The sequence below is a fragment of the Streptomyces sp. 351MFTsu5.1 genome, assembly GCF_000383655.1.
Taxonomy (GTDB): Bacteria; Actinomycetota; Actinomycetes; order Streptomycetales; family Streptomycetaceae; genus Streptomyces; species Streptomyces griseorubiginosus.
In genome coordinates this window covers 1-114,257 of record NZ_KB911779.1, presented here as the reverse complement: position 1 = coordinate 114,257, position 114,257 = coordinate 1, and the positions used below count along the sequence as shown (strand labels likewise).

Sequence of the window (114,257 nt, the reverse complement as noted above, 5' to 3'; positions counted from 1 at the left end):
CCGCCATCCGGGCTGCCAGTGCCGAACCCGGCAGCGCTGACAGCAACTCCGCCGCCGTGGCCCGCACATTGCGGCTGCGGTCCGCGAGCGCCTGCTCCAGGAACGGCTCGTCGTCCGCGCTCAGTCCCGTCCGCAACGAGTCGAGGAACATCAGCCGGTCCTCGGCGCGCTCGGTCGCCCAGGTCGTCGCGAGCAACTCGCGTGCGGCGGCGGCCTCTCTGGCCCGGATCGCCGCGAGCAGCGCGACCCGCTCAGCGAACAGCCCCTCCTCCCACAGCTGTCGCACCCCTGCGGTGTCCTCCGGAGGAGGCAGCGCCGTCCCGCCGCCCGGGGTCGCGCGCAGGGCGAACCGCCAGTCCGGGTTCAGCCGGGCGAGCCAGGTGGCCCGTGGTCCCGCGAAGGCCAGTGCAGCCGGCCGCAGGTCCGTACGCCCCCGGGCCGCGTCCAGCAGGGCGGGCACCAATTGCGGGGGTGCCGCGTAACCATGTGCGTTGGCCGTCGAGAGCCACTGCGGCAGCAGCTCCATCAGATCCGGTGCCGTTCCCCTGCGGCCGCTGCTGCCTGCGCCCGGCCGGTCGGCCAGCAGCATCGAGAGCCGACGGGACGCGGCGGCGGGCAGCGCGGGGCGGGAGTCCTCGGGCGCGGGCTGCGGGCGCTCCGCCGCACGCGTGGGCCGCAGTCCGGCCCGTCGCCGTACGGTCTCCACGGCCGCCGCGTCCAGCAGAGCCGCCGGTGCGTCGGGGCCGGGGGCGACGCCGGGCGGCGTACGGCGCGCGGTGCCGAGCAGAGCCGAGGTGACGAGCTCCTCCCAGACGTCCGGGGCGGAGGCCTTGTTCATACGGTTCCTTTCCGTCCGGTCGGAGTGGGGGTTTCGGTCGGGGCGGGGGGATTCGTGCGACGCGCGCGTGCGGTCGCAGCCGGGCAACTGGTGTCGGTCAGCACAGTTGCACCGCCTCGCCCCTGCCCTCCGGCCAGGCCGTCAGAGGGGTGAAGCCTCGGTGGCCGCACTCGCCGAAGACCTTGACCGGGGCGCCGCCCGAGAGGGCGACCAGGCGCCACAGGCCGGGGCGGGAGCGGGCGGAGGGGGTGAGCGGCAGCGCCGAGTCGCCGTCGGCGTCCGCCAGTTGCCAGGAGCCGCCGTCCGGGACCGGTATCACCCGGTCCAGGGTCACGGGGACGGACTCCAGCCAGGGGTCGTCCCGCAGCGCCTCGCCGTAACGGGCGGCCGCCTGGTCCGTCGACACTCCCGGTGGCCGGGTCGCCGAGGGCGCGGGCGGTGCGAACTGCTCGCCGAGGGCAGCGCGCAGCTGCCCCTTGCCGGGGTAGGCGGACACCTCCGCCTCCAGCTCCAGCCCCACCGGTAGCGCCAACTCGGGGGCGCGGCCCGCGGCACCGTACGAGAGGAGCAGTGCGGTGCGGCCCGAGTCCGTGCCGTGCAGCCAGATCCGGCGGGTCGTCAGCCGGGCGTCCGCGGTGTCGTACTGGGCGAGGACCAGCCAGCGGTCGCGGAGCGGCGGTCCGTCGGCCGAGGCGGGCAGCCCGATCCGGGAACGGACCGTCGACGCCAGCCCGTCCGGCAGCCGCTCGCGGCGCAGCCAGCCCTGGTCGAGGAGGTGAATCAGGGCGCACTCCTCCAGCAACCGCACCGGCCAGCCAGGACCGGACGACGGGATCGCCCCCAACTCCCGCACCCGGGAGGCGAGCCCCGGCGCCTGCGCGTCGACCATGCGGGCCGCGGTCTCCTCCCACAGGCCGTACCCCGCCTGCTCCGCCCCCGCCAGACCACCGCGCAGCAGGTCGGCCAGCCGCTGCTCCAGCTCCGTGGCGCCCGCCGTGATCCGCACGGCCCGGCGCTCCGCCCTGCGCCGCGCGCCCTCCGGATCACCTGCGCCGGCGGCGGAACCGGCCGATTCCGCCGTCCGCTTCTCCTGCGCCCGCTGCCTCCTCCCCTCTATCCACTGCCCCGCCCAGTCCGGTGCGGACCCCGGCGGCACCGCGCCCTCCCCGCCCGCCCAGAGCAGCAGCAGCCCGAGCGCGTGTTTGCACGGGAACTTGCGGCTCGGGCAACTGCACTTGTACGCGGGCCCCGCCGCGTCCGCGAGGTCGATGACCGTCTGATACGGCTTGCTGCCGCTGCCCTTGCACAGCCCCCACACCGTCCCCTCCTCGGAACTGCCCGCCTCGGACCACGGACCGGCCGCGCCGAGTTTGCTTCCCGCTTTGCGTGAGGCGGCGTCAGGAGCCAGTGCCAGCACCTGATCCGCCGTCCAGCGCACCCCCTGCTGAGTCATGACACCGAAGGTAGATCCCCCCACTGACAATCGGCCCCCGACCGACGGCCGCCCCGACCCCGCCGAGCGCGTTTCCGCAGGTCGGATCGCATTGTCAGTGGCGTGGTGCACGGTTGGTGGCAGATCCGAACCGGCCGAGCTGGAGGGGGCCTCAGCCATGACTGTGTCTGTTGAACCGACGTCCGTGGAACCGAAGCAGGGGGAACCGGCCGAGGCGTTGCGGCCGCATGCCGAGGAAGCCTTCGCCGATGAACTCGCCGCGCTGGCAGCGCAGGACGACCGCCCGCGCCCGGCCCGCTGGAAGCTGTCGCCGTGGGCGGTGGCGACCTACCTGCTCGGCGGCATCCTGCCCGACGGCACGGTGATCACCCCGAAGTACGTCGGCCCGCGCCGCCTGGTCGAAGTCGCCGTCACCACCCTCGCCACCGACCGCGCCCTGCTCCTGCTGGGCGTGCCGGGCACCGCGAAGACCTGGGTCTCCGAGCACCTGGCAGCAGCGGTCAGCGGCGACTCCACCCTGCTCGTGCAGGGCACCGCGGGCACCCCGGAGGAGGCGATCCGGTACGGCTGGAACTACGCCCAGCTGCTCGCCAACGGCCCGAGCCGCGACGCCCTCGTGCCCAGCCCGGTGATGCGGGCCATGGCGGAGGGGATGACGGCCCGGGTGGAGGAGCTCACGCGCATCCCGGCCGACGTGCAGGACTCGCTCATCACGATCCTGTCCGAGAAGACCCTGCCGATACCGGAGTTGGGCCAGGAGGTGCAGGCGGTCCGCGGCTTCAACCTCATCGCCACGGCCAACGACCGCGACCGCGGGGTCAACGACCTCTCCAGCGCCCTGCGCCGCCGCTTCAACACGGTCGTGCTGCCGCTGCCGGAGAGCGTCGAGGCCGAGGTCGACATCGTCTCGCGCCGCGTCGACCAGATCGGCCGCTCCCTCGACCTGCCGGCCGCGCCCGACGGCGTCGCCGAGATCCGCCGGGTCGTCACGGTCTTCCGCGAGCTGCGCGACGGCGTGACCTCCGACGGCCGCACGAAGCTCAAGTCGCCCAGCGGCACGCTGTCGACCGCCGAGGCGATCTCGGTGGTCACCAACGGGCTCGCCCTCGCCGCCCACTTCGGCGACGGCGTCCTGCGGGCCGGCGATGTCGCCGCGGGCATCCTCGGCGCGGTCGTCCGCGACCCGGCGGCAGACCGGGTCATCTGGCAGGAGTACCTGGAGGCGGTCGTCCGGGAACGGGACGGCTGGAAGGACTTCTACCGGGCCTGCCGGGAGGTGAGTGCGTGAGCGGCGACCCGAGGCGGAGCGGCCGCACGGCCAGCGGGCGGGGTGAGGGGCTGGTGACGGCTCGCCGTCCGGGGGTCCGGGTTGCCGTCGGGGCGGACGCGGGGACATCGATGCGGGCTGTTTGCCGGGGAGTGCGGAACCAAGGGGGGCGGCTGTGAAGGACGTTGAGCGGTACGGCGACGGGGGCGGGGTCGGGCTGGTCGGTGAGGACGACTCCAAGTGGCCGCGGAGGGAAGTGGTCGTGGAGGGGTGGGGACCGGCATGACGGGAGTCGATGAGACCGGCGGTGCGGAGGCACCCGGCTCGGGCGGAGGCGCGAGTGGGGACGGGCGGCGGGGCAGCGAGGGGGTGACGGCGGCGGTGGGCCAGGGGAGCGGCGATGGAGAGCGGACCGGTGGTGTGCGCGGGAGCCGGGAAGCCGGGGCCGGGCCGTTGCTGCTCGGGGTGCGGCATCACGGGCCCGGGTCTGCTCGGTCGGTACGGGCGGCGTTGGACGCGGCGCTGCCCCGCGTGGTGCTGATCGAGGGGCCGCCCGAGGCCGACGCGCTGATCCCGCTGGCCGCGGAGGAGGACATGCGGCCGCCGGTCGCCCTGCTCGCCCATGCCGTGGACGAACCCGGCCGTTCGGCGTTCTGGCCGCTCGCCGAGTTCTCCCCGGAGTGGGTGGCGATCCGCTGGGCCCTGGAGCACGACGTCCCGGCCCGCTTCATCGACCTGCCCGCCACGCACACGCTGGCCTGGGGGAGGGACGAGCGGGACGAGGGGGACGGGGGCCCCGCGGACGCAGGTCCGGCGGGAGACGAAGGGGCGGACGGGTCCGCGGGTGAGGTGCCGGGGGTGGGTGAGCCCGAGACCTCGGATCCGGCGGGGACGGACACCGGTAGGGCCGAAAGGGACGCGGGTCCCGCCGGTACGGAGGTCGATCCGAGCGGGGTTCAAGCCGGTCCCGCCGGTGCGGAAGCCGCTCCGAGCGGGGTTCAAGCCGGTCCCGCCGGTACGGACACCGCTCGGTCCGGCGAAGGCACCGGTCCGGGAGACGAAGGCACTGGTTCGGGTGACGAAGGCACAGGTCCGGGAGTCGAAAACCCCGGTCCTGGCGACGAAGCCGCCGCTCCCCGTGAGGAGGCGGCTCCCCGTGAGGAGGCCGCTCCTCGTGACGCCGTTCGGGTCGATCCGCTCGGTGTGCTCGCCGAGGCTGCCGGATACGACGATCCCGAGCGGTGGTGGGAGGACGTCGTCGAGCACCGGGGTGCGGGGCCGGGGGACGTGTTCGAGCCCTTCACCGTGCTGGAAGAGGCGATGGGGGTGCTGCGGGAGACGTACGGGACCGGCGGACACGACCGGGACCTCGTGCGGGAGGCGTACATGCGGCTCCAACTGCGGGCGGCACAGCGGGAGTTCGGGGACGACGTGGCCGTGGTGTGCGGAGCCTGGCATGTGCCCGCGCTGCGGCGGAAGAGCACCGTCACCGCCGACAAGGCGCTGCTGAAGGGGCTCCCGAAGGTCAAGGCGGACCTGACCTGGGTGCCGTGGACACACCGCAGGCTGTCGCGGCACAGCGGCTACGGCGCGGGGATCGACTCGCCCGGCTGGTACGGGCACCTGTTCGCCGCGCCGGACCGTCCCGTCGAGCGATGGCTGACCAAGGTGGCGGGCCTGTTGCGGGACGAGGACCGGATCGTGTCGTCGGCGCACGTCATCGAGGCCGTACGGCTGGCCGAGACGCTCGCGGCGATGCGGGGCCGCCCGCTGCCCGGCCTGAGCGAGACGACCGACGCGGTGCGGGCGGTGATGTGCGAGGGCTCGGACGTGCCGTTGGCGCTGGTGCACGACCGGTTGGTGGTCGGCGATGTGCTGGGGGAGGTGCCGCAGTCGGCGCCTGCGGTCCCGTTGCAGCGTGACCTCGACCGGATCCAGCGGCGGTTGCGGCTCAGGCCGGAGGCGCTGGAGCGGGAGCTGGAACTCGATCTGCGCAAGGAGACCGACGCCGAGCGCAGCAGGCTGTTGCACCGGCTGCGGCTGCTGGGCGTGGCCTGGGGCGAGCCGGCGGTCTCGCGGGGGAGTACGGGGACCTTCCGGGAGACATGGCGGCTGCGGTGGGAGCCGGAGTTGGCGGTACGGGTCGCCGAGGCGGGGGTGTGGGGCACGACCGTGCTCGCCGCGGCCACGGCCAAGGCGGAGGCGGATGCCGTCTCCGCGTCCGGGCTGGCCGACGTCACCGCGCTCGCCGAACGCTGCCTGCTGGCCGAACTCCCGGACGCCCTGCCCACAGTGATGCAGATCCTCGCCGACCGCGCCGCGCTGGACGCGGATGTGGGCCACCTCGCCCAGGCCCTGCCGGCCCTGGTCCGCTCCCTCCGATACGGGGATGTGCGGGGCACCGGAACCGGGGCCCTGGCGGAGGTCGCGGCGGGGCTCGCCGAGCGCGTCTTCGTCGGCCTGCCACCTGCCTGCGCCGCGCTCGACGCGGAGGCGGCCGAGGAGATGCGGCGCCATGTGGACGCGGTGCACGGCGCGGTGGGACTGCTGGGCGAGGTGGCGGAACCGGAGCGGGACGATCGGGCCGCGGAGGCGAGTGCGCCTTCCGTCCTGGCTCCCGTCCTGGCTCCCGTCCTGCCTTCCGTCCTGTCTTCCGAGGACGCACCGGGGCTGGAGGCGGGCCCGTCGGCACCGGCTCGGCGGGGGCTGCGGGGGCGTTGGCTGGGCGTGCTCAAGGTGCTCGGGCGACGCGACGCCGTGCCCGGTGTCATTCGTGGGCGGGCGGTGCGGCTGCTGCTGGACGACGGGGAGTTGGCGCAGGAGGAGGTGGCGCGGCTCATGGGGCTCGTGCTGTCGCCGGGGACGCCGCCGGGGGACGCGGCCGCGTGGATCGAGGGCTTCGTCGGCGGCGGATCCGGCGGCGGGATGCTCCTGGTGCACGACGAGAGGCTGCTCGGGCTGGTCGACGCCTGGCTCACCGGGGTGTCGGCGGAGGCCTTCACCGATGTGCTGCCACTGCTGCGGCGCACGTTCTCGGCGTACGAGCCCGGAGTGCGCCGGACCCTGGGCGAGTTGGTCCGGCGTGGACCGGGACAACGGGGGAGTGCGGCCGGAGCCGGTTCCGGGATACCGGGGTTCGGGGCGGACCTCGACCGGCCACGGGCGGACGCGGTGCTGCCGGTGATACGGCTGCTGCTCGGCCTGGACGACGACAGCGATTTGGCGAACGCCGACGGAAACGGCTTGGCGAGCACCGACGACCACGACTTGGCGAACGCCGACGGAAACGACTTTGCGGGGGTGGCGGGATGATCACCGAGGTGGCCCGGACAGCGAGGAGCGGGGGCGACGTGACGGGCGCCGCCGCAGAGGGGCGGGGGAGCGCACCCGCGCACAGGGCCGGGCCCAGGCCGCGGCACGGTTCGGTGACGCCGGTGACCGTGGTCCCGCTCTGGGACCGTTTCCGGACGGGGGTCCGCTGATGACGACCGAGTCGAGCAGTACGTCGGGAGCCGCTGCGGAAGAGGAGATCGCGCCCTTGGTCCAGGGTTCGGGCACCTCCTCCGACACCGTTTCCGAACCCACCGCCCCCACCCCCACCCTTGACTCCGCCCCCGCCCCCGACTCCGCCCCCGACTCCGCCCCAGCCGCCGATGAGCGCTTGCGGCGTTGGCGGATGGTGCTTGGTGGGGACGCGGCTGACGGGACCGGGTGTGTGCTCGGCGGGCGGGACGCGGCCATGGACGGGGCGTTGGCCGCGCTCTACGGCAGGGGGGACGGGAAGGGGCAGGCGGGCAAGGAGCGTTCGGCGGGGCTGGGGGCATCCGCGCCGTCGGTGGCGCGGTGGCTGGGGGACATCCGGACGTACTTCCCCTCCTCCGTCGTGCAGGTCATGCAGCGGGACGCGATCGACCGGCTGGGGCTGTCCACCCTGCTGCTCGAGCCGGAGATGCTGGAGGCGGTGGAGGCCGACGTGCATCTCGTCGGCACCCTGCTGTCGCTCAACAAGGCGATGCCGGAGACCACGAAGGAGACGGCACGGGCCGTGGTGCGCAAGGTCGTCGAGGACCTGGAGAAGCGGCTCGCGTCCCGTACCCGTGCCACCCTCACCGGCGCCCTCGACCGCAGCGCGCGGATCAACCGGCCCCGGCACCACGACATCGACTGGAACCGCACGATCTCGGCCAACCTCAAGCACTATCTGCCGGAGTACCGGACGATCGTGCCGGAACGGCTCGTCGGGTACGGCAGGGCCTCGCGGTCGGTGAAGAAGGAGGTTGTCCTCTGCATCGACCAGTCGGGGTCGATGGCGGCGTCCGTCGTCTACGCCTCGGTGTTCGGGGCGGTGCTGGCGTCGATGCGGTCGATCGACACCCGGCTCGTCGTGTTCGACACGGCGGTCGTCGACCTCACCGACCAGCTCGACGACCCGGTGGACGTGCTGTTCGGGACGCAGTTGGGCGGCGGCACGGACATCAACCGGGCGTTGGCGTACTGCCAGTCGCAGATCACCCGGCCCGCGGAGACGGTGATGGTGCTGATCAGCGACCTCTACGAGGGCGGGATCCGCAACGAGATGCTCAAGCGGGTCGCGGCGATGAAGGCGTCGGGGGTGCAGTTCGTGACACTGCTCGCTCTGTCCGACGAGGGGGCCCCGGCCTACGACCGGGAGCACGCGGCCGCGCTCGCCGCGCTGGGCGCACCGGCCTTCGCCTGTACGCCCGACCTGTTCCCGGAGGTGATGGCCGCAGCCATCGAGAAGCGGCCGATTCCGATACCGGACACGGTGTGACCCGCGAACTCAGGCCCCGCGCCGGTGATTTGTCGACCCGGTGACCAGCGATTCCAGCCAGCAAAACGGACATGACGACGCATCGGTAACAGGGGGCTTGCGCAACCTCGGGCGCCCCGTGCAAGGATCGGTCTCTCCACAGTCTTCACCCTTCCCGTCCGTTTCCGTTCCCGCTTCCATGCCGTCTCCCCTCCTTCTCCGCACGGAAGGTCTCGCTCTCTCGTGACCTGGTCAGCAGCGTTTCCCGGTGTCGCTGCGCGCGTGCTGCGCGGGGTGTCCGGACGGCGTGCGCTGCATGTGGGGCTGCTGCTGGGCGGGCTGTTCGTGCTGGCCTTCCTCTGCGGGGAGCAGGCGTACGCGGCGGACGGTGTCGGGGCGGTGCCGGTCAAGGCGCCGGTGCGGTCGCTGACGTCGCCGACCGCACCGGGAGTCACGGACTCAGGCGTGGACAAGGGCACGGACACAGGCGAAGGCGCAGAAGCCGGTTCGCGAACGGATGCGGCTCCGGGTCAGGGCGCGTCGAACAGCGGGTCCCCCAAGCCCCCGGCTGCCCCCGTCGGCGGAGGCAAGGTTCTCCGTCCTGTGACCGAGGCCATCGTGACGGTCGTGAGCGACGGTGTCGTGCGGCCGGTCGGAGACCTCGTCGAGAAGGTGGCCTCGGGACTGACCGAGACGGTCGGGCTGCCTCCGGTGCAGTCGCTGCCGGAACTGCCGCCGCTGCCGTCGTTGCCGTCGTCCCCGGAACTCCCGCAGCCCCCGTCGTGGCCGACCGTCCCCACCGCGCCAGAGCCTCCGTCGGCGCCGAGCCTGCCGGCCCCTGCCCCAGTGCCCGCTCCCGTGCCCGCGCCGCCGGTCGTCTCGGCGCCGCAGCCCGGAGCGGGTGATCACTCAAAGGCGGAGCCGGCCGAAGGCGAGCCGTCCACGAGCGACGGGGCTGCCTACGGGCCCTGGTTCACCGGCCGCGACAGCCTGACCGGGCTCGCCGTACTCGGCTCCACACGCCACGTCTCAACGCAGCGCATCGCAGTCCACCGCCCCGACTCCACCGCGCCCGCCCACCAGATGCCGTCCGACGGCCAGGGTGGCGCGCTGAGCGGCAAGTCCGCCGTGGACAACGGCTCCTCGCGGCACGGCGACGCGCATGCCGTCACCCTCGACCACCGGGCGCCGCTGCGGCTCGTGCCCGGTGCCGCCGCGGACGTCGACGCGGCCGGGACCCGGGACAGTCACCGGGACATCCCCGTCTTCCCCGGCTAGACCGGGACCGGACGACAGGACCGGACCACAGGACAGGACGACGGGACCGGACCACAGGCCCCCCACCCGCGGCTGACCTGACGCGTGGGCGCGGAGCAGGCCTGCCCCAACCGTTCGGAACCTCAGCCGTTCGGACCTCCAGCCGATCGGACCTGTACTCCGGCTGTACCCGCACAGATCAACGGCAGCCGTGCCCATGTCACAGCCACAGCCACAGCTGCCTGACCTCCCTCCCCCCGACCAGCCCCGTGAGGCGATGCGCCCCGGACGGCCGAAAGCCGTCGGTCCGTCCTGCCGCACCCTCACGGGCGCGGGCGAAGAGGTCCCCATTGGGGTGGGGACCGACCGCCCAGGGCCCCTGAAGGGGCTGCGCAAGGGGCCTCACCGGGGCAACCCCACCCCGGTGAGGCCCTTCACCCGCGGCACGCTGTGCCAGTGAGCGCGGCATCATGTGACAGGTATCACCGCTCAGGTGTGACCCTCGATTTAGAGGCCCTCCACAAGCAGCGATAACCTGCGAGACGGACATGCCGCGCGCTCGGACACCGTGTGCGCCTCCCTTGTGACACAGACAGTGGTCGGACGTCACGTTGCCCTCGCGGCACGCCCACGCAGACAACGAACCGCGAGATCACTGATAGGGACGGAAGCGCGTGGACCTGTTCGAGTACCAGGCGAGGGACCTCTTCGCCAAGCACGATGTACCGGTGCTGGCCGGTGAAGTCATCGACACGCCTGAGGCGGCCCGCGCAGCCACCGAGCGCCTCGGTGGCAAGTCCGTAGTCAAGGCCCAGGTGAAGGTCGGCGGCCGCGGCAAGGCGGGTGGCGTCAAGCTCGCCGCCACCGCCGACGAGGCCGTGGAGCACGCCACCAACATCCTCGGCATGGACATCAAGGGCCACACGGTCCACAAGGTGATGATCGCCGAGACGGCTCCGGAGATCGTCGAGGAGTACTACGTCTCCTTCCTCCTGGACCGTGCCAACCGCACCTTCCTCTCCATCGCGTCCGTCGAGGGCGGCATGGAGATCGAGGAGGTGGCGGAGACCCGCCCCGAGGCCGTCGCCAAGACGCCGATCGACGCCAACGTCGGTGTGACCCCCGAGGTCGCCCGCCAGATCGTCGAGGCCGCGAACTTCCCGGCCGAGGTCGCCGACAAGGTCGCGAACGTCCTGGTCACCCTGTGGAAGACCTTCGTCGAGGAGGACGCCCTCCTGGTCGAGGTCAACCCGCTGGCCAAGGTCGCCTCCGGTGACGTCATCGCCCTGGACGGCAAGGTCTCCCTCGACGAGAACGCCGAGTTCCGTCAGCCGGAGCACGAGGCCCTCCAGGACAAGGACTCCGCGAACCCGCTGGAGGCCGCCGCCAAGGCCAAGAACCTCAACTACGTCAAGCTCGACGGCGAGGTCGGCATCATCGGCAACGGCGCGGGTCTCGTCATGAGCACCCTGGACGTCGTCGCGTACGCCGGTGAGGCGCACGGTGGCGTCAAGCCCGCCAACTTCCTCGACATCGGCGGCGGCGCGTCCGCGGCGGTGATGGCGAACGGCCTGGAGATCATCCTGGGCGACCCCGACGTCAAGTCGGTCTTCGTCAACGTCTTCGGCGGCATCACCGCGTGCGACGAGGTCGCCAACGGCATCGTGCAGGCGCTCCAGCTGCTCGCGGACAAGGGCGAGGAAGTCACCAAGCCCCTCGTCGTCCGTCTCGACGGCAACAACGCCGAGCTGGGTCGCAAGATCCTCTCCGACGCCAACCACCCGCTGGTCCAGCGCGTGGACACCATGGACGGCGCGGCCGACAAGGCCGCCGAGCTCGCGGCTGCGAAGTAAGGGAAGAGGGACAGACAAGCCATGGCTATCTTCCTCGACAAGGACTCCAAGGTCATCGTCCAGGGCATGACCGGTGCCACGGGCATGAAGCACACCAAGCTCATGCTGGCCGACGGCACCAACATCGTCGGTGGCGTGAACCCGCGCAAGGCGGGCACGTCGGTCGACATCGACGGCAACGAGATCCCGGTCTTCGGCACGGTCGCCGAGGCGATTGAGAAGACGGGCGCGAACGTGTCCGTCCTCTTCGTGCCGCCGGCCTTCGCCAAGGCCGCCGTGGTCGAGGCCATCGACGCCGAGATCCCCCTCGCGGTCGTCATCACCGAGGGCATCGCGGTCCACGACTCGGCCGCGTTCTACGCGTACGCCGTGTCCCAGGGCAACAAGACCCGGATCATCGGCCCGAACTGCCCCGGTCTCATCACCCCGGGCCAGTCGAACGCCGGCATCATCCCGGGCGACATCACCAAGCCGGGCCGTATCGGTCTGGTCTCGAAGTCCGGCACGCTGACGTACCAGATGATGTACGAGCTCCGTGACATCGGCTTCTCGTCCGCCGTCGGCATCGGTGGCGACCCGGTCATCGGCACGACGCACATCGACGCGCTCGCCGCGTTCGAGGCCGACCCCGACACCGACCTGATCGTGATGATCGGTGAGATCGGTGGCGACGCCGAGGAGCGCGCGGCCGCGTTCATCAAGGAGAACGTGACCAAGCCGGTCGTCGGCTACGTCGCGGGCTTCACCGCGCCCGAGGGCAAGACCATGGGCCACGCCGGCGCCATCGTCTCCGGCTCCTCCGGCACGGCCGCCGCGAAGAAGGAGGCCCTCGAGGCCGCCGGCGTCAAGGTCGGCAAGACGCCGACGGAGACGGCGAAGCTGGCGCGGGAGATCCTCGGCGGCTGAGCAGCACCTGGCTGAACGTTCGATGGGCTCGCTCCGTGGGTTGGGGCGGGCCCATCGTGCCTAATGGGGTGCCTCGCAGTGTGGTCTGGCGGCCGCGGGTGTCGTGGTTGCTCGCGCAGTTCCCCGCGCCCGCAAGAAACTCAGTCCACTGAAGCTCTTTCAGGACCAGCCCTCACCGGGCCGCAGCTAACCGACGAGCGGGGCCACCCTCTCCGGGCCGTTCCCCATCGACTCGCGCAGCTTCCTCCGCAAAGACACCTCCGACTCCGACAACGCCCCCTGCCCCACCCGCGGCGGCACCCCCTGGATCTCCGCCCCCGGTGCCACCGGCGGTTCGTAGTGCGTCGGGGCCGTCCGGACCGTGAGTGCCGTCGTGCCGATCAGTGCCACCGTGAAGGCGATCGCCGCCCGGGTCCAGAAACGGGCCCGGCGTTCCCCGCCGTTGCGCACGGTGGGCGGCTTGGGCGCGCGGAGCCGTTCATGGGCGGCCAGCGAGCCCAGGCGCTCGTGCAGCGCGGACGGGTCGGCCAGGTCGGGAAGCCGGGCCGCGATCGCCGCGCGCGCGTTCATCAGGCGGCTCGCGGTCGTCGGCGTGCTCGCCTCCGTCTCCGCCGCCGTCTCCGGAAGGTCGAGGCCGAGACCGTCGTACAGCAGGAGGGATCGCCGTTGCGGTGGCGGGAGTTCCAGGAGTACGGCCATCAGCGGGCGGTCGGACGGGTCGGCGGCCGGCGGCTCGTGGCGCCGGTGACGGGGGTGGAACCGGTGCCAGGGGGAGAGGGCGTACTCGTACGTCATGGCGCGCATCCAGCCCGCCGGGTCCGGGTCCACCGCCACCTCGGGCCAGCGCTGCCAGGCGAGTTGGAAGGCCCGCTCGACCGACTCGCGGGCGAGCTCGCGGCGGCCGGTGAGCAGATAGGCCTGCCGGACGAGCGCGGGGGCGCAGAACGCGTACAGCGCGTCGAAGGCCTGAGCGGGTGTCAGGGAGGCGGGCGCGGGCTCCGGCTCCTTCGGTGGCCCGGCCGACAGTTCCGCCGTCACAGCACACCCCTTCGTACGAAAAAGTACATAGTCGTATATTGAGCGACACATCGGTTGTTCGCGTGTTGCGTCACAAAAGCGCGTGTCGTTGGGAGCATGGCGGGCGTGATCGAGATGACCGCTCGCCGTACGTCGTTGTCGCCCCTGCTCACCCGGTTGCGCGACCGAACGCCCGGCTTGGCCGCCAGCCTCCTGGGTGGTGCGGTCGCCGCGGGCCTCGGGCTCGGGTCGTTCGCCGTGCTCGTGATGGTGCTGTGGATCAGCTCGCCCTATCCCGACAGCGGCCCCGGCGGGGCGCTGCACGTGGCCGCGGCCCTGTGGCTGCTGGCCCACGGTGCCGAACTGGTCCGCTCGGACACCCTCTCCGGTGTGCCGGCCCCCGTCGGGGTGACCCCGATGCTGCTGCTCGCCCTGCCGTTGTGGCTGGTGCACCGGGCCGCGCGGGACGTGGCCTCGGGGGACGAGGCACCGCCGCCCGCGTCCGGGCGCACGGCGTGGGCCGGGGTCGTGCTCGGCTACCTCGCCGTCGGCGCGGCCGCCGCGCTCTACGCGTCCGGCGGGGCACTGCGCCCCTCGTGGCCATGGGTCTGCGTGTGCCTGCCCCTCGTCGCCATGGCTGCGGCCGCGGCGGGGGTCTGGACGGCATACGGCCGCCCCGGCGACGCCCTCGACAGCGTGCTGGTGCTGCTCCCCCCGGCGTTGCGGCGTCATGTGCTCGGGGTCGAGGCAAGGGCGCGGCTCGCCGTCGCGACCCGGGCCGCGGGGGCCGGGGTCGCCGCGCTCACCGGGGGCGGCGCTGCGGTGCTGGGGGTGTCGCTGGTGGTGCACGGCGATGCCACCCGGGGCTCCTTCCTCCAGCTGACGGAAGGGTGGTCGGGGCGGTTCGCCGTCCTGCTGCTCTGTGCCGCGCTGGTGCCGAACGCGGCGGTGTGGGCGGTGGGTTATGCCGCCGGGCCCGGATTCGTCCTGGGCGCGGGACATGTGGTGGGACCGCTGTCCTCGGACCCCGCGCCGCTGCTGCCGCCGTTCCCGCTGCTCGCGGCGGTACCGGAGGCGGGGCCAGGGGGGTCGGTGCACTGGGCGGTGGCGGGGGTGCCGCTGGCGGCCGGGGTGGTGCTGGGCTGGTTCGTGGGGCGGGCCGCGGACACCGGCTGGTCGCGGGGGCGGACCGCGGGGACGGTGTGCTGGGCCGCGGTGCTGTGCGCGGGAGCGGTCGCCGTGCTCGCCGTGCTGGCCGGCGGGCCCCTCGGGGTGGGGGCGCTGGCCCGGTTCGGGCCGGTGTGGTGGCAGGTCGGCGGGGCGGTGGCCGTGTGGCTCGCGGGCGTGGGCGTGCCGGTGGGGCTCGGGGTCCGGGCCTGGCGGGGACGCACCCGCGGCGGGATGCGGGCCTGGGCGCGGAGCCTGTTCGCCCGGCGCACGGCTACGGAGGGGACCAAGACGGCCCCGGCGCGGGCGCGGATGCGGGGTCTGTTCACCCGGCGGAAGGCGGCCGAGGGCCCGGGTACTGCTTCCGGTGCCCTGCCCGAGGACGGCCCAGTGCAGTCGGGCGGTCCCCACGACACCCCCCTCGACCAGGACCGCGTCCAGGGCCGCCCTGATCAGGGAGGCGCCCCTGCCGCCCGTGAACATGTCCCCGGCGACGAGGACAAGGACGAGACCTACGAGCCGTACGAAGTGCTCCCCGTCGACCCCGCGCCCAGCCCGTTCTCCGAGCCGAGCCCGAGCCCGTTCTCCTCATCCGGTCCGTTCCCCGCGCCGCCCGCCCCCTGGTACGAAGACGCGGCACACGAGGCCCGCTGGGCCGCGCTGCTGGAGGAGCCCGACGAGCCCGACGAGCCCCGCCCGGGCGACTGACCTCAGCTGTCGGCGCCCAGCAGGGGCCGGAGCTGCTTCGGCAGCAGGTCCGAGCAGGACTGCTGGGCCTGGTTGGTGAGGGCGTCGTTGACGCAGGTGTAGTAGTCGTCGTAGACCAGCCGCGTGGTGAAGCTCGCCGCCACGAACAGGATGGCCAGGGAGGCGGTGACCAGGCCGGTCATCGCCGCCGTGGTCTGGGGGCGCGCGGACTGCGGCGGGGCGGGGGTGTTCGGGTCCTGGGCGCGGGGCTTGGCGCGCAGTGCGCTGCCGCCCCAGTACAGGGCGAGGGCGCCCAGCAGCAGACCCACGGGCTGCCACCCGAAGAGGACGAAGAAGAAGGCCCACATCCCGGACAGCAGGGCGTAGCGGGCGCGGCGCTGTGCCGGGTCCGTCGGGTCCCAGCGCATGCCGGGGCCGGGGCCGCTGCCGCCCTGGCCCTCCTGGCCGCCGCCGGGATGCACGCCGGGGCGGTCCCCGAAGCCGCCGTCGGAGCGGCCGGGCTGACGGTCGCTCCACCGGCTGCCCCACGGGGTGTAACCGCTCCGGTCGTCGCCCTCGGAGCCGTCGGAGCCGTCGGAGCCCTCCGACCCCTCCGAGCCCTCGGGGCGGCGCGGTTGCCACGGGCGGTCCGGGGTGCCCTCCGGCGGCGGGGCGAAGGGGTTGTCCTCCTCGGCCGCACCGCCCCGCCCCTCGCCGTTCTTCTTGCCGGAGGAAGGGGCGTCCGGCGGCGACGCGGGCTGCTCCCGCAGCAGCATGAAGCCGCGCTCCCCTCCCCGCACCGACGGCTGGGAGAGCGTGAGGAGTCGCAGGCTGCGGTCCGACATCAAGTGAGCGTCTTCCCCTTGGAGTCCGTCGAGTACGTCAAGCGTCCGGCGTGAGCCGCCACCCCGTGAACGCACCGCGTACCACCTACGTTCCCGGACCGGCTCGTCCCAGACGCTACCTTCCGGCCACGCCCCCGTCCCGCGGGGGCCTTCCGGTGTGCCGGTATCGTTGCTGACGGTCGGCCGATTCGTAGGCTTCCCCGTATCCCCGGGCCCGAAGCATTCGTACGAAAGTACAAAGCTTCCGAAGCTCAAAGCGTCGGCCGCGAGAAGACCCCTCCTTCGAGAAAGGGCCCCGCCGTGGCCGCCAAGCCCGTGGCCGAGCAGGCCAGGCCGGTCAAGCGCCTGGTCGTGCTGGTCTCCGGATCCGGTACGAACCTCCAGGCCCTGCTGGACGCCATCGAGGAGACCGGCGTCCGGGCCTACGGTGCCGAGATCGTGGCCGTCGGCGCCGACCGCGAGAACATCGAGGGGCTCGCCCGGGCCGAGCGCGCCGGGCTGCCGGTCTTCGTGTGCAAGGTCAAGGACTTCGAGAGCCGCGAGGAGTGGGACACCGCCCTCGCCGAGGCCGTCTCCGCGCACGAACCCGACCTCGTGGTGTCCGCCGGGTTCATGAAGATCGTGGGCAAGGAGTTCCTCGCCCGCTTCGGGGGGCGGTTCGTGAACACCCACCCCGCGCTGCTGCCCAGTTTTCCCGGCGCCCACGGCGTCCGTGACGCGCTCGCGTACGGAGCCAGGGTCACCGGCTGCACCGTCCACTTCGTCGACGACGGCGTCGACACCGGACCGATCATCGCCCAGGGCGTGGTGGAGATCCGGGACGAGGACGACGAGAGCGCTCTGCACGAGCGCATCAAGGAAGTCGAGCGAAGGCTGCTCGTCGAGGTCGTGGGGCGCCTCGCCCGCAACGGCTATCGCATTGAGGGACGAAAGGTAGTTATCCAGTGACCGCCGAGAACAAGCGGCCCCTTCGCCGGGCGCTCATCAGCGTCTACGACAAGACCGGCCTTGAGGACCTCGCGCGCGGCCTGCACGAGGCGGGCGTGGAGCTCGTCTCCACCGGGTCCACCGCGGGCCGTATCGCCTCCGCCGGCGTCCCCGTCACCAAGGTCGAGGAGCTCACCGGCTTCCCCGAGTGCCTGGACGGCCGGGTCAAGACCCTGCACCCGCGCGTGCACGCCGGCATCCTCGCCGACCTGCGTCTGGACAGCCACCGCGAGCAGCTCGCGGAGCTGGGTGTCGAGCCCTTCGACCTCGTCGTCGTGAACCTCTACCCGTTCCGCGAGACCGTCGCCTCCGGTGCCTCCCCGGACGAGTGCGTCGAGCAGATCGACATCGGCGGCCCCTCCATGGTGCGTGCCGCCGCCAAGAACCACCCCTCGGTCGCCGTCGTCACCAGCCCCGAGCGGTACGCCGACGTCCTGGCCGCGGTCAAGGACGGCGGCTTCGACCTCGCCACCCGCAAGCGGCTCGCCGCCGAGGCGTTCCGGCACACCGCCGAGTACGACATCGCGGTCTCCAGCTGGTTCGCCAGCGCCTACGCCCCCGCCGACGACTCGCCGTTCCCCGAGTTCATCGCGGCCGCCCTGGAGCGCAAGAGCACCCTGCGCTACGGCGAGAACCCGCACCAGCCCGCGGCCCTCTACGTCGACGGCACCGGTGTCGGTCTCGCCGAGGCCGAGCAGCTGCACGGCAAGGAGATGTCGTACAACAACTACACGGACACAGACGCCGCCCGCCGCGCCGCGTACGACCACGCCGAGCCGGCCGTCGCCATCATCAAGCACGCCAACCCCTGCGGTATCGCGGTCGGTTCGGACGTCGCCGAGGCGCACCGCAAGGCACACGCGTGTGACCCGCTGTCGGCGTTCGGCGGCGTGATCGCGGTCAACCGGCCGGTCTCCAAGGAGATGGCCGAGCAGGTCGCCGAGATCTTCACCGAGGTCATCGTCGCACCCGACTACGAGGACGGCGCCCTCGAAGCCCTCGCCAAGAAGAAGAACATCCGCGTCCTGAAGGCCCCGGCCGCCCCCGCGCACCCCGCCGAGGTCAAGCCGATCGACGGCGGCGCGCTGCTCCAGGTCACCGACCGTCTCCAGGCCGAGGGCGACGACCCGGCGAACTGGACCCTGGCGACCGGCGAGGCCCTCGGCGCCGACGAGCTGGCCGACCTCGCGTTCGCCTGGCGGGCCTGCCGGGCCGTCAAGTCCAACGCGATCCTGCTCGCCAAGGACGGCGCCTCGGTCGGCGTCGGCATGGGCCAGGTCAACCGGGTCGACTCCGCGAAGCTCGCCGTCGAGCGGGCCGGTGCCGAGCGCGCGCGGGGCTCGTACGCCGCCTCGGACGCCTTCTTCCCGTTCCCGGACGGCCTGGAGGTCCTCCTGGAGGCCGGCGTGAAGGCGGTCGTCCAGCCCGGCGGCTCGGTCCGTGACGAACTCGTCGTGGAGGCCGCGAAGAAGGCGGGCGTCACGATGTACTTCACCGGGACGCGCCACTTCTTCCACTGACACACAGCCGTACGGCTGATGTACGGCCCTTGGGCGGCGCTACGTCGAACTGCGCAGCGCCGCCCACGTGTAGGGCCCCACCTGGCCGTCGACCTCCAGCCCCTTGGCGCTCTGGAACTGCTTCACCGCCGACCGGGTGTCCTGGCCGAACTCGCCGTCCACGCCCGAACTCCCCACGCTGTAGCCGCGCTTGGTGAGCATGCACTGCACCTGGACGACCCGCTGGCCCTTGTCGCCGTACTCGGTCTGTTCGGTGCCCGAGTAGTAGGTGCAGCCGGATATCCAGGCGGGGGTGGCCGGGGGCGCGGTGGTCCTGGTGACCGTGGCGGTGGGTGCGGGGGCGGGCGGGTCGTCGCTGCCGGCCCGGCTCGTGGCCGGGGACGGCGAGCCGTCCGGCTCCGGGCCGGTCTTCTCGACGGTGACCTGCTGGTCCTTGCCCTCGTCCTTGTCCTTCTTCTTCTCGCCGTCCGCCCGGGCGGAGGCGGAGGCCGAAGGGGAGGCGCTGGGCCGCGAAGAGGCCGGTGCGGTCGATGCCGTGGCGCCGGCCGAGCCCGTAGGGGCGGCCACGGCCGGGGACTCGAGGCCCGGCCGGGTGAGCAGGAAGGCGCCGACGGCCACGGCCCCGACGGCGATCCCCGCGACGCCGGCTATGAGAGGCCTCCTGCGTCTGCCGTTCCCGGCAGCGGTCGGTGCGGGCGCCGGTGAGACCACCGGCTGGACGGGCGTGCGGAAGGGGCCGCTCCCCGCGGGCAGGTCCGCCAGCACCGCACACCCCTGCTGCCGCTCCCGGAGCCGGGCGGCGAGCGGTTCCTGCCAGTGGGAGGCGCGGCCGTGTCCGGCGGCCGTGGCGGCATCCGTCAGCTGTCGTGGGGTGGGCCGCCCGGCGGGGTCCTTGGCCAGGCAGGCGGTCAGCAGCGCGGCCAACGCGGGGTCCGACTGGGAGAGTTCGGCCATGACCTCGGCGTCGGGCGCCTCGAAGGCGACCCGGTGCATGACGTCCACACCGGTCCCGTCGCCGAAGGGGGCGTGCCCGGTGGCGGCGTAGACGAGGGTGCAGCCGAGCGAGAAGACGTCGGAGGCGGCGTCGCAGCGGCCCTCGCGCAGGTACTCGGGCGCCATGTACGCGGCGGTGCCCACCCGGTTGCCGGTCGTGGTGATCGCGCTGCTGTCGGCCGCGCGGGAGATGCCGAAGTCGATGACGTGCGCGCCCCGCGGGGACAGGATCACGTTGGACGGCTTGAGGTCCCGGTGCACCACCCCGGCGGCGGTCAGCGCCGACAGCGCCTCACCGAGCTCCGCCACGAGCCGCCACACTCCGGCCGGCTCCACCAGGCCGCACTCGCGCACGGCGTCGACGAGGGTGAGGCCGGGCAGGTACTCGGTGGACATCCACAGCAGCGCGTCGTCGAACCCGGTGCCCAGCAGGTGCGGTGCGCGGGGTGTGCGGACCCGCCCGTGCACGGCCGCCTCCCGCTCGAACCGCCGCCGGAAGTCCGGCCCTTCGGCGTACTCGGGCCGGATCACCTTCACGGCGGCGAGCCCCGGCCCGCCGTCCGCGTGCCGGGCCAGGTAGACCCGGCCCATGCCGCCGCTGCCGAGCAGGCCGAGCGGGGCGTACGGGCCGATGCGCGGGGGATCGGTGGGCAGCAGCGGGGCCGCGCCCACCTGCCGCAGGGCGGTGTCACCGGCCGCCGGTGTGTCTGTCACGGTTCCCCGACCTGCCTCATAGATCCACAACGTGCTCTCGTGTCACGCCAGTTGACTGACGAGAGGCTACCGCCCGGCACCAGGGAGCGCCGGGATACGGAGGGAACACGGGTGCCCCGGATACCGGGTGCAGCACGCCCCGGGGCCGTGTCACGGTGTGACACGGCCCCGGGGAGAGTGGCGTGGCGGCAGGCGCGGGCGCCCGCCGTCGATCGTGGTGCGGCGAAGCTCAGTTGGTGCGGATCACGAGGGTCGAGCACACCTTGTCGGCGAAGGTCTGACGCTTGGCGTCCCAGGCGGGCCACAGCCAGCCGAGGTAGCAGGCCAGGCTGTCCAGGAAGTGCGCGAGCCGGCGGACGAAGGCCATGCCGACGCCGATGGGCTGTCCGTCCGACTCCCGCACCAGGCGGATGCCAAGGGCCTTCTTGCCCAGCGTCTGGCCGTTCTTGCCCTCGATGATCAGCTGGTAGATCGCGAGACCGAGGAGCGCGAGGCCGCCGATCGCCGACAGGGCACCCATCTTGGCGTTGGCCCCGACGATGACGAGGACGTACGGCACCGCGAACACGAGCATGTCGACCAGGAAGCCGAGGAAGCGCTGGCCCCAGTTGGCGTACGGCGGCTGGCCGCCGTAGCCCGGCTGCTGCGGGTAGCCGTAGGCGGAGGCCGGGACCTGCGGCGCCTGCGGGTAGCCGTAACCGGGCTGCTGAGGGTAGCCCTGCTGCGGCGGCACACCCTGCGGGGCCTGCTGCGGGTAGCCGTAACCGGGCTGCTGGGGCTGCTGGGGCTGCTGGGGGTAGCCGTAACCAGGCTGCGGCTGCTGGGGGTTCTGCGGCTTCTCGTACGGGTTGTTGGGCGAGCCGAAACTCATGGTGGGAATCCTCCGGGAACGCAAAGGGGACGTTGCGGAATTGTGCGGAGGAACGTCACGAAATGAAGCGGTATGCCCCCCGAACATCAGCCGCGATACAGCGCCCTCCATGCTTCTAGGAGAGAAGAGCGCTTGTCCAGGCGCATTGCGATGTGTTGTGCAAGTGCAACCCGGATTGGAACCCTGATTGGAACCGGGGGCCGGTCATCCGCGAGGATGGGCACATGACCGCCCAGATTCTCGATGGCAAGGCCACCGCAGCCGCGATCAAGTCCGATCTGACCGCCCGCGTGGCGGCGCTGAAGGAGAAGGGCGTCACGCCCGGCCTCGGCACGATCCTCGTCGGGAGCGATCCCGGCAGTCAGAAGTACGTCGCCGGCAAGCACCGCGACTGCGCGGAGGTCGGCATCGCCTCCATCCAGCGCGAGCTGCCGGAGACCGCCACGCAGGAGGAGATCGAGGCGGTCGTCCGCGAACTGAACGCCGACCCCGCCTGCACCGGCTACATCGTCCAGCTCCCGCTGCCCAAGGGCATCGACGAGAACCGCATCCTGGAGCTCATGGACCCGGACAAGGACGCGGACGGGCTGCACCCCATGAATCTCGGGCGCCTGGTCCTCAACGAGCCGGCCCCGCTGCCCTGCACCCCCAACGGCGTCCTCACCCTGCTGCGCCGCTACGGCGTCGAGATCAAGGGCGCGGAGGTCGTGGTCGTCGGCCGCGGTGTCACCATCGGCCGCCCGATGCCCCTCCTGCTGACCCGCCGCAGCGAGAACGCGACGGTGACCCAGTGCCACACCGGCACCCGTGACCTCTCCGCGCACCTCAAGCGCGCCGACATCATCGTCGCCGCCGCCGGTTCCGCCCACCTGATCCGCCCCGAGGACGTGAAGCCGGGCGCCGCCGTCCTCGACGTCGGCGTCTCCCGCAACGCCGAGGGGAAGATCGTCGGAGACGTCCACCCGGGCGTGGCCGAGGTCGCCGGCTTCATCTCCCCCAACCCGGGCGGCGTCGGCCCGATGACCCGCGCCCAGCTGCTCGTCAACGTGGTCGAGGCGGCGGAGCGCGGTGTCGCCTGAGGAACGCGGACCGAAGGAGCGGCGGATGGCCGCGCGGGCGACCGGGACGGCGGGCTCCGCGGGACCGGCCGGTTCGGCGCACGCCCAGGACGACGGGCCGGCGCGGGACCAGGACGCCGGTTCGGTGCAGGCCCGGGACGACGGTTCGTCGCCGGCTCAGGACCACGGGGAGCCCGGGGTGGGATCGGTGAGGGCCGACAAGGACCAGGAGCCCGGTGCGGCGGTCCCCGCCGCTCAGCAGGCCGACGGCACCGACGGTGAGCCGGACCGCGCGGGCGATCCCGATTCGGAGGCCGACATCGTCGTACGGGACGCGATCAGCGCGCCCGACGTCGACGGGGTGCCGCGGCGGACCACCCGCCGGTTCCCGCTGTTCACCAGGGACACCGCGCGGCCTGAGGGCGGCGGCCGGGCCGCGCCGCGGGACGCTCCGGCGCCCGCCCGGCAGTGGCCGGTGCTCGCCGTGTCGGCCGCGGTCGGCCTCGGACTGCTGCTGACGGCGCTCGACTCGTTCCGCGTCGGCACACTGCTGATCGGACTGGCCCTGCTCGCCGGTGCCGTGCTGCGCTGGCTGCTGCCGGACGTCGGCATGCTCGCCGTGCGCTCCCGCTTCACCGACATCGCGACCTACGGCGTGCTCGGCACGGCGATCGTCCTGCTGGCGATGATGGTGCAGCCGAACCCGTGGCTGGTGATCCCCTTCCTCAAGGACACCCTGCACTTCACGGTCACCAACAGCTGATCCCGGCGGGGGGAGGTACGGCGGTCCGCCCCCTCCCCCGATGAGGGACGAACCGCCGTCGCGATCCAGCCTCCCGCCGTGCGAGCGGGCTGTTCAACCGCTGTCGGTCCGCTGTGGCACAGCGGTGACGGTTCCGGCACGGAGTGGACGACCTGTCACCACCGCCCCGCGGCCAGGAACCGATCCGCCCTCTGACGTCGTCATTCGGCGGGAAGCAGGTGCGGACGCCGCGGAGGTGGGCGATGAGTGGCTGGCAGGCGCTGCCCGACGATCTGCCGCCGGAGGTGCGGCACTTCGTGGAGCAGCTCAGGCGGCTCAAGGACGGCACCGGGCTCAGCCTGGTCGCGCTCGGCGCCCGCACCGCCTACAGCAAGTCCTCCTGGCACCGCTACCTCAACGCCACCCAGCCGCCGCCCCGGCAGGCCGTCGCCGCGCTGTGCCGGATCGCCGGCCTCGACGGCACCGACGCCGAACGCCTCACCGTGCGCTGGGAACTGGCGGTGCAGGCCTGGCCCCGGCCGGCCTCCGCCACCGAGGGCGGGAAGGTCTCCGCCACCGGGGGCGGGAGGGGCTCCGGCGGCGAGGGGTACGAGGACGACCCCACACTGCCGTGGTGGGACGAGCCGCCCCGTCGGAAACCCGGCGGGGTCAACCGGCTGCTGCTGGCCGCCGTACTGCTGCTGGTGCTGCTGCTGGCGGTCGGAGTCGCCGGTGCCGTGGCCTCTGGGTGAGCCGCTGACTGCCGTGACGGGCGTTATTTCCCATGTGATCCTGGTGTGGCGATGTATTGACAAGTTTGCGGTTTTGACACGGCACTGTTCGACAGCGTCGATAACGTGTCGAACTTGCCGATGCACCCGTGCGCCCGTGCCCGGACAGCTGGGATCCTTGCAGCGCACGTGAGCACCACAGCACCGACCGGGGGGAAAGAGGGGGGAGCAATGCCTCGTTGGAAGGCCTTGCCTGAAGACATCGATCCGCAGATCAGGGAGTTCGCGAGCCAGTTGCGGCGGCTCGTGGACCGCAGCGGCCTGAGCATCGCGGCCGTCGCCGACCGCACGGGTTACAGCAAGACGTCCTGGGAGCGCTATCTGAACGGCCGGCTGCTCGCGCCGAAGGGCGCGATCGTCGCCCTGGCCGAGGTCACCGGCACCAGTCCCATCCATCTCACCACGATGTGGGAGCTGGCCGAACGCGCCTGGAGCCGTTCGGAGATGCGGCACGACATGACCATGGAGGCCATCCGGATCTCCCAGGCGCGGGCCGCGCTCGGCGAGTTCGGGGCGCCGCCCGCGCCCGCCAAGGGCGGCGGGAAGGCCCGCAGGAGCGGCAGCGCGACGGTGACACCGGGGGTGGCGGGACCGGCGGGGGTCGCACCGACGGTGCCGCCGCAGCCGGCCGAGCCGGGGGCCGACCATGGTTCCCCGGGCGGCAACTCCTGGGGGCTGGCCGGTTATCAGGGCCCGTCGCGGGCTTCTTCGGGAGGTACGGCCGCCGCGGCCGCGCCCGTCCAGGCCGACGGGCCGGGGCGGACGCCGGCGGCGCCGGGACCGTACGACGAGCCGCAGGACGCGCGGCCGGGGGGCGGGGCGACCGACGGCTCGGACGGCTCTGCCGGTTCGGGCGGCTCCGGGGGGAAGCGGCGGCTGACGATGTTCCTGGCGGGGGTCGTCGGGGTGCTCGTGGTGGTCGCCGCCGTCTTCTTCCTGACCGACCCGGGCGGCGACAAGAAGCCGGGGGCCGGCAGGTCCCCGTCGCCGTCCGCCGTCACCTCCGCCTCGCTGCCCGCCGGCGTGAAGTGCAGCGGCCAGGGGTGCACCGGGAAGGACGCCGAGGCGATGGGGTGCAGCGGCAACCTGGTGACCACCGCCAAGACCGCGACCGTGGGGGCGGCGGTGGTCGAGGTGCGGTACAGCGAGACCTGCGGGGCGGCCTGGGGGAGGGTCACCCAGGCCGGGCAGGGGGACAAGGTCGAGGTGACGGCGGGGAAGGTGACCGAGCAGAGCGGGAGCATCACGGAGGCGGGGGACACGATCGCTTACACGCCGATGGTCGCTGTGAAGGATGCGGCTGGGGCGAAGGCGTGCGTGACGCTGGCTTCGGGGCAGCGGGGGTGCACCGACTAAGGGGGTGCCGGGGGCTTCGTTGTCGGCTGCGGACCCGCGGGTGGGTGAATCTTCTCGGAGTGTGCATGGGCTGTTGAATCCTGGGCACGCGAACCGTACCCCCACGGGAGTCCGGACCCCGGTACCCCCATACGGCGGCCGTTTCCGTCCCCCCTCTCCCGGACGGGCGGCCGCCTCTTGAGTTGGGGGTGTTGTGGGGTGGGCCACACGGACCCGGACGTTCGGGTACCCGGATGCGCGATAGCCTGACCGGTGGATCTCTTGACGCCGAGAGATCGATCAAACGTCCGGGGCAGGGACGCCCCACCGCCAGCTGTCATACGGAGAACGCCATGACCCGCACTCCCGTGAACGTCACCGTCACCGGCGCGGCCGGCCAGATCGGTTACGCCCTGCTCTTCCGCATCGCCTCCGGCCAGCTGCTCGGCGCGGACGTGCCGGTCAAGCTTCGCCTCCTGGAGATCACCCCGGCGCTCAAGGCCGCCGAGGGCACCGCCATGGAGCTCGACGACTGCGCCTTCCCGCTGCTCCAGGGCATCGACATCACGGACGACCCGAACGTCGCCTTCGACGGCACCAACGTCGGTCTGCTGGTCGGTGCCCGCCCCCGCACCAAGGGCATGGAGCGCGGTGACCTCCTGGAGGCCAACGGCGGCATCTTCAAGCCGCAGGGCAAGGCCATCAACGACCACGCCGCGGACGACGTCAAGATCCTGGTCGTCGGCAACCCGGCGAACACCAACGCGCTGATCGCCCAGGCCGCCGCCCCGGACGTACCGGCCGAGCGCTTCACCGCGATGACCCGCCTCGACCACAACCGCGCGCTGACCCAGCTCGCGAAGAAGACGGGCACCACGGTCGCCGACATCAAGCGGCTCACCATCTGGGGCAACCACTCCGCCACCCAGTACCCGGACATCTTCCACGCCACGGTCGCCGGCAAGAACGCCGCCGAGACCGTCAACGACGAGAAGTGGCTGGCCGAGGAGTTCATCCCGACCGTCGCCAAGCGCGGTGCCGCGATCATCGAGGCCCGGGGCGCGTCCTCCGCCGCCTCGGCCGCCAACGCCGCCATCGACCACGTGTACACCTGGGTCAACGGCACGGCGGACGGCGACTGGACCTCCATGGGCATCCCGTCGGACGGTTCCTACGGCGTCCCGGAGGGCCTGATCTCCTCCTTCCCGGTCACCACCAAGGACGGCGTCTACGAGATCGTCCAGGGCCTGGACGTCAACGAGTTCTCCCGCGCCCGCATCGACGCGTCGGTGAAGGAGCTGGAGGAGGAGCGCGAGGCGGTACGCGCGCTCGGCCTCATCTGATCCGCGTCCGATCCGTAGCTGAACCGCTCGACGCCGAGTCTTCTCGACGGCTCTGTCACGAGCTTGCACGGGCCCTGTTCCGGTTTCCGCCGGAACGGGGCCCGTGGCCGTTTTTCGCCCTACGGTCGAAGCCCTGCCCGGTGGGGTGATGCGGGGGATGCGCGATGAACGGCTGGCACGACTGGAACGGCTACGACTCCGGTTCCGCGGCGGAGCACGGACCGAGCGAGGAGCGAGGCCGGGCGGCCTGGAACTCGGGGGAGACGCGAGCGGGGGAGCGACCGCCGTGGGCCTCGGCTGAGACGCGGGCGGGGGAGCGGCCCCCGTGGGCCTCGGCCGAGACGCAGACCTCCTTCGTGCCGCCCCGGGGCCAGGAGGTCACGCCACCGTGGTCCGCGGCGCCGACGCAGGTCTCGCCCGTGTCGCCCGGCTGGGGTGCGGGCCCGCCCACTCCGTCCTGGACGTCCCCGGCACCGGCTCCGGCCGGCCCCGCGTCCCACCGGGTCGGCCGGGTGTTCGCCGCCCTCGCAGTGGCCGTCCTGGTCGGGGTCGCGGTGGGCGCCGGTGTCTGGTTCCTCCTCCGGGACACCTCGCTGGGTTCCCGGTCCGGGGCGGTCCCGGCTCCGAGCGTCACGGCGGACTCGTCGTCGGCGAAGGAACCCTCGCACTCCGCCTCCTCGCCTTCCCCGCCCCCGTCCTCCGCCCCGGACTCCGGATACCGCCGCACCCTGGATCCGGTCGGCTACACCCTTGAGGTGCCCCGGGGCTGGACCCGCACCGAGAAGCAGGGCCAGGCCGCTCCCGTCGTCGCCTACGAGAACCCGGCCGACGGCCGACGGCTCCAGATCTTCCGCCTCGCGGAGGACACTCCGGCCCGCTCCCTGGACCTGGCGGAGAACGACCCCGGCTACGGCTTCGCGCGACAGCCCGGCTACCAGGTCCTCGACCGTGCCTCCGGAGCCACCTGGTCCGAACTCGCCTACCGCTACGACGACCCGGACCTCGGCGCCCGTCAGGTCGTCGACCACCGTTTCGAGGCCGCCGACGGCACGCTGTACGCGATCCGAGCCACCGGCCCCGCCGCCCTGGCCTCGGCCGAGGTGCGCGAGCCGCTCACCAGGGCGCTGAGCTCCTTCTGCCCCACGGGAACCCAGTGCGGCTGAGCCACCGCCCCGGCCCGGCTCCGGTACCAGCAGCCGCCGTACGACCCGGACCTGACCGCCGGCCGCGGCAGCCGGTCCCCCCGACACTGAACGCGCGCCCCCGCCCGACCGCTCGAGCCGGCCCGTGACTCGTCCTCGGCGGCGACGCCACGCAGCATCAGCAGACCGACGACCGGATTCAGCAGGGAGAGCACGGCGGCTCCTCGGGTCAACTGGGGCACGGGCGGCGGCGGTTGAAGCCGCCGGCTCACGGCGGGCAGGACGCGATAGTACTCGTTCTCCATCGAACGCGATAGTGCTCGATTCTCCGGAAGGCGGGTGGGGTCAGCTGCCCGCGCGGTCCAGGCGCTTCTCGAACCAGTGGTCGCCGTAGGCGTGGTCGCTGTACGGCGGGATCTCCGTGTAGCCGCATGCCCGGTACATCGCCCGGGCCTCGGTGAGGGACGCGTGGGTGTCGAGGCGCAGGACGGTGAGGCCGCGGGTGGTGGCCTCTGTCTCCAGGGTGGTGAGGAGGCGGCGGGCCAGGCCCAGGCGGCGCGTGTCCGGGTGGACCCACACGTGGCGGAGCTCGCCGATGCCCGGTTCCAGCCGTCGTAGGGCTCCGCAGCCCACGGGACGGCCCTCCTCGTACGCCACGAGGAACGCGCCCGCGTCTCCCGAGACCTCCTCGGGGCGGACCAGGTCGGACGGGTCGAAGCCCTCCGGGAAGCGGGCGTCGATGTCGGCGGCGTAGGCGTCGAGACAGGCGCGGGCGTCCGGGGCGGCGCCGTCCACCCGGGTCACCGTGATGCCGGCCAGGCGCAGCAGCCGCTGGGCGGTGCCGATCGCCTCGGTGAGGCGGTCGCGCTGGGGGCCGCTGAGCCCTTCGAGCAGGCCGGCCGCGAGGGCGTCGGCCCGGCGGTTCTGTTCCGTGAGCTCGACGCGTCCGGCGCGGGTCAGCTCGACCACGCGCAGCCGGCTGTCGCCCGGGTGGACGCTGACCCGGACCAGGCCCTGGGCCTGGAGGGTCTTCGTCATCCGGCTCAGATAGCCCGCGTCCAGCCCCAGCCGGCCCCTGAGCTCGCGCAGCGAGATCCCCTCGCCGATCTCGAACAGCAGCCGCGCCTCGCCGAGCGGCCGGTCCTGGCCCAGGTAGTGGTCGTCGAGCGCACCGATGCGGCGGGTGAAGTAACGGTTGAACCGGCGGAACTCCGCCACCTGCTCTGTCGACACAGGGTCCATAATCTTTGACTTTAGTCAAAGGACCGTCGGGGAGTCCATCAATCCGGCATTCCGGTTTCCCGGCCCCATCCGCACCTCTATGCTGATGGTTTGTCAACAAGCGACAACAGCAAGGTTTTTGCACGCATCGGGGGAGTCGCGTGACCACTGCATCCGTACCTCGGCAACCGCAGGCCGCACCGCCGGGTCCGGTCACACCGCCGCACGCCAGCGAGGCGACCCGCCTGCTCTGCGCCGGCACCTACCTGGATTCCGGTTACCGCGACCGGGTCATCGAGCAACTGCACCTGAACGAACAGCGGATCGTCGCGCCCTCGCTCGGCCTCGACGCGGCCCGGGTGCTCGCACACGCGCTGCGCGCCCGCCGCCAGGAGCTGCTGTGGGCCGGCGCGATCATCGGCCTCTGGGTGATCGGACTGCCGCTCACCGGCGGACTCCTGGGCTTCGCCCTCGTCCCCAGCCTCATGCTCGCCGTCGCCCCCTGGGTCCGCGGCAGGGGCGTCAACCCGTCCCTGTACCGGCGGCTGGCCGCCTTCCTGTTCCGCTGGTGGGGCCGGATCGGCTTCGCGGTCTTCCTGGCCGCCACCCTCTTCGTGGCCTTCGGCGCCGGGGACGACGATTCCGCCTACGGGTCCTCCTACGGCGGCTCGTCCTCCTACGACGACAGCTACTTCGGCGGTTCCTACGGCGACTCGCCCGACGCGACGGACCTCCTGTTCCCCGACGTCGACCGGGCCGGCGGACTCGTCCACCCGCTCCAGGCCTGGCTCGTGATCGTCGTCCTCGCTCTGATCGCGGCCTGCGTGGCCGCGCAGCGCGGCCAGTTCGCCCGGGCCGTGAGCGCCGAACTGTCCCCGCAGCGCTTCCCGGACGCGGCCGCCGACCCCGCCGAACGGGCCGAGGCGCCCCGCTTCCAGCGGCTGAAGGAACGCATCCGGCTCGAACAGCACGCGCCGCTCGTCATGTACCACGAGAAGCGGCCCTTCTGCGGGGCCGGAGCCGCCTACGAGACCTGGGTGCTCGCCGTCGAACTGCGGCCCGACGAGACCAAGGAACAGCTCCCGCTGAACAACCGCGCGGTGCTGGAGAAGATCCGCCCGCTGCTCGAACAGCTGCGGCTGCCCTCGGAGTTCGCCGGACACACGGTCCGCGACCGGCTGCGCTGGCTGGAGATCGACGAGTGCGTGTTCCTGCCCGCGGAGGGGCTGCGCCGGCGCGAGGAGGCGCCGTACCACCCGGGGGCCTTCGAGGAGCACCGGGCGCGGGCGGTCGAGGAGGGCGCCGAGAAGCGGCGGCACTTCCTGCGCATCCGCGTCGGCGGCTGGGAGGAGGAGCTGGTCGTCACGGTTTTCGTGCGCGTCCACACCCAGGGCCGCATGCTCATGCTGGAGATCGCCCCGCACGTCCTGCTGCCGGTGCGCGAGGACTTCAAGGACGCCGACCGCGCGGCGCACAACTACCGCCACAACAACGTCCTCGGCAAGGCGGTCTGGGCCATGGCCCGGGTGCCGGGCTCCGCGGCCGGCTCCCTCGCCACCCTCGGCAGGGGCGTCGCCTATGTGTGGAAGCTGCTCACCGGAGGCTTCGCGGGCGCGCTGCCCGACGGCCCCGCGCTGTCGGTGCGGGAACTGGGCTCCATGGACGAGGGATCCACCTTCCAGGAGATGGACGCCTACCGCTACCTCCGCAGCGTCCAGGACCGGGTGGCGCACGGCGTCCTCACCTCGCTCGCCGAATCCGGCTACCAGACCGGCGAGTTCGTCCAGAAGATCGTCAACATCAGCAGCGGCGGGGTGCATGTCGAGGGCGGCGTCCACGGCAGTACGTTCGCGGCGGGCAAGTACGCCACCGCGTCCTCGGGGACCGCGTCGCAGAACTCGCAGAAGGGGAGCGGCAGCAATGGCAACGGATGAACCGGGCGTCAGCATCAGCGGAGGGGTGCACGGCAGCACCTTCGCCATCGGCAGCCACGCGCGTGCCGAGAGCCACCACGGAGTCACGCCCGGACGGGACGAGGACGCCGAGGCGCTCCTCGCCGCCGTACGGGAACTCCGCGCCGACCTCACGCGGCTGAGGTCCACGGACGAGACGGCCACCCTGGACACCGCGCTGGCCGAGACGGAGGAGGAGCTCGTCACGACGGGCCAGGCGGGGCCGACCCGCCGGGAACGTCTGCGGGCGCTGCTGGACGACTCACAGGCACTGGTGAACCTGGTCGCCTCGGCGGGGGCCGTGGCCGGGTTGCTGGGGCTGTGACCGAGGTCGGGGCAGAGGCGAGGGGGAGAGCGTGAGCGGGGGCGTGCGGTACTGGAACGAGGAGACACAGCGGTGGGAGGACGGGGACGGGGGCGCTACGGCGACGGGTCCGGTCACTCCACCGCCGTCGGCGACCGGTCCGGTCACGCCGCCACCGCCACCGCCACCGGCCGGATCGGGGATCGTGCCGCCGCAGGCTCCGGTGTGGCCGCCGGCGGCCGGGACGGACGACACGGGCGCGGGGGCAGGGACGGTTGCGGGGCCCGGGACGGCGGCGAAGCCGGGTGCACGGGACGCGGGTCCTGGAGCGGCCACTGAAGTGCCCGGTCCCGGCACGGTCCCCGGTGTGCCCGGGCCCGGAGCGGACGCCGACGTGCGCTCCCCCCTCCCGCCCCCGCCCTCCCCGCCCGTCGGCTGGCCCGGAGCCGGTGGCGGCAGCACCTGGCACGGGCCCGGTGTCCCGGACGGCGGCTGGTCGTCCGCCGAGCAGGTCGCGGGCGGGGGTGTGCCGTCGGCCCAGTGGTCGGGGTCGTCCTGGTCGACCGGCGGGCAGACGGCCGTCGCCCCGCCCACCCCGCCTGCCGCGCCCGCCGCCGCCAGGAACCGTCGGCTCGTCTGGTCCGTGCTCGTCGGCGCCGCCGCCGTGGGGGTCGTCACCACCCTGGTGCTGACCCTGGTGGTCGGCGGCGGTGACAAGGACGACAAGGGCGGGGGCGGGAGCCCGTCGCCCACGCACGTCGTCTCGCAGCAGGGGGAGTCCGAGGACCCGCCGACCCCCTCGCCCACCGAGGAGTCCCCGTCCCCGCTCGCCTCGACGCCCCAACTCCCCGACGGATACGAGCTGTACGTGGACGAGGAGGGTTTCCGTATCGCCCGCCCGGTGGGCTGGTCGCGGAGCACCGTGCCGTCCCAGTTCGGCATCGACGTCGTCAACTACCGCAGCCCGGGCGGCGAACAGCGGCTCCAGGTGTACCAGGTCGCGGAGAGCTCCCCGGAGGAGTCCTTCGCGCTGTACCTCTCCGCCGACACCACCAAGCCGGACGGCTTCAAGAAGCTGGACCTGCGGCCCGTGGACGACGACGGGCTCACCGGCCGGCGCCTGGAGTACGTGGCCGACACCCTCAGCGGCGAGCCCGACCTGGGCCCCTGGCACGTCTACGACGAGCGGTTCGTCGCACAGGACGGCCAGATCTACGCGGTCGCCGCCTACGGCCTGGAGAAGAACGGCGGCCAGGACGAACTCGCGCTCCTGACCAGCGCGTTGAAGGGTTTCTGCGCGCCGTACGCCTGCGATCCGGCGGCGATCGACTGACCCCGGACCCCCGGCGGCGCGCGTGGCTCACGCGTTCCGCAACTCGTCCTGGAGCTTGTTCACGTCCACGCTCCGGTCCGCGGGCGGAGTCTTCGAGGGGACCGGCCTGCCGTAGTCCGAGAAGGACAGGGCCAGGTCGGTCCCGCCGCCCTTCTGCGTGGCCCGCACCAGCCGGTGCGGGGTGGCCGACGTGACGTACAGGGCCACCCGCTTGCCCTCCGACGTGCCCTTCAGCGGGATCACCTCCGTGCCGTCGAGCTTCGTCGGCGCCCCCTTCGTCAGCCGCCGCGCATCGGAGGAGTCCGCGGTGATCTGCTTCTGGAAGGAGGTCAGATCGCAGGTTTCGGCCATGCCCCTCAGCAGCGCGTCGTGCGTGGAGCCGTGGAGGTAGCGGTCCTTGAGGAGTTCGGCCACCGCGTCGCCCTGACCGCCCGGCACCTGCGCCTTCCAGAACGCGGTGTCCGGCTTCATCCACACCTCGGCGCCCCGCTTGACGATCTCCACGCTGCCGCCGCCCGCCCCCATCCGCAGTGTCCCGGCGCAGTTGCCGTCCTGGTCGAGGGCGAGGTCCATCGAGACCGGCTGGGTCCGGCTGGTGCGGGTGTCCGCGCTGTGGTCCGTCAGCCTCAGGCGGACGGACTCGGCGTCGAGGAGGTTCTTCTTCGCCTGGTCGACCAGCTGACGTGCGCTCGGGTCGTCGGCCGCGGCGGAGCCCGGACCGAGGAGCGACGACACGACGAGGGCCGCGCCCGCCGCTGTGACGGTCACCACTCTGCGTGTCACCACTCTGCGTGTCATGTCGTCACCTCCGCGAAAGGCACATCCAGCCTACTTTTGCGGTGATTTGTCCGCATGTTCAGTGAGCCAGGGCACTTTCAGCCACCGATTGCGCATGCAATCGAGGGTCCGGGGCATGCGATGACGGTCCCGGTGAGTGACACGGGTGTGACACAGGGGCACTGAACAGGAACGGAAGGCAACACCGATCATGGCCGGACAGCAGGCGCGGCTCGAGCCGCACACCATCCACGCGGGCGGCGAGTGGCGCGCAGCCGTCTCCGGAGCCACCCGCGACATCCTCGACCCCGCCGACGCCCGGCCGTTCGCCGTCGTCGCCGAGGGTGACGAGAAGGACACCGATCTGGCGGTCGCCGCCGCCCGCCAGGCCTTCGACTCAGGACAGGGCCCCTGGCCGCTCACCCCCGTCGCCGAACGCGCCGCACTGCTGCGCCGCGTCGCCGATCTTCTCGTACGCGACCGCGAAGAACTCGGTCTGCTGGAGAGTCGGGACGCGGGCAAGACCGTGGAGGAGGGCCGCGTCGACATCGACTGTGTCGCCGACGCCTTCCGCTACTTCGCCGACCTCGTGGCGGGCGAGGCGCCCGGCCGGGTCGTCGACGCCGGCTCGACCGACATCCACAGCGTCGTCGTCCACGAACCCCTCGGCGTGTGCGCGCTGATCACCCCCTGGAACTACCCGCTGCTCCAGGCCAGTTGGAAGATCGCCCCGGCGCTCGCGGCCGGCAACACCTTCGTGGTCAAGCCGAGCGAGATCACCCCGATGACGACGATCGCGCTCATCGAGCTGCTGGTCGAGGCGGGGCTGCCGGAAGGCGTCGCCAACATCGTGACCGGCCCCGGGCACACCGTCGGCGCCCGGCTCGCCGAACACCCCGACGTGGACCTGGTCTCCTTCACCGGCGGTCTGGTCAGCGGCACCAAGGTCGCCCAGGCCGCCGCCCCCTCCGTCAAGAAGGTCGCCCTCGAACTCGGCGGCAAGAACCCCAACGTGGTCTTCGCCGACTCCTGCGCCACCCCCGAGGGCTTCGACACCGCCGTCGACCAGGCCCTGAACGCCGCCTTCATCCACAGCGGCCAGGTCTGCTCCGCGGGCGGCCGTCTCATCGTCGAGGAGTCCCTCCGGGACCGCTTCGTGGCCGAACTCGCCCGCCGCGCCGGGAAGATCCGCCTCGGCCGCGGCACCGAGGACGGTGTCGAGTGCGGGCCACTGGTCTCCGAGCAGCAGCGCGCCAAGGTCGAGTCCTACGTCGCCTCCGCGCTGGAGGAGGGCGCGGTGCTGCGCTCCGGCGGCCAGCGCCCCGAGCCGTCGCCCGAGCGTCCCGTCGACGGCTACTTCTACGAGCCGACCGTCCTCGACCGCTGCCACCGCGAGATGCGGGTCGTGCGGGAGGAGGTCTTCGGACCCGTCCTCACCGTGGAGACCTTCCGCACCGAGGAGGAGGCCATCGCCCTCGCCAACGACACCGAGTACGGCCTCGCCGGAGCCGTCTGGACCGCCGACGCCGGACGCGCCCGCCGGGTGGCGGGGCGCCTGCGCCACGGCACCGTCTGGATCAACGACTTCCACCCCTACCTCCCGCAGGCGGAGTGGGGCGGCTTCGGCAAGAGCGGGGTGGGCCGCGAGCTCGGCCCCGCCGGCCTCGCCGAGTACCGCGAGACCAAGCACGTCTACCAGAACCTGGCCCCCAAGCCGGTCCGCTGGTTCGCCGGCTGAGCCCACGCGCGCCCCTCCCTCGCCCCCGGCGTTCTCCTCGCCGCTCTCCTCGCACTCAAGACTTCACTGGAGTACCCCCATGTCCGATCTCAAACAGGAGTACGACTACGTCGTCATCGGCGGTGGCACAGCAGGCTCCGTCATAGCCTCCCGCCTCACCGAGAACCCCGATGTCACCGTCGCCGTCATCGAGGGCGGCCCCAGCGACGTCGGCCGGGACGACGTCCTCACGCTGCGCCGCTGGATGGGCCTGCTCGGCGGCGAACTCGACTACGACTACCCCACCACCGAGCAGCCCCGCGGCAACTCCCACATCCGGCACAGCCGCGCCCGGGTCCTCGGCGGCTGCTCCTCCCACAACACGCTGATCGCCTTCAAGCCGCTGCCCTCCGACTGGGACGAGTGGGAGGAGGCCGGCGCCAAGGGCTGGGGCGCGGTGCCGATGGAGGCGTACTACGCCCGGCTGAAGAACAACATCGTCCCGGTCGACGAGAAGGACCGGAACGCCGTCGCCCGCGACTTCGTCGACGCGGCCCAGAAGGCACTCCAGGTCCCGCGGGTCGAGGGCTTCAACAAGAAGCCCTTCGACGACGGCGTCGGCTTCTTCGACCTGGCCTACCACCCCGAGAACAACAAGCGGTCCTCGGCGTCGGTGGCGTATCTGCACCCGGTGATGGACGAGCGCCCCAACCTCACCATCCTGCTGGAGACCTGGGCGTACAAGCTGGAGCTGGACGGCACGCGCGCGGACGGCGTGCACGTGCGCTCCAAGGACGGCCAGGAGACCCTGATCCGGGCCCGCCGCGAAGTCGTGCTCTGCGCGGGCGCCGTCGACTCGCCCCGCCTGCTGCTGCACTCCGGCATCGGCCCCCGCAAGGACCTCGAAGCGCTCGGCATCCCCGTCGTGCACGACCTGCCGGGCGTCGGCGAGAACCTTCTCGACCACCCCGAGTCGGTGATCGTCTGGGAGACCGACGGCCCGATCCCCGACAACTCCGCGATGGACTCCGACGCGGGCCTGTTCGTGCGCCGCGACCCCGACCACGCGGGCCCGGACCTGATGTTCCACTTCTACCAGGTCCCCTTCACCGACAACCCCGAACGTCTCGGCTACGAACGCCCGGCGTACGGCGTCTCGATGACCCCGAACATCCCCAAGCCGAAGAGCCGCGGCCGCCTGTACCTCGTCAGCGCGGATCCGGAGGTCAAGCCGGCCCTCGACTTCCGCTACTTCACCGACGAGGACGACTACGACGGCCGCACCCTCGTCGACGGCATCAGGATCGCCCGCGAGATCGCGGCGACCGAACCGCTCGCCGGCTGGCTCAAGCGGGAGGTGTGCCCCGGCCCCGACATCACCGGTGACGAGGAGCTGAGCGAGTACGCCCGCAAGGTCGCGCACACCGTCTACCACCCGGCGGGCACCTGCCGGATGGGCGCCGCCGACGACGAACTGGCCGTCGTCGACCCCGAACTGAGGATCCGCGGCCTCGACGGCATCCGTATCGCCGACGCGTCCGTGTTCCCGACCATGACCGCCGTGAACCCCATGATCGGGGTGCTCATGGTCGGTGAGAAAGCCGTCGATCTGCTGGGAGGTGGTGCGTGATGACCACGACCGCGACCATGGACAAGCCCCCGACCACCGACAACCCGGTGTTCTCCGTCGACGGCCTGTGGAAGGTCTTCGGCCCCAAGGCGGAACTCGTGCCCGAGGACGCCGAACTGGCCGCCCTCGACCCCGCCGACCTTCGCGAGCGGACCGGCTGCACGGCCGCCGTCCGCGATGTGAGCTTCGACGTCCGCAAGGGCGAGGTCTTCGTCGTCATGGGCCTGTCCGGCTCCGGCAAGTCCACGCTGGTGCGCTGTCTGACCCGGCTCATCGAGCCGACCGCCGGCACCATATGCATCGACGGCGAGGACGTCCGCGCGATGGACAAGTCCCGGCTGCGCGAACTGCGCCGCCACCGTGCCGCGATGGTCTTCCAGCACTTCGGCCTCCTCCCGCACCGCACGGTCCTCGACAACGTGGCGTACGGCCTGGAGATCCAGGGCGTCGGCAAGGCCGAGCGCCGGGCGCGGGCCGCCGAAGTCGTCGCCAAGGTCGGCCTGGAGGGCATGGAGCACCGCAAGCCCTCCCAGCTCTCCGGCGGCCAGCAGCAGCGCGTCGGCCTCGCGCGGGCCCTCGCGGTGGACCCCCAGGTCCTCCTGTTCGACGAGCCGTTCAGCGCGCTCGACCCGCTGATCCGGCGGGATATGCAGGAGGAGGTCGTGCGCCTGCACCGCGAGGAGGGCCGCACGATGGTCTTCATCACGCACGACCTGAGCGAGGCCCTCAAGCTCGGTGACCGCATCGCCCTGATGCGCGACGGCAAGGTCGTCCAGCTGGGCACCCCGGAGGAGATCGTCGGCTCCCCGGCCGACGGCTATGTCCGCGAGTTCGTCCGGGACGTGCCGCGCGAGCAGGTCATGACGGTCCGCAGGGCCATGAAGCCCGGCGGCTGCGCGGGCCCGACGCACCCGGGCGCCCTCGCCCCCGACGCCGTCGTCGCCGACGCCATCAAGGTGGTCGCCGAGCGCGGCGGCCCGGCGTGCGTCGTCGAGCGGGGCCGCTGCCTGGGTGTCGTCGACCACGAGCGGCTGCTCGGCGTGGTGGCCGGCACGGAACTCCGTGACGGATCCTCGGCGCCGCGGACTTCCGAGGGGGCCTCCGGAACCTCCGGAACGGAGCTTCGCAAGGAGGCCGTCTGATGGCTACCGTCACCGCGTCCACGCCCCGCTCCCTGCCCACCCATCTGATCAGGCACCGTGCGGTCCACAAGATCCTGCTCATCGCCCTCGCCGCGGCGGTCCTCGTGCCGCTCGCCAACGCGCAGTGGGCGAGCGGCAGTTGGCCCGCCGCTCTCACCGTCGACCTCACCAAGCCGCTCGGCAGCGCCAGCGACTGGATCATCGACAACCGCGACAGCCACCCGCTGTTCCTCTACTTCTTCGGCTACCTCAGCAACGCCGTCGTGATCTCCGTGCACGCCGTGTACGTGGTCCTGCTCGGCGCGGGCTGGGCCGGCGTCACCGCGCTCGGCGCCCTGGTGGCCTGGCGGGTCGCCGGTCTGCGGCTCGCCCTCGGCACCGCGGCCGCGTTCCTCGCCTGCGGTCTGCTCGGCATGTGGGTCCCCACCATGCAGACCCTCGCCCTGATGGTCGTCGCCGTGCTCGCCTCGGTCCTGGTCGGCGCCCTGCTCGGGCTCGCCGCCGGACTGTCCCCCCGGATGGACAAGCTCCTGCGGCCGGTCCTGGACACCATGCAGGTCATGCCCGCCTACGCCTACCTCCTCCCGGTGGTCCTGGTGTTCGGCATGGGCGTGCCCGCCGCCGTCCTCGCCACCGTCGTCTACGCCGCCCCGCCCATGGCCCGCCTCACCGCGCTCGGCCTCCAGGGCGCGGACAAGGGCGTTCTGGAAGCCGTCGAGTCGCTCGGCACCACCGCCCGCCAGCGGCTGCTCACCGCCCGTATCCCGCTGGCCCGCAAGGAGCTCATGCTCGGTCTCAACCAGACGATCATGATGGCTCTGTCGATGGCCGTCATCGCGTCCGTGATCGGCGCCGGCGGCCTCGGTGACCGCGTCTACCAGGCGCTGGCCTCGGTCGACGTGGGCGCCGCCCTCGCGGCCGGCATCCCCATCGTGCTGCTCGCCGTCGTCCTCGACCGGGTCACCGGCGCGGCGGGCGCGGCCGGCGACGACGCCGAGGACCAGGGGCGCGCCGCCTGGGCGTACGCCCTCGCCGGAGCCGTCGTCGTGGCGGTCGCCGGACGGCTGCTCGGCCGGCTCGACTGGCCCGACGCCTGGACCCTGAACATCGCCGAGCCCGTCAACCGTGCCGTCGACTGGATGACCGCCCACCTCTACTCCGGTGTCCCCGTCGTCGGCGGCACCGCCGACTGGGCCGCCCACTTCACCACCTGGATCCTCGACCCGGTCCGCGACGGCCTCCAGGCGCTGCCCTGGTGGTCCGTGCTGCTCGTCGTCGCCACCCTGGCCTGGCTGATCGGCACCTGGCGCACCGCCCTCACCGCGGTCCTCGCCATGGCCGCGATCGGCGTCCTCGGGGTGTGGACGCCCGCGTTGGACACGCTCTCGCAGGTCCTCGCGGCCGTCGCCGTCACCCTCGTCCTGGGCTTCGCGATCGCCGTCGCGGCGGCCCGCAGCGACCGCTTCGAGCGGATGCTGCGGCCCGTCCTGGACGTCTTCCAGACGATGCCGCAGTTCGTGTACCTGATCCCGGTCGTCGCCCTGTTCGGCGTGGGCCGCGCACCCGCCGCCGCGGCGGCCGTCGTCTACGCCCTGCCCGCCGTCGTCCGCATCACCACCCAGGGCCTGCGCCAGGTCGACCCGGCCGCCATGGAGTCCTCGCACTCGCTCGGCGCGACCAGCTGGCAGCAGCTGCGCCAGGTCCAGCTCCCGCTCGCCCGGCCCGCGCTGCTGCTCGCCGTCAACCAGGGCGTGGTCCTGGTCCTCGCCGTCGTCGTCATCGGCGGCCTGGTCGGCGGTGGCGCGCTCGGCTACGACACCGTCTTCGGCCTGGCCCAGGGCGACCTGGCCACCGGCCTGGTCGCCGGTGCCGCCATCGTCTGCCTCGGCCTGATGCTCGACCGGGTCACCCAGCCGACCGAACGCCGTACGGGGAAGGGAGCCTGACATGCGCGTCCGTACACTCGCCGCCGCCGGATCCCTGCTGCTGCTCACGGGCTGCGGTGCCGCCGACATGACCAAGCAGGCCTCGCCGTTCGCCAACGCCCACGGCTCCAAGAGCGTGACCCTGTCCGTGCAGTCCTGGGTCGGCGCACAGGCCAACGTGGCCGTCGCCCAGTACCTGCTGGAGCACCAGCTCGGCTACCGCGTCGACACCGTCCAGGTCGACGAGGTGCCCGCCTGGGACGCGCTCAGCCAGGGCCGGGTCGACGCGATCCTGGAGGACTGGGGCCACCCCGAGCAGGAACAGCGGTACGTCAAGGACAAGAAGACCATCACGCCGGGCGGCGGACTCGGGGTGACCGGGCACATCGGCTGGTTCGTCCCGACGTACTTCGCCAAGCAGCACCCGGACGTGACCAACTGGAAGAACCTCAACAAGTACGCCTCCCAGCTGCGCACCGCGGAGAGCGGCGGCAAGGGCCAGCTGATGGACGGCTCCCCGTCCTACGTCACCAACGACAAGGCGCTGGTGAAGAACCTCAAGCTGGACTACCAGGTGGTGTTCGCCGGCTCCGAGGCCGCGCAGATCACCCAGATCCGGCAGTTCGCCAAGGAGAAGAAGCCCTTCCTGACCTACTGGTACGCCCCCCAGTGGCTGTTCAAGAAGGTCCCGATGACCGAGGTGAAGCTGCCCCCCTACAAGGAGGGCTGCGACGCGGACCCGGCGAAGATCACCTGCGCCTATCCGCACACCCCGCTCCAGAAGTACCTCAACACGGACTTCGCCAAGTCCGGCGGCAAGGCGGCGGCCTTCCTGAAGAAGTTCAAGTGGACGACCGAGGACCAGAACGAGGTCTCCCTGATGATCGCCGACCAGAAGATGACGCCGGAGGACGCGGCGAAGAAGTGGGTGGACAGCCACGAGTCCACGTGGAAGGCGTGGCTGTCCTGAGTCCGTGGGAGGGCGTGGCTGTCGTGGCCGCCGCTGTCAGCGCCTGAGCTCGTCGGCGATCCCCTGGAGCGCCAGGGCGGCCCGGCGTTGCAGGCCCGGTCCGAAGGTGACGCGCGTGGCCCCGAGTTCACCGAGCGCGGTGGGCGAGGGGCCCTCGCCGTCCAGACGCCCGAACACATTGAGCGGCCCCTGGATCCCGGACCGCAGCAGGGGCAGTACGCCGGGCGGGGCGCCGATCGGATACACGCAGTCGGCGCCCGCGGCGACGTACAGCGCCGCCCGCTCGATCGCCCGCCCGGGATCGCCGTCGCCGTGGGCGAACGTGTCCACGCGCGCGTTGACGAACAGCCGGTCCCCGGCCGCGTACCGCACCTCGGCCAGCCACTCGGCGTGCTCACGCGGGTCCTTGAGCACCCCCTGGTGGGAGTCCTCCAGGTTGCAGCCCACGGCGCCCGCCTCCAGCAGGCGCTCCACCAACTCCTTGGGCGCCAGCCCGTATCCACCCTCCACGTCCGCCGACACGGGAATGTCCACGGCCCCGCAGACGCGCGCCACCGCGGCGAACATCTCGTCGGCCGGCGTGGACCCGTCCTGGTGGCCGAGCGCGGCCGCGATTCCCGCACTGGGCGTGGCGAGCGCCGGGAACCCGGCCTCCTCCAGCGCCCGCGCGCTGACCGCGTCCCAGGGACCGGGCAGGACGAGCGGATCGCCCGGCAGCCGGGTCCGGTGCAGGGCGCGGAAGATCTCCACCTTGTCCGACGTCACGACTCATGACCCCCCGGCGGGATCCGGCGGCCGACCATCACCCGGTTCCAGTTGTTGATGGCGACGACCAGGCCGATGAGATGGGCGAGTTCACGGTCGTCGAAGTGGTTCGCAGCCCGCTCGTACACCTCGTCCGGCACCCGGCCGTCCGTCAGGACGGTCACCGCCTCGGTCAGCGCGAGCGCGGCCCGCTCCCGCTCGTCGAAGACGCCCTCGGCCTCCTCCCACGCGGCGAGCAGATCCAACTGCTGTGCGCTCATGCCGAGTTCGCGCGCGATCGTGAGATGCATGTCGAGGCAGAACGCACAGTGGTTGAGCTGCGAGGCCCGGATCACGACGAGCTCGGCGAGGGCGGGATCACCGAGCCCCTTCTTCGCGGCCGCGCTGAGTGCGGACAGGGCGCGGGCGACCGCGGGGTCCAGGACGTCCGTACGGCTCACTCGTGCTTCCCCGCCTCGTAGTGGCCCGGGACCATCCGGCAGGTCACACCGAACCGGTTCCACGCGTTGATCACCGTGATCGCGGCGATCAGCTGGGCCAGCTCGGCCTCCTCGAAGTGCTTGGCCGCGTGGTCGTACACCTCGTCCGGCACGAAGCCGTCGGTGAGGACGGTGACCGCCTCGGTCAGTGCGAGGGCCGCCACCTCCTGCTCCGTGTAGAAGTGCCGCGACTCCTCCCACGCGCCGAGCTGGATGATCCGCTCGACGCTCTCCCCGGCCGCGAGGGCGTCCTTGGAGTGCATGTCGAGGCAGAACGCGCAGTGGTTGAGCTGCGAGGCACGGATCCTCACCAGCTCCAGCAACCGGGGGTCCAGACCCTTACGTGCGGCGGTGTCGAGGCGGAGCATCGCCTTGTAGACCTCGGGCGCGTGCTGGGCCCAGGCCAGGCGGGGGGCGGTTTCGGGGGAGTGGCGGGCGGGTTCCTGACGGGTGGTGCGGGCGGTCTCCTCTGTGGTCATGCCTCGACCCTAGGAGCCAGGCAGCCCAGGGGTATGGTCCACTTCCATGGCGAAACACTGGGCCATTTTCGGTATCGACCTGCATCTCGAACCCGCCGGGGGAGGCCTCCGGCGCGGCCTCACGGACGCCCTGCGCGAGGCCGTCCGCACCGGCCGCCTCGCCCCCGGCACCCGGCTGCCCTCCTCCCGCTCCCTCGCCGCCGACCTGGGCATCGCCCGCAACACGGTCGCCGACGCCTACGCCGACCTGGTCGCCGAGGGGTGGCTCAGCGCCCGCCAGGGCTCGGGCACACGGGTGGCCGAACGGGGGGTCGGGGTGGGGGGAGTGGGCGATGACGGTGCTGGTGCCGGTGCCGGTGCCGGTGCCGGTGCCGGTGCCGGTGCCGTGGGCGGGTTCGGTAGTGCGTTGCCCGGGCCTGTCTCCCGGCCCGGTGTCCCCGGCGCGTCCACGTCCCCCGACCCCGGCCACCGACGCACCCCCGGCCTCCCCGCCCCACCCGCACCCCGACCTCCCTACAACCTGATCCCCGGCACCCCCGACCTCGCGTCCTTCCCGCGCGCGGAGTGGCTCAAGGCCGCCCGTCGTGCCCTCGCCACCGCCCCCTACCAGGCCCTCGACTACGGCGACCCCCGCGGCCGCGTCGAACTGCGCACCGCCCTCGCCGACTACCTGGCCCGCGCCCGCGGGGTCCGCGCCGACCCCGACCGCATCGTGGTCTGCGCCGGGTTCTCGCACGGCCTGCGCCTCCTCGGCGCCCTGCTGCGGGCTCGCGACGCACGCACGGTCGCCGTGGAGTCGTACGGCCTCGACGTGCACTGGAACCTGCTCGCGGCCGCCGGTCTGCGCACCACCCCGCTGCCCTTCGACGAACGCGGTACCGCCCCGGGCCGGTTGACCGACCAGGACGCGGTGCTGCTCACCCCCGCGCACCAGTTCCCGATGGGCGGCACCCTGCACCGCGACCGTCGGGCGGCCGTGGTCGACTGGGCCCGCCGCACCGGGGGGCTGGTCGTCGAGGACGACTACGACGGGGAGTTCCGCTACGACCGCCAGCCCGTGGGCGCCCTCCAGGGCCTGGACCCCGACCACGTCGTCTACGCGGGCACGGCCAGCAAGTCCCTCGCGCCGGGACTCCGGCTCGGCTGGCTGGTACTGCCGTCCCACCTCATGGCGGAGGTCCTGCGGGCCAAGGGCGGTATCGACGCGTGCGGCTCCCTCGACCAGCTGACCCTCGCCGAGTTCCTGACCTCCGGCGCCTACGACCGTCATGTGCGTGCCGCCCGGCTGCGGTACCGGCGCCGCCGTGACGCGCTGGTCGCCGAGCTCGCCCGCCGGGCCCCGCAGGTCCGCGCCACCGGGATCGCGGCCGGTCTGCACGTGGTGCTGCGGCTGCCCCCGGGCACCGAACAGCAGGCGCTGCGGGCGGCCGCCTGGCACGGCCTGGCCGTCCACGGACTGCACCGGTTCCGACACCCGGAGGCCGCCGTCGAACCGGCCGACGCCCTCGTCGTGGGCTACGGCACCCCACCGGACCACGCCTGGTCAGGAGCGCTGGAAGCACTGTGCGCTGCGCTGCCCGAATAGCGCGGCCCGCTGCGGCCCGCTCACGGGACTCCGATTCCGTCCCGGTCGGCCTCCACCGGCGCCTCCCCGAACCTGGCCAGCGCCAACGCCCCCGCCACGGCCACCACGAACCCCAGGACCGCCACCCACGCCAGCCCCTCCCGCGTGCGGTCCCCGAGCCACACCACCCCCACCAGGGCGGGCCCGATCGTCTCCCCGATCACCATCCCGGCGGTCGCCGTGGTCACCGAACCCCGCTGGAGAGCCGACGTCAGTGAGAGAAAGGCCGCACCCCCACCGACGAGCAGCGCGTAGGTCGCCGGGTTGGTCACCAGATCCGACGGTGCCAGGGAGTCGATCAGCCGGACCGACACCTCCACGACGCCGAACCCGAACCCCGCCGCCAGCCCGAGCGCCAACGGCCGCCCCCGCTCCGGCAGGCGCCCGCCCAGCAGCGCGAGCACCAGCACCACCAGTGCCGTCCCGAGCATCGCGTACCCCAGGGCCGGCGGCCCGTCGCGGTCCCCTTCGGTCCCGGACGCGATCCCCAGCAGGGCCATCCCCGCGCACACCACTCCGACCGCACCCCACTCGGCCCCGCTCAGCCGGACCCTCAGCAGCCGCGCCGAGACCACCGCGGTCACCGCGAGACTCGACGCGAGTGCCGCGCCCACCGCGTAGATCGGGACCGACCGCAACGCGGCGATCTGGAGCAGGAACCCCAGCCCGTCCAACGCCAGTCCCGCGAGATAGCGCCACTGCCGCACCGCCCGCAGGAACAGCGTCACCGCGAACGCCGATCCCACCTCGCCGTCACCGCCTGCCGCATCCGCGGTCCGTGCTGCCATCGCCTGCAACACGGTGGCCGTCCCGAAGCAGACCGAGGCCCCGAGGGCGCACACCATTCCAAAGAACACAAAGTGACCTTAGGGGAGGAGGTGAAGGGTGGGCTGCTTTCAAGCGGGCTCTTACTGATCTCTAAGCTGTCCGCCACACACGCACACCGGACACACGGCCTGATCAACGGGGAGACACGGACATGGCGGACGCACGCCGACAACTTCGCTCCGGCACCATCGCACTCGGCGGCGTGGGACTGCTCGCCGCGGCCCTCACCGCCTGCTCCTCCGACCCCGACAAGCGGTGCGTCGACCGGGACAGCTACACCCTCGGCAAGGGCTACCAGGTCGTCGCCGACAAGAACTGCAAGTCCTCCACCTCCGTCAGGGGCACTTACTACTACGGCGGCAAGAAGAACGGCAGCTGGGTCACGGGCGGCTCCTTCACCAGGAAGTCCAAGGGATCCGGCAGTTCGTCGAGCAGCGGGGGCAGTGGCGGCAGCGGGGTCGACCGCGGCGGCTTCGGCAGCGGAGGCGGCGACGGCGACGGTGGTGGCACCGGCAAGGGCAGCTCCGGCGGCTGAGGGGCCGATCACCATGCGCCGACACACCATCACCCCCCGCCCTGGCTGGCAGCAGACCGTGGAATCCCAGGGGCTGATCTACCCGCTCACCCGCCACCCCGACGACTCCCTGCGGCCGTACTGGGACGAGAGCGCCTACTACTCCTTCACGCTCCCCGAGGTCGAGGCGCTGGAGGAGGTCGTCGAAGACCTCCACCGCATGTGTCTCACGGCAGCCGACCACATCGTCACCGCGAACCGCTTCGCCGACCTCGGCATCACCGACCCCCGCGTGGCCGAAGCGGTCGCCGAGTCCTGGCACCGGCGTGCCGAACTCCCTTCCGTCTACGGCCGCTTCGACCTCCGCCACGACGGCGACGGCCCGGCCAAACTCCTGGAGTACAACGCCGACACCCCCACCTCCCTCGTCGAGGCCGCCTCACCCCAGTGGTTCTGGATGGAGGAGCGCTTCCCGGACGCCGACCAGTGGAACTCCCTCCACGAACGCCTCGTCGCCGCCTGGAAGAAGCAGGCCGCCCTCCTTCCGCCCGGCAGCCCCCTGTACTTCGCGCACTCCTCCGCCGACGAGCTCGGCGAGGACCTCATGACGGTCGCCTACCTCAAGGAGACCGCCGAGCAGGCCGGCGTCACCACCGACTGGATCTCGATGGAGGAGATCGGCTGGGATCCGCTCTCCGGACGCTTCGTCGACAACCAACTCCGGTTCATCCGCAGCTGCTTCAAGCTCTACCCCTGGGAGTGGCTCACCACCGACCGCTTCGCCGACCACGTCCTCGACACGCTCGACAACGGCGGCGGCACCGGCAGCACCCTGTGGATCGAACCCGCCTGGAAGATGCTCCTCAGCAACAAGGCGCTGCTGGCCGTCCTCTGGGAGCTGTACCCGGACCACCCCAACCTCCTCCCCGCCCATCTCGACGGCCCCCGGGACCTGGCCACCACCACCGGCTACGTCGCCAAGCCCCTGCTGGGCCGCGAGGGCGCCGGAGTCACGGTCCACGAACCCGGCACGGCCTCACCCCTCCGCGAAGAGGCCTGCTGCTACCAGGAACTGGCCCCCCTGCCCGACTTCGACGGCAACCGTGTCGTCCTGGGCGCGTGGGTCGTCGAGGGCGAGTCGGCGGGCCTGGGCATCCGGGAGTCCTCGGGCCTGATCACCGACGAGTACGCACGCTTCCTGCCGCACGTGATTCTTTGAGCGGACGGTTCGTCCGAGCGGCCGATGCGTCTGAACGGGAGACCGGGACAGTGCCCCCGCCTCCGCACGGGCCCGCCAGGAAACGCGTTGTCGCCCCGTGCCCCCGCGCGCTTCTCCTGCTGGGCCCCGGACCCCGACCAGGTCGACCGCCTGGCCGACCTGCTGTTCTGACGTCGTCAACCGCCACGGCAGCGGGAACCGCGCGCCCCGCTGCCGTCGCTCGCATGGTGGACGCCGGCCCGGAGCCGTTGCGCCTGCCCGGTAGGCTGGCCGACAGGCCGTGACTGGCGCGCTGGGATGGGACGGACCATCGGGGAGCGGCCTGCGAGTGACCAAGTGCCGTGCGCCTGGGCCGAACCGTGATCCGTGACCGCTTCAAGCCACGCAGCCCGGAGGCCGCCATGTCAGAGCAGCAGCCCCTGTCCCCCGAGTCCACGGCCTTCCGCGCCGCCCTCGACGTGATCCGAGCCGTCGAGCCGCGCGTCGCCGACGCCATCGGCCAGGAGGTCCACGACCAGCGCGAGATGCTCAAGCTGATCGCCTCCGAGAACTACGCCTCCCCGGCCACCCTCCTCGCGATGGGCAACTGGTTCAGCGACAAGTACGCCGAGGGCACCGTAGGCCGCCGCTTCTACGCCGGCTGCCGCAACGTCGACACCGTCGAGTCGCTGGCCGCCGAACACGCCAAGGAGCTCTTCGGCGCCCGCCACGCCTACGTCCAGCCGCACTCCGGCATCGACGCCAACCTCGTCGCCTTCTGGTCCGTCCTCGCCCAGCGCGTCGAGGTCCCCGCCCTCGAGAAGGCCGGTGCCCGCCAGGTCAACGACCTCTCGGACGCCGACTGGGCCGAGCTCCGCCAGGCCTTCGGCAACCAGCGCATGCTCGGCATGTCCCTGGACGCCGGCGGCCACCTCACCCACGGCTTCCGCCCGAACATCTCCGGCAAGATGTTCGACCAGCGCTCCTACGGCACCGACCCGGCCACCGGCCTCGTCGACTACGAGGCTCTGCGCGCCTCGGCCCGCGAGTTCAAGCCGCTGATCATCGTCGCCGGCTACTCCGCCTACCCGCGGCTGGTGAACTTCCGGATCATGCGGGAGATCGCCGACGAGGTCGGCGCCACGCTCATGGTCGACATGGCCCACTTCGCCGGTCTCGTCGCCGGCAAGGTCCTCACCGGTGACTTCGACCCCGTCCCGCACGCCCAGATCGTCACCACCACCACTCACAAGTCCCTGCGCGGCCCGCGCGGCGGCATGGTGCTGTGCGACGACTCCCTCAAGGACCAGGTCGACCGCGGTTGCCCGATGGTCCTCGGCGGCCCGCTCCCGCACGTCATGGCCGCCAAGGCCGTCGCCCTCGCCGAGGCGCGTCAGCCCTCCTTCCAGGACTACGCCCAGCGCATCGTCGACAACTCCCGCGCCCTGGCCGAGGGCCTGATGCGCCGCGGCGCCACCCTGGTCACCGGCGGCACCGACAACCACCTCAACCTGATCGACGTGGCCTCCTCCTACGGCCTCACCGGCCGCCAGGCCGAGGCCGCCCTGCTGGAGTCGGGCATCGTCACCAACCGCAACGCGATCCCGGCCGACCCGAACGGCGCCTGGTACACCTCCGGCATCCGCATCGGCACCCCCGCCCTGACCACCCGGGGCCTCGGCACCGCCGAGATGGACGAGGTCGCAGGTCTCATCGACCGCGTCCTCACCACCACCGAGGCCGGCACCACCAAGTCGGGGGCGCCCTCCAAGGCCGCGCACATCCTCGACGCGAAGGTCGCGGACGAGATCTCCCACCGGGCCACCGAGCTCGTCGCCGGCTTCCCGCTCTACCCCGAGATCGACCTGGGCTGACCCCTCCTTCTCTTCAGGGCTCCTCCCGCGGTGGTCCGGCTCCCGGCCGGGCCGCCGCGCGGCGTATCAGCCGGGTGCCGCCGGCCCCGGCCGCGAATCCCACGGCGAGCCCCGGCACCGCCCACCAGACGTCGTGCCGACCGGCGCCCTCGTCCCGCCGGCCGCCCCCGGCATGTCCCCCGCCGGAACCGCCCGACAACCCTGCCCGGTCCAGCCGGTCGAAGACGGTCCGGTCCGCGCGGTGCCGGCGTGTGCCGTCTCGGGCGACGAACAACTGGTCCTGGCGCTCCAGGCCGGCGACAGCCGGCCCGCCGGAACGCACCGCCGCGTCGGCCGCCGGAGCCCCGAACGCGCTCACCGCCAGGACCGCCGGGGCCAGCGCCCATAACGCCCCGCGCGGCCCGAGCCGCAGTTCTCCCTGTCCGTTCCGCACCGCATCCCCCTCGATCGACACCGTCTCACCAACTCAAGCTCGCGAACCCCTCCCTTCGTCACACATGGCGCGGTCCGGCAGCGCCCACCAGCGGGAACCGGACCGAATCGGTTCCCACCCGTGGCGCTTCTGTTTCCGACTGGTTCCGGATCGGTCCCCGACACCTGAGAGAATGGTGAGCATGGCCTCTGATCGTCCCCGCGTGCTCTCCGGAATCCAGCCCACCGCAGGCTCGTTCCACCTCGGCAACTACCTCGGCGCCGTCCGCCAGTGGGTGGCCCTCCAGGAGACCCACGATGCGTTCTACATGGTCGTCGACCTGCACGCGATCACGGTCCCGCAGGACCCGAAGGAGCTCACGGCCAACACCCGCCTGGCCGCGGCCCAGCTCCTCGCCGCCGGTCTCGACCCCGAGCGCTGCACGCTCTTCGTCCAGAGCCACGTCCCCGAGCACGCCCAGCTCGCCTGGGTCATGAACTGCCTCACCGGATTCGGCGAGGCCTCCCGCATGACCCAGTTCAAGGACAAGTCCGCCCGTCAGGGCGCCGACAGCGCGAGCGTCGGCCTGTTCACGTACCCGATCCTCCAGGTCGCGGACATCCTGCTCTACCAGGCCAACGAGGTCCCGGTGGGCGAGGACCAGCGCCAGCACGTCGAGCTGACCCGCGACCTCGCCACGCGCTTCAACGGCCGCTTCGGGGAGACCTTCACGATCCCGAGGCCGTACATCCTCAAGGAGACGGCCAAGATCTACGACCTCCAGGACCCGTCGATCAAGATGAGCAAGTCGGCGTCCACGCCGAAGGGCCTCATCAACCTCCTCGACGAGCCGAAGGTCACCGCCAAGAAGGTCAAGAGCGCGGTCACCGACACCGACACCGTCATCCGCTACGACGCCGAGAACAAGCCCGGCGTCAGCAACCTGCTCACCATCCACTCGACCCTGACGGGCACGAGCATCCCGGAGCTGGAGCAGCAGTACGAGGGCAAGCTCTACGGTGCGCTCAAGACGGACCTCGCCGAGATCGTCGTCGACTTCGTGACGCCCTTCCGGGAGCGCACCCAGCAGTACCTGGACGACCCGGAGACGCTGGACTCGATCCTGGCCAAGGGCGCGGAGAAGGCCCGCGCGGTCGCCGCGGAGACCCTCTCCCAGACGTACGAGAAGGTCGGCTTCCTGCCCGCCAAGCACTGATCGCCGGGCGCACCACCGCACACCAGCACCACCGGGCAGAGCGCTGCACATCACTACGCCCGCGCCTGCCCACAGCACAGCCGTGGCCGTACAGTCGATAGCCGGACGGCTGGGAACGAATCCGACAGGACGACAGGGACGAACAGGAGACGACGTGGGGACCGTAACGATCGGTGTGTCGATCGCGGTCCCGGAGCCTCACGGCAGCCTGCTCCAGGAGCGGCGCGCGGGCTTCGGCGACGCCGCGGCTCATGGCATCCCCACCCATGTCACCCTGCTGCCGCCGACCGAGGTCGACAGCGGCGCGCTGCCCGCCATCGAGGCGCACCTCACCGAGGTCGCCGCGGCGGGCCGGCCCTTCCCGATGAAACTGTCCGGCACCGGCACCTTCCGGCCGCTGTCGCCGGTCGTGTACGTCCGGATCGCCCAGGGCGCCGAGGCCTGCACCTGGCTCCAGAAGCAGGTCCGTGACGCCTCCGGGCCGGTCGCACGGGAACTCCAGTTCCCGTACCACCCGCACGTCACGGTGGCGCACGGCATCGACGAAGCGGCCATGGACCGCGCCTTCGAGGAGCTCGCCGACTTCGAGGCCGCGTGGCCCTGCACTGGATTCGCGCTCTATGAGCAGGGCCCCGACGGGGTCTGGCGCAAGCTGCGGGAGTTCACGTTCGGGGGATCGATCGTGCCGCCCCAGGCGGGACGCGCGGACCGCGGCTCCTTGCCGACGAGCCAGCTGTAACTCCCATCACAGCCGACCGCAACGGCTGTAACCACAGTTACAGGGACAGCCGCCGGAACACCCCCCGCGGCACATGCCGCAGCGCCGACATCACCACCCGCAGCGCCCCCGGCACCCACACCGCCTCCGAGCGCCGCCGCAGCCCCAGTTCGATGGCCGTCGCGACCGCCTCCGGAGTGGTCGCGAGCGGCGCCTCCTCCAGCCCGGCCGTCATCCTGGACCGGACGAACCCGGGGCGTACGACCATGACGTGCACCCCGGTGCCGTGGAGCGCGTCGCCGAGGCCCTGGGTGAAGGTGTCGAGGCCGGCCTTGCTGGAGCCGTAGATGAAGTTGGCCCGGCGGGCCCGCTCCCCGGCGACGGAGGAGAGCACGACCAGCGAGCCGTGCCCCTGGGCCTGCAACGCGCGCGCGGAGACCAGTCCAGCCGAGACGGCGCCCGTGTAGTTGGTCTGCGCGACCCGCACCGCGGCGACCGGATCACGCTCGTCGTGGGCCTGGTCGCCGAGGATCCCGAAGGCGAGCAGCACCATGTCGATGTCGCCCTGAGCGAAGATCTTGCCGAGCACCGTCTCGTGCGACTCGGGGTCGAGCGCGTCGAAGGCGGCGGTGTGGACGTCGGCGCCCAGGGCGCGCAGCTCCGCGGCGGCGCTGTCCAGGGCGGGGGAGGGCCGCCCCGCCAGCCACACCGTGCGGGCGCGGCGGACGACGAGACGGCGGGCGGTGGCCAGCGCGATCTCCGACGTGCCGCCGAGGACGAGCAGGGACTGGGGGAGACCGAAGGCGTCTTTCACGAGCAGCTCCTTGGGGCGGCGGGGCGGCGGGGCGGCGGGACGGCGAACGGCAGGACCGTGATCGATGGCGAGGTCCGACGTGGGGCCGGCCGGTCCGGCTAGAGGGCGAGACGGCGGGACAGGTCCGAGGTGAACACCCCGCGCGGATCCAGCTCCGCGCGCAGCGCACGGAAGTCGTCCAGACGCGGGTACATGGTGGCGAGCAGCTCCGGCCGCAGCCGGGAGTCCTTGGCGAGGTAGACGCGCCCACCGGCCGCGGCCACCTCGTCGTCGATCTCGTCGAGGAGAGCGCCGAGGCCGGGAAGGCCGGCCGGGAGGTCCATGGCCAGAGTCCAGCCGGGCACCGGGAAGGACAGCCAGCCCGGGTCGGCGTCCCCGAACCGCTTCAGCACGGCGAGGAAGGACGGGCACCGGTGTCCGGAGACCCGCCGCACGATGCGGTGCAGCGCCTCCTCCTGGCCGTGTCCGACGACGAACTGGTACTGCACGAGGCCGGCGCGGCCGTAGACCCGGTTCCAGTGGGGCACGCCGTCCAGGGGGTGGAAGAAGGTGGGGATCCGCTGGAGGCGGCCGGTACGCGCGCGAGGCGACGTCCGGTACCAGAGCTCGTTGAACAGCCCCACGGTCGTGCGGTTGAGCAGCCCCTCGGGGAGGAACGCGGGCGGGGCCGGGAAGCGCGGGGTCCGGAAGGCCAGCGGATCCCTGAGCGCGCGTGCGCCGGACGGGTCCCTCCGCGCGCGTGCGCCGCCCTCCGGCGCCCCCGATGATCGCAGCGCCTCCAGCGAAGCGTGGTTCCCCTGTGTCAGCACCGCCCGTCCCGTGGCCGCGCCGCGGGCCAGCAGGTCGATCCAGGCGACCGAATAGCGGTACGCGTGATCCGTCGCCGTCAGACGGGCCATCAGGTCGTCGAGGTCACGCGCGCGTTCCGTGTCGACCGACATCAGGGAGGTCTCGACCGGCTGGAGCTGGACCGTCGCGGTGAGGATCACCCCGGTCAGTCCCATGCCGCCGGTGGTCGCGTCGAACAGGGGCGTGTCCCGCCGCACGGTGCGGATCTCGCCGTCGGCGGTGAGGAGTTCGAAGGACAGCACATGGCGGGAGAAGGAGCCGGACACATGGTGGTTCTTGCCGTGGACGTCAGCGCCGATCGCGCCGCCGACGGTGACATGGCGGGTGCCGGGCGTCACCGGCACGAACCAGCCGAGCGGCAGCAGCACCTCCATCAGCCGGTGCAGGGAGACGCCCGCGCCGCACAGCACGGTGCCGCCGTCGGCGTCGATCGCGTGGACACGGTCCAGGCCGGTCATGTCGAACACCGCGCCGCCCGCGTTCTGCGCCGCGTCCCCGTACGCCCGTCCCAGGCCCCGCGGGATGCCGCCGCGGGCCCCGCAGTCCCGGACGGCGGCCACGGCCTCCTCGTAGCTGCGTGGGCGGGTCGGACGGGCCGCGGTGGGGGCGGTGCGGCCCCAGCCCGTGAGGGGAACGGTCTCGGCAGACATGCCGGTGACCGTATCGCCGCTATGGCTGTGATTCGTTCGTAAACATCCCTTTCCTCCCCGAAATGGGTGATTAATGGGATGTCGCTCAATATTGCCGGAGTTCCGGTCGTGGTCCCGTGAACAGTGAGTCCCCATGGACGGCTTGGACGGCATGGACAGCATGGACGGCCACATTCTCTCGATGCTCCGGGCCCGGGGCGGCGGCGATCCGCGCGTGGCCGGGGTCGCGCGTGCCCTGTCCCTGGTCGGCGAACACGGGGCGCTGTGGCTCACGGTGGGGCTCGCCGGGGCGGCCCTGGACGGCCCACGTCGGGTCACCTGGTTGCGCGGTACGGCTCTGACCGCCGGCGCGCACCTTGTGAGCATGGGCGTGAAGAGGGTGGTGCGGCGTCCACGCCCGGCACACGTGGAGCCCCTGGTGCGTACGGCGGGGCGGCACTCCTTCCCCAGCTCCCACGCCACCTCCGCCGCGACCGCGGCCGTCGCCTTCGGCACGCTCGGCGCGCACTTCGTCCCGCCGCTCGCCGCCGCGATGTGCCTCTCCCGGCTGGTCGTGGGCGTCCACCACCCCTCGGACGTCCTTGCGGGCGCGGCCCTGGGCGCGCTCACGGCACGCCTGGGGGCGCGCTGGATGAGGGCAGGCAGCAAGAGGCCGGCAGGCAACCAGGAGCGCGCGTGACGGAGACAGCGCCCCTCGGCAACGCCACCCGCCCCCCGCTCCTGGAGCAGCGCACCCCTCACCGCCGTACCCCGCCGCCCCGGCCCCGCACCCTCACCGGCGTCCTCCGAGGGCTGCTCAGGGCGGGCAGACCCAAGCAGTGGGTCAAGAACGTCCTCGTCGTCGCCGCGCCCGCCGCCGCCGGCCGGCTCCTCGACCCGCACGCCCTTCCCCGACTCGCCCTCGTCTTCGCCCTCTTCACCGCCTGCGCCGCCGCCGTGTACCTGATCAACGACGCACGCGATGTCGAGGCCGACCGCGCCCACCCCGCCAAGCGCCACCGTCCGATCGCCGCCGGGCAGGTCCCGGTGCCCGTCGCCTACGCCGTCGGCGGCGCCCTGGCCGTCCTCACGCCGGCCGCGGCGGCCCGGCTGACCTCGCCCCCGGTAGCGGCACTCCTCGCGGCGTACGTCGGCATGCAACTGGCCTACTGCGTCAGCCTCAAGCACGTCCTCGTCGTCGATCTCGCGGTCGTCACGACCGGCTTCCTGATGCGGGCGGCGGCGGGCGGTCTGGCGCTCGGCATCCCGCTCTCGCGCTGGTTCCTGATCACGACCGGGTTCGGCGCGCTGTTCATGGTCTCGGCCAAGCGCTACTCCGAGGCCGTCCAGATGGCCGGGAACGCGGGCGCCACGCGCGCGTTGCTCACCGAGTACACCACCGGCTATCTGCGCTTCGTCTGGCAGCTCGCGGCCGGAGTCGCCGTGCTCGGCTACTGCCTGTGGGCCCTGGAGGACCACCACGGCCCGCACGGCGGCCTGCTGCCCTGGCGGCAACTGTCCGTGGTGGCCTTCATCCTGGCGATCCTCAGATACGCCGTCTTCGCCGACCGCGGCACGGCGGGCGAGCCCGAGGAGGTCGTCCTGCGCGACCGCGCCCTCGCCCTCATCGCCCTGACGTGGCTCGCGATGTACGGCCTGGCGGTCGCCAGATGGTGACGCCGACCGCCAGACGGTGACGCCCGCCGGGACCGGCGCCCGACACCGGCACCGGCACGGCTGACGGAACAACCCCGACACCGGCCCCCATACTCGTCACCACCCCACGATTTCGGGGTACCCGCACATCGGTCGTCCGCACGGAGGGCAAGATCCGATCATGGACTGGCTGAAGAAACTCCCCGTCGTCGGGCCGCTCTGGGTGCGCCTGACGGCCACGCACGCGTGGCGGTCGTACGAACGGCTGGACCGGGTGAAGTGGACCCGGCTGGCCGCGGCGATGACGTTCACCAGCTTCGTCGCGCTGTTCCCGCTGCTCACCGTGGCCGCCGCGATCGCCGCCGCCACGCTGAGCACCAAGCAGCAGGACGAGCTCCAGAACAAGATCGCCGACCAGGTCCCCGGCATCTCCGACCAGCTGGACGTCGGCGCCCTGGTGCAGAACGCCGGCACCGTCGGCCTGATCGCCGCCGGCGCCCTGCTGTTCACCGGCATCGGCTGGGCGGGGTCGACGCGCGAGTGCCTGCGCGCGGTGTGGGAGCTGCCCGACGAGGACGAGAACGCCATCCTGCGCAAGGTCAAGGACTTCGGCATCCTGGTCGGGCTCGGCGGCGCCGTCCTGGTGACGATCGCCATCTCCACGATCGCCTCCGCGATGGTGGGCTGGATCACCGACCAGGCCGGCATCGACCGCGAGGGCTGGGGCAGCCTGCTCCTCCAGGCCACCGCCTTCCTCGTCGCCGTACTCGCCGACTTCCTGCTCCTGCTGTACGTCCTGACCCTGCTGCCCGGCGTCGAACCGCACCGCCGCCGGCTGCTGGTCGCCGCGCTGACCGGCGCGGTCGGCTTCGAGCTCCTGAAGCTCCTGCTGAGCGGCTATATGCAGGGCGTGGCGACGAAGAGCATGTACGGCGCGTTCGGCGTCCCCGTCGCCCTGCTGCTGTGGATCAACTTCACGTCGAAACTGGTGCTGTTCTGCGCCGCGTGGACGGCCACGGGCAGCAAAGCGCAGGAGCTTGAGGAGCGCGAACTCGAGGACCAGGAACTCGAAGAACAAGCACTCGAAGAGCAGGAACTGGAAGAGCAGGAACTCGACGACCAGGCCCTCGAGGACCGGCGGCTCAAGGACGAGAAGAGCGGCGACGTACCAGATCGGGCAGCGGCCAGCGGCGGTTGACAAGGAACGCCCCGGCAGCGAGCAGCACCAGCAGCCCGCCCGTGATGCCGAGGGCCGTCCACACGCCCCCGGAGCCGCCGCCGGCCGCGGCGGACGCGACGTGCTTCGACGAGGCCCCTGAGCCGTCCGAGCCACCCGAGCCCCCGGACCCGCCCCCGGCCTCCCCCGAGGCCGCCGGCTGGGCGCCGGACCCCGCGGCGCCCTTCGGCGGCACCAGCTCACCGACCGGCTCCACCTTGCCGGCCGCCTTGAAGCCCCAGTCGAAGAGCTTGGCGGTCTCCTTGTAGACCTCGTTGTGCTCCTCCTTGGACGGGTTCATGACCGTCACGAGCAGCACCCTGCCATTGCGCTCGGCCACACCGGTGAAGGTGGCCCCGGCATTGGTGGTGTTGCCGTTCTTCACACCTGCGATGCCCTGGTACTGCGAGATGTCGTAATCGCCGCTCAGCAGCCGGTTGGTGTTGCGGATCTCGAAGGGCTTGCGGACGGTCTTGCCCTTCTTGTTCTTCGTCGTGGCTCCCGGGAACGCCGCGGTGACCGTCGAGCAGTACTCCCGGAAGTCCTTCTTCTGAAGCCCTGAGCGGGCGAAGAGGGTCAGGTCGTAGGCGGAGGAGACCTGGCCGGGAGCGTCGTAGCCGTCGGGGCTGACCACGTGCGTGTCGAGGGCCTGGAGCTCCTCGGCGTGCTCGTTCATCTCGGCGACGGTCTTGGCGACACCCTTGTTCATCGCCGACAGGACATGCACGGCGTCGTTGCCGGAGCGAAGGAAGACACCGAGCCACAGGTCGTGGACGGTGTAGGTCTCGTTCTCCTTTATCCCGACCATGCTGGAGCCCGCGCCGATGCCCGCGAGGTCGGAGGGCAGGACCTTGTGCTTCTCGGCCTTGGGGAACTTCGGCAGCACCGTGTCCGCGAAGAGCATCTTCATGGTGCTCGCCGGGGGCAGCCGCCAGTGCGCGTTGTGCGCGGCGAGCACATCGCCCGACTCGGCGTCCGTGACGATCCAGGAGCGCGCGGTGATGTCCTTGGGCAGGACCGGGACCCCGTTCGCCAGGTTGACCTGGGTGCCCGCGAGGCCGAGCCGCGCGCCGCCCACGGTCGACATCCTCGCCGGCGGAGTGACCGAGGGACTGGCGCTCGGTGAGGGGCCGCTGGGCGAGGGACCGGGGGCCGCGAGGGCGACGGGCGCGGTCAGCGCGAGGGACGACAGGGCGGCGGAGGTGACCAGCAGGGATCGCCTGATGGCCTTCTTCTGGGGAGCGGACACGTTCAGGAACGTACATGGCGCTGCGGGTGAAGTCCCACCGCTCAGCCCGCCCGGGCCGCCGGAAGGGGTAGCACCGCCCCGGCCGCCGTGCGGGGCAGCGCCACCCCGGCCGCCAGGAGGGGCAGCGGCCCGCGATACTGGACCCATGAAGCTCAGCCGCCCCGTCTCCTGGTTCCTGCTCGCCTTCGGGGTGTGGAGCTGGATCATCTGGATCACTTTCGTCAAGAACCTCGTCAAGGACGCCAGCGGACTCGCCTTCGACGACGCGGGCGACCCGACCGCGTACTTCTGGGTGCACCTGCTGCTGGCCGTCGTCTCCTTCGTACTGGGGACGGTCGTCGGGCTCATCGGGTTGCGTGGGTTGCGCGCACTGCGTGGGAACTCACAGCCGCCCCGCGAAGTTGACTCTGCGTGATCATTGTCTTCGCGCTGCTCGCCCTGACCGTCCTCGTGACGGCCAACTGGTACCTGTGGCGCCGTCTGTTCCGCGACACCACCCGCGGCCCCGGCCCGGCACGCAGGGTGGGTGCTGCGGTCATCGGCGGCGGCTGGGTGCTGGCGATCGGTGCCCTGGTCGCGGAGCGCACCGGCGCCCCCTTCTGGCTCCAGCGCGTGCTCGCGTGGCCCGGGTTCCTGTGGCTGGCGCTGTCGATCTACCTGCTGCTCGCGGTCGTGGCGGGTGAGGTCGTACGGCCCCTGCTGGGACGTCTCCTCGTGCGCTGGGACCGGCGCCGCGAGCCGCCCCTGACCGCCGTACCGCACCCGGAGCGGGTGCCGGCGGGAGCGGCATCCTCGGACGACGCGCCCGCGTCCGCCCCCGTGTCCGCCGCCCCGCCCGGGGACTCCGTCACCACCCCCTCCAGCGACCCCGCCCCCTCCCGCCGCCTCTTCGTCTCCCGCGTCGTCGCCGGTGCCGCCGCCGCGGCCGCCGTCGGGACCGTCGGCCTCGGCACCTACGGCGTCCTGCGCGGCCCCGGGGTCAAGCGCGTCACCGTGCCGCTGGCGAAGCTCCCGCGCGCGGCGCAGGGGTACCGGATCGCGGTGGTCAGCGACATCCACCTGAGCCCGGTGCTGGGGCGCGGCTTCGCCCAGAAGGTCGTCGACACCATCAACTCCACCCAGCCCGACCTGATCGCGGTCGTCGGCGACCTGGTCGACGGCAGTGTGAAGGACCTGGGCCCGGCGGCCGCCCCCCTCGCCGGGCTCCGGGCACGGCACGGCTCGTACTTCGTCACCGGCAACCACGAGTACTTCTCCGGTGCCGAGCAGTGGGTCGAGGAGGTGCGCCGACTGGGCCTGCGCCCGCTGGAGAACGCCCGTACGGAACTGCCGTGGTTCGACCTCGCCGGTGTCAACGACATCGCGGGCGAGAGCGAGGGCCAGGGCCCCGACTTCGCCAGGGCACTGGGCGACCGGGACACGGCACGCGCGTGCGTGCTCCTCGCCCACCAGCCGGTCCAGATCCACGACGCGGTCGACCACGGCGTCGACCTCCAGCTCTCCGGCCACACCCACGGCGGCCAGCTCTGGCCCGGCAACCTCGTCGCGGAGGCCGCGAACCCCACGGTCGCCGGTCTCGAGCGCTACGGCGACACCCAGCTCTACGTCAGCCGCGGCGCCGGCGCCTGGGGCCCGCCCACGCGCGTGGGCGCCCCCTCGGACATCACGGTGATCGAACTGGCGTCGAAGCAGACCTGAACCGCGCGCACGGCACCCCTTGTGCGAAACACCTGTGCAGACGCTGTGAAATGTGGCCGAAACAGCTTGCGGTAACGTCTTGCCCAACTCGACAAATCCCTCTTCCCCCAGCTGAAACTCCTGTGATTAGGTGATTCGCGCCACTAGGGGGTGGCGTGTGCACTGGGATCCGCAGGGGTCCGGGGAGGGCAAAACCGATGCGGTCGGTTCGCGTGCGGATTCTCGCGACGCTGCTTGTTCTGGGGGCCGTGGGAGTAGGCGGCTGGCAGCTGCTCCCGTCCGACGGGAGCACGGGCAGGACGATCAAGGTGGGGACGACCGACGAGGTCACCTCGCTCGATCCGGCCGGGGCCTACGACGCCGGTTCCTGGGCGCTGTTCAACAACGTCTTCCAGTCGCTGCTGGCCTTCGAGCCGGGCAGCGCCGCACCCGTGCCGGACGCCGCCCAGAGCTGCGGCTTCCAGGGCAGCGGCCTGCGCACCTACCGCTGTGTGCTGCGTGAGGGCCTGAAGTTCCCGAGCGGCCGCGAGATGACCGCCGAGGACGTCAAGTACTCCTTCGACCGGGTCAAGAAGATCAACTCGGACGTCGGTCCCGCCGCCCTCCTGGACACCCTCAAGTCGGTCCAGGCCAGTGGGCGCACGGTCACCTTCCAGCTGTCCTCGCCCGACGCCACCTTCCCGTTCAAGGTCGCCACGGGCGCCGGTGCCATCGTCGACAGCCACAAGTACCCCGCCGACTCGCTGCGCAAGGACAACGAGGTCGACGGCACCGGACCGTACGAGCTGACGTCGTACACGAAGGGCAAGAAGGCGGTCCTCGCACCCAACGGGAACTACCAGGGCGAGATCAAGAAGACCGGACGCCCGGTCGAACTCGACTACTACGGCGACTCGGCCAAGCTCAACAGCGCCTGGAAGGCCAGGCAGATCGACGTCGCCTACCGCCAGCTGCCGCCGAACGTGCTCGCCGGCCTCAATCCGAGCGACCCCGGCCAGCGCGTCTCGGAGGCCGACAGCTCCGAGATCCGCAACCTCTACCTCAACACCCGCGCGGGCAGGCCGCTGCACGAGACCAAGGTGCGCCAGGCGCTGGCCTGGCTGATCAACCGCGAGCAGCTGGCGGCCTCGGTGTACGAGGGGACCGTCGACCCGCTCTACTCGCTGATCCCGACCGGCATCACGGGCCACACCACGTCGTTCTTCGACGCCTACCCGCAGCCGGACATCAAGAAGGCCCGCGCGCTGCTCGCCCAGGCCGGTGTGTCCACCCCGGTCAGCTTCACCTACGGCTACGGGCTGAACAGCGGCTCCGCCGCCGCCGAGGCCAAGGAGCTCAAGCGGCAGCTGGAGGCGGGCGGCCTGTTCAAGGTGACGCTCAAGGGCTACGAGTGGACCGACTTCCAGAAGCGCTGGGCGAGCGGGAAGCTGGACGCCTACGCGGTCGGCTGGGTGGCCGACTACCCGGACCCGGACACCTACGGCTCCCCGCTCGTCGGCAGCGACGGCACCATGAACACCGGCTACAGCAGCAACGAGGTCGACCACCTCATTCAGGACAGCCAACGCTACGCCGACCGCAACGAGGCCGAACAGGACTTCCGCGACCTCCAGGCGGACATCGCCAAGGACGTCCCGGTCATCCCGCTCTGGCAAGCCAAGGACTATGTCGTCACCAGCGAGGACGTCGGCGGCGGCCAGTACCTCTCGGACGGCACCGGGGTCTTCCGCCTGTGGAGCCTGAACTGGATCTGAACCCGACGCGATCGCGCCATGTCCGGTGTGGCGGCTGACGCATTTCCACGGAACCGGCATTCGCCCGAGCGACGCCGGGCAGCCACTCGACGAAGCACCATGTGGCGGAGGTGTGCGTGGGGTGAGGAGCAGACGTGCTGAGACGCAACTCCTTCCGACTGCCCCGGCATCCGGCTTCCGTCGGTCTCGCCCGGCGCCGGGTCCGTGACCACCTGACCGACTGGGGGCACGGGCCGGACGATCCGGCGCTGGCCGACGCCGTCCTGCTGGTCTCGGAGCTGGCCACCAACGTGGTACGCCACGGGCCGCTCCTCGAGCGCGAGTTCGAGGTCGCGGTGACCGCCCTCGCCGACGGCTCCTGCCTCATAGAGGTCTCCGACGAGGGCCGTCTCGAACCCCGCCTGCGGGTCGTCGGCGAGTCCGAGGAGACCGGCCGCGGCCTGCACCTCGTCGAGAACATCGCCGCGGCCTGGGGCATCTGGACCCGCGGCAGACACGGCAAGACCGTCTGGGCCCTGGTCCTCGCCCACTGACTTCAGCGATACGGCCGTACACCCCCGCCCCTTCCCCCACCCACCCGGCCCCCGCCCCCGGCACCCCCACCAGCCGGAGCCCGGCGTCAGGCGTCGGACACCGGCCTCCCTTCCCGCAGCGTGACCGTCACCGCCAGCCCCTCGCCCGGGGCCGTACGGACCGCCACCTCGCCGCCGTGGGCCCGCACCACCCCCTGCACGATCGCCAGCCCGAGACCGCTGCCCGCGCCGCCGCCGGCCCGGAAGAACCGGTCGAAGACGCGCGCCGCGTCCTCCTCGCCCAGCCCCGGCCCCTGGTCCGCGACACACAGCCGTACGACCCCGTCCGCGCGCTCCACGCACAGCCGCACCGGCACCTCGGCGGGCGTGTGGGTGCGGACGTTGCCCACGAGGTTGCCCAGCACCTGTCTGAGCCCGGACTCGTCGGCCCGCACCAGCAGCGCGCCCTCGGCGGCGACCTCCACGGGCCGGTCGGGCTGCTGCACCCGCAGGTCCTCGGCCGCCTCCCGCACCAGCCGGCTCAGGTCGACGTTCCTGAAGCGCAGTTCGGGCTGCTGGTCGAGACGGGCGAGGGTGAGCAGCTCGTCCACCAGCCGCCCCATCCGGTCGGTCTCCGCGAGGACCCTGGTCCAGGCCCGCTTCCGCTCGTCCGGGTCGGAGAGCATGCCCTTGTCGTACAGCTGGAGGTAGCCGCGTATCGCGGACAGCGGGGTGCGCAGCTCGTGCGAGGCGTCGGCGACGAAGCTGCGCAACTGGGCCGCGCTGCGCTCGCGCGTGCGGTACGCCGACTCGACCTGGTGGAGCATGGAGTTGAGGGCGACCCGCAGCTGCTCGACCTCCAGGGTGGCCTCGCAGCTGGAGGGGATGCGCCGGGTCAGGTCGCCCTCGGCGATCGCCGACGAGGTCTCCACCATGTCCTCCAGCGGCCGCATCCGGCGCCGGACGCTGAACATCGTCAGACAGGCCAGCAGCGCGAGCAGCAGGCTGCCGATCGCGAGGTCGAGGCGGACGGCCTTGGCGACGCCCTGGTGCAGGACATCGGTGGGTGCGGCGAGCAGCGCGTACGTGCCGTCGCCGAGCCGGGCTGCCGTCGCGCGGTAGGTGGAGCCGTCGAGCGTGACGTCGTGCGGCCGGGAGGCGGCGGCGAGCGCGCTCGGGTCGCCCACCGCCTTCGCCAGGTCCCGCTGGGACTCGCTCGGATCGAAGCCGAGGATCCCGACCGGCTGACCCTTGCTGTCGACGGCCGCGAAGACGGTGCCCGTCGAACGGTCCTTGCCGTCCTGTGCGGGGATGAGCCGGTCGCGGACGAAGCTCAGCATGCTCAGCGAGTCGATCTCCCGGAGCGTGAGCTCCGAACCGCCCAGGGAGTCCCGGGTCTTGATGAGCTGGCTGTCGATCTGGTCTAGCAGGTAGTACCGCATGCCCATCACGCTCACGGCGGTCGCCGCGACGATGCCGATCGCGAGCAGTGCCACATTGGCCAGCGTCAGCTTGCCGCGCAGGGAGTGGATGCCGTGCCGGCGACGGGACAGGCGCAACGTCATGCGAGCCCGTATCCGACACCCCGCCGGGTGGTGATCACCGGCGGGCCCAGGACGTCCAGCTTGCGCCGCAGATAGCTGATGTAGGTCTCCACGACGGTCGACTCGGGCGGGGTGTGCTCGTACTGCCAGACATGGCGCAGGAGTTGCTCCTTGGGCACGATCCGGCCGCCGTTGCGCACCAGGAAGCGCAGCAGCGCGTACTCGGTGGGGGTCAGCTCGACCGTGCGGCCCTCGCGGTGCACCGAGTACGTCGTCTCGTCCAGCTCCAGGTCGCCGTAGCGCAGGGGCGGGCGCTGCGGCAGGACGTCGGCCGGGCGGGTGCGGCGCAGCACGGCGGTGATCCTGGCGATCACCTCGTCGATGTTGAACGGCTTGGTGATGTAGTCGTCGCCGAAGCCGAGCGCGCCGACGATCTCGGTGGGGGAGTCCCGCGCGGTGAGGAAGACCAGCGCCAGGCCGGGCGTGCGGGCGCGCAGTTCACGGCCGAGGGCGCGGCCGTCGCCGTCGGGCAGCATGACGTCGAGCAGGGCCACGTCCGGGCAGGTGCGGTCGGCGAGCGCGAGCGCCTCGCGGACGGAGCCCGCGACCATCACCTCGAACCGGTGGTAGCGCAGGGCGATGGCGAGGACGTCGGCGATGCTCTCCTCGTCCTCCACCACCAGCACGGTCCCCGGACTCTTCGTCTCTCCCCCAGTCATGCCCCCAGTATCGGCCGGGCCACTGACAGTCGGGCCGGTTCGCCCTTTGGAGTTCCTTGAGAGTCATGGGTGTCTCATGTCCACGCGCGTGTGCCGCCGCCGATCCTGTACCGCAGGACCTGGGGGACCGACCGACTACTGAGGAGAGTTGAGCGTGGCGGCATTGGCACGCTGGTGCTATCGGCACCGGCTGGTGGTCCTGTTGCTGTGGCTGGGGGCGCTGTTCGGGCTGGGCTTCTCGGCCTCGACGGCGGGCACGAACTACGCGAACGTGTTCTCCCTGCCCGACACGGACTCCAAGAGCGCGTACGACCTGATGGAGAAGGCCTTCCCGAACACCTCCGGCGACACCGACACGGTGGTCTGGAAGGTCGACGAGGGCTCCGTGCGGGACCAGGCGGTGCGGGACCGGATACGGCCCGTCCTGGACGACATCGCGAAGATGCCGGGCGTCGGGGCCGTGGCCAGTCCCTACGACGCTCGGGGGGCCGGGCAGGTCAGCAAGGACGGCACCATCGCGTACGCCCAGGTCACCTTCGTCAAGCGGGCCAACGAGGTGCCCAAGGAACTCGTCCAGGACGTCCTCGACACCGCGCAGGGGGCCGACCGGGCCGGTCTCCAGGTGGAACTGGGCGGCCAGGCGATCCAGCGGGTGCAGGAGCCGCCGCAGGGGCTGTCGGAGGGCGTCGGCATCGTCGCGGCCGCCGTCGTGCTGTTCCTGGCCTTCGGTTCGTTCTTCGCCATGACGCTGCCGATCGCGATCGCCGTTTTCGGCGTGGGCACGGGTCTGTTCGCCACCCAGCTGCTCAGCCACACCACCGACGTCCCCGACATCGCCCCGCTGCTGGCCTCCCTGATCGGCCTCGGCGTCGGCATCGACTACGCCCTGTTCATCGTCACCCGGCACCGCAAGGGCATCCAGCGGGGCCTGGACCCCGAGGAGGCGGCGGTCACCGCCCTCAACACCTCGGGCCGGGCGGTGCTGTTCGCGGGCGGCACGGTCTGCATCGCGCTGGCCGGCATGCTGGTGACGCGCCTGCGCTTCCTGGACGGCGTGGTGATCGGCACCTCGCTGACCGTGGTGCTGAGCGTCCTGGCCGCCACGACCCTGCTGCCGGCCCTGCTCGGCTTCCTCGGCCCGCGCGTGCTCAGCCGCCGCCAGCGGCGCAGGCTGGCCGCCCAGGGGCCGGAGTCCGAGGGTGCCTCGGGTCTCGCGGCCCGCTGGTCGACGGCCGTCGAGAAGCGCCCCCGCAGGATCGCCGCGCTCGCCCTGGTCTTCATGGCCGTGCTGGCCGTTCCCGTGCTATCGCTCCGCCTCGGCGCCACCGACCAGGGCAACGACGACGCCTCGACGACGACCAGGAAGGCCTACGACCTGCTCGCCGAGGGCTTCGGACCGGGCTTCAACGGACCGCTCCAGGTGGTCACCGAGGGCGGCGAGACGAGCGCCCTGGTCAAGGGCCTTGAGGACACGCCCGGCGTCGCACAGGTGGCCGCGTTGCCGCCCGCGCGGGGTGTGACGGTCATCCAGGTCGTGCCCACGACCTCACCCCAGTCCGTGGAGACGGACCGGCTGATCGACCGGCTGCGGGACGACGTCATCCCGGCCGCGGGCGTGGAGGCCCACGTGGGCGGGGTGACGGCCGTGTCCAAGGACTTCTCCACCGTCACGGGCGACCGTCTGCCGCTGTTCATCGCGACGATCATCGGCCTCGGCTTCCTGCTCCTGCTGGTCGCCTTCCGCTCGCTGGTGGTGCCGCTGACGGCCGCCCTGATGAACCTGATCGCCGCCGCGTCCTCCTTCGGCGTCCTGGTCGCGATCTTCCAGTGGGGCTGGGGCCTGGAACTGCTCGGCCTCGGCAAGGAGGGGCCCATCAACGCCTTCCTGCCGGTCATCATGCTGTCCCTGCTCTTCGGCCTCTCGATGGACTACCAGGTCTTCCTGGTGAGCCGTATGCACGAGGAGTGGGTGCACACCCGCGACAACGCGCGCGCGGTACGCGTCGGCCTCGCGGAGACCAGCCGGGTCATCAACTCCGCCGCCCTGATCATGGTCTGCGTGTTCATGGCGTTCGTCCTCAGCGGCGACTCGGGCGCCGCAGTGGCGGGTGTGGGCCTCGCCGCCGCCGTCGCCCTGGACGCGTTCATCCTGCGCACCGCCCTGGTACCGGCCGCGATGCATCTGCTCGGCAACGCCAACTGGTGGCTGCCCGGGTGGCTGGAGAAGCGGCTGCCGCACCTCGCGGTGGAACCGAAGGAGGAGGCGGTGCCCACCACGGCGACCGCTGCCGCCGACACCCGCGCCGGGGCCGGTGCGGACGGCGGCCCCGCCTCGGCCGTCCACGGCTACGTCCGTACGACGGAGGGGGACCCGGTGGAGGGCGCGTCCGTGACCCTGCTGTCGGCCGGGGGCCGTCAACTGGACCGCGTGGTAGCGCTGGCCGACGGTTCCTACATCGTCTCGGTCCCGGCACCGGGGACGTACCTGCTGGCGGCCACGGCCCCGTCGTACGGATCGCGCGCGCGGCAGGTCGTCGTGGGGGAGGGACCGCTGGTGTACGACGTCGAACTGGCCGAGGTCTCCGAGGACGAGGTCGACGCCGTCAACTGACGTGACTAGGACTTCCCGCCGGGGCTCGGCATCACCTTCGTCATCCCCGGCAGGAAGTCCGTGAACAGCTCGTGCACCTCCCGCACGAGCGGCCGCAGCACCCGGAAGCGGGCCAGCGACACGCCCCGTGCGGTGAGCCGGGCACCGCGCTCGGCGAGCCGGTAGCTGCGCTCGCGGCCCTCGGTGCGGTCGAAGATCCAGTACAGGACGAGACCCATCTGGGAGAGCCACAGCAACTCGGGCAGCACGTCCCGGAGTTCCTCGGGCACCTTGGTCCTCGTCGCGCCCCGCAGCACCTCCCGGTGCACCGAGATGGCCTCCACGCGCGCGTGCTCGGACTCCGGGGAGAAGGGGCTGAGCGGGCTGTCGGGATCGGCGGCGTTCTTGAAGAACTGCACCGCGAACTCGTGGTAGGGCTGCGCGATGTCCAGCCAGACCTTCAGCACCCCCGCGAGCCGCGCCTCCAGGTCGGTCTCCCGGGCCAGCACCTCCCGGACCGCCACCTGGTGCTCGGCGGCGATCCGGTCGTAGAAGCCCTGGATCAGGTGCTCCTTGCCCGCGAAGTAGTAGTACGCGTTGCCCACGGAGACCCCGGCCTCCTGGGCGATGGCCCGCATGGTCGTCTTGTCGTACCCCCGTTCCTGGAACAGCCGCATGGCCGTCTCCAGGATCAGCGCGCGAGTCTGCTCGGACTTGCTCGAAGCGCTCGGGGGAGCGCCCTCTTGGGGGCCGTGGTTGTTCTCTGGGTCGTTGTTCGCGGGGTTGTTGCTGGCGGGGTCGTTGTTCGCAGGCACGACAAGAGAGCCTAGCCAGTGGCACAGCCGTCGCCGGCACAGCCCGGCGGGGTGTGGAACCAGCCCCGGTGGGGGTCGTACGCCCAGCCGTCCGAGCGGCGGTACACCGTGCCGCCCCACTGGCCCTTCTGCCACTGCGCGCCCCGCCACTTGGCGGCGGCGAGCACCGCGCCCCTCGCGAGCCGCGCCCCGGACGGGGTGCTGAGCCGGTGGGCGAGCGGCCGGTGCTCGCGCAGCGCCCACAGGGTCACGATCCAGGCGGCCGTGTCGCGGTAGACCTGCCCCGCGTCACCGACGACGGTGATCTCCTGCAGGGTGCCGCCGTGGTCGAGCCCCGGGAACCGCCGCCGGGCCTCCTCCGACCCCGCCGGGACCAGCTCCAGCGGCACCAGCTGCGGCTGTCGTACGAGCCAGCCGCGCAGGAAGGCGCACAGTGAGCACTGGGCGTCGTACAGGACGGTGAGCCGGCGGACCGGGGTGCGGTCCGCCGTGGTGCCGCCGTTCACGCCTGGACCCAGTCCTGGGGCGCGACCGGCGGCACCTGCTCCCGCTCCAGGGCACCCCGCCTGCGGATCCGGTTGAGGACGTACACGTTGGCCAGGTGCATCACGCCGAGCACCAGCAGCACCACGCCCAGCTTGGTCGACAGGGCCTCGAAGACGCCTCGGGTGTCCTCGATCGTCCCGTCGCCACTGAGGTACAGCGCGACGAACCCGAGGTTCACGAGGTAGAAGCCGACCACCAGGAGGTGGTTGACGGCGTCGGCGAGCTTCTCGTTGCCGCGCAGCACGTCGGCGAGGAAGACCCGTCCGTTGCGGCTGAGCGTGCGGGCCACCCAGACGGTCAGGGCGATGCTGACGACGAGGTAGATGACGTAGGCGACGACCGTGCGGTCCATGCGCCTCCCCCTTCTTGAACATGTTCAAAAAGCTGACAGGGGAGACTCTAGACCTGCTTTTGAACATGTTCAACTCATGGGGGGAGGGTGAAGCCCGGACAGGGCCTCAGGCTCGTCGGGCGAGCTCCGGGCGCTTGGTGTAGTCGGTGAACCCGAGGACGTTCCCCCAGGGGTCGGCGATCTCGGCCGTCCAGCCGGTGGCCACGGAGAAGACCTCGTCGAGCAGTTCGATGCCCGCCGTGCGCAGTTCCCGGGCGGCGGCCCGTGCGTCCGGAACCTCCAGCCACACGCGCGTGGCGGGCCACGGGGGCGGCCGGTGCCCGAGCGCCTCCTCCTGGCGGAGCAGGATCCCGGGCGTCTCGCCGCCGACCTTGAGCAGCGCGATCCCGGCCTCGTCGAGCCGGAAACCGACCGTGAAGCCCGCGCGCTCGTAGAAGGAGACGGCCTGGCCGAGGTTCCCGACGGGCAGCAGCACGTTGTCGAAACCGAGCAGTTCGTACGACTCATCATCTGACATGTCGTCAGATTAAGCCGGGAGTCATCGAACGGGCTTCTGCGACGCGGTGTCCGTCGGGCATGATGACCGGGCGCATTGTCGTCTTTTCGCGGGTCCTCCCGCTTAGGTCCCCAGGAGCAGTCCCCCTTGAGCGAGCAGCAGGGTCACGAGCAGCAGGATCCCCAGCAGGGGCCGCGGAAGGAGTCCCCGCAGGGCTTCCAGCAGCAGGCCTACCCGCAGCAAGGCCCCCCGCAGGGCCCGCCGCCCGGCCCTCAGCCGGGATACCCGCAGGGCCACCAGGAGCAGGGATACCCGCCCCCCGGCTACGCGCCTCCCGGGTTCCCGCCGCCGGGCTACTACCCGCCCCCGGGCACCTACACGGGAGATCCCAACGCCCCCTACGGCTACGACCCGTACGGGCGCCCGTACTCCGACAAGTCGAAGGTCATCGCGGGCATCCTCCAGCTCACCCTCGGCGGCTTCGGCGTCGGCCGCTTCTACCTCGGCAACGTCGGCATGGGGCTCGCACAGCTCTTCACCTGCGGCGGGCTCGGCGTCTGGTCGCTGATCGACGGCATCCTCCTGCTCACCGGGAACGACCACACCGATGAACACGGCCGGATCCTCCGCAGCTAGGACGGAGGGCGCCGGGACGGGGTCGTCGGCGCCCCGTTCACCCGTGCGGCGCTCCCCGCTCCGCCACCCCGCCGCGGCACCCTCGGCGGTGCTCGCCGCGGGAGCCGCCGGCGCGGCCTACCTCTACCGCACCGACCCGCACGAGCCGGGCCACCTCCTGCCGCAGTGCCCGTTCCGCATGCTCACCGGCCTGCTCTGCCCGGCCTGCGGCGGCACCCGCATGGTGTACGACCTGATGCACGGCCACTTCACCGAGGCCTGGCTGGACAACCGCGCCCTGCTGCTGGCCTCCCCGTACGCCCTGTACCTGCTGGCCCGTTGGTCATGGGAGGGCCTGCACGGCCGCCACTGGCGCCCCACACTGAGCCCTCGGGCCCAACTGATCGTCCTCGCGGTGGCGGTGGCGTGGACGGTGGCCCGCAACGTCGTCTAGCCCCGGACTTCACCGCTCGCCGCCGCCTCGCGGAAGAGAGCCAGCAGGGCGGCCGCCTCCGGGGCGCCCGCGTCGAAGAACTGCGTGGCCAGGGCGGGTGGTACGGCGGTTCCGTGCATGCGGACTTCATGGCAGCTGAAGCAGAACGCCGCCTCGAACAGCGCCAGGTCGAGAGTGTCGGCGTACGCCCGGACGCTCCAGCCCGGTGAGAATCCGCAGCGGTGCTGCTCGCTGCCGGGCAGGCTTTCGATCAGGGCCAGGACGTCGGCCGACTCGCTTCCGACCCAGTGGGCGACCACTCTGCCGGGATAGGGGGCTCCTCGCATCGTCGGGAGTTCGGAGATCCTCACGACCTCCAGCAACACAGCAGTGGCTACGGCTTCGGCGGGGAGCTGCATGTGCGTAGTCTGCCCACGGGCCCGTTGTCAGTGGTGGCTCGTACTGTCTCGGCATGGGAATCGTGATGTTCGTCGACGAGACGACAAGCGGGAGCCGCAGTGACGGCTGGGGGCTGGAGATCGCCGAGGAGCGGCTCACCGTGCGGGAGTTGATCCGGCGTCGGGTGTTCCAGGAGGTCGCCGAGTACAACGCGCGTACGCCCGCGGTCTTCCAGGGCCTGGTCCAGCCCGAGGACACCGAACGCGTGCTGAACGGCTACGCGCTGCGCACGCCCCGCCGCATAGACCCCGAGACCCAGACCGAGCTCGCCCTCAAGGCCTTCGCCGGCAACGGATTCCTGGTGCTGGTCGGCGACCGCCAGGTCACCGAGCCCGACGAGGAGATCGACCTGGTGCTCGGCACCGAGGTCACCTTCCTCAAGCTCGTCCCGCTGGTGGGTGGCTGACCATGGGCGAGATCCAGAGGTACAAGGAGCTGTTCGGCCGCCGGGTCGCCGAGGACGACCTGGAGGGGCTGGCCGTCGACCTGCTCAAGGCCACGCTCGCCAACAACGGCCACTGGACCGGCTTGTGGGACGGCGTAATGGACCGCGTGCGCCGGCTGCCCCCGGAGGGACGGTCACGGGTCGCCGACGGCCTCGTGACGCAGTACCACTCGGATGAGGCTGGCCCCAACGCCCGCGAGAACGCCCTGATCCTGCTCGGCATCGTCTCCCGCGACCTGCCGGCCCACGACCGCCTGGCCGCGGAGCGCCTGGCCCTGCTCGACCGGATCTCCCGCCAGCACTCCTTCTGGTACAGCGCCCACTACGAGAACCTCGTCGAGGCCGAGCTCGCCGCGGGCCGAACCATCCCTCCGGCGGTCGTCGCCACCGTGCGCCGCTCGGTCACCCACGCCTACCTGAACGAGGACCTGGTCCGGACGGCCAAGAAGCTGACCGAACCACCCGTCAACGTCGGTGAGGCCTGGGCCGACCAGGCCCTGCGGGACGCGTCCGACGACCCCGACTGGCGGGCCCTGCTGGCCCATGCCGCCACGGCGACCGCCGCCAAGCCCAACGCCAAGTGGGACCAGCGGGCCACCGCCCTGACCACCGCCCTGACCAGCTCCCTTGGCCCCGACCGCGTCCGCGGGACCGTGCTCACCTGGCTCGCCCTCGTCGGCCGCCCCCGCACCCTCGAACTGGAACGCGGCACCTACGAACCGGACGTCAACAGCGCCTACGACCCCTACAACGCCAACGCCCTCCGGGGCCTGGCCTGGCTGCTCTCCCTCCTCCCGCCCCACCCCGACACCGCCCGCGCCCTCGGCGCCCTGGTCGAGACCTCCCTCAAGAAGGTCGCCGGCCTGGGCCCCCGCAACCCGAAGGTCGCCAACGCCGGTGTCAACGCGCTGGCCCGCATCGACAGCGAGGCCGCTCTCGCCGAACTCGCCCGCCTGGCCACCCGGGTGACGTACAAGAACACCCTGAAGCTGCTCGACGCGGCCCTGGAGACCCGCGCCACGGCTCTCGGCCTCAGCCGCGAGGAGATCGAGGAACTCGCCGTACCCGCCTACGGCCTGACCGAGGTGGGACGCGCCGAGCACCGGCTCGGGGAGCTCACGGCCGTCCTCGAAGTCCAGGGCTCCAAGGCCGTGTTGAGCTGGCGCAACGCGAGCGGCAAGCCTGTGAAGAGTGTCCCCGCGGCCGTCCGCCGCGACCACTCCGAGGAGCTGAAGGAACTCAAGGCTGCCGCCAAGGACATCGACAAGATGCTCTCGGCCCAGAGCGAGCGCCTGGACCGCCAGTTCCTCGCGGACCGGACCTGGTCCTATGCCACCTGGCGCGAGCGCTACCTCGACCACCCCCTGGTCGGCACCCTCGCCCGGCGCCTCCTGTGGACGGTCGACGGCACCACGGTCGGCCACGCCGACGGCGCCCTGCGCACCCTCGCGGACACCCCGGTCACCGAGGGCGCCGAAGTACGCCTCTGGCACCCGGTGGACCACACGCCCGCCGAGATCGTCGCCTGGCGCGACTGGCTGGAGCGGCACGGCATCACGCAGCCCTTCAAGCAGGCCCACCGCGAGGTCTACCTGCTGACGGACGCCGAGCGCGCCACGGGCACCTACTCGAACCGTTTCGCGGCCCACGTCCTGCGCCAGCACCAGTTCCACTCCCTGGCGGCGGCGCGGGGCTGGCGCAACAAACTCCGGCTGGCCGTCGACGACGAGGCGCCACCGCCCTCCCGCAACCTCCCCCGGTGGGGCCTGCGGGCCGAGTACTGGATCGAGGGCGACGGCGGCGCGGACTACTCGGACATCACCGACTCCGGCAGCTACCTGCGCCTGCGCACCGACCAGGTCCGCTTCTACCCGATCGACGCCCCGGAGAACTCGGCGCACTGCGCGGGCGGCGAGTACCGCATGTGGCTGCGCGACGGCGCCGAACCGGTGGACCCCCTGCCCCTGACCGACATCCCGCCCCTGGTCCTGTCCGAGGTCCTGCGCGACGTCGACCTGTTCGTCGGCGTGGCCAGCGTCGGCAACGACCCCACCTGGCAGGACGGCGGCCCCGGCGGCCGCTTCCAGGAGTACTGGACGTCGTACGGCTTCGGAGAGCTCAACCAGAGCGCCGAGACCCGTCGGCTGCTCCTGGACCGCCTGATCCCGAGGCTCGCGATAGCCGACCGCTGCACCCTGGAGGGCCGCTTCCTCCACGTCAAGGGCGACCGCCACACCTACAAGATCCACCTGGGCTCGGGCAACATCCTGCGCACCCCGAACGACCAGTACCTCTGCATCGTCCCGAAGTCCGCCCCGGCCTCCCCGCAGACCGGCTATCTGCCCTACGAGGGCGACCGCATGCTGGCGGTCATCCTCAGCAAGGCGATGATGCTGGCGGCCGACACCAAGATCACCGACCCGACGATCCTGAGCCAGCTGTGACCGCCGTACGCGACGGCGGGGCGGGAAGCGCGAAGGGGGCCGCCGTCACGGGCTGAAGCGGGAGGGGGCCGCCGTCACAGGTTTCCGTAACCGTCCCTGACGACTTCGCGGGCCAGCGTGCCGCGGACCTCCGCCAGTTCCCCGGCGATCCGCTCCGTCCGGGAGCCGCCCGCGGTCACCGCGGCGGGTGCCGGCGCGCCGCTCAGCAGGAGCCGGCGGCGCAGGTGGGTCGGCGGGTGGGTGGCGTCGACGCTGTGCCCGCGGAGCGCCCCGACCCGCCGCTGCCGTTCGAACTCGGCCTCCGGCACGGAGTCCAGATGGGCGGCGAGCGCCTCCCACAGGCCGTCGCCGTCGTGCCGTCCGCCGCGGCCCGAACCGCGCATCCGGCGGCTGTTGGTCTCGCGGTGCAGGGTGGTGACGATCGAGTCGGTGACCATGAGACGGTCCATCAGGCCGACCGCGCCCTCGGTGGACCCGGCGCGGGCCGCCGCCGCGTCGGCCAGGTACTCACCGCGCTGGGAGGCCCGTGCGGTCAGCAGCTCGAGCAGTGCCAGGACGCCGGTGATGAGCAGACGCAGCGGGACACAGGCCAGGTTGGTGATGGCCTGGATCACGTTCGGGTTGGGCATCGGGCGTACGTAGTAGAGCCAGGTGCCCAGCGATCTGCACGCGGTGCCCACCACCATGCCGTGCCGGGTGTCGCCCTGGGTGAAGTGACCGAGCTCGTGCCCGAGGAGTGCGATCCGCTGCTGCGGGCTCAGCACCTCCCACAGCGGCAGCCCCAGGGTCAGGAGCCGCCGCCGCAGCCCGAGTTGGGTCACGCTCGCGTTGGCGTCGACGTCGACCACGACGGCGTCCACGCTCCGGGTGCCCAGGGCGGCGGCCACCTCGTCGACCAGTGCGTACAGCTCGGGCGCGTCCGCGCGCAGCAGGACGCGGTCGTCGTCGGACAGTCGGTTCAGCCTCGGCCGCAGCGACCAGGCCAGCGCCAGCAGGAACAGCCCGAACGCCATACCGAGCCCGCCCCAGCCACGGATCACGCCCAGCAGCCCGATCGCGGCGAGGACGAGGGTCAGGCCGTGCACGGCGAGCGCGAGCGCGACGGCGAGCAGACCGGGCACCGTACGCCCGCCCGACCCGCCCCTGCCCTCGCCGCTCAACTCGTCGAACAGGCGCACGCCGTACCGCTGGGCGATCCGGCGACGCACACCGTCCAGCCCGCGCTTGCGCCCGTCGGGCCCCTGCGGATCCACGTTCCAGTCACAGGCCGCGCACCACGTGGTGAACCGTCTGTCCGAACGGATCTCCACCCCGCACTGCGGGCACGACGACACGATCTCTTCTCCAGCGGTACGCACCGCTGCCTCCCCCGAACCCCTGGCCCCTCCCCAGGGGCCCCATCATGACCGCCGCAGTGGATCACGTCCGGCGCAGGTGCACAATCCCGTTTTCAGTCTCCTTTTCCGCAACCCCCCACGCGCCGGGTGCTGAGGGCGATGTCGTCCATGCGGATGTCGTACGACGAGGGGGTCGGGTCGGCCTGATAGAGCTGCCAGCCCAGCTTCAGCTTGTCGAAGGCCGGGAAGACGAAGTCGTCCGCGGTGCCCCCGTGCACCTTGGTGGAGACGGTCAGGTCGGACCGCTGCACGCCGTCGGAGTACACGGTGACGCGGTTGTCGCGGGCGTTCAGATGGAACTCGACGCACTGCCATGTCCCGGCGACCGCGGGTGAGGAGGTCTTCCAGGAGGTCCAGTCCCCGGTCGGCCCGAGATCCGACCCGACTCCCCAGAAGTTGCCGCCGTCGGTCGGCGCGTACTGGCCCCCGAGGGGCCGCACCAGCGTCGGCGAGTCCGCCCCCGACGCCTCGGCGACGGTCCAGTGGGCCCAGTCCGGCGCGGTGGGAAACCCCCCGACCCGCAGCCGCACCCGCCCCCAGAGACTGTTCCCGGGAGGCGAGAGCTTGTCGAACACGAGAAAGGCCCGACCGTTCCCCTCCGTACGAATCCGGAGCTCCCGCCCATGCCCCGTCCCACTCGGAACGACGGCCAACGTCCCACCGGCCGTATCCCCGACCCAGTCCCGCCCCTGCCCGACAGCCCCGAGCGGAAGCCGGTCGAAGTTCTCCCGGGCCAGCGTCACGTGCGTGCCGGGGGTGGCGGAGGCAGTGGGGGGTATCGCGAGGAGTACCGCGGCGACGCACAGCGCGGCGGCGGATTTTCTCTTGAGTGCCATGCCGCCAGCCTGAACCTCAGGCACCACAAGTCACAGTGCTCCCACCACAGTTGGCCAGATGGCGGCACCCACCGTGTCCTGATCATGCTCTTCGGGGGTGGCCGGATCTCCGTAAGTGATCACTCGTTGAGGTGAGGCGGCGGACGTTCCCGCTGGATACGCTGAAGCGACTCGCGAGACTCCGTCCCATGGGAGCAGTGATGAGCGCCGCATCCGACGACGGCATGGACGACGAGACGGCATACCGATGGCCGATCCCCCCTGCCGAAGGTTGGACCGCGGACGACCTAGACCGGATTCCGGGCCTCCCCCCGCACACGGAGTTGCTCGACGGGAGTCTCGTCTTCATGAGTCCGCAGACCCGATTCCACAGTCGGACGATGCGTCTGCTGGACAACGCGCTGCTGCACCAAGCGCCCGCTCACCTGGATGTGGACCGTGAGATGACGGTCAGGCTGGACGCGAAGAACCGCCCCGAGCCGGACATCGTGGTCTTCCCCGTGGACGCGGTCACCGGCCCGAACCAGACCTGGTACGAGCCCGAGCACGTACTCCTCGCTGTCGAGGTCGTGTCCGCGGACTCGCGCGAGCGGGACCGGGAGGTCAAGCCCCGAAAGTACGCGGCGGCCGGAGTCCCGCACTTCTGGCGGGTGGAGCAGGACGACAACAAAGGTCTCCCGGTCGTCTACGTCTACGAACTCGACCCGGCCACCAGGTCCTATGGCCTCACCGGCATCTTCCACGAGCGCCTCAAGGTCTCCGTCCCCTTCCCCGTCGACATCGACCTGACCACGGTGGACCAGCGACCGGGGCGGACGCCGGAGTCGACGAACGGGACGTGATCCTGGCCCGCCCCGGCTTCTCCCCTGCCGTCGGTGGCGTCCTGCACCCATACTGAGCGGGGTCGAGTGACACGCGGGGCAGATGAGCGGGGGCGGCTTCGTGCGGCGGGTGGTGACGGTGCAGCTGGTCCCGTGCGTCCTCTTCGTTGCCTCCTTCTGGGTCGTCCTCAAGGCCGGCGCCTTCACCGGACCCAGCCACTGGGAACGCGCTGTTCCCGGAACCCCGGCCGCGACCGCCGGAACCCTGACCGCGCTCATGGCGGGCACGGCCCTCCTGGCCCTGTTGCTCCAGCCCTTCCAGGTGCGGGCGGTGCGGGCACTGGAGGGGTACTGGTACCGCTGGTCGACGACAGCCGGGCTCGCAGGTGTGCTGGTCGAAGTGCAGCGCAGGCGTTGGGAGATGCTGCGCGAGCAGGCCGAGCGAGGGGCACGGGGCCCGATCGGCCGCGAGATGCGTGCCGAAGCCGGCCGAAGACTGAGCGCACGACCTCCCGCGGACGTTCTGTTGCCGACGGCACTTGGCAACGCGCTGAGGTCCGGCGAGCTCAGCGCGGGCGAGCGCTACGGCCTCTCCACGCTCTCCTCGTGGCCGCGCATCTATATGCAGATCTCGGATCGCATGGTGCATGCGTTGAGCTCGACGCGGGATGCGCTCGACACCGCCGTCAATCTGTGCTGGAGCTTCCTGGCAGTGGCTCTGACATGGGGAATCGCTTTCTACGACGAACCGCGGTCGTGGTGGTTGTGCGGCGCCGCACTGGTTCTCGCGAGTGTCGCTTACAAGGGGGCGGTGACAGCGGCTCAGGCCTACTCGGGACTGATGCACACGGTGTACGACCTGCACCGATTCGAACTGCTCAGCGCGCTGCACCACCCGTTGCCGCAGGACACCGTCGCGGAGAAGGAGATCTTCACCGAGGTCACCGCCCGGTTCACCGGCCGAGGACGGTCTCCCATGCGCTATCACCACACTGTGGACGGCTCACACACGTACGATGCCGACCGATCCGCACACGCCGAGAACATGGATGACGAACCCGCGTGAAGGGTCCGGGGGTTCGCCGGGCGAGGGTCCCGTCTCCGCTACGTGGGTCAGCAGGGCTCCCGAGGTTTTCACGTTCACCCAGCGGTCGCGCGGGACGGTCACTCGGACATGGCCGGCGATCGCGGTGACATGCACCGTGGTGCGGGTCACGGACGATGTCCGGGTCAGGTCGGCGCGCAGTTCGCCGAGCACCGCCCGCAGAGCGAGAATCCCGTCGGTGTCCTCGGGGACGACGACTCTTCCCGTCGTGAGCGTCCGGCTCCAGCGGCCGCCGCGGCTGTCGGGGACCACCGCACTGATGAGCAGCACTCCGGCGAGCGCGACCGCACCGGGCAGCGCGAGACCGGTGACGGCGTATGCACTTATGTCGTGAGCAGACACGAGTGCGACCGCTGCTGTCGCTGCCAGCAGGAAGGGAGCGAGGAGAGATGTCGGGGGTATCGCCGCTCGCAGCAGATTGACAGCGGAGAGGACCAGGAGCGCCCACGGCCACCATCTGGCGGCGAATTCCCAAGCCGAATGCGCTCGGTGTGAGGGATCGCCGGCGAGATAGCAGCCCACGGCCACGGCGATCAGTCCGATCCGCATTCTGCCCCGTGCCGCCGGGCGCCCATCCTCCGTCATCGTTCGCTGACTCCCACTCCCGCCGCATGTCGAGACGGCGCGCGGCGTCATCGTAGTGGGGAAGGAGATCGGCGCGATCGGCGGGCACGGCGAGGAGAACGGGAGCGGTCATCCGCGGCAGGGCTGATGAGCCTCCCACAGCCTTCGGTGCGCGCGGGCGGCTATTTCCGCGTCCATGAACCACATGACGACAGGGGGAAGTCCGTAGTACTGGCAGTTCGGGTCGTGGGCCATTGTTCTCCCCAGCGGGTCCGGGAACTCTGCGTCAGCTGCCGCACCGCAAGCCGGTAGCGTGGCCAGCCACCCGTCCAGGTCGGACTGCGTGTAGCCGGTCCAGCCGGCGGGCGGGGCAGGGACGATGAGCACCTCGCAATGCAGGCAGGTGGGCCCGGGGGGACCAACCTCCATGGTCGGTGGTGGAAATCCAGGCAGTTCGGTATGAGCCAGCATGTGTCAGCCCCTTTCTCTTCGGGTTTTCTCGATAAGCCCTCGTACTGATCTGTAGAGCCAGTTCGTTCGATGGTTGAGCGCCTTCATGTGCATGTACGTGACCCAGATCGCGTCGATCACGGTGGCGGCGCACACCACGGCGGCCGCAGCCCACCGCCACTTCGGCTGTTCACCGCAGACGGGTGGCACAAGAGCGGCAGCGATCCCGACCCCCAGCAGCATCGTGCCGACGTTGAAGGCGTGTACGGCTCTGAGTTGGTACCTGGTCCAGATCTTCTGGTCCCTCTTCTGGTCCGACCTCAGGCGCGTTTCGTAATCCTCCACATAGCCGGGCCCCAGCCAGGTCACGAGATCGTCGTAGGAGTAGAGATGGAGACGGGCGTAATAGGCGAGCTGAATACTGGCGACGAGTATGAGCGCCGCGATGACGAGGATCAGCAGGATGGGGCCGGGCCACCGGAACTCGTCGTCCGCGCCCCCGACCACTCCCGCCAACGAAAGGGCGGCGGCTGTGAACAGTGGGGCGGCGATGAAGAGAGCGGACGCACTGGCCGGACCGTAACCATAAGGCTTTGGCGCCTTCCAAGGATTTCTTCTGGAATCCGGGCCCCGGTATCCCGTCACGCCTCCCCCTTCGACAGCGCTACAGAACACGCGCTTCGGAGTGTGACGGTGAAGCGCCTGGACGCGCAGGGGCGCGAATTGGCCAAAACTGTAGGGTCCGGTGATTCAGCTGGGACGGGTGAGGGCCCCGTCCCAGGAAGGAACGGGGCCCTCGTTCGCGCAGGGCGGGGAAGGATCAGAAACGGCGCGTGATCAGTGCTCGCTTCACTTCCTGGATCGCCTTCGTGACCTCGATGCCGCGCGGGCAGGCGTCCGTGCAGTTGAAGGTCGTGCGGCAGCGCCAGACGCCGTCGCGGTCGTTGAGGATCTCCAGGCGCTGCTCGCCCGCCTCGTCACGGCTGTCGAAGATGAAGCGGTGGGCGTTCACGATGGCCGCCGGGCCGAAGTACTGGCCGTCGTTCCAGAAGACCGGGCACGAGGAGGTGCAGGCCGCGCAGAGGATGCACTTCGTGGTGTCGTCGAAGCGCTCGCGGTCCTCGGCCGTCTGAAGACGCTCACGCGTAGGCTCGTTGGTGTCCTTCGTGATCAGGAAGGGCATCACGTCGCGGTACGCCTGGAAGAACGGCTCCATGTCGACCACGAGGTCCTTCAGGACCGTCAGGCCCTTGATGGGCTCGACCGTGATCGGCTTCTCGGGGTTGAGGTCCTTGATCAGCGTCTTGCAGGCCAGACGGTTCTTGCCGTTGATCCGCATCGCGTCCGAGCCGCAGATGCCGTGGGCACAGGAGCGGCGGAAGGTCAGCGAGCCGTCCAGGTCCCACTTGATCTTGTGGAGGGCGTCCAGGACGCGCTCCTTCGGGTCGATCTCCAGCTGGAAGTCTTCCCAGACCGCCTCCGCCGAGACCTCGGCGTTGAAGCGGCGCACCCGGATGGTGACCGTGATGTACGGGGAGTCGGCGAAACCGGGCTCGGGCTCGCCGGCCGCGTCCTTCTTGTCCAGAACAGGGGTTGCCATCAGTACTTACGCTCCATCGGCTGGTAGCGGGTCTGGACGACCGGCTTGTAGTCGAGACGGATCGACTCGGCGCCGTCGTCGCCCACCTCGCGGTACGCCATGGTGTGGCGCATGAAGTTGACGTCGTCGCGGTTCGGGTAGTCCTCGCGGTAGTGACCGCCGCGGGACTCCTTGCGGGCCAGCGCGGAGACCGCCATGACCTCGGCGAGGTCCAGCAGGTTGCCGAGCTCGATCGCCTCCAGCAGGTCCGTGTTGAAACGACGGCCCTTGTCCTGGATCGCCACGTTCTTGTAGCGCTCACGCAGCTCGGCGATCTTCTCGACCGCCGTCTTGATCGTCTGCTCGGTGCGGAACACCATGACGTTGGCGTCCATGGTCTCCTGGAGCTCGCGGCGCAGGACCGCCACGCGCTCGGTGCCCGTCGAGTTGCGCAGCGCCTCGACCTGGCCGACGACCAGCGAGGCCGGGTCCTCCGGCAGCTCGACGAAGTCCGCCTTCTGGCTGTACTCGGCGGCGGCGATACCCGCACGGCGGCCGAACACGTTGATGTCCAGGAGGCTGTTCGTGCCCAGACGGTTCGCCCCGTGCACCGAGACGCACGCGACCTCGCCGGCCGCGTACAGGCCCGGGACGACGGTGGTGTTGTCCGCCAGGACCTCACCCTCGACGTTCGTCGGGATGCCGCCCATCGCGTAGTGCGCGGTGGGCTGGATCGGGATCGGGTCCGTGTACGGCTCGATACCGAGGTAGGTGCGCGCGAACTCCGTGATGTCCGGGAGCTTGGCGTCCAGCTGCTCCGGCGGGAGGTGCGTGAGGTCGAGGTAGACGTGGTCGCCCTCGGGACCGCAGCCGCGGCCCTCACGGATCTCCGTGTAGATGGAGCGGGACACGACGTCACGGGACGCGAGGTCCTTCATGACCGGCGCGTACTTCTCCATGAAGCGCTCGCCGTCCTTGTTGCGGAGGATGCCGCCCTCACCGCGGGCGCCCTCCGTCAGCAGGATGCCCATGCGCCAGATGCCGGTCGGGTGGAACTGGAAGAACTCCATGTCCTCCAGCGGCAGACCCCGGCGGTAGACGGCGGCCTGGCCGTCACCGGTCAGCGTGTGCGCGTTCGACGTCACCTTGAAGAACTTGCCGCAGCCGCCGGACGCGTAGATCACGGCCTTCGCCTGGAAGACGTGGATCTCGCCGGTCGCCAGCTCGTACGCCACCACACCGGCCGACCGCTTCACGCCGTCGACCTCGGTGATCAGCTGGTCCAGGACGTAGAACTCGTTGAAGAACTCCACGCCCTCCTTCACGCAGTTCTGGTACAGCGTCTGGAGGATCATGTGGCCGGTGCGGTCGGCCGCGTAGCAGGACCGGCGGACCGGGGCCTCGCCGTGGTTGCGGGAGTGCCCGCCGAAGCGGCGCTGGTCGATCGTGCCGTTCGGGGTGCGGTTGAACGGCAGGCCCATCTTCTCCAGGTCGAGGACCGAGTCGATGGCCTCCTTCGCCAGGATCTCGGCGGCGTCCTGGTCGACCAGGTAGTCACCGCCCTTGACCGTGTCGAAGGTGTGCCACTCCCAGTTGTCCTCCTCCACGTTGGCCAGCGCGGCGGCCATGCCGCCCTGCGCGGCGCCCGTGTGGGAGCGGGTGGGGTAGAGCTTCGTCAGCACGGCGGTACGGCTGCGCTTCGTCGACTCGATCGCGGCGCGCATGCCGGCGCCGCCCGCGCCGACGATGACGGTGTCGTACTTGTGGATCTTCATCAGGAATTCCTCAGCCCCGCGCCTAGCGGATGTTCGGGTCGAAGGTGAAGATCACCAGCGTGCCCAGCAGGATGGTGAACACCGTGGCCGTGTAGAGCAGGCCCTTGAGCCACAGCCGGGTGTTGGCGCGCTCCGCGTAGTCGTTGATGATCGTGCGCAGGCCGTTGGCGCCGTGCAGCATCGCGAGCCACAGCATCAGCAGGTCCCAGACCTGCCAGAACGGGGAGGCCCAGCGGCCGGCCACGAACGCGAAGCCGATCTTCGAGACGCCGCCGTCCAGCACGAGCTGGATCAGCAGGTGCCCGATGACCAGGACGACCAGCACGATGCCGGACAGCCGCATGAACAGCCACGCGGCCATCTCGAAGTTGCCGCGCGTGGACTTCGGGGTCTTCTTGGTGCGCTTGCGCGGAGCCTCGATCAGGGGCGCCGGGTTGTCGACGCCGTAACCGGAGGAGCCCTCGACGGGGCCGATGCCGGAAGCGGTGGTTTCAGTGGTCGCCATCGGTATCAGCTCCCGAACAGTTCACGAGCGGCGTGGCCGAGGACGGGGTAGATCGCCCCGATCATGAGTACGACCCACAGGCCCACCACGGACCAGAGCATCTGCTTCTGGTAGCGCGGGCCCTTCGACCAGAAGTCGACGGCGATGACGCGCAGGCCGTTGAGTGCGTGGAAGAGGATGGCGGCGACGAGGCCGTACTCCAGGCACGCGACGAGCGGGGTCTTGTACGTGGCTACGACCTTGTCGTAGTCCTCGGGCGAGACGCGGACGAGAGCGGTGTCCAGCACGTGAACGAACAGGAAGAAGAAGATGAGGACGCCGGTGACTCGGTGAGCCACCCAGGACCACATTCCTTCCCGGCCGCGGTACAGCGTTCCAGCCGGCACGGAAGTCCCTCCGGGAGCGGGGATTGGGGCCGCGCCGGCTTGGTCTGTCGGTCGGGCCCGGCCGGGTACGGTCCACCGGCCCCCAGCATGCTATCCAAGCGGTGGCTGAAGGCTTACGGGGGGCCTACCGGTGTGATCGAAGTGGCACGCGGATGGCGGAACTGGGCGGCTGATGGGGTGGTCTGAGCTGCTATGTGCCGGGTGCGGGTTGTGTGTGGCTGGTCGCGCCGTTCCCCGCGCCCCTCAACGAAGACACCAATCTGCCCCTCGCCAGACGGCGGAGCTCCTCTGCCGCCACCACCCGCTCCTCCTCCGGATCGTTTGTCAATCGTGACCGGATGCCCGCCAGGACGTGGTCCAGGGCCTCGTCGGACGGCAGGCCGTCCAGGCAGATGACGAACGCGTGGCCGAAGCGGGCCTCGTACGCGGCGTGGGCCGCCTCCATGGCCATGTGGGCCGGTGAGTAGGCCCCCTCCGGGAGCAGCGGAAGCGTCTCGGCCGCCAGCGCCTCCGACAGATCCACCGGCGTCAGGTCGTACGCCGCCTCGTCCGACGCGGCCAGCAGGGCCTCGACCGTCGGGTACGGGCGGTGAGTCGCGATCCGGTCCGCCCAGCGCCGACTGCGGAGGCAGTCCAGCAACAGCCCCAGGGCCTCGGCGGCGGGGGCGATGTTGAAGGCGTCCAGGACCGTGGGCAGGGACGGTATGGCCAGTCGGCCGGAAGTGTGTGTGGGCGTCACGTGTGTTTCGGCAGGGGAAGCTGTGAGCGGTGTGACGTCACGTTATCGAGTGTGGACATGACCTGTCCGACGGATGCCCGAATTTCACCCGCAAGGGAGAGTTTCGGAACGTGCGGTGGACGCGCCTTTTCTCCTGAGGCCCTAGCGTGGAGGGTGTGAGCCAGCACAGGAAGCGACCGGAGAAGCAGACGAGGCGGACGAGAGGGCTGATCACCGGAGCGCTCGCCGTGACCGTGGCGGCCGGCGTGGGTCTCGGGCTGTGGACGGGCCGCGACGACAGCGCCCCCGCCGGGTCCGCGCAGGCGGAGACGCAGGCGGGAGCCGATCAGCGCGCGTCGCTGTCGCCGTCGACCGCCTCGCCGAGGCGGAGCCCGACGCCGAGTCCCACCCGCTCGTACCCGCTGTCCACCACCCCGCGCACCATTCCGGCCGTCCGCGCCCACACCCCGGCGCGCGGCCCCGGCTGGCGGCCCGCCGCCGGGCGGCGCGTGGTCGTGAACGACGCCGGCCTCGCCGACGAGGGGCGGCTCGTCGCCGGTGAGCTGGGGCTGACGTACGCCGGGAAGAAGGACGACGTGCGCGCCGGGGACGTACGCCTGGCTCTCGACCACGGTGCCGGGGCGGCCCCGGAGTCGTACCGCATGACCGTGCGCGGCGGGCGGGTCGACATCAGCGGGCCGGACGACGCGGGCGTGTTCTACGGCACCCGCACGCTCAAGCAGGAGGTGCACGGGGGCGGTACGGCGCCGGAGGGCGTCGTACGGGACCAGCCGGCCAAGCCGGTGCGCGGGTTCTCCCTGGACATGGCCCGCAAGAGCTTCACGGCGGGCTGGATCGAGGACCGGGTCAGGGAGCTCGGTGACCTGAAGTACAACCGGCTCCAGCTGCATTTCTCCGACGACCAGGGGTTCCGGATCGCGTCCGACTCGCACCCCGAGATCGTCTCGAAGCAGCACCTGACGAAGGCGCAGGTGCGCAAGATCGTCGCGCTCGCGGCGCAGCGGCACATCGCCGTCGTACCGGAGATCGACTCGCCCGGGCATCTGGGCGCGGTCATCGCGGCCCACCCCGAGCTCCAGCTGCGCAGCGCGGCCGGGAACGCGCCGCAGGGGACCATCGACATCTCCAAGCCCGCGGCCGCCGAAATCGTCGACGATCTGCTGAAGGAGTACGCCGACCTGTTCCCCGGCTCCGACTGGCATCTCGGCGGGGACGAGTACCGGGCGCTGATGGTGTCGAACCCGGCGGCGACCTATCCGCAGCTCGCCACCGCCGCCCGGGCGGCCTACGGCGCCGGCGGGACCGTCGCGGACCTGACGACGGGGTGGCTCAACGACCGCGCCGACACCGTCCGGGCCGCCGGCAAGACACCGCTGGCCTGGAACGACGGCTTCTTCCGGGGCACGTCCGTGCGGCCGGCCGGCGACATCCGGGTCGCCTACTGGACGGGCAAGGAGATCGGCGCCCGGCAGCCGGTGGAGTACCTGAGCGCGGGCCGCAAGGTCGTCAACTACAACGACGAGTTCCTTTACTACGTCCTCGGGCAGCCCAACAAGTTCTTCTATCCCAGGGGCCAGCGGATCTACGAGCAGTGGACCCCGCGGGTGGTGCGCGGCACGACGGCCGTCTCCTCGAAGTACGACGGCCAGATCCTCGGCGGGTACTTCGCGGTCTGGTGCGACTTCCCGAACGCGCAGACGCAGGACCAGGTCGCGGCGGGCATCCGGATGCCGCTGCAGGCGACCGCCCAGAAGCTGTGGGATCCGCGCAAGCCCGCCCTGACCTGGACGCAGTTCAAGGCGCTCGGCGGCCGGCTGGGCTGAGCGGCCGGGAATTCGTGGTGGACGTACGGGGCCGGCGGACCGTATGTTCCGCATGCCGCGCGTGAGGCTCTGGGGAGAACCTGCGCGGCTGGGCGACTGTCGGGCTGCAGCTCGGCTCATTCACATCTCGGGGGACCACCATGCTCTGCACGCGCTGCCATCACTTCGAAGCGGCACCGGACGGCGTCCTGTGCACCGCGTGTGCCACGCCCGCCGGCTTCGCGGCCCCGCCCGGCGCGGGGGCGCCGAAGGTCTGGCTGCGCTCGCCGGTCGGGCTCGGGTGGGCGACCGCGGCCCTGCTGGGGCTGGCCGCCGCCGTCGACCTCTTCGCCGTCGTCGCGGACTACCTCCGGTACGACGTCACCGGTGACCTCGTCGCGGGTGACGGCGGGGCCGCGGTGCTGGACCGGGCCGACACGTCGGACGCGCTGACCGGGCTGGCGGCCGGCGCGCAGCTCGTCGTGCTGCTGGCCTGTGCCGTCGTCTTCGTGATCTGGCTCTGGCGGGTGCGGGTCAACGCCGAGGTGTTCGCCCCGGACGGGCACCGCAAGGCGCGCGGCTGGGTGATCGCGGGCTGGATCGTGCCGTTCGTGAGCCTGTGGTACCCGCGCAGGATCGTGCTCGACGTCTGGGACGCGAGCAGCGTGGGCGACCGGCCGAGGGGGCATGCGCTGGTCAACGTCTGGTGGACGCTGTGGCTCCTGACGAACGTCGTCGGGCGGTTCCTCGCCACCATGGCGGGGGAAGCCGGCACCTCCCAGGAGATCCACGACACCACGCGCCAGCTGCTGTACGCGGACGCGCTCGACCTCGCCGCCGCCCTGGTCGCCGCCGCGATGGTGCTGCGACTGACCCGGATGCAGGACGAGAAGGCCCGGTGGGGGCCCACGGTGCCCGCCGCGGTCTGACGGATTCGGTTCGTCCGGCCCCTGTGAACCGCCGTACGGATGTGGTGTATTCGGGCCCGAACCGTACCGAGCAGCCGGGGGGACCGGGGATGGGCTACTGGGGTTACTTCGTCGTGGGCCGCTCGGAGCGGCCGCTCGACGGACTGGACGCACTGGCCGGAGTCGACGGCCTGGTCCTGCGGGATTCGGCGCCCGACGGATGGCAGGTCTGGGAGTACGCGAGCGGTGAGGGCGAGGTCGGGAACATGAACTCCCTCGCCCGGGAGACCGGTTCGCCCGCGCTGTTCGGTTACGTCATGGACAGCGCGTCGGTGGTGGTCGAGGCGGTGGGCCCGGAGAGCGGGGGCTGGACGACCTGTCTGGCCCGCGACGCCATGACCCGGTATCTCGGGGCCGACGACTCCAACGGGGACGGACTCGCCCTGGACGACTACTTCCTGGAGCCCCGGGACGCGGCCGCGCGGGCGGTCGCCTGGGCGGCGGAGGCGGGGCACGCGGTGGCCGAGGAACCGCTCCTCGACGTACTGACCTCCGAACCCGACCCGTTGGCCGAAAACCTCTTCTTCCGTATGCTCGACCGACTCGGTGTGGTGCCCCTGTGACACTCCCGGGCCATCGCACGCAGTAAGGGAAAGTGCGGGTTCCGTGAGGGAGCGCCGCTCGCGAGGGAGGCGTGGATGAGTCTGGTGGAGCTGATCGGCCAGGCCGACGAGCGCGGGCTGGCGGCCAGCGGGTTGGCTTGTTTGGATCGCTGTGTACCGCTGCTCGGCGGCGACGACGAGGTCCTGCGCCCCCTGTGGGCCGACCTCGCGACCGACACCGGCAGCCCCGAACAGTGGGCCGGACTTCTGGACCAGGCTCGCGGAAAGCTGGGCGGAGGAGGGGAGTTCGGGTCAGTCGAGGGCGTCCCCGAGGGCGCCGGTGCCGACGAGGCCGTGTCCCTGGCCCGGCGGATGCTGGAGGCCGCGCCCGCCGCGCGGTCCGGTGCCGAGGTGCGGGCATGGGCCGACGCCTGCTCGGTCGCCGCGCTGCGGATCCACCAACTGCTCGATCCCCTGAAGGACACCGCCGGCTCCCTCGACGCCCGCCGCGAGGGCCGTACGGAGGGCATGTCGCCCCTCGTCGCCGCCGAACTCCGGCGCCAGATCACCGTCCTGGAACTCCTCGCCGGTCACGGCCCGGCCGGTGTGCGTCCCGCCCTGGAGGTTTCCACGGAAGGCCGCCGGGTGCTGCGCGCGGTGGTGTCACGGAGGAGCCGCCGGAGGGGCTGAAGGGACGGAGAGGGCCGGGGCGAGTGCCCTCACGGGAGCAGCCACTTGACGACCGCGTCCCCGTACCGGGCCGTCTGACCGTAGAACGCCGTCAGGTCCCGGTGCGCCGCCGCGAACACCCCCCGCGCCTCCCGCTCGGCACCCGCCCCGCCGTACCTCGGCAGCAACTCCTCACGGGCGAGCCGCCACAGGGCCTCGAAGTCGGTGGCCCCCAGGTAGGACGAGACCTGGTGCGTCCTGGCCGCGGTCAGCAGGAGGAAGGGCGGCTTGTCGTGGTCGGCGGGGTAGACCGGCAGTCCGCCCAGGACCACCTCGGCGCCGGAGTAGAGGAGTTCGTGGTCCAGGTAGGACTTGTCCAGCACCTCCTCACGGTGGCGGCCGATGCGTTCGCGTACGGCGTCCCAGTCGTCCTCGAACAGCCGTTGCAACCAGTTGGCGCTGTTGCGCAGGGCCGAGGGCGGCACCGCGCGGAGATGGAAGTAGTCACTCATCAGAGACAGCAGCGCACGGAGGCACCGAAGCGTCACTCCGGCGTCAACCACGGGAGCGAAAGGGTCCTGTGACCGTCCCAAGGGCGTTGCGGTGAAGGTGCGTCGGTCCTGCGCCGATGTCGCCGAAGTCCCCCGAATCGTGTGACGCGCGGCCCCTCCCGAGCGCTGTCACCCGTGTGACGACTGATGTGACCGCTCATGCGACAGCCCGTTCGACCGCCGACGTGACCACCCGCCGGGCCGACCGGCCCGCCGCCGCGGCCAGACCCGTGCGCTGGGCGGCGGACGCGGTGTCCGCCCTGCGTGAGGGTGCCCGGGTCCGGCTCGACTACTCGGCGCAGAGCCTGTGGCGGGTCGACCGGCTCATCGAGGAGATACGCCGGGAGGGAGCGCCCTACGCGGCCGTGGAGACCGTGCTGCGCGGGTTCGGCGCCTACGCCGGTGAGGTCGTGGTCCGTCAGACCGGTGCCGAGTGGTGGGCGAGCGGCGGCGAGCACTGGGTCCGCACGCCCGACGGCCGCCTGTGGGACCCGGTGAACGAGGCCCGCCGCTGTTTCGCCGGGGACGGCTCGCTGCGGCTGCTGTGCCGGGACGCGACGGGTGCCGTACGGCGATGACCGCGCTGACCGCTGCCGCCGCCCGGTGAACGCGGAACGGGCGCCCGCCCCCCCCGTGTTGTGGGGAGCGGGCGCCCGAGCCGATGAACCGGGTGCCGCGGACGGCTACTTGACGTAGACCAGGCCGTCCGTGGTGATCGTCGGGCGTCCGCTGGTGCCGACCACCACGATCTTGATCTTGTGCTGGGCGCTGCTCGACCAGGACTTGGTCCAGATCGCCTGGCGGTACTTGGTGGTCGAGGACTTCAGGTCCACGGTCGCGACCTTGGTGCCGTCCACGTAGACGTACGCCTGTCCCGAGGTGGACGCCCGCGAGACCACCCACGCGGCGGACCGGCCGGTGAACGTCCAGGTCAGGCTCGCGTTCTTGGAACCGCTGGAGTACGACTTCCCGCCGAGGTAGCTCGACGACGAACGGGAGGTCCAGGTGCCGGACTTCGTGGCCGAGGTCTCCTGGAGGATCACCGGCGTGAAGGCGGGCGACGAGGTGCGGGTGTTGCCCGCGATGTCGTACGCCGTCATCGACCAGGTGCTCGCCGCGCCGGACTTGGCGGTGCGGTTGGAGCTGGTGATGGTCGGGCCGAAGGTGGCCGTCGTCGGGGACACCAGGTTGACCTGCTTCAGCGCCTGCGCGTCGGTGGCCTTCCAGCCGAGGGTGACCGGGACGGCGGCGGTCTCGACCGTGCCGGTGCGCAGGGTGATCTTCGGGGTGGTGGCGAAGACCGGGGCGGTGGTGTCCGCGACGACCGTCAGCGCGGTGGTCGCGGGTGTGGTCCTGCCGGACTGGTGCACCGCCCGCACCGCGACCTTGTGGCTGCCCGCAGCCAGCGTCGTGTTCGCCGAGGCAGCCGTGCCCGGGACCGTCGTGACGACGTTGCCGTCGACCAGCAGCTCGAACTTCGAGATCAGCGAACCCGGCGTGGTCGTCGACCACTTCACGGTGATCGCGCCCTTGGTCCAGTACGTCGAGCCGGACAGGGTCGCGCCGGTCAGCGAGGTGACCTTCAGGCCCTGCACCGGGCCGGCCGCCCAGGCGCGGATGGTCGGGAGCTGGCCGTAGAGGCTGTTGCCGGGGCACTCGGTGGCGTAGCCGTCACGGTGAGCGGAGATCGCGTTGAAGGGGTAGGAGGTGCCGGACGTGAAGCTCGTACCGGCGAGGTTCTTCTGGGTCGCGCCCGCCTTCAGCTGGACCGTCGAGGCGGGGTCGACGCCGTACTGGCCGAGCTTCCAGGCCGCGATCCGGGCGACCGAGGTGAGGGCGGCGTTGGAGGCGCCCGCCGCGGTGTACTCGCCGATGACCGCGATGCCGGCGGACTCACGGTTCCAGCCGTAGGTGTGCGCGCCCAGGACCGGCTGGTCGACGCCGCCCTTGCGGCCCTCGAAGATCGTGCCGCACTTGTCGACCAGGAAGTTGTAGCCGAGGTCGTTCCAGCCGTTTCCGCCGGGGGCCGGGGCGGTGTGGTACGCGTAGATGGCCCGCACGATCGACGCCGACTCGGCGCAGGTGTAGTCGTTCGACCCGGCCGTGTGATGGACGAAGACGGCCTTCACATCCGTGTTGTACTCCGACGGGTCGGGGCTCAGCGACTCGTCGGCGCCCCAGTCGGCGCGCGAGACGATCGGCGGCTCGGGAACCGTGGACGCCGGGCCGGGGGACGTGGTGGCCGTGGGCGAAGGAGCCGTGGGGCTCGGGGTCACGTCCTCCGCGTAGGCGGCCGGCTCGGTCGCGGCGTCGGACGCTTCGGCGGCGGTCACGCCCGGGTCGACCAGGTTGACCCGCAGACCCGAGGGCAGCCCGGCGCTGGTGGTGCCGTCCTCGTGGACGACCTGGACCTCGACCCCGTCCGAGGGGCCCACCCACAGCGGCTCGGACGCGCCGCGTGCCCCGGCCCGCTCGTCGGGGTCCTCCACCGGGTCCGCGTCCGTCTCCAGGTCGCGCCAGGACGTCCACGCGCCGGTGTCGACGCTCCGGGTGCGTACCTGCGCCTTGCCGTCGAGCCGCTTGGTCGCCCCCGTCCAGGAGATCCCGAGCAGCGAGAACTGCTTGGTCTCGGTGCGCGGCAGCTCGCGCTCGCCGGTCTCGGGAGCCTTCAGCGCGAGGCCGTAGACCTTCACCGGCCGCTCGGCCGGACCCCCCGCCCCGTCGGTCGACGGACTGGCCACGGCGTAGGTCGCGATGCCGCCGCCTCCCAGGACCACCGCACCGAGCGTCAGCCACGCCCGTCGCTTCATGCTGAGCGGTCTGTACGCACGCCTGTTACGACGACTCACTACCTACCCCACCCCTTGGACTCCCGGAGTTCCCCTGAACCCGGTCACAGAAGTGCCACCTGTCGCACAGGTGGCACTCATACAGCGTCCCAACAATCTCAGACGTCACAGGAGTTGCTCACCGCAGCCTCCGGGACCGCTGCGCGACTGTGACACTTCCGTGCGCGCGGACGCTGTTGACCATGGGAGACATGGGCAAGGGCGAGGCCGCAGAACGCGTGTAATCGCCATGAACCGGTACGGACAGGAAAGTTCTTGGGCCAGGGAGGGGAACCCCGCCGCGCGCAGGCGTACGACGGGGAACTGGGCGCGGCCGTCGCGCGGGCCCAGGAGGGCGACGAGGCCGCGTTCGCGGTCGCCTACCGGTTGGTGCAGCCCGGACTGCTCGGGTATCTGCGCGGGCTGGTCGGGGACGACGCCGAGGACGTGGCATCCGACGCCTGGCTGGAGATCGCCCGGGACCTCGGGCGGTTCCGGGGCGACGGGGCCGGGTTCCGCGGCTGGAGCGCGACCATCGCCCGGCACCGGGCCCTGGACCATCTGCGCCGGCAGAAGGTGCGCCCCCGGTCGTCCGCGCTGGAGCAGGACATGCTGGACCTGCCCGGCCCGCACAGCACCCACGACCAGGCGCTGGAATCCCTCTCCACCGAGTACGCCCTCGACCTGGTCCGGGCGCTTCCGCGCGACCAGGCCGAGGCGGTCCTGCTCCGGGTCGTCGTCGGTCTCGACGGCCCGGCCGCCGCCCGTGTCCTCGGCAAACGCCCCGGCGCGGTGCGCACCGCGGCCTACCGCGGGCTGAAACGGCTGGCACAGCTGGTCGGCACCGAGAGTGTGACGGATGAGCGCCCCCGGACGCTGGGGGAGTCGACATGACAGGCGAGCACGGCACGGCGGACGGGAACGGACACGGCATGGGTGACGAGCGGCCGTACGGCGAGACGTCGCCCGCGCCCCAGCCGTCGTACGACCGGGACCGGCTCGAGAGGGTGCTCGGGGCCGCGCTCGGGGCCGCGCTTCTCGCGGCGAAGGAGGACGGGGAGGCCGAGCGGCGGGCCGTCGACGCCTACCGGGTGGCGAGGGACTCCGGGGCGCACCGGGCCCGGACCCGGCGGCGGGACGACTGGCGGCCCCGCCCGCAGCGGCGGCCTGGGCGGTCGTGGAAGGCGACGCTCTCCGTGCTGCTGGCGAGTCTCACCCTCGGCGGTGTCGCCTACGCGGCGATCGGCGCGGGGGGTGGCGGTCCGGCCAAGGGCGCGGCACGCGACGAGGGCGTACGTCCGGGCGTCACCGCCGGTGCCCCGGCCCCGTCGCCGACCGGCTCCCGGCCCGCCGCGCCCACTCCCGCCGACCGCCCGGCCACCGCGAAGGACACCCTGGCGCACTGCCGGGCGTACGAGAAGCTCCAGGGCCGTGGCAGGGCGCTCGACGCGACGGCGTACCGGAGGCTTGCGGCGGCTGCGGGGGGTGGGGCGAAGGTGAGGGCCTACTGCGCGGCGCTGAGCGACTCGGCCGGGGCCGACACGGGCGCGAAGCCGGGGAACGGGCAGGGGCAGGAGCAGGGCCAGGGGGCCTCGGGGGCGAACGGCTCGAACGGCTCGAAGGGGGCGACCGGGTCCAAGGGGTCGACCGGGTCCAAGGGGTCGAACGCGGACGCGAACCAGTCCCGCAAGCGCTGATCCCGTACGACTCCGGTTCCGGTACGACTCCCGGCACCGCGGAGACGGCCGAGGCCGCCACCCCTGGGCGGCCCAAGCCGCAGAGGGCCTCCGACCAAGCACTTCTGGCTGTTCCTGACCGCTATTGGTCGCGCGTTGGTCATGTGGCCAACCGTCGGTGTCGATCAGCGCGTCGCGGTTCGCCCTGGCAAGGACAGCGCCGGAAACCCGTGCGCGGCACGGTTACTGCCCACGTAGGAGCTGCGCGAGGGCCTCGGCCGGGGCGGTGTCCCTGTTCGGCGCGGCGGGTTCGATCCGGTTGCATGTGGCGCATGGCGCACCGCCATCGGGTCGGTGCCCTGTGTTGTGCGGTGCCGCGCGCTGCATCCGGTTCGGCGTGACCTTCATGCCGCAGCGTGCCCTCGGCGGCCGGCTGCGCGAGCTGCCCGGCACGTGTGTCACCCGCACGACGGTGACTGCGTGAGTTCAAGGTCGATAGCCCTGGCGCGCGGGTTCCAAGTCATGATCGCCGGTTACCCAAACCGGCGATTGTGCGGACCATTGATGCTGTTCGTATTCGGCTTTCCTGAGCGTGGCGGCACAGGAAGAGGAGGTTATGGGTGTCCAAGAGAGGTAGCGGCCAGGGGAGTACTCCGGTCGAAATCCCCAAAAGGGCAGGCCGAACACGTAGGGGGTGGCGGAACGCGATGCGGGGGTGGTTGTCGCGCGTTCCGACATGAAGTTCGGTGATTGGCTGGACAAGTGGTTCGGTGGCCTTCATCCGGCTCCACATAAAGCCGCACCTTGGGGCGAAGTCCGTTCGCCTCAGAGCCAGCAGATCAAGTCGCGGCAGCGCAAGTTCGTGACGCTCGATGACGCGGCGACCGCACGGTTCCTCGGGGACATTTGGAAGCCGTGCGGGCGGCGTGGCTGCGGGCCGCTGCATTTCTGCACACGTGATGCCCCCTTGTGGACGACGTGCACGGCGACGGGGGTGCGCCGCAGAGGCGCTGATGAAGGTGCTCAAAGTGCAGTGGGAGCGTCAGCAGATGTGGAAGGAGAAGCTCGGTTCGCTCAGCGCCCGGTGGCGCACCACAAGAGGGCGACTGGACCTTCCCGACCGGTGCCGTATCCACGACCGGCGGCACAGCAAGGTCCCCAACGACCTGGGCGCGGGGGAGAACCCGGTGGAGGTCTCCGCGAACGTGAGGCATCACTCGCCGGGCTGCACCATGGCCCAGTGCCCGCAAGCCGGCTTCCGGGACGGCTCAGCGCATCGGGCTGGGAAAGATCGCGTGATGCTCCTGACCCGTTAGCTGATCCGCTGGCGGGCCAGGCGCAGAAGTGCCGGGGTGTGGTTCTTCCCGCGGGCCCGGCAGCGGTCGTAGTAGGTGCGGGAGGCGGGATCGTGCAGGGCAGCGAACGCGGACAGGAACATCGCGCGTTCAGCTGCCGGTTGCCGCCGCTGGGCGCATGTTCGCCGTGGATCGAGGTCCCCGACGACTTGGTCGTCGGGGCAAGGCCGGCCTAGGAGGCGAGGTGAGCGGCAGCAGGCGGACTGCCGCTGGGCATGGCCGCGGCGGCGGCCTCGGCCCCGGTCCTCGGCATGTCCGCGACCTGGATACCTTGGCCGGCGCGGGCCCCGGTGCTCAGGACTTGAGTCGAGGGACCGCGCCAGGCACACGGGGTGGTCACGGCATCGAGAACCGCAGACCGCCGTCCTGCCTGATGGTGGCGGCGTTGATGTAGGCGTTCTCGACGAGATGGCAGGCCAGGGCCGCGAACTCCTCCGGCCGGCCCGAACGCGAGGGGTTCGGGATGCGGCGCTCGACCTGCTCCATGTACCCCGGGGGCAGGAAGTCGTTGATGGGGGTGTCGAAGGCGCCGGGTGCGATGGTGTTGACCCGGATGCCCCGCCCGCTGAGGTCGCGCGCCACGGGCAGCGTCATGCCCACCAGCGCCGCCTTGCTGGCGCTGTAGGCCGCGTGCCCGGCGACGCCGTCGAACGCGGAGACGGACGCCGTGTTGATCACTACCCCGCGCTCGCCGTCCTCCGGGTCGTTCTGCGCCATCGCGTGGATCGCCAGCCGCATGACGTTGAACGTCCCCATGAGGTTGACCTCGACGATCCGCCGGAACGTGACCAGGTCCGCCGGCCGCCCGTCCGGCAGCACCGCGACGTGCTCGATGATGCCCGCGGTGTTGACGTTGATGTGCACGGCGCCGAACCGCTCGACGGTCCCGGCGATGGCGCGCCCGACCGCGTCGGCATCGGTCGTGTCGGCCTCGAAGGCGATGCCGCCCAGCCGGTCGGCGATGCGCCGCCCAGCGTCGACGCGGCGGCCCAGAATGGCGACCCGGGCCCCCTTCGCAGCCAGTGCCTCGGCCGCGGCCAGGCCGAGACCGGACGTTCCGCCCGCGACGACCGCGGTCTTTCCGGCGATGTCCACCGGGGCCTCCTCCTCGAAGAGCCCTGGCCGCACACCGACGGGGGATTGCAGTGTGCGGCCAGGGCGGTCTTATGGGCTGTCAGGTACGAGTGGACTCCGCGGCCGCGAGTTCGGCCTCCCACCGCTCGTGACGGGCGATGAGCCGCCAGGCGCACACCGCTCCGAGCAGGTACATCACGCCCACCAGCAGGAAGGAGACGGAGGCGCCGGTGCCCCAGCCGGAGGTGGAGTGCAGGACTACTCCGATGGCGGCGATGCCGACCAGCGAGCCGATCTGACGGTTGGCGTTGAGCACGGAGCCCGCCACGTTGGCGTGCGCCGGGCCGGCCGCGTCCACCAGGGCGGCGGTCATGCCGGGAGAGATGATGCCGGCGCCGATGTTGGCGATGCCGATACCGATGGCGATCAGCCAGTAGGGCGTCGACGGCGAGATCGCGACCAAGGCGAGGGAGGCGATCCCGGCCACGGTCAGGAACACGGTCAGCAGCGGGCCGTTCGCGTAGCGGCCCGAGATCCGCGAGTACACCACGTTGGCCAGGGGCGACAGGATGGTGATCGGGATCAGCTCCAGGCCCGCGACGAACGGGCTGGCTCCCTGCGCGTGCTGGAAGAAGAGGCCCAGCAGGAAGATGCTGCCGAACAGCGCGAAGTTGAAGAAGAAGCCCACCAGGTTCGCTCCGGCGAAACCGGCGGAGCGGAACAGCGTCCAGGGCATCACGAGGTTCTCGGTCCGGCGTTCACGCCGTACGAGCAGCCCCGCGGCGATCACAGCGACGGCGTACGCGACGACGACCGGGCCGGCCGCCCAGCCGAGCTGCGGGCCCTCGATCAGTGCGAAGCTCACTGCGGCGAGGGTGACGATCCAGATGATGTGGCCGGGGACGGCCAGCTTCAGCGACTTGGTCTCCGGCGCAGCGATGAACCGCCGCGTCATCAGCATGCCGATGATGCCGATCGGCAGGTTCAGCAGGAAGATGCTCTGCCAGCCGAAGGCGGTCACCATCAGGCCGCCGAGGGTCGGCCCCACGCCGGAGGAGGTGGCCACGATCGCCGACCACAGGCCGAGCATCCGCGTGCGCTGCCGCTTCTCGGGGAATGAGGAGACGAGCAGCGACAGCGAACTGGGCATGAACAGCGCCGCGCCGGCTCCCTGCAGCAGCCGGGCCGCGATGAGGACCTCCGGCGAGGGGGACAGGGCGCAGGCCAGCGAGGCGATGAGAAACAGCCCCATGCCCCACATGTAGACGGTCTTCGCGCCCCTGCGGTTGGCGAGGCCGCCGGCGAGCATCAGCAGTGACGCGAAGGTCAGGATGTATCCGTCCACGATCCAGGTGAGCTGGGTCAGGCTCGCCCCGAGCCGCTCCTGGAGCGTCGCTCCGGCGACGTTGACGATCGTGACGTCAAGCGTGGCCATCACAAAGCCGGTGGCCAACGCGGCGATCTTCAGACCGCTCGACGCATTGGGTGAGCCCCCCTGGGCGCCGGTGGCCGGCGCCGCGCTGGTCTCGGCGGTTGTCATCGCTAATCGCACTCCTTGCAGGGGTGGGGCGGTCCGGTACGAGGACCGTCATGGGGGGATCCGATGGCCTCCCCGCGGCCGACGGCGCGCGTGAAAGCCCTATGGGGACGGCGAGTTGAGGCGGCCGTGCCTCTCAACTGAAGCCCATATGACGATGGCTGTCAAACGATGATGAGCATCGTCGTATGGCTTTCCTCGTCATATGACAGCCGTCGTACGATGTGCAGTGGAACAGGGAGGCATGAAGTGACCGCACGGACCGCCGAGGAACGCATCACCGACCATCCCGACGCTCAGGACATCACGCTGCAGGGCGTCCTGGAGGCCCTCGCCGACCCGGTGAGGCGCAGCATCGTCCGTCAGATCGCGGGCGCCGCCGACGAGAGAAAGTGCGGCACCTTCGACATCTCCGTGACGCGGTCCACCGGCACCCATCACTTTCGCGTGCTGCGCCAGTCCGGCATCATCCGGCAGTACTACATGGGTACGTCGAAGATGAACATCCTGCGCCGGGATGACCTCGACCGGGCATTTCCCGGCCTGCTGGACGCGGTCGTCGAGGCGGCCAACCGGGAGGTCGCCCGGCGCTGAGCCACCGGGCCTTCGCGCAGGCCCGGCTCAGTCGAGGGTGTTGAGCATGGCGGCGTCGAAGTCACGCAGCTCGTGGGTGCGCCCGGAGCGGACCGACTCCGCCCACGCGGGGTTCGCGACCAGCGCGCGCCCCACCGCGACGAGGTCGAACTCGCCCTGGGCCAGCCGCTCGGCGACCAGCTCGATGTCGGCTGTCTCGGCCCCCTTGCCCTCGACGTAGCCCAGGTAGTCGCTGTCCTTCAGCCCGACCGACCCGACCGTGATGGTGGGCTGCCCGGTCACCTTCTTCACCCAGCCTGCAAGGTTCAGAGGCGAACCCTCGAACTCGGGTCGCCAGAAGCGTCGCGTCGAGCAGTGGAACACATCGACCCCCGCCTCCACGAGCGGTGTGAGCAGCGCCTCCAGCTCCTTGGGACCGTCCGCGATACGTGCCGTGTAGTGCGCCACCTTCCACTGGGAGATGCGCAGGATGACGGGGAAGCCGGGGCCCGCCTCCGCACGGCAGGCGCGCACCACCTCGGCGCAGAACCGGATCCGGCCCGCCAGATCCCCGCCGTAGCGGTCGGTGCGGCGGTTGGTGACGTTCCAGAAGAACTGGTCGAAGAGATAGCCGTGCGCGGCGTGCAGTTCGATGCCGTCGAAGCCGATGCGCCGGGCGTCGGCGGCGGCCCGGCCGAATGCGTCGATCACATCCGCAATGTCCGACTCGGACATCGCACGTGCGGGAAGGCCGTCCGGGTCCATCCCGGAGGGGTCCACGCCGGACGGGCTCAGCAGCCCACCGGGCGGCTCGAAGAGTTCCACCCCCTTCGGGGCCGTACGGCGTGCCTCTTCCAGCGACCTGCCCCACAGCAGCGGGTCCTGGCCCACATGCCACAGCTGGGGGACGATTCTGCCTCCGGCGCCATGCACCGCGCGGGCCACCTCGGCCCAGCCGGCGAGCGCGTCGGCCCCGTGGAAGCGGGGCACCGACGGCCGGTTCCCTGCGGCGTGATGGCCGACGAACGTGCCCTCGGTGATGATCAGTCCTACGCCGTGCTCGGCACGGCGCGCGTAGTAGCGGGCGACGTCCGCGCCCGGCACACCGCCGGGGGAGAGGTCCCGGGACATCGGGGCCATGACGATACGGTTCTCCAGGGCCAGAGAACCCACCTTGAACGGAGTGAAGAGATGCTCGGCGGCGGTGGTGGGGCCCGTTGCAGTGCTCACGTGAGTGATGTCCTTCCGTCTCAGCCGGTGAACCCGGCGGCCACCCGCAGGTCAGCCGGAGTGAACATGTGAGGGAAGACCGCACCGCCGGGGTCGAGCGCGGCCGAGTCGTCCAGTCCACCCAGGTCGACGGGGACGAAGCCGGCGTCGTGCACCAGCTGGGCGACCACGTCCTTGGCCCCGGCGTCGTCGCCCGCCAGCGCCATGCCCCAGAAGTGACGCTGCCGGGTGCCCCGCGACCACAGCAGTTCGTCCATGACATGGGTGAACGCCCTGACCACCGTGGCGTCCGGCAGCAGCTTGGCGGTGTGCCGCCCCTGGGTGAGCCCGCCGCCGAGGGTGGAGACCACACGCCCGTCCTCGGTGAGGACCACGGGGTTGGTGGCATCGATGACGATCTTCCCGGCCAGCCGGTCGCCGATCGTGTCCAGCAGCTCCTCCAGGGCGGGATGCGGCACGGACAGCAGGACGACGTCCGAGACCTGTGCGGCTTCGGCGAGCGTCGCCGCGCGTGCCCCGCCGTCCAGCGAGGCGACGAAGGGGGAGAGGTGCTCGGGGGAGCGGGAGCCGAAGGTCACCGTGTGGCCGGCGGCCACCCAGTGGCGGCCGATCGGCTGCCCGACATTTCCCGCGCCCAGGATGCCGAGCCGGCGCGATGCGTGCGAGGTGGATTCAGTCATGACGGCAAGGTCCCTTTGCAGAGGTCGGATTCGGGGCGTGGAGCGCTGTGCCACCGGCGCCTCGCCGGTGGCACAGCACGGCCTCAGGCAGCGGCCCGGGCCGCTGCCGCGTTGCGCTCGGCCTCGCTACGGACGTCGAGACGGGCGTAGTCCTCACCCGCCGCGGCGATGGCCTCCTCGATGGACATCACCTTCGGGAAGCCGAAGCGCTCGGTGATGGCCTCCAGACGCTCGGGGATCGAGCCGCCGATGATGTGAACGGGGATCTTGAGCTCCTCCTGCAGCACGCTGAGCAGGAGCTGGTCCGACATCTCCCGGAAGCGCTCGTTGACCGGCCGGTGCCCGTTGGGGTCGAGCGGGAACTCGATCGGCAGATGGACGAAGGCGTCGTACGTCTCCTTGGCGTACTGCTTCAGCGCGACGCCCAGCTGCGACACCACCTGCTCATAGAAGCGGATCTCGTCGGTCTTCTCCACGGAGTCGAGACCGATGGACTCGTTCGGGTTGATGCCGACGGTGACGCGCACGGTGGCGTAGGTCCACTCGTGCAGCGAGGAGCCGTCGGAAATGTATCCGCCCGGCAGGTGGCTCTCGTGGACGGCGCGTTCGACGTACCGCCGCATCACCAGCTGGATGAGTTCCGCGGCATTGCACTCCTCGAGGGTTTTGCCGGGCACTGCGTGCGGCAGGATCTCGCGCATCGTCTTGGCGTGCGTACGCGGAATGCCCGTCAGGTGGGCCAGTGCCATCGTGGTGAGCGTCTTGCCGGAGGAATACGTCCCGGAAATGGCAAGCTTCATTGTGCGTTCGCCTCTCTGCAGGAAATGGAGGAAACCGGTGGCCGGGGCGCAGCAGTTCGGGTTCGGAGCCGGTGGGGTGATATCACCGCCGTTACCACCGGGCATTGCACACCGGAAAGTCACGCGCCATCAGGCCGGCCAACAGGGGGCCCGATCAATTACGTTGGCGCCGCCATACGTATTGCAGACTAGCGAACGAAAAAGCGGCGCCGCCAGCATTACCGATTGCACAGCGGACGGGTGACGGAATACGCCGCGGGACATCGGGCCGCACCGCCGTGTGCGACTGGCGCCGGCCCTCGGTTGCACACGAGGGCCGCGGCACGGACACGGTTCGAGGGGACGGAACCGGGGCACTAGCCGAGATCGAGGGCGGTCCGCAGGATCTCCCAGGGCCGGTCCGGATCCACCTCGACACCCTGCGTCGTCTCCCAGGGCGGCAGATGCGAAGTCCCGTACACCAGAGCAAGAATGAGGTACGCGACGGTCTCCGCCGGATACGGCCGGCCCAGTCCCTTCTCCTCCTGGGCCCTGCGCACGCTTCTGACCAGCTCACGGCGGATTCCCTCGAACAAGCCCGGCGGGCCGCTCGGTGAGAGTTCACAGTCGGCGGCCAGGCGCAGCGCCGCCCGGAAGCGCACGTTGGTCTCCAACTGGCCGCGTAGCTCACGGATCAGGTCGGCGAGGATCGTGTCGGCGGGGACGGCGAGCTCGGACGCGTCGCCGCTCATCCGCCGCCACTGCTGGGCGCTTTCGACGACCAGGGCGGACGCGAGATGGCGTTTGGACGGGAAGTGCCCGTACAGGGCGCCCTTGGTCATGCCCGTCCGTGCGACCACGGCATCGAGTTTCGTGGCCGCGTAGCCGTGGACGGCGAACTCCTCCGCCGCTGCATCCAGCAGCCTTGCTCTCGTCTGCCGCGCTCTGACCTGTTTCACCACCGAAGTACCTCTCCTCGTTTCCTTCACGGAGAGTAAACATACCTGACTGAAGGTATATTATCGACCTCGAAGAGGAGGCAGCGCACCGCTCGTCGCGCGCTGCCTCCTCAGTGGGTATCCCGCCGTCAGGACCCGAGCACGACTTCCGCGTACTCGGTGGCCGCGCCCTCGGCCCGGAGGGCGGCGTGCGAGGCGGCGGTGGTCACGTCCCGCCAGCACCGCTGCAGCGCGGACCCCTCCGCGTGGGCCCGCGCGCCGGCGGCCCGGAACAGCCGGTCGGCCGCCTCGGCGCACAGCTGGACGGCCAGCACCGCGTCACGCCGGTTCTCGGCGGCGAGCAGCGGCGTCACCTCGGCGTGGTCGGCGCGGAACGCGGCACGCTCCAGCAGCAGCCCGGCGGCGTCGATCTCGCCCGCGGAACGGGCGAGCACCCGCGCCGCCTCCGCCGACCGCCCCTGGGTGAATCCGGCCGTCCGGCAGGCCGCCAGGGCCTCGCCGAAGGCGGCCAGCGCGCCCCGCGCCGCCCCCAACACCGGCGCCGCGAACATCAGGGCGCCCACCATCAGATAGGGGACCGTGTGGCAGCGGTCGGCACCGGCCAGAGGGTGGCGCAGGTCCTCCAGAGTGAACGTGAGATGCGCTGGCACCTCCGCCCCAGCCACCTCGACCGCGTGGCTGCCCGTCGCCCGCATGCCCAGCGAGCGCCAGGTGTCCAGGACCTCCACCTCGGCGCGCGGGACGGCGAGGATACGGTGCTCCGGCTGTCCCGACTCGTGCGTCCGGCAGGCCAGCAGCAACCACCGGGCGTGGTCGGCACCACTGGCGAAGGCCCAACGGCCCCGGATCCGCCAGCCGTTCGCCGTCCGCTCTGCCTCGCCCTGCGGCGGCATGATGGAGGCGGCGATGGCAACATCCGGCGACTCGCCCCACAGTGCACGCCTGCCCTCCTCGGGGAGGTAGGCGGCCAGCCGCCCGTGCGCCGCGAAGAGTGTGGCGCACCAGGCGGTGGACGCACACGTCTGGGCCAGCCTCGCCGAGGCGGACAGCAGCGAGGAGAACCCGCCGGCCGCGCCACCGAGGTCCCGTGGGACGAAGTGCCGGGCGAATCCGCCCGCCACCACGGCCGCGGCGGTCTCCGTGCTCAGCCGGTGGTGGGCCTGCATCTCGTCGAGGTCCCGGTGGGCGACCTTCGCCGCGTGCTCGATCCGGTCCGCGGGCAGTTCGGCGGCGTTCATGAGGACACCTCGCCGTTTCCGCAAGGGCAGGAGGCTTCCCCGAAACGGGCCGTGGCCAGTACCGCGCTCCCCTGCACCGCGGTCACCTCCACCACCGCTGCTCCGGCCGTCCGCTGTCCTTGCCCCGGCAACTGGGCGCTGATCCGCACCGGTGCGTCCAGCTCGCCGAATGCGCCGTAGCTCGCCGTGGCGGCGTCGAGCGAGGGACGGAAGGGCAGCTTGGCGGCGTGCGCCGCCTGCCGGAACGCCTCCAGTAACAGGATGCCGGGTATGTGGTCCGACTCGTGGTCGAACAGCACGGGGTGGTCCCGGTTCATGTGCAGCCACCAGTCGCGCCCGGTACGCTCCTGCCCCTCGGCGAGCAGCACGTGCTCCTCGTGGGCGTATCCCACCTCCCGCGGAGCCAGCGGGCGCGGGGCCCGGGGCGCCGCGCCCGTCACCAGGTCCGCCGGGGAACGCGTCGTCCGGGTGCGGATCAGGTGGTAGCGCCGGGGATCCAGCACCTCCCAGCGCATACCGGCCCGGCCGAGGGCGAGGCCGTCGACGTACATCACGGCGTCGAGGGCCATGCCGAAGCGGCGCGGAGCGGTCGTGGTGGGAGTGCAGGTGACGTCGAGGGTGACCGGAAGCGGGGCCCCGCGCCAGGCCGGCAGCCCCCGCCGGTCGGTGTCGAAGTAGAGCGTGGAGAGGAGGAAGGGATGGCCCGGCGGTATGCCGTAATAGGTGTGAGAGAGGTGGATCAGCGCCTGCCGTATCGTCTCCACCAGCAACAGCGGGTCGCCCGGCGCGCGCCCGCCCTGATGGTGCAGGAAGCGGTCGCGGGGCCAGAGCGCGGCGACCGTGAACCGGTGATCGCTTTGTTGTACGGCGTCGGTCAGGAGCACCTCGCCCGCCGCCGCCTTGTGCACCTTCGCGGGTGGCAGAGGGCGGGTGAACGAAAGGCGCGGGCCCGGTGCGTACGCCGTGATCCGGGAAGACAGCGATGGCGTGGTCAGCGTGTCGGTGAGCATGCGGGAAGTCGCCTCCAGGGTGAGACGCCGCCCAGGGCAGGACTGGTCACCCTCCCCCGTGCGACGCATGTCCCGGCCGAAAGACCGGTGCACAACAGGGGGAGAAATATACCTGAGGGAAGGTATATTGCGAGGGGCTTGATTGATCCTTGAAGGAGCGGAAATCTGTGAGACACACCAGGCCGGCCACCGCGGGTCAACCGGTGGAGCCCGGCGGCAAACCCCGGAAGTCCCCCGTCGTGCGCGGTCCGGACCCGCGCCAGGACCGGGCCGTGCGCACGCGGGCGCACATCCTGCGGTGCGCGGCGGAGATCTTCGCCGTACGCGGCTATCCGTATACGTCCATCACGGACGTTGCTCAGCAGGTCGGCATGACCAAGGGGGCGGTCTACTTCCACTTCCCGAACAAGGAGTCCCTGGCCGTCGCGGTGGTGGAGGAGCTCTACTCGCGCTGGCCCCTCACGCTGGAGGAGGTCCGCGCCAAGGGGCTGTCCCCGCTGGACACGGCCATCGAGATGTTCAACCAGGCCACCGAAGCCTTCCAGAGCGACCCGATCATCCAGGCCGGCACCCGGCTGCAGAACGAGCGGGCCTTCATCGACGCCGACCTGCCCGCGCCCTACCTGGACTGGACGAACCTCATCTCCTCCCTGCTGCGTGAGGCGCAGGTCATGGGGCAGCTCCGGGACGGCGTGGACCCGGACGAGGCGGCTCGGGTGACCGTGGCGGCGTTCTTCGGCATGCAGCACATCTCGGACAATCTCTACCTGCGTGCAGACATAAGGGAGCGCTGGCGAGAGGTCCGCGACCTGCTCTTTCCGGCCCTGCGCGCCCGGCCCGACCAGCGCTGACCCGCCGCGCAGCCCCATGACTGGAGCCCCTGTGACCGAGCCTGTCCGCCTCGTGTTCAGCGACGTCGACGAGACGCTGATCCACTGCAAGAGCATGTTCGACTTCCTCGACTTCCACTTCGTCCGGACACACGGACCGCGCGGCGCCCTGCGCGCCCGCGACGTGCGGGAGAACCTCGCCGCACTGACCGCAGGCGGGACGCCGCGCGAGCACGCCAACCGCGCCTACTACCGGGCGTGGGCGGGGGAGCCGGCCCACGAGGTCGCCGCCTCGGGGGCCGACTGGTTCGCGGAGCGCTCGGCGGACGAGCGCTTCTATGTCCGCGCGACACGCGACGCTCTGCTGGGGCACCGGGCCGATGGTGCCGCCATCGTCCTGGTGTCCGGCTCGTTCCCGGCGATCCTCGATCCGATCGCGGCGGACGTCGGGGCGGCCCACGTGGTGTGCAGCCTGCCCGAAGCGCGGGGCGGCGTGCTGACCGGCGAACTCGTCGGCGAGCCGATCATCGGCGAGGAGAAGCGGACCGCTGTCCAGCGGCTGTTGCGCGCCCACCCGCACATCGACGCGGCGGACTGCCACGCGTACGGCGACCACGTCTCGGACCTACCCATGCTCACCGAGGTCGGGCACCCGGTCGTCGTCGGAGATCCCGACCTGGCGCGTCGGTTGCCCGGTAGCCGCCTCCTGCCGACGGATGCCGGTACCCCCTCGCCGGTGGGCGACTGACCCCCGATGGGTCCGTCCCCTCGCTGGTAACAGAGATTTCACTCTCCGAAACAAACATACCTTCCTCAAGGTATGTTTCTCGTGGCATGATGATGCGAACACCAAAGGTTCGGTGTCAGTCCGTCCTGGCCCACACCCACGACACCCGGGTGCGGCGTGAGTTGGCGGGGCTCCTCACGAGGCGGGCCCCGCCGGTCGCCGCAGGTGGACACCGGGTTCACGCCGAAAGTCGGAGGAAAGTCCTGTGAATCGTGAGACCGCACCCGATCGCCCCGCCGCGCGACCGGAGCTGAACACCGGTTCTCCGGAGGCGCAATGGGCGCCGACCCTCTCGCCGGTGGAGTCGGTCCCGATCGACGCGCTGCTGCCAGGAGACTCGCCCCGCATCGCCGGGGAGTCCCCGGAGCACCTCAGATCCCTTGCGGAGGCCGCGGAGCCGCTGCCCCCGATCACCGTCCACCGCCCCACCATGCGAGTGATCGACGGCATGCACCGGCTCCGGGTTGCCGCCGAGCAGGGCAGGACCCACATACCCGCGCGGTTCTTCGACGGCGCGGAACGAGATGCCTTCGCCCTGTCCGTGCAGCACAACACACGCCACGGCCTGCCGCTGTCCACAGCAGACCGGACCGCGGCCGCCACCCGCATCCTCACCTCCCACCCCGAGTGGTCGGACCGGATGGTCGCCTCGATCACCGGCCTGTCCACGAAGTCGGTACGGGCGCTGCGGCGCACCGAGACCGAGCTGATACCGCAGGCCACCACCCGGCTGGGGCGGGACGGAAGGCTGCGTCCGGTGGACAGTTCGCCGGGACGCCTGCGCGCGAGCGAACTGCTCAGGGCGAACCCGCAGGCTTCTCTGCGCGCCGTCGCCGGCGAGGCCGGTATCTCCCCGGGGACCGTGCGCGACGTGCGGGACCGGCTGAGGCGGGGCGAGGATCCGCTGCCCGCCAAGCGTCGCCCCGCCGCGGGCCGGACTCCGGCCGCCCCGGTGAGCTGCAGTGGCCGGCCGTCCCGGAACCGGCAGCAGGACCCCGTGTCCGCCCTGGAGCGGCTGACGAACGACCCCGCTCTCCGACTGACTGAGAGCGGCCGTCACCTGCTGCGGCTGCTGGCCGCCAACATCATGGGGGAGGAGCACCGGGACCGGCTGCTGCGCGACATCCCGCCGCACTGTGCCGACCGTATCTCCCAGCTCGCCCTGGAATGCGCGGAGGGCTGGTGGCGCATCGCTCAGCAGGTCGACGGCGGGCAGGGACGCCCGCGGAGCGGCGCGGCGGACGGTGACGCACCCCGCGCGGCAGGTCCGCTCGTCCCGGCCGGCCCCGGGAGGGGCGTTGTCGCGGCAGCCGTCTGACCCGGCCGACCCCTCGTGCCGTACGGACCGCGCGGCCGGGCCGTGCAACCGGGGCCGGTCCGCGGTCGCACACCGGCCGGCGCCCCCGCCGGGGAGGCCGGAGGGCCCGGCCGGGCCGATCCCGATGTTCGGCTTCCATCCCGCGGGCGGCGGCACGGCCTTCTTCTCCGGCTGGCAGCGCGCCCTGGGGGAGCGGGTCCGGGTCGTCCCGGTACGGCTCCCGGGGCGCGACGTGAGCGCCGCGAGCCACCGGCACCGCCTGCTGTCCTCACTCGTGGCGGCCGTGGACGACCACCTCGGGCCGCAGTTGGAGCAGCCGTACCTGCTCTACGGCCACAGCATGGGCGCACTGATCGCCTACCACCTCGCCCGGCTGCGCGCGGCGACCGGCCGCCGGCTGCCCGAACAACTGCTGGTCGGTGCGTACCCGGCCCCGCACCTACCGCATCCGCTGCATCGGGCAGGACAGCTGACTGATCCCGAACTGACCGAGCTGCTGCTGGACTTCGCCGCACTGCCCGCCGCGCTGCGCGGTGACCGGCGCTGGCTTGTCGACCGCATCGCGCTCGTCCGGGCCGACATCGCTCTGTGCGAGAGCCAGGGCCTCGACGGGCCGCGGCCGCCGCTTCCCTGCCCGGTCGAGGTCTTCACCGGAGTCGGCGATCCCCTGGTGACGGTTCCGGCCGCGGCGGCCTGGGCCACGCACACGGACCGCGCCTGCACCCTGCACACGCTGCTCGGCGGGCATTTCTTCCCCCGCGAATCCAAGAAGCAATTCTTCGGCGCGCTCAATAGCGTGATGACTCGGCTGACTTCGCGGTCCTGACCTGCCACCACTCCGCATTGGCGGCAGAATTTCCGGCGCTTTCCGTGGCGTTCGCGCGCCATAATTCTCGACTGTGCGGCGTCCACCCTGAGAAAGGTTGCGGCCGCGACGGAGAACGGGGCAGAGTTATCCCGTATCCACCGGGCCGAGCGCCCGAACTAAACGCCATCACCCCTGAACCGGAATGCGGATTCACTCCTTCGAAATACCGGTTCCGCAGCAGGGCCGATCGGCATCGCTTTCCCAGGCATTCGCCTACCCGAAGATTTCCGGACTCGCAGGAGACTTGGATGGACCACACCCCGCGCCAGAACTCCCGCGGGCGCGCCACCGAGCTGCACGCGATCCGTGAACACGCCCGGCGGGGACCCGGCGAGCGCGCCACCCGCACCCAGCACGACAAAGGCAAGCTGACCGCACGGGAGCGCATCGACCTCCTGCTGGACGACGGCTCCTTCCACGAGGTCGAGCTGCTGCGCAGGCACCGCGCGACCGGCTTCGGCATGGAGGCGAGGAGGCCGCACACCGACGGAGTGATCACTGGCTGGGGCACCGTCCACGGCCGTAGCGTCTTCGTCTACGCCCATGACTTCCGGATCTTCGGTGGCGCCCTCGGCGAGGCGCACGCAGCCAAGATCCACAAGATCATGGACATGGCCCTCAAGGCAGGTGCGCCCCTGGTGTCGCTCAACGACGGCGCGGGCGCCCGCATTCAGGAGGGTGTCGTGGCCCTCGCGGGCTACGGCGGCATCTTCCGGCGCAACACCGAAGCGAGTGGGGTCATCCCGCAGATCTCGGTGATGCTCGGCCCCTGCGCGGGCGGCGCCGCCTACAGCCCGGCACTCACCGACTTCGTGTTCATGGTCCGCGACACCTCCCAGATGTTCATCACCGGCCCGGACGTGGTCAGGGCGGTGACCGGCGAAGAGGTCAGCACGAACGCCCTTGGCGGCGCCGACGTGCACGCCGGGACCAGCGGTGTGTGCCACTTCGCCCACGACGACGAGCAGACCTGCCTGGAGGAGGTCCGCTACCTGCTCTCCCTTCTCCCGGCCAACAACAGGGAGCACCCACCGTCGATCACCTGCGACGACCCGCCAGGCCGGGACGGCTCCGCGCTTCTCGACCTGGTCCCGGCCGACGGCAGCCGGCCGTACGACATGCGCGCGGTCGTCGAGGAGATCGTCGATGGCGGCGAGTACCTGGAACTGCATGAACGCTGGGCCACCAACGTGATCGTCGCGTTGGCCCGGCTCGGCGGCGAGGTGGTGGGCGTTGTCGCCAGCCAGCCGCTGTCGCTGGCCGGTGTCCTGGACATCGAGGCTTCCGAGAAGGCGGCCCGCTTCGTCCAGATGTGCGACGCCTTCAACATCCCCCTCGTCACCCTGATCGACGTCCCAGGCTTCCTGCCAGGCGTCGACCAGGAGCACGGCGGCATCATCCGGCATGGCGCCAAGCTGCTGTACGCCTACTGCAACGCGACCGTGCCGCGGGTGTCGGTGGTGCTGCGCAAAGCCTACGGCGGTGCCTACATCGTCATGGACTCCCAGTCCATCGGAGCCGACCTCACCTACGCCTGGCCCACCAACGAGATCGCGGTGATGGGCGCCGAGGGCGCCGCCAACATCGTCTTCCGCAAGCAGATCGCCGAGGCACCCGACCCCGCGGTCATGAGGGCCCGCATGGTCAAGGAGTACGCGGCCGAGCTGATGCACCCGTACTACGCGGCCGAACGGGGTCTGGTGGACGACGTGATCGACCCGGCCGCCACCCGCGAGGTGCTCATCCGCTCCCTGGAGATGCTCCGCAGCAAGCACGCCGACCTGCCCGCACGCAAGCACGGCAACCCGCCGCAGTAGCGCCCGTACGGCTTCCCGTTCCTTCCCTCTTGGAGACGACGACAGTGATCACTGCCGACAGCGGCCCGATCCGCGTGGAAAAGGGCCAGGCCGACGCGGAGGAACTGGCCGCCCTCACCGCGGTCCTGCTCGCCCGCGCCGCCCGCCGCATCCCCGCGCCGGCCTTCCGCCGCACCGTCCGCCGGTTTACTCCGCGGCCCGCCTTCCACGGCGCCCACAGCTGGCAGCGCTGACCCACCGCTCGCACACCGAAGAAGGAGGCACCCATGGGACGCACCGGAGTGGCGAGCCGCGGCCGCGGGAGCGCCAAGAGGACTGAGCGACGGCCGGAAGCCGTGGAGCTCGTACAACTGCTCACGCCGGAAGGCGAGTTGAAGGACCATCCCGACCACGCCGTCGAGCTGGAGCCCCAGGAACTGCGCGATCTGTACGAGGACATGGTCCTGGCCAGGCTCGTCGACGCCGAGGGCATCCTGCTGCAGCGCCAGGGCGAACTGGGCCTGTGGCCCTCGCTCCTGGGCCAGGAGGCCGCCCAGGTCGGTTCGGGCCGGGCCCTGGCCCCCGACGACCACGCGTTCCCCAGCTACCGGGACCACGGTGTCGCGCTCTGCCGTGACATGGACCCCGCGGACCTCTTCGCCCTGTTCCGCGGTGTCAACAACGGCGGCTGGGATCCCGCCGCGCACAACTTCCACCTCTACACCCTCGTCATCGGCTCCCAGACCCTGCACGCGACGGGCTATGCCATGGGCCTGACCAAGGACGGGGCGGACAGTGCCGTGATCGTCTACTTCGGGGACGGCGCGACCGCCCAGGGAGACGTCAGCGAGGCGTTCAACTTCGCCGCGCTGCACGACGCCCCCGTGGTGTTCTTCTGCCAGAACAACCAGTGGGCGATCTCCGAGCCGACCGAGAAGCAGACCCGGGTGCCGCTCTACCGGCGCGCCCAGGGCTTCGGCTTCCCCGGCGTGCGGGTGGACGGCAACGACGTGCTGGCCTGCCTGGCGGTCACCAGGTGGGCGCTGGAGCGCGCTCGCAACGGCGAGGGACCGACGCTGATCGAGGCGTTCACCTACAGGATGGGCGCGCACACCACCTCCGACGATCCCACCCGCTACCGGGACGCCGCGGAACTCGCCGAGTGGAGCGCAAAGGACCCCATCGCCCGACTCAAGGCCCTCCTGACCGACCGGGGCTGGGCCGACGACGCGTACTTCGCGGACGTCGACGACCGGTGCGGGCGGGCGGCACGTGCGGTACGCGAGCGTGTGCGCGCCATGCCCGACCCGGAGCCGGGCCTGATGTTCCGGCACATCCACGCGGACGGCCACGCGCTGGTGGACGAGGAGCATGCCCAGTTCACCGCCTACAACGCCGAGTTCGCAGCCTCGGAGGGATGCTGAGATGCCGGGACACACCTCTGGTACGGCGCCGGGCACACCCCTGGCGAAGGCGATCAACGAAGCTCTGCGCGCCAGCCTGGAGGCCGACCCCAAGGTCCTCGTCATGGGCGAGGACGTCGGCAGGCTCGGTGGTGTCTTCCGGGTGACCGACGGCCTGCAGAAGGACTTCGGCGAGGACCGGGTCGTCGACACCCCGCTCGCCGAGTCGGGCATCGTCGGCACCGCGATCGGTCTCGCCCTGCGCGGCTACCGCCCGGTGGTGGAGATCCAGTTCGACGGCTTCGTCTTCCCGGCCTACGACCAGATCGTCACCCAGCTCGCGAAGATGCACGCCCGTTCTCTGGGCAAGGTCAGGATGCCGGTCGTCATCCGCATCCCCTACGGCGGCGGCATCGGCGCGGTCGAGCACCACTCCGAGTCCCCGGAAACACTGTTCGCGCACGTGGCGGGCCTGAAGGTGGTCTCTCCGTCCAACGCCTCGGACGCGTACTGGATGCTGCGCCAGGCCATCACCGGGAACGACCCGGTCATCTACTTCGAACCCAAGCGCCGCTACTACGAGCGGGGCACGGTGGACACCTCGGCGACCGACCTCCCGCTGCACCGGGCCAGGGTGGTCAGGCCGGGCAATGACCTGACCCTGGTCGGCTACGGACCCGCCGTTCGCACCTGCCTGGAGGCCGCCGACGAGGCCGAACACCAAGGCCGCAGCATCGAAGTGCTCGACCTGCGCTCCATCTCCCCACTGGACTTCGACACCGTCCAGACCTCGGTGGAGAAGACCCGCCGCCTGGTCGTGGTGCACGAGGCGCCCGTGTTCTTCGGCTCGGGCGCGGAGATCGCGGCCCGCATCACCGAACGCTGCTTCTACCGCTTGGAGGCCCCGGTGCTGCGGGTCGGCGGTTACCACATGCCCTATCCCCCCTCGCGGTTCGAGGAGGAGTACCTGCCGGACCTGGACCGTGTCCTGTACGCGGTCGATCGTGCCATGGCGTTCTAAGGCGAGGAATCGTGACGACAACTGCGCAGCTCATCAGCGAGTTCAAACTGCCCGACGTGGGCGAGGGGCTCGTCGACGCCGAGATCCTCAAGTGGTACGTCCAGCCGGGCGACACCGTGACCGATGGCCAGGTCATCTGCGAGGTGGAGACCGCCAAGGCGGCCGTCGAACTGCCCATCCCCTACGACGGCGTGGTCCGCGAGCTGCACGTCTCCGAGGGCACCACGGTCCCCGTCGGCGCCGTGATCGTCTCGGTGGACACCGGTCCCGGCACGGACGAGGCTGCGGAGGGCCGGCAGCCAGTGCTGGTCGGTTACGGCGTGGCGGCTTCCTCCGCCAAGCGGCGCCCGCGCAAGAGCCCGGAGGTCACGGTCCCGGCGCCGGCGGTCCAGAGCGATATGAACGGCCACACCATGGCGGACGACCGGACCCGCCCGCTGGCCAAGCCGCCGGTGCGCAAACTGGCCAGAGACCTGGGCGTCGACCTCGCCACGGTCGCACCGTCCGGCCCGGACGGTGTCATCACCCGCGAGGACGTGTACGCGGCGGCAGCCTCGGCGCCTACGGTCACCGAGGCACCGGTGAGCGCCCCCGCGCCCGCAGCTCCTGTGGCGTCGTACGAGGGTGTGCGTGAGACCCGGATCCCGGTCAAGGGTGTCCGCAAGGCGACGGCGGCGGCGATGGTCGGCTCGGCATTCACCGCGCCGCACGTCACGGAGTTCGTGACGGTGGACGTCACCCGCACCCTGCGGCTGGTGAAGGAACTCAGGCAAGACAAGGAGTTCGCCGGCCTGCGGGTGAACCCGCTGCTGCTGATTGCCAAGGCGCTGCTGGTCGCCATCAAACGCAACCCGGAGATCAACGCGTCCTGGGACGAGGCGAACCAGGAGATCGTGCTCAAGCACTACGTCAGCCTGGGCATCGCCGCGGCCACCCCGCGCGGCCTGATCGTCCCGAACATCAAGGACGCCCACGACAAGACGCTCCCGCAGCTGGCCGAGGCCCTGGGCGAGCTGGTGTCGACGGCGAGGGAGGGCAAGACGTCCCCGGCGGCCATGCAGGGCGGCACTGTGACCATCACCAATGTCGGCGTCTTCGGCGTCGACACGGGCACGCCCATCCTCAACCCCGGCGAATCCGCGATCCTCGCGGTCGGCGCGATCAAGCTCCAGCCCTGGGTCCACAAGGGCAAGGTGAAGCCACGCCAGGTCACCACGCTGGCACTGAGCTTCGATCACCGCATCGTCGACGGCGAACTCGGCTCCAAGGTCCTCGCCGACATCGCGGCCGTCCTCGAACATCCCCGTCGCCTTCTCTTCTGGGGCTGATCTCCGATGCTGCTGACGGGTGCGCAGTCCCTCATCCGCTCTCTTGAGGAGGCCGGCGCTGAGACGGTGTTCGGTATTCCGGGTGGAGCGATCCTTCCGGCGTACGACCCGTTGATGGACTCGACACGGGTGCGTCATGTCCTGGTCCGTCATGAGCAGGGTGCCGGGCATGCGGCGACCGGTTACGCGCAGGCCACCGGGAAGGTGGGTGTCTGCATGGCGACGTCGGGTCCGGGTGCGACGAATCTGGTGACGCCGATCGCGGACGCCCACATGGACTCGGTGCCGCTCGTGGCGATCACCGGGCAGGTGGCCTCCAAGGCGATCGGCACGGACGCCTTCCAGGAGGCGGACATCGTGGGCATCACCATGCCGGTGACCAAGCACAACTTCCTGGTCACGAAGGCGGAGGACATTCCGCGGGTGATCGCGCAGGCGTTCCACATCGCTTCCACCGGCCGTCCGGGTCCGGTGCTGGTGGACATCGCCAAGGACGCGTTGCAGGCGCGGACGACGTTCAGCTGGCCGCCGGTGATGGATCTGCCGGGCTACCGGCCGGTGAGCCGACCGCATGCGAAACAGATCCGTGAGGCGGCCGGGCTGATCACGTCGGCGAAGCGGCCGGTGCTCTATGTCGGCGGTGGTGTCCTGAAGGCGCGGGCGACGGCGGAGCTGAAGGTACTCGCGGAGCTGACCGGGGCGCCGGTGACGACCACCCTGATGGCACTGGGCGCGTTCCCGGACAGTCACCCGCTGCATGTGGGGATGCCGGGCATGCACGGCAGCGTCGCGGCGGTCGCCGCCCTGCAGAAGGCGGATCTCATCGTGGCCCTGGGCGCCCGTTTCGACGACCGGGTCACCGGCAGGCTGGACAGCTTCGCCCCGCACGCCAAGATCGTCCACGCCGACATCGACCCCGCCGAGATCGGCAAGAACCGCGCCGCCGACGTGCCGATCGTCGGTGACGCCCGCGAGGTCATCGCCGACCTGGTCCAGGCCGTCCAGAAGGAGCACAGCGAGAGCCACAAGGGGGATTACACCGCTTGGTGGAGTGATCTGAACCGCTGGCGTGAGACGTACCCGCTGGGCTACGAGCAGCCGGAGGACGGTTCGCTGTCGCCGCAGCAGGTGATCGAGCGGATCGGGCAGCTGGCGCCGGAGGGCACGATCTTCGCGGCGGGGGTGGGTCAGCATCAGATGTGGGCAGCGCACTTCATCCAGTACGACCGACCTGCCACCTGGCTGAATTCCGGTGGCGCCGGAACGATGGGGTACGCGGTCCCGGCCGCGATGGGCGCCAAGGCCGGCATGCCGGGCAACACCGTCTGGGCGATCGACGGTGACGGCTGCTTCCAGATGACCAATCAGGAGCTGACCACCTGTGCCCTGAACAACATCCCGATCAAGGTCGCCGTCATCAACAACGGGGCCCTGGGGATGGTCCGTCAATGGCAGACGTTGTTCTACAACCAGCGCTACTCCAACACCGTCCTGCACAGCGGCCAAGCCATGGGCACCCGCATCCCCGACTTCGTCAACCTGGCCGAAGCCATGGGCTGTTACGCGATCCGCTGCGAGGACCCGGCCGACCTCGACAAGGTCATCGAAGAGGCGAACTCCATCAACGACCGCCCGGTCGTCGTCGACTTCATCGTCCACGAGGACGCGATGGTGTGGCCGATGGTCGCCGCCGGCACCTCCAACGACGACATCTTGACCGCGCGGGACGTCCGCCCCGACTTCGGCGACAACCAAGACGACTGAGAGGGAACCGAGTCATCACCATGTCCAAGCACACGCTCTCCGTCCTGGTGGAGAACACCCCGGGCATCCTCGCTCGGATCGCCGCCCTGTTCTCCCGCCGCGGCTTCAACATCGACTCGCTCGCGGTCGGTGTCACTGAGCACCCCGACATCTCCCGCATCACCCTTGTCGTCGACGGCGAGGCAACCCCGCTGGAGCAGGTGATCAAACAGACCAGCAAGCTCGTCGAGGTGCTCCGGGCCGCGGAGATCCCGCCGGACAATGCCATCGCGCGCGAACTCGTTCTGGTGAAGGTCCGCGCCGACAACGGGACGCGCTCGCAGATCGTCGAGATCGTCCAGTTGTTCCGCGCCAAGACCGTCGACGTCTCCCCGCAGGTCGTCACGATCGAGGCCACGGGCAGCGCCGACAAGCTGTCCGCGATGCTCAGGATGCTGGAGCCATACGGCATCAAGGAACTGGTCCAGTCCGGCACGATCGCCATCGGCCGCGGAGCCCGGACCGTCAGCCGACCGCACTGGAACTCCACCGCCAGCCCTGACTGGCCTGCCATCGCCTGACCACTCGCACGCCGTATCCCAACCGCTGCGAAACGGAGCAACCTCCCATGAAAGCCGAGCTGTTCTACGACGCCGACGCCGACCTGTCCATCATCCAGGGCCGCAAGGTCGCGGTCATCGGTTACGGCAGCCAGGGCCACGCCCACGCGCTGTCGCTCCGTGACTCGGGTGTCGACGTGCGTGTCGGTCTGCACGAGGGCTCCAAGTCCAAGGCCAAGGCCGAGGAGCAGGGCCTGCGCGTGGTGACGCCGTCCGAGGCCGCCGCCGAGGCCGACGTCATCATGATCCTGGTCCCGGACCCGATCCAGGCCCAGGTCTACGAGGAGTCCGTCAAGGACAACCTGAGCGACGGCGACGCGCTGTTCTTCGGTCACGGCCTGAACATCCGCTTCGACTTCATCAAGCCGCCGGCGGGCGTCGACGTCTGCATGGTCGCCCCCAAGGGCCCCGGTCACCTCGTGCGCCGCCAGTACGAGGAGGGCCG

104 protein-coding genes, 2 pseudogenes and 1 riboswitch (1 of these 107 running past the window's edge) are annotated in these 114,257 nt (G+C 71.4%); of the genes and pseudogenes, 63 read left to right on the top strand and 43 right to left on the bottom strand.

Features of this window, described 5'->3' with window-relative positions:
* A protein-coding gene (locus H295_RS0112570; protein ID WP_020135716.1) for a DUF5691 domain-containing protein crosses the window boundary here: on the bottom strand, window positions 1-838 show its 5' portion. It extends 776 nt beyond the left edge of the window; 838 of the gene's 1,614 nt are visible here — the first part of the coding sequence; the start codon lies at window positions 836-838; its stop codon lies off the left edge, out of view.
* A 97-nt stretch (window positions 839-935) separates the two neighbouring features.
* Window positions 936-2,291 (bottom strand): SWIM zinc finger family protein, encoded by a 1,356-nt coding sequence (locus H295_RS0112565; RefSeq protein WP_043217438.1) that lies wholly within the window; start codon window positions 2,289-2,291, stop codon window positions 936-938.
* A gap of 157 nt (window positions 2,292-2,448) precedes the next feature.
* Between H295_RS0112565 and H295_RS0112560 the strand changes: the two genes are divergently transcribed.
* The 6 genes from H295_RS0112560 to sucD all read left to right on the top strand — a co-directional run bounded on the left by H295_RS0112560 (window position 2,449) and on the right by sucD (window position 12,345).
* Complete coding sequence (locus H295_RS0112560) at window positions 2,449-3,579, top strand: ATP-binding protein (RefSeq protein ID WP_028809299.1); 1,131 nt, start codon at window positions 2,449-2,451, stop codon at window positions 3,577-3,579.
* 432 nt (window positions 3,580-4,011) lie between these two features.
* The gene (locus tag H295_RS0112555) at window positions 4,012-6,870 is read left to right on the top strand and encodes a DUF5682 family protein (protein ID WP_043217437.1); all 2,859 of its coding nucleotides are present in this window, start codon (window positions 4,012-4,014) and stop codon (window positions 6,868-6,870) included.
* 364 nt (window positions 6,871-7,234) lie between these two features.
* A complete protein-coding gene (locus H295_RS0112545; protein WP_051135550.1) occupies window positions 7,235-8,350 on the top strand; it encodes a VWA domain-containing protein in 1,116 nt (371 codons plus the stop codon).
* Window positions 8,351-8,572: 222 nt separating this feature from the next.
* Window positions 8,573-9,607, top strand: a complete 1,035-nt coding sequence (locus H295_RS0112540) for a hypothetical protein (RefSeq protein ID WP_028809296.1) — start codon at window positions 8,573-8,575, stop codon at window positions 9,605-9,607.
* Window positions 9,608-10,260: 653 nt separating this feature from the next.
* Complete coding sequence (sucC, locus tag H295_RS0112535) at window positions 10,261-11,439, top strand: ADP-forming succinate--CoA ligase subunit beta (RefSeq protein WP_020135710.1); 1,179 nt, start codon at window positions 10,261-10,263, stop codon at window positions 11,437-11,439.
* A 21-nt stretch (window positions 11,440-11,460) separates the two neighbouring features.
* Window positions 11,461-12,345: a succinate--CoA ligase subunit alpha gene (gene sucD, locus H295_RS0112530; protein WP_020135709.1), complete on the top strand. Its 885-nt coding sequence runs from the start codon at window positions 11,461-11,463 to the stop codon at window positions 12,343-12,345.
* A gap of 186 nt (window positions 12,346-12,531) precedes the next feature.
* On the opposite strand, the pseudogene H295_RS0112525 reads toward sucD, so the two are convergent.
* A pseudogene (locus H295_RS0112525) lies at window positions 12,532-13,386 on the bottom strand (sigma factor-like helix-turn-helix DNA-binding protein); the annotation flags it as partial.
* Between the two features lie 93 nt (window positions 13,387-13,479).
* Here H295_RS0112525 and H295_RS0112520 point away from each other — a divergent pair.
* Entirely contained in the window at window positions 13,480-15,237 is a 1,758-nt protein-coding gene (locus H295_RS0112520; protein ID WP_020135707.1) for a DUF6350 family protein, read from the top strand.
* Between the two features lie 2 nt (window positions 15,238-15,239).
* Here H295_RS0112520 and H295_RS0112515 read toward each other — a convergent pair whose 3' ends face one another.
* Window positions 15,240-16,061 (bottom strand): hypothetical protein, encoded by an 822-nt coding sequence (locus H295_RS0112515; RefSeq protein ID WP_020135706.1) that lies wholly within the window; start codon window positions 16,059-16,061, stop codon window positions 15,240-15,242.
* Window positions 16,062-16,361: 300 nt separating this feature from the next.
* Between H295_RS0112515 and purN the strand changes: the two genes are divergently transcribed.
* Window positions 16,362-17,009: a phosphoribosylglycinamide formyltransferase gene (gene purN, locus H295_RS0112510; RefSeq protein WP_020135705.1), complete on the top strand. Its 648-nt coding sequence runs from the start codon at window positions 16,362-16,364 to the stop codon at window positions 17,007-17,009.
* On the top strand, window positions 17,006-18,568 hold the full coding sequence (gene purH / locus H295_RS0112505; RefSeq protein WP_020135704.1) for a bifunctional phosphoribosylaminoimidazolecarboxamide formyltransferase/IMP cyclohydrolase: 1,563 nt from the start codon (window positions 17,006-17,008) through the stop codon (window positions 18,566-18,568). The genes purN and purH overlap by 4 nt, the downstream gene beginning before the upstream one ends.
* A gap of 39 nt (window positions 18,569-18,607) precedes the next feature.
* Here the strand turns inward: purH and H295_RS0112500 are convergent, their stop codons facing one another.
* Window positions 18,608-20,275 (bottom strand): serine/threonine-protein kinase, encoded by a 1,668-nt coding sequence (locus H295_RS0112500; protein WP_020135703.1) that lies wholly within the window; start codon window positions 20,273-20,275, stop codon window positions 18,608-18,610.
* Window positions 20,276-20,504: 229 nt separating this feature from the next.
* Window positions 20,505-21,146 carry an RDD family protein gene (locus tag H295_RS0112495; protein ID WP_020135702.1) on the bottom strand — a complete coding sequence of 214 codons (642 nt, stop codon included), beginning with the start codon at window positions 21,144-21,146 and terminating at the stop codon, window positions 20,505-20,507.
* 224 nt (window positions 21,147-21,370) lie between these two features.
* Between H295_RS0112495 and H295_RS0112490 the strand changes: the two genes are divergently transcribed.
* The 6 genes from H295_RS0112490 to H295_RS0112465 all read left to right on the top strand — a co-directional run bounded on the left by H295_RS0112490 (window position 21,371) and on the right by H295_RS0112465 (window position 27,578).
* The gene (locus tag H295_RS0112490; RefSeq protein WP_020135701.1) at window positions 21,371-22,225 is read left to right on the top strand and encodes a bifunctional methylenetetrahydrofolate dehydrogenase/methenyltetrahydrofolate cyclohydrolase; all 855 of its coding nucleotides are present in this window, start codon (window positions 21,371-21,373) and stop codon (window positions 22,223-22,225) included.
* A 25-nt stretch (window positions 22,226-22,250) separates the two neighbouring features.
* On the top strand, window positions 22,251-22,967 hold the full coding sequence (locus H295_RS48715; protein WP_020135700.1) for a DUF3017 domain-containing protein: 717 nt from the start codon (window positions 22,251-22,253) through the stop codon (window positions 22,965-22,967).
* A gap of 242 nt (window positions 22,968-23,209) precedes the next feature.
* A complete protein-coding gene (locus H295_RS0112480; protein WP_020135699.1) occupies window positions 23,210-23,698 on the top strand; it encodes a helix-turn-helix domain-containing protein in 489 nt (162 codons plus the stop codon).
* A gap of 228 nt (window positions 23,699-23,926) precedes the next feature.
* Window positions 23,927-25,093 carry a helix-turn-helix domain-containing protein gene (locus H295_RS0112475; protein ID WP_028809294.1) on the top strand — a complete coding sequence of 389 codons (1,167 nt, stop codon included), beginning with the start codon at window positions 23,927-23,929 and terminating at the stop codon, window positions 25,091-25,093.
* A 332-nt stretch (window positions 25,094-25,425) separates the two neighbouring features.
* Window positions 25,426-26,415 (top strand): malate dehydrogenase, encoded by a 990-nt coding sequence (locus tag H295_RS0112470; RefSeq protein ID WP_020135697.1) that lies wholly within the window; start codon window positions 25,426-25,428, stop codon window positions 26,413-26,415.
* 164 nt (window positions 26,416-26,579) lie between these two features.
* Window positions 26,580-27,578, top strand: a complete 999-nt coding sequence (locus tag H295_RS0112465; protein ID WP_020135696.1) for a hypothetical protein — start codon at window positions 26,580-26,582, stop codon at window positions 27,576-27,578.
* Between the two features lie 324 nt (window positions 27,579-27,902).
* Here H295_RS0112465 and H295_RS0112460 read toward each other — a convergent pair whose 3' ends face one another.
* The gene (locus H295_RS0112460) at window positions 27,903-28,799 is read right to left on the bottom strand and encodes a bifunctional helix-turn-helix transcriptional regulator/GNAT family N-acetyltransferase (protein ID WP_043217435.1); all 897 of its coding nucleotides are present in this window, start codon (window positions 28,797-28,799) and stop codon (window positions 27,903-27,905) included.
* Between the two features lie 140 nt (window positions 28,800-28,939).
* Here H295_RS0112460 and H295_RS0112455 point away from each other — a divergent pair, with 140 nt between their 5' ends.
* The 3 genes from H295_RS0112455 to H295_RS47185 all read left to right on the top strand — a co-directional run bounded on the left by H295_RS0112455 (window position 28,940) and on the right by H295_RS47185 (window position 32,367).
* Window positions 28,940-30,712 (top strand): hypothetical protein, encoded by a 1,773-nt coding sequence (locus tag H295_RS0112455; RefSeq protein ID WP_020135694.1) that lies wholly within the window; start codon window positions 28,940-28,942, stop codon window positions 30,710-30,712.
* Entirely contained in the window at window positions 30,699-31,055 is a 357-nt protein-coding gene (locus tag H295_RS0112450; protein ID WP_028809292.1) for a hypothetical protein, read from the top strand. Before H295_RS0112455 ends, H295_RS0112450 begins: the two co-directional genes overlap by 14 nt.
* A gap of 346 nt (window positions 31,056-31,401) precedes the next feature.
* Entirely contained in the window at window positions 31,402-32,367 is a 966-nt protein-coding gene (locus H295_RS47185; protein WP_234021596.1) for a hypothetical protein, read from the top strand.
* 27 nt (window positions 32,368-32,394) lie between these two features.
* Here the strand turns inward: H295_RS47185 and H295_RS0112440 are convergent, their stop codons facing one another.
* Window positions 32,395-33,165 (bottom strand): hypothetical protein, encoded by a 771-nt coding sequence (locus tag H295_RS0112440; protein ID WP_051135543.1) that lies wholly within the window; start codon window positions 33,163-33,165, stop codon window positions 32,395-32,397.
* A gap of 190 nt (window positions 33,166-33,355) precedes the next feature.
* On the opposite strand from H295_RS0112440, the gene H295_RS0112435 reads away from it, so the two are divergent.
* The 5 genes from H295_RS0112435 (at window position 33,356) to H295_RS0112415 (ending at window position 40,528) form a co-directional block, all read left to right on the top strand.
* The gene (locus tag H295_RS0112435; RefSeq protein ID WP_020135690.1) at window positions 33,356-34,882 is read left to right on the top strand and encodes an aldehyde dehydrogenase family protein; all 1,527 of its coding nucleotides are present in this window, start codon (window positions 33,356-33,358) and stop codon (window positions 34,880-34,882) included.
* Window positions 34,883-34,961: 79 nt separating this feature from the next.
* Entirely contained in the window at window positions 34,962-36,491 is a 1,530-nt protein-coding gene (locus tag H295_RS0112430; protein ID WP_020135689.1) for a GMC family oxidoreductase, read from the top strand.
* Window positions 36,491-37,633: a quaternary amine ABC transporter ATP-binding protein gene (locus H295_RS0112425; RefSeq protein WP_020135688.1), complete on the top strand. Its 1,143-nt coding sequence runs from the start codon at window positions 36,491-36,493 to the stop codon at window positions 37,631-37,633. Before H295_RS0112430 ends, H295_RS0112425 begins: the two co-directional genes overlap by 1 nt.
* A complete protein-coding gene (locus H295_RS0112420) occupies window positions 37,633-39,579 on the top strand; it encodes an ABC transporter permease (protein ID WP_020135687.1) in 1,947 nt (648 codons plus the stop codon). The genes H295_RS0112425 and H295_RS0112420 overlap by 1 nt, the downstream gene beginning before the upstream one ends.
* 1 nt (window position 39,580) lies before the next feature.
* Window positions 39,581-40,528 (top strand): ABC transporter substrate-binding protein, encoded by a 948-nt coding sequence (locus H295_RS0112415; RefSeq protein WP_020135686.1) that lies wholly within the window; start codon window positions 39,581-39,583, stop codon window positions 40,526-40,528.
* 36 nt (window positions 40,529-40,564) lie between these two features.
* Here the strand turns inward: H295_RS0112415 and H295_RS0112410 are convergent, their stop codons facing one another.
* The 3 genes from H295_RS0112410 to H295_RS0112400 are packed head-to-tail and all read right to left on the bottom strand — an operon-like array spanning window position 40,565 to window position 42,251.
* Window positions 40,565-41,293, bottom strand: coding sequence for an isocitrate lyase/PEP mutase family protein (locus H295_RS0112410; protein ID WP_020135685.1), 729 nt, complete (start codon window positions 41,291-41,293; stop codon window positions 40,565-40,567).
* Window positions 41,290-41,733, bottom strand: coding sequence for a carboxymuconolactone decarboxylase family protein (locus tag H295_RS0112405; RefSeq protein ID WP_020135684.1), 444 nt, complete (start codon window positions 41,731-41,733; stop codon window positions 41,290-41,292). Before H295_RS0112405 ends, H295_RS0112410 begins: the two co-directional genes overlap by 4 nt.
* Window positions 41,730-42,251 (bottom strand): carboxymuconolactone decarboxylase family protein, encoded by a 522-nt coding sequence (locus H295_RS0112400; RefSeq protein ID WP_020135683.1) that lies wholly within the window; start codon window positions 42,249-42,251, stop codon window positions 41,730-41,732. Before H295_RS0112400 ends, H295_RS0112405 begins: the two co-directional genes overlap by 4 nt.
* Window positions 42,252-42,297: 46 nt before the next feature.
* Here H295_RS0112400 and H295_RS0112395 point away from each other — a divergent pair, with 46 nt between their 5' ends.
* On the top strand, window positions 42,298-43,836 hold the full coding sequence (locus H295_RS0112395) for a PLP-dependent aminotransferase family protein (RefSeq protein WP_020135682.1): 1,539 nt from the start codon (window positions 42,298-42,300) through the stop codon (window positions 43,834-43,836).
* 20 nt (window positions 43,837-43,856) lie between these two features.
* On the opposite strand, the gene H295_RS0112390 is transcribed toward H295_RS0112395, so the two are convergent.
* Window positions 43,857-44,720, bottom strand: coding sequence for a hypothetical protein (locus H295_RS0112390; RefSeq protein ID WP_028809289.1), 864 nt, complete (start codon window positions 44,718-44,720; stop codon window positions 43,857-43,859).
* A gap of 134 nt (window positions 44,721-44,854) precedes the next feature.
* Here H295_RS0112390 and H295_RS0112385 point away from each other — a divergent pair, with 134 nt between their 5' ends.
* From H295_RS0112385 to H295_RS0112370, 3 genes are all read left to right on the top strand, one after another.
* A complete protein-coding gene (locus H295_RS0112385) occupies window positions 44,855-45,238 on the top strand; it encodes a hypothetical protein (RefSeq protein WP_020135680.1) in 384 nt (127 codons plus the stop codon).
* Between the two features lie 13 nt (window positions 45,239-45,251).
* Window positions 45,252-46,436, top strand: a complete 1,185-nt coding sequence (locus tag H295_RS0112380; RefSeq protein WP_020135679.1) for a glutathionylspermidine synthase family protein — start codon at window positions 45,252-45,254, stop codon at window positions 46,434-46,436.
* A 270-nt stretch (window positions 46,437-46,706) separates the two neighbouring features.
* Window positions 46,707-46,796: riboswitch (ZMP/ZTP riboswitch) on the top strand.
* 41 nt (window positions 46,797-46,837) lie between these two features.
* A complete protein-coding gene (locus H295_RS0112370; RefSeq protein ID WP_028809288.1) occupies window positions 46,838-48,289 on the top strand; it encodes a glycine hydroxymethyltransferase in 1,452 nt (483 codons plus the stop codon).
* 13 nt (window positions 48,290-48,302) lie between these two features.
* On the opposite strand, the gene H295_RS43170 is transcribed toward H295_RS0112370, so the two are convergent.
* Window positions 48,303-48,722, bottom strand: a complete 420-nt coding sequence (locus H295_RS43170) for a hypothetical protein (RefSeq protein WP_234021595.1) — start codon at window positions 48,720-48,722, stop codon at window positions 48,303-48,305.
* A 181-nt stretch (window positions 48,723-48,903) separates the two neighbouring features.
* Here H295_RS43170 and trpS point away from each other — a divergent pair, with 181 nt between their 5' ends.
* Window positions 48,904-49,917, top strand: coding sequence for a tryptophan--tRNA ligase (gene trpS, locus H295_RS0112360; RefSeq protein ID WP_043217465.1), 1,014 nt, complete (start codon window positions 48,904-48,906; stop codon window positions 49,915-49,917).
* 154 nt (window positions 49,918-50,071) lie between these two features.
* Window positions 50,072-50,656: a 2'-5' RNA ligase family protein gene (locus tag H295_RS0112355; protein WP_020135675.1), complete on the top strand. Its 585-nt coding sequence runs from the start codon at window positions 50,072-50,074 to the stop codon at window positions 50,654-50,656.
* A gap of 37 nt (window positions 50,657-50,693) precedes the next feature.
* Here H295_RS0112355 and H295_RS0112350 read toward each other — a convergent pair whose 3' ends face one another.
* Entirely contained in the window at window positions 50,694-51,449 is a 756-nt protein-coding gene (locus tag H295_RS0112350) for a decaprenylphospho-beta-D-erythro-pentofuranosid-2-ulose 2-reductase (protein ID WP_020135674.1), read from the bottom strand.
* A gap of 98 nt (window positions 51,450-51,547) precedes the next feature.
* Complete coding sequence (locus tag H295_RS0112345) at window positions 51,548-52,948, bottom strand: FAD-binding protein (RefSeq protein ID WP_020135673.1); 1,401 nt, start codon at window positions 52,946-52,948, stop codon at window positions 51,548-51,550.
* Window positions 52,949-53,081: 133 nt separating this feature from the next.
* On the opposite strand from H295_RS0112345, the gene H295_RS0112340 reads away from it, so the two are divergent.
* From H295_RS0112340 to H295_RS0112330, 3 genes are all read left to right on the top strand, one after another.
* Window positions 53,082-53,627: a phosphatase PAP2 family protein gene (locus H295_RS0112340; RefSeq protein WP_020135672.1), complete on the top strand. Its 546-nt coding sequence runs from the start codon at window positions 53,082-53,084 to the stop codon at window positions 53,625-53,627.
* On the top strand, window positions 53,624-54,604 hold the full coding sequence (locus H295_RS0112335; protein WP_020135671.1) for a decaprenyl-phosphate phosphoribosyltransferase: 981 nt from the start codon (window positions 53,624-53,626) through the stop codon (window positions 54,602-54,604). The genes H295_RS0112340 and H295_RS0112335 overlap by 4 nt, the downstream gene beginning before the upstream one ends.
* Window positions 54,605-54,764: 160 nt before the next feature.
* On the top strand, window positions 54,765-55,781 hold the full coding sequence (locus tag H295_RS0112330) for a YihY/virulence factor BrkB family protein (protein ID WP_020135670.1): 1,017 nt from the start codon (window positions 54,765-54,767) through the stop codon (window positions 55,779-55,781).
* Here H295_RS0112330 and H295_RS0112325 read toward each other — a convergent pair.
* Window positions 55,726-57,048 carry a D-alanyl-D-alanine carboxypeptidase family protein gene (locus H295_RS0112325; RefSeq protein WP_020135669.1) on the bottom strand — a complete coding sequence of 441 codons (1,323 nt, stop codon included), beginning with the start codon at window positions 57,046-57,048 and terminating at the stop codon, window positions 55,726-55,728. The two genes, H295_RS0112330 and H295_RS0112325, sit on opposite strands and share 56 nt — an antisense overlap.
* Window positions 57,049-57,193: 145 nt before the next feature.
* On the opposite strand from H295_RS0112325, the gene H295_RS47895 reads away from it, so the two are divergent.
* The 4 genes from H295_RS47895 to H295_RS0112305 all read left to right on the top strand — a co-directional run bounded on the left by H295_RS47895 (window position 57,194) and on the right by H295_RS0112305 (window position 61,033).
* Entirely contained in the window at window positions 57,194-57,463 is a 270-nt protein-coding gene (locus tag H295_RS47895; protein WP_020135668.1) for an SCO4848 family membrane protein, read from the top strand.
* Window positions 57,460-58,746, top strand: a complete 1,287-nt coding sequence (locus tag H295_RS0112315) for a metallophosphoesterase (RefSeq protein WP_020135667.1) — start codon at window positions 57,460-57,462, stop codon at window positions 58,744-58,746. Before H295_RS47895 ends, H295_RS0112315 begins: the two co-directional genes overlap by 4 nt.
* Before the next feature lie 197 nt (window positions 58,747-58,943).
* Window positions 58,944-60,500, top strand: coding sequence for an ABC transporter substrate-binding protein (locus tag H295_RS0112310; protein WP_020135666.1), 1,557 nt, complete (start codon window positions 58,944-58,946; stop codon window positions 60,498-60,500).
* A gap of 134 nt (window positions 60,501-60,634) precedes the next feature.
* Entirely contained in the window at window positions 60,635-61,033 is a 399-nt protein-coding gene (locus tag H295_RS0112305; protein WP_020135665.1) for an ATP-binding protein, read from the top strand.
* 86 nt (window positions 61,034-61,119) lie between these two features.
* On the opposite strand, the gene H295_RS0112300 is transcribed toward H295_RS0112305, so the two are convergent.
* Both H295_RS0112300 and H295_RS0112295 read right to left on the bottom strand, forming a co-directional pair.
* Window positions 61,120-62,577, bottom strand: a complete 1,458-nt coding sequence (locus H295_RS0112300; RefSeq protein ID WP_020135664.1) for a sensor histidine kinase — start codon at window positions 62,575-62,577, stop codon at window positions 61,120-61,122.
* A complete protein-coding gene (locus H295_RS0112295) occupies window positions 62,574-63,275 on the bottom strand; it encodes a response regulator transcription factor (RefSeq protein ID WP_043217430.1) in 702 nt (233 codons plus the stop codon). The genes H295_RS0112300 and H295_RS0112295 overlap by 4 nt, the downstream gene beginning before the upstream one ends.
* A 163-nt stretch (window positions 63,276-63,438) precedes the next feature.
* On the opposite strand from H295_RS0112295, the gene H295_RS0112290 reads away from it, so the two are divergent.
* Window positions 63,439-65,886 (top strand): MMPL family transporter, encoded by a 2,448-nt coding sequence (locus tag H295_RS0112290; protein ID WP_020135662.1) that lies wholly within the window; start codon window positions 63,439-63,441, stop codon window positions 65,884-65,886.
* Window positions 65,887-65,891: 5 nt separating this feature from the next.
* On the opposite strand, the gene H295_RS43165 is transcribed toward H295_RS0112290, so the two are convergent.
* The 4 genes from H295_RS43165 to H295_RS0112270 form a co-directional block, all read right to left on the bottom strand.
* Window positions 65,892-66,680 carry a TetR family transcriptional regulator gene (locus tag H295_RS43165; protein WP_051135542.1) on the bottom strand — a complete coding sequence of 263 codons (789 nt, stop codon included), beginning with the start codon at window positions 66,678-66,680 and terminating at the stop codon, window positions 65,892-65,894.
* An 11-nt stretch (window positions 66,681-66,691) separates the two neighbouring features.
* Window positions 66,692-67,186, bottom strand: coding sequence for a thiol-disulfide oxidoreductase DCC family protein (locus H295_RS0112280; protein ID WP_020135660.1), 495 nt, complete (start codon window positions 67,184-67,186; stop codon window positions 66,692-66,694).
* Window positions 67,183-67,578 carry a hypothetical protein gene (locus H295_RS0112275; RefSeq protein ID WP_020135659.1) on the bottom strand — a complete coding sequence of 132 codons (396 nt, stop codon included), beginning with the start codon at window positions 67,576-67,578 and terminating at the stop codon, window positions 67,183-67,185. The genes H295_RS0112280 and H295_RS0112275 overlap by 4 nt, the downstream gene beginning before the upstream one ends.
* Window positions 67,579-67,684: 106 nt before the next feature.
* Entirely contained in the window at window positions 67,685-68,095 is a 411-nt protein-coding gene (locus H295_RS0112270; RefSeq protein WP_020135658.1) for a VOC family protein, read from the bottom strand.
* 126 nt (window positions 68,096-68,221) lie between these two features.
* Here H295_RS0112270 and H295_RS0112265 point away from each other — a divergent pair, with 126 nt between their 5' ends.
* A complete protein-coding gene (locus H295_RS0112265) occupies window positions 68,222-68,710 on the top strand; it encodes a TM2 domain-containing protein (protein WP_020135657.1) in 489 nt (162 codons plus the stop codon).
* A 43-nt stretch (window positions 68,711-68,753) separates the two neighbouring features.
* Window positions 68,754-69,143, top strand: a complete 390-nt coding sequence (locus H295_RS0112260; RefSeq protein WP_020135656.1) for a DUF2752 domain-containing protein — start codon at window positions 68,754-68,756, stop codon at window positions 69,141-69,143.
* Here H295_RS0112260 and H295_RS0112255 read toward each other — a convergent pair.
* Window positions 69,140-69,541 carry a hypothetical protein gene (locus H295_RS0112255; protein ID WP_028809286.1) on the bottom strand — a complete coding sequence of 134 codons (402 nt, stop codon included), beginning with the start codon at window positions 69,539-69,541 and terminating at the stop codon, window positions 69,140-69,142. The genes H295_RS0112260 and H295_RS0112255 overlap by 4 nt on opposite strands.
* Window positions 69,542-69,594: 53 nt before the next feature.
* On the opposite strand from H295_RS0112255, the gene H295_RS0112250 reads away from it, so the two are divergent.
* Window positions 69,595-69,987 carry a hypothetical protein gene (locus H295_RS0112250; protein WP_028809285.1) on the top strand — a complete coding sequence of 131 codons (393 nt, stop codon included), beginning with the start codon at window positions 69,595-69,597 and terminating at the stop codon, window positions 69,985-69,987.
* A gap of 2 nt (window positions 69,988-69,989) precedes the next feature.
* The gene (locus tag H295_RS0112245; protein WP_020135653.1) at window positions 69,990-72,470 is read left to right on the top strand and encodes a DUF4132 domain-containing protein; all 2,481 of its coding nucleotides are present in this window, start codon (window positions 69,990-69,992) and stop codon (window positions 72,468-72,470) included.
* Between the two features lie 74 nt (window positions 72,471-72,544).
* On the opposite strand, the gene H295_RS0112240 is transcribed toward H295_RS0112245, so the two are convergent.
* Window positions 72,545-73,828 carry a M48 family metallopeptidase gene (locus tag H295_RS0112240; protein WP_028809284.1) on the bottom strand — a complete coding sequence of 428 codons (1,284 nt, stop codon included), beginning with the start codon at window positions 73,826-73,828 and terminating at the stop codon, window positions 72,545-72,547.
* Window positions 73,829-73,920: 92 nt separating this feature from the next.
* On the bottom strand, window positions 73,921-74,703 hold the full coding sequence (locus tag H295_RS0112235; protein ID WP_028809283.1) for a hypothetical protein: 783 nt from the start codon (window positions 74,701-74,703) through the stop codon (window positions 73,921-73,923).
* 200 nt (window positions 74,704-74,903) lie between these two features.
* Between H295_RS0112235 and H295_RS0112230 the strand changes: the two genes are divergently transcribed.
* Together H295_RS0112230 and H295_RS0112225 are read left to right on the top strand one after the other, a co-directional pair.
* Window positions 74,904-75,545: a Uma2 family endonuclease gene (locus tag H295_RS0112230; protein WP_051135541.1), complete on the top strand. Its 642-nt coding sequence runs from the start codon at window positions 74,904-74,906 to the stop codon at window positions 75,543-75,545.
* A gap of 100 nt (window positions 75,546-75,645) precedes the next feature.
* A complete protein-coding gene (locus H295_RS0112225; protein ID WP_234021594.1) occupies window positions 75,646-76,590 on the top strand; it encodes a hypothetical protein in 945 nt (314 codons plus the stop codon).
* Here H295_RS0112225 and H295_RS0112220 read toward each other — a convergent pair.
* The 7 genes from H295_RS0112220 to H295_RS0112190 form a co-directional block, all read right to left on the bottom strand.
* Window positions 76,528-76,971 carry a hypothetical protein gene (locus H295_RS0112220; protein WP_158691040.1) on the bottom strand — a complete coding sequence of 148 codons (444 nt, stop codon included), beginning with the start codon at window positions 76,969-76,971 and terminating at the stop codon, window positions 76,528-76,530. The genes H295_RS0112225 and H295_RS0112220 overlap by 63 nt on opposite strands.
* Window positions 76,972-77,667: 696 nt before the next feature.
* Window positions 77,668-78,288 (bottom strand): hypothetical protein, encoded by a 621-nt coding sequence (locus H295_RS0112215; protein ID WP_199788582.1) that lies wholly within the window; start codon window positions 78,286-78,288, stop codon window positions 77,668-77,670.
* A gap of 175 nt (window positions 78,289-78,463) precedes the next feature.
* Entirely contained in the window at window positions 78,464-79,243 is a 780-nt protein-coding gene (locus H295_RS0112210; RefSeq protein ID WP_020135647.1) for a succinate dehydrogenase iron-sulfur subunit, read from the bottom strand.
* Window positions 79,243-80,997, bottom strand: coding sequence for a succinate dehydrogenase flavoprotein subunit (gene sdhA, locus H295_RS0112205; RefSeq protein ID WP_020135646.1), 1,755 nt, complete (start codon window positions 80,995-80,997; stop codon window positions 79,243-79,245). Before sdhA ends, H295_RS0112210 begins: the two co-directional genes overlap by 1 nt.
* Window positions 80,998-81,019: 22 nt before the next feature.
* Window positions 81,020-81,502 carry a succinate dehydrogenase hydrophobic membrane anchor subunit gene (locus tag H295_RS0112200; protein ID WP_020135645.1) on the bottom strand — a complete coding sequence of 161 codons (483 nt, stop codon included), beginning with the start codon at window positions 81,500-81,502 and terminating at the stop codon, window positions 81,020-81,022.
* A gap of 5 nt (window positions 81,503-81,507) precedes the next feature.
* Window positions 81,508-81,888, bottom strand: a complete 381-nt coding sequence (sdhC, locus tag H295_RS0112195; RefSeq protein ID WP_007384241.1) for a succinate dehydrogenase, cytochrome b556 subunit — start codon at window positions 81,886-81,888, stop codon at window positions 81,508-81,510.
* Window positions 81,889-82,078: 190 nt separating this feature from the next.
* A complete protein-coding gene (locus H295_RS0112190) occupies window positions 82,079-82,627 on the bottom strand; it encodes a 2-oxo-4-hydroxy-4-carboxy-5-ureidoimidazoline decarboxylase (protein WP_020135643.1) in 549 nt (182 codons plus the stop codon).
* A 155-nt stretch (window positions 82,628-82,782) separates the two neighbouring features.
* On the opposite strand from H295_RS0112190, the gene H295_RS0112185 reads away from it, so the two are divergent.
* The 4 genes from H295_RS0112185 (at window position 82,783) to H295_RS0112170 (ending at window position 86,629) form a co-directional block, all read left to right on the top strand.
* Window positions 82,783-84,450, top strand: a complete 1,668-nt coding sequence (locus H295_RS0112185; protein WP_051135549.1) for a beta-N-acetylhexosaminidase — start codon at window positions 82,783-82,785, stop codon at window positions 84,448-84,450.
* 140 nt (window positions 84,451-84,590) lie between these two features.
* The gene (locus tag H295_RS0112180) at window positions 84,591-85,358 is read left to right on the top strand and encodes a DUF4328 domain-containing protein (RefSeq protein WP_020135641.1); all 768 of its coding nucleotides are present in this window, start codon (window positions 84,591-84,593) and stop codon (window positions 85,356-85,358) included.
* An 89-nt stretch (window positions 85,359-85,447) separates the two neighbouring features.
* Window positions 85,448-85,960, top strand: coding sequence for a hypothetical protein (locus H295_RS0112175; RefSeq protein WP_020135640.1), 513 nt, complete (start codon window positions 85,448-85,450; stop codon window positions 85,958-85,960).
* 75 nt (window positions 85,961-86,035) lie between these two features.
* Window positions 86,036-86,629, top strand: coding sequence for a hypothetical protein (locus H295_RS0112170; protein WP_020135639.1), 594 nt, complete (start codon window positions 86,036-86,038; stop codon window positions 86,627-86,629).
* A gap of 29 nt (window positions 86,630-86,658) precedes the next feature.
* Here the strand turns inward: H295_RS0112170 and H295_RS0112165 are convergent, their stop codons facing one another.
* Window positions 86,659-87,120 (bottom strand): DUF1877 family protein, encoded by a 462-nt coding sequence (locus tag H295_RS0112165; protein WP_020135638.1) that lies wholly within the window; start codon window positions 87,118-87,120, stop codon window positions 86,659-86,661.
* A 224-nt stretch (window positions 87,121-87,344) separates the two neighbouring features.
* Between H295_RS0112165 and H295_RS0112160 the strand changes: the two genes are divergently transcribed.
* On the top strand, window positions 87,345-87,737 hold the full coding sequence (locus H295_RS0112160) for a hypothetical protein (RefSeq protein WP_020135637.1): 393 nt from the start codon (window positions 87,345-87,347) through the stop codon (window positions 87,735-87,737).
* A gap of 105 nt (window positions 87,738-87,842) precedes the next feature.
* Here the strand turns inward: H295_RS0112160 and H295_RS0112155 are convergent, their stop codons facing one another.
* Entirely contained in the window at window positions 87,843-89,969 is a 2,127-nt protein-coding gene (locus H295_RS0112155; RefSeq protein ID WP_020135636.1) for an N-acetylmuramoyl-L-alanine amidase, read from the bottom strand.
* 294 nt (window positions 89,970-90,263) lie between these two features.
* On the opposite strand from H295_RS0112155, the gene H295_RS0112150 reads away from it, so the two are divergent.
* Window positions 90,264-90,881, top strand: a complete 618-nt coding sequence (locus H295_RS0112150) for an RNA polymerase sigma factor (RefSeq protein WP_020135635.1) — start codon at window positions 90,264-90,266, stop codon at window positions 90,879-90,881.
* On the top strand, window positions 90,878-91,684 hold the full coding sequence (locus tag H295_RS0112145) for a hypothetical protein (protein ID WP_028809279.1): 807 nt from the start codon (window positions 90,878-90,880) through the stop codon (window positions 91,682-91,684). Before H295_RS0112150 ends, H295_RS0112145 begins: the two co-directional genes overlap by 4 nt.
* A gap of 1,291 nt (window positions 91,685-92,975) precedes the next feature.
* On the opposite strand, the pseudogene H295_RS45395 reads toward H295_RS0112145, so the two are convergent.
* The 3 genes and pseudogenes from H295_RS45395 to H295_RS0112125 form a co-directional block, all read right to left on the bottom strand.
* Window positions 92,976-93,223: pseudogene (locus H295_RS45395) on the bottom strand (transposase); the annotation flags it as partial.
* A 131-nt stretch (window positions 93,224-93,354) separates the two neighbouring features.
* Entirely contained in the window at window positions 93,355-94,113 is a 759-nt protein-coding gene (locus tag H295_RS0112130) for an SDR family NAD(P)-dependent oxidoreductase (RefSeq protein WP_020135632.1), read from the bottom strand.
* Window positions 94,114-94,192: 79 nt separating this feature from the next.
* Window positions 94,193-95,632, bottom strand: a complete 1,440-nt coding sequence (locus H295_RS0112125; protein WP_020135631.1) for an MFS transporter — start codon at window positions 95,630-95,632, stop codon at window positions 94,193-94,195.
* Between the two features lie 246 nt (window positions 95,633-95,878).
* Here H295_RS0112125 and H295_RS0112120 point away from each other — a divergent pair, with 246 nt between their 5' ends.
* Complete coding sequence (locus H295_RS0112120; protein WP_020135630.1) at window positions 95,879-96,223, top strand: ArsR/SmtB family transcription factor; 345 nt, start codon at window positions 95,879-95,881, stop codon at window positions 96,221-96,223.
* A gap of 27 nt (window positions 96,224-96,250) precedes the next feature.
* Here the strand turns inward: H295_RS0112120 and H295_RS0112115 are convergent, their stop codons facing one another.
* The 6 genes from H295_RS0112115 to H295_RS43150 all read right to left on the bottom strand — a co-directional run bounded on the left by H295_RS0112115 (window position 96,251) and on the right by H295_RS43150 (window position 102,098).
* On the bottom strand, window positions 96,251-97,432 hold the full coding sequence (locus H295_RS0112115; protein ID WP_020135629.1) for an NADH:flavin oxidoreductase: 1,182 nt from the start codon (window positions 97,430-97,432) through the stop codon (window positions 96,251-96,253).
* A gap of 20 nt (window positions 97,433-97,452) precedes the next feature.
* A complete protein-coding gene (locus H295_RS0112110) occupies window positions 97,453-98,112 on the bottom strand; it encodes an NADPH-dependent F420 reductase (protein ID WP_020135628.1) in 660 nt (219 codons plus the stop codon).
* A gap of 83 nt (window positions 98,113-98,195) precedes the next feature.
* A complete protein-coding gene (locus H295_RS0112105; RefSeq protein ID WP_020135627.1) occupies window positions 98,196-98,912 on the bottom strand; it encodes an AAA family ATPase in 717 nt (238 codons plus the stop codon).
* A gap of 356 nt (window positions 98,913-99,268) precedes the next feature.
* Window positions 99,269-99,850, bottom strand: coding sequence for a TetR/AcrR family transcriptional regulator (locus tag H295_RS44745; protein ID WP_020135626.1), 582 nt, complete (start codon window positions 99,848-99,850; stop codon window positions 99,269-99,271).
* A 128-nt stretch (window positions 99,851-99,978) separates the two neighbouring features.
* Window positions 99,979-101,088: a hypothetical protein gene (locus H295_RS0112095; protein WP_020135625.1), complete on the bottom strand. Its 1,110-nt coding sequence runs from the start codon at window positions 101,086-101,088 to the stop codon at window positions 99,979-99,981.
* Window positions 101,085-102,098, bottom strand: a complete 1,014-nt coding sequence (locus H295_RS43150; protein WP_020135624.1) for a ScbA/BarX family gamma-butyrolactone biosynthesis protein — start codon at window positions 102,096-102,098, stop codon at window positions 101,085-101,087. Before H295_RS43150 ends, H295_RS0112095 begins: the two co-directional genes overlap by 4 nt.
* A gap of 167 nt (window positions 102,099-102,265) precedes the next feature.
* Between H295_RS43150 and H295_RS0112085 the strand changes: the two genes are divergently transcribed.
* From H295_RS0112085 to H295_RS0112030, 12 genes are all read left to right on the top strand, one after another.
* Window positions 102,266-102,949 carry a ScbR family autoregulator-binding transcription factor gene (locus H295_RS0112085; RefSeq protein ID WP_020135623.1) on the top strand — a complete coding sequence of 228 codons (684 nt, stop codon included), beginning with the start codon at window positions 102,266-102,268 and terminating at the stop codon, window positions 102,947-102,949.
* 31 nt (window positions 102,950-102,980) lie between these two features.
* Window positions 102,981-103,676 carry an HAD family hydrolase gene (locus H295_RS0112080; RefSeq protein WP_020135622.1) on the top strand — a complete coding sequence of 232 codons (696 nt, stop codon included), beginning with the start codon at window positions 102,981-102,983 and terminating at the stop codon, window positions 103,674-103,676.
* A 244-nt stretch (window positions 103,677-103,920) separates the two neighbouring features.
* A complete protein-coding gene (locus H295_RS0112075) occupies window positions 103,921-105,033 on the top strand; it encodes a ParB/RepB/Spo0J family partition protein (RefSeq protein WP_020135621.1) in 1,113 nt (370 codons plus the stop codon).
* A gap of 124 nt (window positions 105,034-105,157) precedes the next feature.
* Window positions 105,158-105,859, top strand: coding sequence for a thioesterase II family protein (locus H295_RS43145; protein ID WP_020135620.1), 702 nt, complete (start codon window positions 105,158-105,160; stop codon window positions 105,857-105,859).
* Between the two features lie 290 nt (window positions 105,860-106,149).
* Complete coding sequence (locus H295_RS0112065) at window positions 106,150-107,718, top strand: acyl-CoA carboxylase subunit beta (protein WP_020135619.1); 1,569 nt, start codon at window positions 106,150-106,152, stop codon at window positions 107,716-107,718.
* Between the two features lie 44 nt (window positions 107,719-107,762).
* Window positions 107,763-107,951 (top strand): acyl-CoA carboxylase epsilon subunit, encoded by a 189-nt coding sequence (locus H295_RS0112060; protein ID WP_020135618.1) that lies wholly within the window; start codon window positions 107,763-107,765, stop codon window positions 107,949-107,951.
* A gap of 33 nt (window positions 107,952-107,984) precedes the next feature.
* On the top strand, window positions 107,985-109,121 hold the full coding sequence (gene pdhA / locus H295_RS0112055) for a pyruvate dehydrogenase (acetyl-transferring) E1 component subunit alpha (protein ID WP_020135617.1): 1,137 nt from the start codon (window positions 107,985-107,987) through the stop codon (window positions 109,119-109,121).
* Between the two features lies 1 nt (window position 109,122).
* Complete coding sequence (locus tag H295_RS0112050; RefSeq protein WP_020135616.1) at window positions 109,123-110,121, top strand: alpha-ketoacid dehydrogenase subunit beta; 999 nt, start codon at window positions 109,123-109,125, stop codon at window positions 110,119-110,121.
* Window positions 110,122-110,129: 8 nt separating this feature from the next.
* On the top strand, window positions 110,130-111,449 hold the full coding sequence (locus H295_RS0112045; protein ID WP_106960824.1) for a dihydrolipoamide acetyltransferase family protein: 1,320 nt from the start codon (window positions 110,130-110,132) through the stop codon (window positions 111,447-111,449).
* A gap of 6 nt (window positions 111,450-111,455) precedes the next feature.
* A complete protein-coding gene (locus H295_RS43140) occupies window positions 111,456-113,213 on the top strand; it encodes an acetolactate synthase large subunit (protein ID WP_020135614.1) in 1,758 nt (585 codons plus the stop codon).
* Between the two features lie 20 nt (window positions 113,214-113,233).
* Window positions 113,234-113,773 carry an acetolactate synthase small subunit gene (gene ilvN, locus H295_RS0112035; RefSeq protein WP_020135613.1) on the top strand — a complete coding sequence of 180 codons (540 nt, stop codon included), beginning with the start codon at window positions 113,234-113,236 and terminating at the stop codon, window positions 113,771-113,773.
* A gap of 47 nt (window positions 113,774-113,820) precedes the next feature.
* Window positions 113,821-114,257: NAD(P)-binding domain-containing protein (locus tag H295_RS0112030; RefSeq protein ID WP_020135612.1), on the top strand; the 437-nt coding region annotated here is incomplete at its 3' end.

Excerpts from the sequence above, each read along its gene's own strand:
- H295_RS0112565 (WP_043217438.1), bottom strand. The coding sequence starts at position 2,291 with ATGACTCAGCAGGGGGTGCGCTGGACGGCGGATCAGGTGCTGGCACTG.
- sdhA (WP_020135646.1), bottom strand. The coding sequence starts at position 80,997 with ATGAAGATCCACAAGTACGACACCGTCATCGTCGGCGCGGGCGGCGCC.
- H295_RS0112480 (WP_020135699.1), top strand. The coding sequence starts at position 23,210 with ATGAGTGGCTGGCAGGCGCTGCCCGACGATCTGCCGCCGGAGGTGCGG.
- ilvN (WP_020135613.1), top strand. The coding sequence starts at position 113,234 with ATGTCCAAGCACACGCTCTCCGTCCTGGTGGAGAACACCCCGGGCATC.
- H295_RS0112125 (WP_020135631.1), bottom strand. The coding sequence starts at position 95,632 with ATGACAACCGCCGAGACCAGCGCGGCGCCGGCCACCGGCGCCCAGGGG.
- H295_RS0112520 (WP_020135707.1), top strand. The coding sequence starts at position 13,480 with ATGGCGGGCGTGATCGAGATGACCGCTCGCCGTACGTCGTTGTCGCCC.
- H295_RS0112340 (WP_020135672.1), top strand. The coding sequence starts at position 53,082 with ATGGACGGCTTGGACGGCATGGACAGCATGGACGGCCACATTCTCTCG.
- H295_RS0112105 (WP_020135627.1), bottom strand. The coding sequence starts at position 98,912 with ATGAAGCTTGCCATTTCCGGGACGTATTCCTCCGGCAAGACGCTCACC.
- H295_RS0112415 (WP_020135686.1), top strand. The coding sequence starts at position 39,581 with ATGCGCGTCCGTACACTCGCCGCCGCCGGATCCCTGCTGCTGCTCACG.
- H295_RS0112270 (WP_020135658.1), bottom strand. The coding sequence starts at position 68,095 with ATGTCAGATGATGAGTCGTACGAACTGCTCGGTTTCGACAACGTGCTG.
- H295_RS0112255 (WP_028809286.1), bottom strand. The coding sequence starts at position 69,541 with ATGCAGCTCCCCGCCGAAGCCGTAGCCACTGCTGTGTTGCTGGAGGTC.
- H295_RS0112495 (WP_020135702.1), bottom strand. The coding sequence starts at position 21,146 with ATGAGTTTCGGCTCGCCCAACAACCCGTACGAGAAGCCGCAGAACCCC.
- H295_RS47895 (WP_020135668.1), top strand. The coding sequence starts at position 57,194 with ATGAAGCTCAGCCGCCCCGTCTCCTGGTTCCTGCTCGCCTTCGGGGTG.
- H295_RS0112380 (WP_020135679.1), top strand. The coding sequence starts at position 45,252 with ATGCGCCGACACACCATCACCCCCCGCCCTGGCTGGCAGCAGACCGTG.
- H295_RS0112200 (WP_020135645.1), bottom strand. The coding sequence starts at position 81,502 with ATGGCGACCACTGAAACCACCGCTTCCGGCATCGGCCCCGTCGAGGGC.
- H295_RS0112180 (WP_020135641.1), top strand. The coding sequence starts at position 84,591 with ATGCTCTGCACGCGCTGCCATCACTTCGAAGCGGCACCGGACGGCGTC.
- H295_RS0112170 (WP_020135639.1), top strand. The coding sequence starts at position 86,036 with ATGAGTCTGGTGGAGCTGATCGGCCAGGCCGACGAGCGCGGGCTGGCG.
- H295_RS0112065 (WP_020135619.1), top strand. The coding sequence starts at position 106,150 with ATGGACCACACCCCGCGCCAGAACTCCCGCGGGCGCGCCACCGAGCTG.
- H295_RS0112465 (WP_020135696.1), top strand. The coding sequence starts at position 26,580 with ATGAACGGCTGGCACGACTGGAACGGCTACGACTCCGGTTCCGCGGCG.
- H295_RS0112420 (WP_020135687.1), top strand. The coding sequence starts at position 37,633 with ATGGCTACCGTCACCGCGTCCACGCCCCGCTCCCTGCCCACCCATCTG.
- H295_RS0112210 (WP_020135647.1), bottom strand. The coding sequence starts at position 79,243 with ATGGCAACCCCTGTTCTGGACAAGAAGGACGCGGCCGGCGAGCCCGAG.
- H295_RS0112165 (WP_020135638.1), bottom strand. The coding sequence starts at position 87,120 with ATGAGTGACTACTTCCATCTCCGCGCGGTGCCGCCCTCGGCCCTGCGC.
- H295_RS0112515 (WP_020135706.1), bottom strand. The coding sequence starts at position 16,061 with ATGTCGGACCGCAGCCTGCGACTCCTCACGCTCTCCCAGCCGTCGGTG.
- H295_RS0112560 (WP_028809299.1), top strand. The coding sequence starts at position 2,449 with ATGACTGTGTCTGTTGAACCGACGTCCGTGGAACCGAAGCAGGGGGAA.
- H295_RS0112175 (WP_020135640.1), top strand. The coding sequence starts at position 85,448 with ATGGGCTACTGGGGTTACTTCGTCGTGGGCCGCTCGGAGCGGCCGCTC.
- H295_RS0112460 (WP_043217435.1), bottom strand. The coding sequence starts at position 28,799 with ATGGACCCTGTGTCGACAGAGCAGGTGGCGGAGTTCCGCCGGTTCAAC.
- H295_RS0112275 (WP_020135659.1), bottom strand. The coding sequence starts at position 67,578 with ATGGACCGCACGGTCGTCGCCTACGTCATCTACCTCGTCGTCAGCATC.
- H295_RS43150 (WP_020135624.1), bottom strand. The coding sequence starts at position 102,098 with ATGCTCACCGACACGCTGACCACGCCATCGCTGTCTTCCCGGATCACG.
- H295_RS0112145 (WP_028809279.1), top strand. The coding sequence starts at position 90,878 with ATGACAGGCGAGCACGGCACGGCGGACGGGAACGGACACGGCATGGGT.
- H295_RS0112435 (WP_020135690.1), top strand. The coding sequence starts at position 33,356 with ATGGCCGGACAGCAGGCGCGGCTCGAGCCGCACACCATCCACGCGGGC.
- H295_RS0112425 (WP_020135688.1), top strand. The coding sequence starts at position 36,491 with ATGACCACGACCGCGACCATGGACAAGCCCCCGACCACCGACAACCCG.
- H295_RS0112400 (WP_020135683.1), bottom strand. The coding sequence starts at position 42,251 with ATGACCACAGAGGAGACCGCCCGCACCACCCGTCAGGAACCCGCCCGC.
- H295_RS0112300 (WP_020135664.1), bottom strand. The coding sequence starts at position 62,577 with ATGACGTTGCGCCTGTCCCGTCGCCGGCACGGCATCCACTCCCTGCGC.
- H295_RS0112155 (WP_020135636.1), bottom strand. The coding sequence starts at position 89,969 with ATGAAGCGACGGGCGTGGCTGACGCTCGGTGCGGTGGTCCTGGGAGGC.
- trpS (WP_043217465.1), top strand. The coding sequence starts at position 48,904 with ATGGCCTCTGATCGTCCCCGCGTGCTCTCCGGAATCCAGCCCACCGCA.
- H295_RS0112370 (WP_028809288.1), top strand. The coding sequence starts at position 46,838 with ATGTCAGAGCAGCAGCCCCTGTCCCCCGAGTCCACGGCCTTCCGCGCC.
- H295_RS0112310 (WP_020135666.1), top strand. The coding sequence starts at position 58,944 with ATGCGGTCGGTTCGCGTGCGGATTCTCGCGACGCTGCTTGTTCTGGGG.
- H295_RS0112395 (WP_020135682.1), top strand. The coding sequence starts at position 42,298 with ATGGCGAAACACTGGGCCATTTTCGGTATCGACCTGCATCTCGAACCC.
- pdhA (WP_020135617.1), top strand. The coding sequence starts at position 107,985 with ATGGGACGCACCGGAGTGGCGAGCCGCGGCCGCGGGAGCGCCAAGAGG.
- H295_RS0112095 (WP_020135625.1), bottom strand. The coding sequence starts at position 101,088 with ATGAACGCCGCCGAACTGCCCGCGGACCGGATCGAGCACGCGGCGAAG.
- H295_RS0112440 (WP_051135543.1), bottom strand. The coding sequence starts at position 33,165 with ATGACACGCAGAGTGGTGACACGCAGAGTGGTGACCGTCACAGCGGCG.
- H295_RS0112490 (WP_020135701.1), top strand. The coding sequence starts at position 21,371 with ATGACCGCCCAGATTCTCGATGGCAAGGCCACCGCAGCCGCGATCAAG.
- H295_RS48715 (WP_020135700.1), top strand. The coding sequence starts at position 22,251 with ATGGCCGCGCGGGCGACCGGGACGGCGGGCTCCGCGGGACCGGCCGGT.
- H295_RS0112330 (WP_020135670.1), top strand. The coding sequence starts at position 54,765 with ATGGACTGGCTGAAGAAACTCCCCGTCGTCGGGCCGCTCTGGGTGCGC.
- sucD (WP_020135709.1), top strand. The coding sequence starts at position 11,461 with ATGGCTATCTTCCTCGACAAGGACTCCAAGGTCATCGTCCAGGGCATG.
- H295_RS0112470 (WP_020135697.1), top strand. The coding sequence starts at position 25,426 with ATGACCCGCACTCCCGTGAACGTCACCGTCACCGGCGCGGCCGGCCAG.
- H295_RS0112295 (WP_043217430.1), bottom strand. The coding sequence starts at position 63,275 with ATGACTGGGGGAGAGACGAAGAGTCCGGGGACCGTGCTGGTGGTGGAG.
- H295_RS0112430 (WP_020135689.1), top strand. The coding sequence starts at position 34,962 with ATGTCCGATCTCAAACAGGAGTACGACTACGTCGTCATCGGCGGTGGC.
- H295_RS0112345 (WP_020135673.1), bottom strand. The coding sequence starts at position 52,948 with ATGTCTGCCGAGACCGTTCCCCTCACGGGCTGGGGCCGCACCGCCCCC.
- H295_RS43145 (WP_020135620.1), top strand. The coding sequence starts at position 105,158 with ATGTTCGGCTTCCATCCCGCGGGCGGCGGCACGGCCTTCTTCTCCGGC.
- H295_RS0112230 (WP_051135541.1), top strand. The coding sequence starts at position 74,904 with ATGAGCGCCGCATCCGACGACGGCATGGACGACGAGACGGCATACCGA.
- H295_RS0112385 (WP_020135680.1), top strand. The coding sequence starts at position 44,855 with ATGGCGGACGCACGCCGACAACTTCGCTCCGGCACCATCGCACTCGGC.
- H295_RS0112245 (WP_020135653.1), top strand. The coding sequence starts at position 69,990 with ATGGGCGAGATCCAGAGGTACAAGGAGCTGTTCGGCCGCCGGGTCGCC.
- H295_RS0112250 (WP_028809285.1), top strand. The coding sequence starts at position 69,595 with ATGGGAATCGTGATGTTCGTCGACGAGACGACAAGCGGGAGCCGCAGT.
- H295_RS0112110 (WP_020135628.1), bottom strand. The coding sequence starts at position 98,112 with ATGACTGAATCCACCTCGCACGCATCGCGCCGGCTCGGCATCCTGGGC.
- H295_RS0112390 (WP_028809289.1), bottom strand. The coding sequence starts at position 44,720 with ATGGTGTGCGCCCTCGGGGCCTCGGTCTGCTTCGGGACGGCCACCGTG.
- H295_RS0112450 (WP_028809292.1), top strand. The coding sequence starts at position 30,699 with ATGGCAACGGATGAACCGGGCGTCAGCATCAGCGGAGGGGTGCACGGC.
- H295_RS43140 (WP_020135614.1), top strand. The coding sequence starts at position 111,456 with ATGCTGCTGACGGGTGCGCAGTCCCTCATCCGCTCTCTTGAGGAGGCC.
- H295_RS0112545 (WP_051135550.1), top strand. The coding sequence starts at position 7,235 with ATGGTGCTTGGTGGGGACGCGGCTGACGGGACCGGGTGTGTGCTCGGC.
- H295_RS0112235 (WP_028809283.1), bottom strand. The coding sequence starts at position 74,703 with ATGGCACTCAAGAGAAAATCCGCCGCCGCGCTGTGCGTCGCCGCGGTA.
- H295_RS0112050 (WP_020135616.1), top strand. The coding sequence starts at position 109,123 with ATGCCGGGACACACCTCTGGTACGGCGCCGGGCACACCCCTGGCGAAG.